The 115343-nt window shown below is 43.2% G+C and carries 99 protein-coding genes and 5 tRNA genes (2 of these 104 only partly in view); 81 read left to right on the forward strand and 23 right to left on the reverse strand.

All coding sequences use genetic code 11. The annotated features are described in order from the left end of the window. The 14 genes from HXT33_RS01755 to murI form a co-directional block, all read left to right on the forward strand. Positions 1-1928: the 3' portion of a Rib/alpha-like domain-containing protein gene (locus HXT33_RS01755; RefSeq protein ID WP_421787316.1), read on the forward strand. 3250 nt of this gene lie to the left of the window's left edge; the window shows 1928 of its 5178 coding nt (coding positions 3251-5178); its start codon lies off the left edge, out of view; it ends in the stop codon at positions 1926-1928. A 271-nt stretch (positions 1929-2199) separates the two neighbouring features. Further along, positions 2200-4029 carry a SpaH/EbpB family LPXTG-anchored major pilin gene (locus HXT33_RS01760; RefSeq protein WP_375169029.1) on the forward strand — a complete coding sequence of 610 codons (1830 nt, stop codon included), beginning with the start codon at positions 2200-2202 and terminating at the stop codon, positions 4027-4029. Positions 4030-4722: 693 nt separating this feature from the next. Then, positions 4723-5886 carry a class C sortase gene (locus HXT33_RS01765; protein WP_421787318.1) on the forward strand — a complete coding sequence of 388 codons (1164 nt, stop codon included), beginning with the start codon at positions 4723-4725 and terminating at the stop codon, positions 5884-5886. Positions 5887-6825: 939 nt separating this feature from the next. Further along, positions 6826-12990 (forward strand): S8 family serine peptidase, encoded by a 6165-nt coding sequence (locus HXT33_RS01770; RefSeq protein WP_421787320.1) that lies wholly within the window; start codon positions 6826-6828, stop codon positions 12988-12990. Positions 12991-13721: 731 nt separating this feature from the next. Continuing rightward, positions 13722-13795 (forward strand) — tRNA-Lys (locus HXT33_RS01775). A gap of 110 nt (positions 13796-13905) precedes the next feature. After that, positions 13906-15294 (forward strand): exodeoxyribonuclease VII large subunit, encoded by a 1389-nt coding sequence (xseA, locus tag HXT33_RS01780; RefSeq protein ID WP_004134522.1) that lies wholly within the window; start codon positions 13906-13908, stop codon positions 15292-15294. A 54-nt stretch (positions 15295-15348) separates the two neighbouring features. Continuing rightward, positions 15349-15669 carry an exodeoxyribonuclease VII small subunit gene (locus tag HXT33_RS01785; protein WP_004134524.1) on the forward strand — a complete coding sequence of 107 codons (321 nt, stop codon included), beginning with the start codon at positions 15349-15351 and terminating at the stop codon, positions 15667-15669. A 44-nt stretch (positions 15670-15713) separates the two neighbouring features. Continuing rightward, a tRNA-Arg gene (locus tag HXT33_RS01790) sits at positions 15714-15786 on the forward strand. Between the two features lie 366 nt (positions 15787-16152). Further along, positions 16153-19551: a mupirocin-resistant isoleucine--tRNA ligase gene (ileS, locus tag HXT33_RS01795; protein WP_421787322.1), complete on the forward strand. Its 3399-nt coding sequence runs from the start codon at positions 16153-16155 to the stop codon at positions 19549-19551. Positions 19552-20077: 526 nt separating this feature from the next. Beyond that, a complete protein-coding gene (locus HXT33_RS01800) occupies positions 20078-21010 on the forward strand; it encodes an ABC transporter permease (RefSeq protein WP_004136239.1) in 933 nt (310 codons plus the stop codon). After that, on the forward strand, positions 21007-22137 hold the full coding sequence (locus HXT33_RS01805) for an ABC transporter permease (RefSeq protein WP_421787325.1): 1131 nt from the start codon (positions 21007-21009) through the stop codon (positions 22135-22137). The genes HXT33_RS01800 and HXT33_RS01805 overlap by 4 nt, the downstream gene beginning before the upstream one ends. A gap of 215 nt (positions 22138-22352) precedes the next feature. Beyond that, the gene (locus HXT33_RS01810; RefSeq protein ID WP_421787327.1) at positions 22353-24140 is read left to right on the forward strand and encodes an ABC transporter substrate-binding protein; all 1788 of its coding nucleotides are present in this window, start codon (positions 22353-22355) and stop codon (positions 24138-24140) included. Positions 24141-24146: 6 nt separating this feature from the next. Continuing rightward, a complete protein-coding gene (gene nikE / locus HXT33_RS01815) occupies positions 24147-25769 on the forward strand; it encodes a nickel ABC transporter ATP-binding protein NikE (RefSeq protein ID WP_421787329.1) in 1623 nt (540 codons plus the stop codon). A 62-nt stretch (positions 25770-25831) separates the two neighbouring features. Then, the gene (murI, locus tag HXT33_RS01820; protein WP_421787331.1) at positions 25832-26605 is read left to right on the forward strand and encodes a glutamate racemase; all 774 of its coding nucleotides are present in this window, start codon (positions 25832-25834) and stop codon (positions 26603-26605) included. 26 nt (positions 26606-26631) lie between these two features. On the opposite strand, the gene HXT33_RS01825 is transcribed toward murI, so the two are convergent. Beyond that, positions 26632-27279, reverse strand: coding sequence for a vitamin K epoxide reductase family protein (locus HXT33_RS01825; protein ID WP_421787333.1), 648 nt, complete (start codon positions 27277-27279; stop codon positions 26632-26634). Positions 27280-27398: 119 nt separating this feature from the next. Between HXT33_RS01825 and HXT33_RS01830 the strand changes: the two genes are divergently transcribed. Next, on the forward strand, positions 27399-28319 hold the full coding sequence (locus HXT33_RS01830; RefSeq protein ID WP_421787335.1) for a PHP domain-containing protein: 921 nt from the start codon (positions 27399-27401) through the stop codon (positions 28317-28319). A 5-nt stretch (positions 28320-28324) separates the two neighbouring features. Here HXT33_RS01830 and HXT33_RS01835 read toward each other — a convergent pair whose 3' ends face one another. After that, a complete protein-coding gene (locus HXT33_RS01835; protein ID WP_004136251.1) occupies positions 28325-28543 on the reverse strand; it encodes a DUF3107 domain-containing protein in 219 nt (72 codons plus the stop codon). Positions 28544-28561: 18 nt separating this feature from the next. Continuing rightward, the gene (locus HXT33_RS01840; protein WP_421787645.1) at positions 28562-30202 is read right to left on the reverse strand and encodes a phosphotransferase; all 1641 of its coding nucleotides are present in this window, start codon (positions 30200-30202) and stop codon (positions 28562-28564) included. A 156-nt stretch (positions 30203-30358) separates the two neighbouring features. Here HXT33_RS01840 and HXT33_RS01845 point away from each other — a divergent pair, with 156 nt between their 5' ends. Next, complete coding sequence (locus HXT33_RS01845) at positions 30359-31921, forward strand: ATP-dependent helicase (RefSeq protein ID WP_004136253.1); 1563 nt, start codon at positions 30359-30361, stop codon at positions 31919-31921. A gap of 80 nt (positions 31922-32001) precedes the next feature. On the opposite strand, the gene HXT33_RS01850 is transcribed toward HXT33_RS01845, so the two are convergent. Continuing rightward, a complete protein-coding gene (locus tag HXT33_RS01850; protein ID WP_004134553.1) occupies positions 32002-33498 on the reverse strand; it encodes a zinc-dependent metalloprotease in 1497 nt (498 codons plus the stop codon). 138 nt (positions 33499-33636) lie between these two features. On the opposite strand from HXT33_RS01850, the gene HXT33_RS01855 reads away from it, so the two are divergent. Beyond that, positions 33637-34542, forward strand: coding sequence for a YlbL family protein (locus HXT33_RS01855; protein ID WP_004134554.1), 906 nt, complete (start codon positions 33637-33639; stop codon positions 34540-34542). A gap of 61 nt (positions 34543-34603) precedes the next feature. Here HXT33_RS01855 and HXT33_RS01860 read toward each other — a convergent pair. Beyond that, positions 34604-34677 (reverse strand) — tRNA-Val (locus HXT33_RS01860). A 118-nt stretch (positions 34678-34795) separates the two neighbouring features. Between HXT33_RS01860 and HXT33_RS01865 the strand changes: the two genes are divergently transcribed. Together HXT33_RS01865 and recO are read left to right on the forward strand one after the other, a co-directional pair. Continuing rightward, positions 34796-36253 (forward strand): DivIVA domain-containing protein, encoded by a 1458-nt coding sequence (locus HXT33_RS01865; RefSeq protein WP_421787338.1) that lies wholly within the window; start codon positions 34796-34798, stop codon positions 36251-36253. Positions 36254-36304: 51 nt separating this feature from the next. Beyond that, the gene (recO, locus tag HXT33_RS01870; protein WP_421787340.1) at positions 36305-37051 is read left to right on the forward strand and encodes a DNA repair protein RecO; all 747 of its coding nucleotides are present in this window, start codon (positions 36305-36307) and stop codon (positions 37049-37051) included. Positions 37052-37466: 415 nt separating this feature from the next. Here the strand turns inward: recO and HXT33_RS01875 are convergent, their stop codons facing one another. Then, positions 37467-37808 carry a hypothetical protein gene (locus HXT33_RS01875; RefSeq protein ID WP_375169011.1) on the reverse strand — a complete coding sequence of 114 codons (342 nt, stop codon included), beginning with the start codon at positions 37806-37808 and terminating at the stop codon, positions 37467-37469. A 44-nt stretch (positions 37809-37852) separates the two neighbouring features. Between HXT33_RS01875 and HXT33_RS01880 the strand changes: the two genes are divergently transcribed. Then, the gene (locus HXT33_RS01880; RefSeq protein WP_421787342.1) at positions 37853-38638 is read left to right on the forward strand and encodes a hypothetical protein; all 786 of its coding nucleotides are present in this window, start codon (positions 37853-37855) and stop codon (positions 38636-38638) included. A gap of 76 nt (positions 38639-38714) precedes the next feature. Then, positions 38715-39509 carry an isoprenyl transferase gene (locus tag HXT33_RS01885; protein WP_421787344.1) on the forward strand — a complete coding sequence of 265 codons (795 nt, stop codon included), beginning with the start codon at positions 38715-38717 and terminating at the stop codon, positions 39507-39509. A gap of 17 nt (positions 39510-39526) precedes the next feature. On the opposite strand, the gene HXT33_RS01890 is transcribed toward HXT33_RS01885, so the two are convergent. Further along, complete coding sequence (locus HXT33_RS01890; protein WP_004136270.1) at positions 39527-40759, reverse strand: M20 family metallopeptidase; 1233 nt, start codon at positions 40757-40759, stop codon at positions 39527-39529. A gap of 75 nt (positions 40760-40834) precedes the next feature. After that, positions 40835-41200, reverse strand: coding sequence for an MTH1187 family thiamine-binding protein (locus tag HXT33_RS01895; RefSeq protein ID WP_116793864.1), 366 nt, complete (start codon positions 41198-41200; stop codon positions 40835-40837). Between the two features lie 138 nt (positions 41201-41338). On the opposite strand from HXT33_RS01895, the gene HXT33_RS01900 reads away from it, so the two are divergent. The 4 genes from HXT33_RS01900 to HXT33_RS01915 all read left to right on the forward strand — a co-directional run bounded on the left by HXT33_RS01900 (position 41339) and on the right by HXT33_RS01915 (position 46006). Further along, complete coding sequence (locus HXT33_RS01900) at positions 41339-42859, forward strand: glycine--tRNA ligase (protein ID WP_004136274.1); 1521 nt, start codon at positions 41339-41341, stop codon at positions 42857-42859. Between the two features lie 78 nt (positions 42860-42937). Then, positions 42938-44092, forward strand: a complete 1155-nt coding sequence (gene dusB, locus HXT33_RS01905; RefSeq protein ID WP_004136276.1) for a tRNA dihydrouridine synthase DusB — start codon at positions 42938-42940, stop codon at positions 44090-44092. Between the two features lie 213 nt (positions 44093-44305). Continuing rightward, entirely contained in the window at positions 44306-45517 is a 1212-nt protein-coding gene (gene ftsZ / locus HXT33_RS01910) for a cell division protein FtsZ (RefSeq protein WP_032837773.1), read from the forward strand. A 24-nt stretch (positions 45518-45541) separates the two neighbouring features. After that, the gene (locus HXT33_RS01915) at positions 45542-46006 is read left to right on the forward strand and encodes a cell division protein SepF (protein ID WP_004134563.1); all 465 of its coding nucleotides are present in this window, start codon (positions 45542-45544) and stop codon (positions 46004-46006) included. Positions 46007-46070: 64 nt separating this feature from the next. On the opposite strand, the gene trmB is transcribed toward HXT33_RS01915, so the two are convergent. Continuing rightward, positions 46071-46889, reverse strand: coding sequence for a tRNA (guanosine(46)-N7)-methyltransferase TrmB (gene trmB, locus HXT33_RS01920; RefSeq protein WP_119520508.1), 819 nt, complete (start codon positions 46887-46889; stop codon positions 46071-46073). Between the two features lie 510 nt (positions 46890-47399). On the opposite strand from trmB, the gene HXT33_RS01925 reads away from it, so the two are divergent. From HXT33_RS01925 to HXT33_RS01935, 3 genes are all read left to right on the forward strand, one after another. After that, positions 47400-47471: transfer RNA gene (locus tag HXT33_RS01925), tRNA-Glu, on the forward strand. A gap of 269 nt (positions 47472-47740) precedes the next feature. Continuing rightward, complete coding sequence (locus HXT33_RS01930; protein WP_410314629.1) at positions 47741-48466, forward strand: ECF transporter S component; 726 nt, start codon at positions 47741-47743, stop codon at positions 48464-48466. Positions 48467-48550: 84 nt separating this feature from the next. After that, positions 48551-48624, forward strand: a tRNA-Ile gene (locus HXT33_RS01935). A 75-nt stretch (positions 48625-48699) separates the two neighbouring features. Here HXT33_RS01935 and HXT33_RS01940 read toward each other — a convergent pair. Then, positions 48700-49596 (reverse strand): carbohydrate kinase family protein, encoded by an 897-nt coding sequence (locus tag HXT33_RS01940; protein ID WP_004136280.1) that lies wholly within the window; start codon positions 49594-49596, stop codon positions 48700-48702. Positions 49597-49879: 283 nt separating this feature from the next. Continuing rightward, positions 49880-51475, reverse strand: coding sequence for an aminopeptidase P family protein (locus HXT33_RS01945; RefSeq protein WP_421787348.1), 1596 nt, complete (start codon positions 51473-51475; stop codon positions 49880-49882). 270 nt (positions 51476-51745) lie between these two features. On the opposite strand from HXT33_RS01945, the gene HXT33_RS01950 reads away from it, so the two are divergent. Then, entirely contained in the window at positions 51746-53203 is a 1458-nt protein-coding gene (locus tag HXT33_RS01950; protein WP_004128692.1) for a bifunctional folylpolyglutamate synthase/dihydrofolate synthase, read from the forward strand. A 32-nt stretch (positions 53204-53235) separates the two neighbouring features. Here the strand turns inward: HXT33_RS01950 and HXT33_RS01955 are convergent, their stop codons facing one another. The 4 genes from HXT33_RS01955 to HXT33_RS01970 form a co-directional block, all read right to left on the reverse strand. Next, entirely contained in the window at positions 53236-53961 is a 726-nt protein-coding gene (locus HXT33_RS01955) for an aspartate/glutamate racemase family protein (protein WP_004136284.1), read from the reverse strand. Between the two features lie 42 nt (positions 53962-54003). Next, positions 54004-55245 carry a carboxylate--amine ligase gene (locus tag HXT33_RS01960; protein WP_119520502.1) on the reverse strand — a complete coding sequence of 414 codons (1242 nt, stop codon included), beginning with the start codon at positions 55243-55245 and terminating at the stop codon, positions 54004-54006. 85 nt (positions 55246-55330) lie between these two features. Next, positions 55331-57103 carry a UDP-N-acetylmuramoyl-L-alanyl-D-glutamate--2,6-diaminopimelate ligase gene (locus HXT33_RS01965; protein ID WP_375169000.1) on the reverse strand — a complete coding sequence of 591 codons (1773 nt, stop codon included), beginning with the start codon at positions 57101-57103 and terminating at the stop codon, positions 55331-55333. An 80-nt stretch (positions 57104-57183) separates the two neighbouring features. After that, positions 57184-57963, reverse strand: coding sequence for an exonuclease domain-containing protein (locus HXT33_RS01970; protein ID WP_375169572.1), 780 nt, complete (start codon positions 57961-57963; stop codon positions 57184-57186). 107 nt (positions 57964-58070) lie between these two features. Here HXT33_RS01970 and HXT33_RS01975 point away from each other — a divergent pair, with 107 nt between their 5' ends. After that, the gene (locus HXT33_RS01975; RefSeq protein WP_421787351.1) at positions 58071-58643 is read left to right on the forward strand and encodes a sigma-70 family RNA polymerase sigma factor; all 573 of its coding nucleotides are present in this window, start codon (positions 58071-58073) and stop codon (positions 58641-58643) included. Between the two features lie 60 nt (positions 58644-58703). Here HXT33_RS01975 and HXT33_RS01980 read toward each other — a convergent pair whose 3' ends face one another. The 4 genes from HXT33_RS01980 to HXT33_RS01995 all read right to left on the reverse strand — a co-directional run bounded on the left by HXT33_RS01980 (position 58704) and on the right by HXT33_RS01995 (position 61586). Beyond that, positions 58704-58778, reverse strand: a complete 75-nt coding sequence (locus tag HXT33_RS01980) for a 50S ribosomal protein bL37 (RefSeq protein WP_369803150.1) — start codon at positions 58776-58778, stop codon at positions 58704-58706. Between the two features lie 106 nt (positions 58779-58884). Then, a complete protein-coding gene (ybaK, locus tag HXT33_RS01985; protein WP_116793876.1) occupies positions 58885-59385 on the reverse strand; it encodes a Cys-tRNA(Pro) deacylase in 501 nt (166 codons plus the stop codon). A gap of 176 nt (positions 59386-59561) precedes the next feature. Further along, positions 59562-60617 carry a type I glyceraldehyde-3-phosphate dehydrogenase gene (gene gap / locus HXT33_RS01990; protein ID WP_004134581.1) on the reverse strand — a complete coding sequence of 352 codons (1056 nt, stop codon included), beginning with the start codon at positions 60615-60617 and terminating at the stop codon, positions 59562-59564. 171 nt (positions 60618-60788) lie between these two features. Next, entirely contained in the window at positions 60789-61586 is a 798-nt protein-coding gene (locus tag HXT33_RS01995; protein ID WP_116793877.1) for a thiamine diphosphokinase, read from the reverse strand. Positions 61587-61831: 245 nt separating this feature from the next. Between HXT33_RS01995 and asnB the strand changes: the two genes are divergently transcribed. The 10 genes from asnB to HXT33_RS02045 all read left to right on the forward strand — a co-directional run bounded on the left by asnB (position 61832) and on the right by HXT33_RS02045 (position 72018). Next, on the forward strand, positions 61832-63718 hold the full coding sequence (gene asnB / locus HXT33_RS02000; RefSeq protein ID WP_116793878.1) for an asparagine synthase (glutamine-hydrolyzing): 1887 nt from the start codon (positions 61832-61834) through the stop codon (positions 63716-63718). Positions 63719-63945: 227 nt separating this feature from the next. Continuing rightward, entirely contained in the window at positions 63946-64683 is a 738-nt protein-coding gene (gene infC / locus HXT33_RS02005) for a translation initiation factor IF-3 (protein WP_205727541.1), read from the forward strand. Beyond that, positions 64664-64858, forward strand: a complete 195-nt coding sequence (gene rpmI, locus HXT33_RS02010) for a 50S ribosomal protein L35 (protein WP_004128670.1) — start codon at positions 64664-64666, stop codon at positions 64856-64858. The genes infC and rpmI overlap by 20 nt, the downstream gene beginning before the upstream one ends. Positions 64859-64926: 68 nt before the next feature. Further along, positions 64927-65310 (forward strand): 50S ribosomal protein L20, encoded by a 384-nt coding sequence (gene rplT, locus HXT33_RS02015; protein ID WP_004105106.1) that lies wholly within the window; start codon positions 64927-64929, stop codon positions 65308-65310. A 96-nt stretch (positions 65311-65406) separates the two neighbouring features. Then, positions 65407-66366 (forward strand): site-specific tyrosine recombinase, encoded by a 960-nt coding sequence (locus tag HXT33_RS02020; RefSeq protein WP_375168998.1) that lies wholly within the window; start codon positions 65407-65409, stop codon positions 66364-66366. A gap of 48 nt (positions 66367-66414) precedes the next feature. Then, positions 66415-67254 (forward strand): ParA family protein, encoded by an 840-nt coding sequence (locus HXT33_RS02025; protein WP_119520490.1) that lies wholly within the window; start codon positions 66415-66417, stop codon positions 67252-67254. A gap of 208 nt (positions 67255-67462) precedes the next feature. Next, positions 67463-69388: a translational GTPase TypA gene (gene typA / locus HXT33_RS02030; RefSeq protein WP_375168997.1), complete on the forward strand. Its 1926-nt coding sequence runs from the start codon at positions 67463-67465 to the stop codon at positions 69386-69388. A gap of 45 nt (positions 69389-69433) precedes the next feature. After that, positions 69434-69841 (forward strand): alcohol dehydrogenase, encoded by a 408-nt coding sequence (locus HXT33_RS02035; RefSeq protein WP_116793882.1) that lies wholly within the window; start codon positions 69434-69436, stop codon positions 69839-69841. Positions 69842-69922: 81 nt separating this feature from the next. Beyond that, positions 69923-70921 carry a prephenate dehydratase domain-containing protein gene (locus tag HXT33_RS02040; RefSeq protein WP_375168996.1) on the forward strand — a complete coding sequence of 333 codons (999 nt, stop codon included), beginning with the start codon at positions 69923-69925 and terminating at the stop codon, positions 70919-70921. Beyond that, a complete protein-coding gene (locus HXT33_RS02045) occupies positions 70915-72018 on the forward strand; it encodes a prephenate dehydrogenase (protein ID WP_421787356.1) in 1104 nt (367 codons plus the stop codon). Before HXT33_RS02040 ends, HXT33_RS02045 begins: the two co-directional genes overlap by 7 nt. 37 nt (positions 72019-72055) lie before the next feature. On the opposite strand, the gene HXT33_RS02050 is transcribed toward HXT33_RS02045, so the two are convergent. Then, entirely contained in the window at positions 72056-72349 is a 294-nt protein-coding gene (locus tag HXT33_RS02050) for a DUF6725 family protein (protein ID WP_375168994.1), read from the reverse strand. 78 nt (positions 72350-72427) lie between these two features. Between HXT33_RS02050 and HXT33_RS02055 the strand changes: the two genes are divergently transcribed. The 9 genes from HXT33_RS02055 to HXT33_RS02095 all read left to right on the forward strand — a co-directional run bounded on the left by HXT33_RS02055 (position 72428) and on the right by HXT33_RS02095 (position 83805). Continuing rightward, positions 72428-73396, forward strand: coding sequence for a tyrosine recombinase XerC (locus HXT33_RS02055; protein ID WP_116793886.1), 969 nt, complete (start codon positions 72428-72430; stop codon positions 73394-73396). Positions 73397-73780: 384 nt separating this feature from the next. Beyond that, on the forward strand, positions 73781-75418 hold the full coding sequence (locus HXT33_RS02060) for a peptide ABC transporter substrate-binding protein (protein ID WP_421787359.1): 1638 nt from the start codon (positions 73781-73783) through the stop codon (positions 75416-75418). Between the two features lie 215 nt (positions 75419-75633). Further along, a complete protein-coding gene (locus HXT33_RS02065; RefSeq protein WP_116712311.1) occupies positions 75634-76560 on the forward strand; it encodes an ABC transporter permease in 927 nt (308 codons plus the stop codon). Positions 76561-76574: 14 nt separating this feature from the next. Next, complete coding sequence (locus HXT33_RS02070; RefSeq protein WP_019260850.1) at positions 76575-77552, forward strand: ABC transporter permease; 978 nt, start codon at positions 76575-76577, stop codon at positions 77550-77552. Positions 77553-77576: 24 nt separating this feature from the next. Beyond that, complete coding sequence (locus tag HXT33_RS02075) at positions 77577-79592, forward strand: dipeptide ABC transporter ATP-binding protein (RefSeq protein ID WP_421787362.1); 2016 nt, start codon at positions 77577-77579, stop codon at positions 79590-79592. Between the two features lie 153 nt (positions 79593-79745). After that, a complete protein-coding gene (locus HXT33_RS02080) occupies positions 79746-80612 on the forward strand; it encodes an exodeoxyribonuclease III (protein WP_102694885.1) in 867 nt (288 codons plus the stop codon). Between the two features lie 154 nt (positions 80613-80766). Next, a complete protein-coding gene (locus HXT33_RS02085) occupies positions 80767-81528 on the forward strand; it encodes a DUF3710 domain-containing protein (protein ID WP_019260852.1) in 762 nt (253 codons plus the stop codon). 30 nt (positions 81529-81558) lie between these two features. Then, positions 81559-82317 carry a DUF3159 domain-containing protein gene (locus HXT33_RS02090; RefSeq protein ID WP_102694884.1) on the forward strand — a complete coding sequence of 253 codons (759 nt, stop codon included), beginning with the start codon at positions 81559-81561 and terminating at the stop codon, positions 82315-82317. A 69-nt stretch (positions 82318-82386) separates the two neighbouring features. After that, on the forward strand, positions 82387-83805 hold the full coding sequence (locus tag HXT33_RS02095) for a class I SAM-dependent RNA methyltransferase (RefSeq protein WP_421787365.1): 1419 nt from the start codon (positions 82387-82389) through the stop codon (positions 83803-83805). Positions 83806-84150: 345 nt separating this feature from the next. Here the strand turns inward: HXT33_RS02095 and HXT33_RS02100 are convergent, their stop codons facing one another. Next, a complete protein-coding gene (locus HXT33_RS02100; protein WP_004113331.1) occupies positions 84151-85470 on the reverse strand; it encodes a glycosyltransferase in 1320 nt (439 codons plus the stop codon). Positions 85471-85904: 434 nt separating this feature from the next. Between HXT33_RS02100 and HXT33_RS02105 the strand changes: the two genes are divergently transcribed. Together HXT33_RS02105 and HXT33_RS02110 are read left to right on the forward strand one after the other, a co-directional pair. After that, complete coding sequence (locus HXT33_RS02105) at positions 85905-86189, forward strand: hypothetical protein (protein ID WP_004114737.1); 285 nt, start codon at positions 85905-85907, stop codon at positions 86187-86189. A 108-nt stretch (positions 86190-86297) separates the two neighbouring features. Continuing rightward, positions 86298-87776 (forward strand): Lsa family ABC-F type ribosomal protection protein, encoded by a 1479-nt coding sequence (locus HXT33_RS02110; protein WP_246904755.1) that lies wholly within the window; start codon positions 86298-86300, stop codon positions 87774-87776. Between the two features lie 204 nt (positions 87777-87980). Here the strand turns inward: HXT33_RS02110 and HXT33_RS02115 are convergent, their stop codons facing one another. After that, on the reverse strand, positions 87981-88208 hold the full coding sequence (locus HXT33_RS02115) for a hypothetical protein (protein ID WP_421787367.1): 228 nt from the start codon (positions 88206-88208) through the stop codon (positions 87981-87983). Between the two features lie 520 nt (positions 88209-88728). Here HXT33_RS02115 and HXT33_RS02120 point away from each other — a divergent pair. Both HXT33_RS02120 and HXT33_RS02125 read left to right on the forward strand, forming a co-directional pair. Further along, on the forward strand, positions 88729-89286 hold the full coding sequence (locus HXT33_RS02120) for a hypothetical protein (protein ID WP_112928551.1): 558 nt from the start codon (positions 88729-88731) through the stop codon (positions 89284-89286). Position 89287: 1 nt separating this feature from the next. Beyond that, positions 89288-89566: a hypothetical protein gene (locus HXT33_RS02125; RefSeq protein ID WP_033888441.1), complete on the forward strand. Its 279-nt coding sequence runs from the start codon at positions 89288-89290 to the stop codon at positions 89564-89566. Positions 89567-89722: 156 nt separating this feature from the next. Here HXT33_RS02125 and HXT33_RS02130 read toward each other — a convergent pair whose 3' ends face one another. Then, positions 89723-90478, reverse strand: a complete 756-nt coding sequence (locus HXT33_RS02130; RefSeq protein WP_421787369.1) for an IS3 family transposase — start codon at positions 90476-90478, stop codon at positions 89723-89725. A 655-nt stretch (positions 90479-91133) separates the two neighbouring features. Between HXT33_RS02130 and HXT33_RS02135 the strand changes: the two genes are divergently transcribed. The 28 genes from HXT33_RS02135 to HXT33_RS02270 all read left to right on the forward strand — a co-directional run. Further along, positions 91134-91766, forward strand: a complete 633-nt coding sequence (locus HXT33_RS02135) for an RNA polymerase sigma factor (RefSeq protein ID WP_421787371.1) — start codon at positions 91134-91136, stop codon at positions 91764-91766. A gap of 59 nt (positions 91767-91825) precedes the next feature. Continuing rightward, positions 91826-92047 (forward strand): hypothetical protein, encoded by a 222-nt coding sequence (locus HXT33_RS02140; protein ID WP_016815920.1) that lies wholly within the window; start codon positions 91826-91828, stop codon positions 92045-92047. A gap of 11 nt (positions 92048-92058) precedes the next feature. After that, the gene (locus tag HXT33_RS02145) at positions 92059-92361 is read left to right on the forward strand and encodes a hypothetical protein (RefSeq protein WP_421787373.1); all 303 of its coding nucleotides are present in this window, start codon (positions 92059-92061) and stop codon (positions 92359-92361) included. Then, a complete protein-coding gene (locus HXT33_RS02150; RefSeq protein WP_421787375.1) occupies positions 92354-93484 on the forward strand; it encodes a DUF2800 domain-containing protein in 1131 nt (376 codons plus the stop codon). Before HXT33_RS02145 ends, HXT33_RS02150 begins: the two co-directional genes overlap by 8 nt. Before the next feature lie 4 nt (positions 93485-93488). Beyond that, positions 93489-94037 (forward strand): DUF2815 family protein, encoded by a 549-nt coding sequence (locus HXT33_RS02155; protein WP_004117141.1) that lies wholly within the window; start codon positions 93489-93491, stop codon positions 94035-94037. Positions 94038-94263: 226 nt separating this feature from the next. Next, complete coding sequence (locus HXT33_RS02160; protein WP_421787377.1) at positions 94264-97167, forward strand: DNA polymerase; 2904 nt, start codon at positions 94264-94266, stop codon at positions 97165-97167. Positions 97168-97264: 97 nt separating this feature from the next. Then, positions 97265-98056, forward strand: a complete 792-nt coding sequence (locus HXT33_RS02165) for a phage antirepressor (protein WP_421787379.1) — start codon at positions 97265-97267, stop codon at positions 98054-98056. Next, complete coding sequence (locus tag HXT33_RS02170) at positions 98049-98417, forward strand: hypothetical protein (protein ID WP_421787381.1); 369 nt, start codon at positions 98049-98051, stop codon at positions 98415-98417. Before HXT33_RS02165 ends, HXT33_RS02170 begins: the two co-directional genes overlap by 8 nt. Next, the gene (locus tag HXT33_RS02175; protein WP_421787383.1) at positions 98417-100630 is read left to right on the forward strand and encodes a phage/plasmid primase, P4 family; all 2214 of its coding nucleotides are present in this window, start codon (positions 98417-98419) and stop codon (positions 100628-100630) included. Before HXT33_RS02170 ends, HXT33_RS02175 begins: the two co-directional genes overlap by 1 nt. A 398-nt stretch (positions 100631-101028) precedes the next feature. After that, the gene (locus HXT33_RS02180; RefSeq protein ID WP_421787385.1) at positions 101029-101364 is read left to right on the forward strand and encodes a hypothetical protein; all 336 of its coding nucleotides are present in this window, start codon (positions 101029-101031) and stop codon (positions 101362-101364) included. Continuing rightward, positions 101336-101626, forward strand: a complete 291-nt coding sequence (locus tag HXT33_RS02185) for a VRR-NUC domain-containing protein (RefSeq protein WP_415682680.1) — start codon at positions 101336-101338, stop codon at positions 101624-101626. Before HXT33_RS02180 ends, HXT33_RS02185 begins: the two co-directional genes overlap by 29 nt. Then, a complete protein-coding gene (locus HXT33_RS02190; protein WP_421787387.1) occupies positions 101607-103046 on the forward strand; it encodes an SNF2-related protein in 1440 nt (479 codons plus the stop codon). Before HXT33_RS02185 ends, HXT33_RS02190 begins: the two co-directional genes overlap by 20 nt. Next, positions 103006-103434: a sigma factor-like helix-turn-helix DNA-binding protein gene (locus tag HXT33_RS02195; RefSeq protein ID WP_103084953.1), complete on the forward strand. Its 429-nt coding sequence runs from the start codon at positions 103006-103008 to the stop codon at positions 103432-103434. Before HXT33_RS02190 ends, HXT33_RS02195 begins: the two co-directional genes overlap by 41 nt. Positions 103435-103576: 142 nt before the next feature. Next, positions 103577-103936, forward strand: coding sequence for an HNH endonuclease (locus HXT33_RS02200; RefSeq protein ID WP_421787389.1), 360 nt, complete (start codon positions 103577-103579; stop codon positions 103934-103936). A gap of 160 nt (positions 103937-104096) precedes the next feature. Further along, a complete protein-coding gene (locus HXT33_RS02205) occupies positions 104097-104648 on the forward strand; it encodes a P27 family phage terminase small subunit (RefSeq protein ID WP_116712582.1) in 552 nt (183 codons plus the stop codon). A 10-nt stretch (positions 104649-104658) separates the two neighbouring features. Further along, positions 104659-105444 (forward strand): S-adenosylmethionine synthetase N-terminal domain-containing protein, encoded by a 786-nt coding sequence (locus tag HXT33_RS02210; protein WP_421787391.1) that lies wholly within the window; start codon positions 104659-104661, stop codon positions 105442-105444. A 14-nt stretch (positions 105445-105458) separates the two neighbouring features. Then, positions 105459-106694 carry a site-specific DNA-methyltransferase gene (locus HXT33_RS02215; RefSeq protein WP_421787393.1) on the forward strand — a complete coding sequence of 412 codons (1236 nt, stop codon included), beginning with the start codon at positions 105459-105461 and terminating at the stop codon, positions 106692-106694. 98 nt (positions 106695-106792) lie between these two features. After that, the gene (locus HXT33_RS02220) at positions 106793-107443 is read left to right on the forward strand and encodes a virulence protein (RefSeq protein ID WP_421787395.1); all 651 of its coding nucleotides are present in this window, start codon (positions 106793-106795) and stop codon (positions 107441-107443) included. Next, positions 107427-107591, forward strand: a complete 165-nt coding sequence (locus tag HXT33_RS02225; RefSeq protein WP_421787397.1) for a hypothetical protein — start codon at positions 107427-107429, stop codon at positions 107589-107591. The genes HXT33_RS02220 and HXT33_RS02225 overlap by 17 nt, the downstream gene beginning before the upstream one ends. Positions 107592-107755: 164 nt before the next feature. Further along, complete coding sequence (locus HXT33_RS02230) at positions 107756-108040, forward strand: transcriptional regulator (RefSeq protein WP_421787399.1); 285 nt, start codon at positions 107756-107758, stop codon at positions 108038-108040. Between the two features lie 150 nt (positions 108041-108190). Beyond that, a complete protein-coding gene (locus HXT33_RS02235) occupies positions 108191-108415 on the forward strand; it encodes a DUF7678 domain-containing protein (protein WP_032839405.1) in 225 nt (74 codons plus the stop codon). 119 nt (positions 108416-108534) lie between these two features. Then, the gene (locus HXT33_RS02240) at positions 108535-110127 is read left to right on the forward strand and encodes a terminase large subunit (protein ID WP_421787401.1); all 1593 of its coding nucleotides are present in this window, start codon (positions 108535-108537) and stop codon (positions 110125-110127) included. A gap of 11 nt (positions 110128-110138) precedes the next feature. Further along, positions 110139-111386 carry a phage portal protein gene (locus HXT33_RS02245; protein ID WP_421787403.1) on the forward strand — a complete coding sequence of 416 codons (1248 nt, stop codon included), beginning with the start codon at positions 110139-110141 and terminating at the stop codon, positions 111384-111386. Positions 111387-111724: 338 nt separating this feature from the next. Next, the gene (locus tag HXT33_RS02250; protein WP_112928567.1) at positions 111725-112207 is read left to right on the forward strand and encodes a DUF7689 domain-containing protein; all 483 of its coding nucleotides are present in this window, start codon (positions 111725-111727) and stop codon (positions 112205-112207) included. Positions 112208-112228: 21 nt separating this feature from the next. Then, complete coding sequence (locus tag HXT33_RS02255) at positions 112229-112996, forward strand: hypothetical protein (protein ID WP_103084278.1); 768 nt, start codon at positions 112229-112231, stop codon at positions 112994-112996. A 116-nt stretch (positions 112997-113112) separates the two neighbouring features. Continuing rightward, the gene (locus tag HXT33_RS02260) at positions 113113-113856 is read left to right on the forward strand and encodes a head maturation protease, ClpP-related (RefSeq protein WP_192382072.1); all 744 of its coding nucleotides are present in this window, start codon (positions 113113-113115) and stop codon (positions 113854-113856) included. 2 nt (positions 113857-113858) lie between these two features. Beyond that, a complete protein-coding gene (locus HXT33_RS02265; protein WP_421787406.1) occupies positions 113859-115043 on the forward strand; it encodes a phage major capsid protein in 1185 nt (394 codons plus the stop codon). A gap of 26 nt (positions 115044-115069) precedes the next feature. Further along, a protein-coding gene (locus HXT33_RS02270; protein ID WP_033888736.1) for a head-tail connector protein crosses the window boundary here: on the forward strand, positions 115070-115343 show its 5' portion. It continues 5 nt past the right edge of the window; 274 of the gene's 279 nt are visible here — the first part of the coding sequence; it begins with the start codon at positions 115070-115072; its stop codon lies beyond the right edge, outside the window.

Consider the following 115343-nt stretch of genomic DNA (forward strand, 5'->3'; position numbering starts at 1 on the left):
GTCATGTTAATAACACGAAGTCTAAGGATGAGAACGAAAAAGACGGCTTGAGGTTTAAGAGCCAGAAAATCTGGAATCATGCGAGCTTTGAGCAGCAGAAGCAGTGCCGTCTTGATAAGAGATGCGATAAAGACAACTATCTATACGACATTGACGGCGCTTCCGAGCAGACGCGCGGATATTTTGGCGGAAAGGCTCAAAAGACTGGCGACTACAAGTGCAAGGTCTACGTTATAAGTGGCAAAGATAAGTCTGAGGCGTTTGCGAATGCTGTTAAGACTAATATAAAGAAGAGCACTTCCAAAGACCCAGCTGCTGGTTTGTTTGATAAGACTAAGGACAATAAGTATCCATACGGTGAAGACAGCAAAGGCTATAAGATTGGCTCTTTCGATATTCGTATTCATAACGACAACCACTTCTACAACCCGAAGTACTTGGATGTGAGCGTTACGGCTGGTCAAAAGGTTGAGAATGCTGTGCCGCAAAGCGTTAAGAGTGCTAACGGTGCAGATAAATCCCAGGATGCTGTGAAGGCTGGTGCGCTTCCGGATGGAACTTGGTTTGAGTTTAAGGATGCTACTCACGGCTTTGAGGTAAATGCTGACGGAACTAAGGGAAAGCAGGTTTCTCTAGACTGGTCGTATTGGGCCGGTAACGCCGCAGATAAGGCAGGTGATCAGAGCAATAAGCCTGACAATCCTAAAGATCCTAATAATCACAATGGCAAGCACAGTGCCAATGGTGACGGCACTCGTTACGGAAAGGTGACCTTCCACCCAGATCAATCTGTTGCTCCTAAAGCGTACTTTAAAGAGATTGTCATCCATTATCCGGATGGCTCCACTTCGGACGACCCGGATTCTGGAAACAACGGTAAGCCTGTGTATGCGAAAGTTATAGTTGGAGGCTTAGGTGGAGCCGACAAGGATCTTAAGATGACATTGCTCAGGTCTAAAGACGCTGATCCTGTTCATGACACGCTTGATGGTGGTAATTCTCTTACCGTTATGAGCGGCACGAGCCTTACTAAGAACCCGTATGTGCTTGCGTGGAGCTTGAAAGATCGTAGCAATATTTCATTGCGCATGATGTGCACTAAGCAAGGCGAGCAAAAGTGGAGCCGCGGGCTTGACGATACGCTCAATATGCACTTGAACCAGAATTATGGTGAAGGTGTGCAGCCTTGGAAGTTTGCAACTGCTGATCAGCGAAAGTCTTGCAGTCAAGACAGTAAGAATTGCAATGCTAACTTGCTATATGGTTTCACGAAGAATAAAGATCCGAACAGCATAGAAAGCGCTGTGTCTCGCAGTGAAGACGATATTGCTGGTGTACCTCAAAAAGCTGGAAAATACACGTGCGCTGTGTTTGCGTTGAAGTCTAATGCTCTGACGGTGTTTAATAACACTGTTAATGGAAGTCTTATTGAGGGTAACAAGTATTCGTCTACGGATATGAAAAAGGTTCAGCTTGCAGGCTTAAAGTCTGCTGTTGATTGGAACAGAATTTCCTTCGATGTGAACGTGATTGATCCGCCTAAATTCGCGCTGCCAAAGACCGGCGGCGAGGGGATGAGCATGGCGCTGCTGGTAGTGGCGATGATCGGCATGTGCGTTATGTGCGGCGCGTTCTTCGTTGATCAGACGAAGTGGGGTCACGCGATGCTCGTCGGCGCGGTTGGTGCGGTTGTTGGCGCGGCTGCTGGCATGATGGGTGGTTTGCGATTCGCTACGCAAAATAGCAACAGCAACAGTAACAGTAAGATTTCCGAAATTTGGCGCAGTTTAGTCAAAAAAGTCAAGAATATTAGGCGATTTGACGAATATTCTGCGTCCGCAAAAGATTTTGTCCGCAAAGTCACCGGATGGTTGCGCGCCGCATTTAGGCGCGTCAGAAGGTGGGCTACCGAAAGGTGGCGATGCTGATGAAAACATTTGCACGCAAACCTGCGCGCCGGCTGGTCTAAAGACGCAACTGGCTCACAAGCTTGCATGCGATTCGCGCTAAAACTTGTTGCGCACCAAAAGAGCCCGCGAAACGTGGCTTGATCACGAACGAGGCTTGACCACAACCGTGGATCGTACGCACATCGTGGCTCGCTCACAAATTGTGACTCGCTAAGCGCAACACAAAATTAAAAACAATCGTATTTTCCTCAAAACCTGCCCGAAAGGGCACTGAACAAAGGAGAAGAAAGTGAATAAATTCACTAAACAATGCGTGGCCGCGGTGGCCTCGCTCGCAATGGCTGGCACGCTGTGCGTCGCCGGCGCCGTGGTGGCTGGCAGCTCTGCTTGGGCTACGCCAAGTGTTGATACCAGTGGAACTAAAGGTACTACTGGTGTAGATAATCCTTCTGCTACTGCTGATTACAAAGTAGCTCCATGGAATACTGGTGCTCCATCGACCGGCTCCATCACCATCTACAAGTGGAAGGATGAAGTAGCAGAAGGCAAGCAGAAGAAGGAAACTCCTGTTAAAGGCGCTGGCTTCACCATCAAGAAGGTTAAGTCAATTGGCTCAACTACGCTCGATTTGACCAAATACTCTGATTGGTCAGAAATTGCTAAGAATGTTAAGCAGCTCAACAATGGTGAAATTACCACTGGCACTGAGGCGAATAAGCTTAAGGTAGCGTTTGATGAGTCGTTTGGTACTAGCGGATCCCTTTCCGGCGACACAAACGCTGACGGTGTTGTGAAGTTCAAGGATCTTCCACTCGGCTTGTACCAGGTTCAGGAAACCAAAGTTCCTGCAGGTTACTCTGCTGCGGACGGCGGCAAGGCATTCTACATGACTTTGCCAATGATTGAGAAAGTGACTCAGCCAGGCGGAACCACGACCGAAACGAAGTACAACTACGCTCCATTCGTTGATCCTAAGAACGTTGATTTGAATGGTACTGTTACTAAGACGCAAGACCTCGCTCATACGGTTGGTGCTGGCGATACAATCGAGTACACCATCAAGGCAAAGCTCGATAAGTCAAAGGCCGATACAAAGTCCGAGAATGTTAAGGCAGATGAGTTCAAGGGCTACACGATCTTCGATCTTGCGCCAAGCGATTACTTTACTGCGTATGACCAATCAGTAATTGCTGGAATGACTGTTGGTGATACGGAAAATCAAGGTAAAGTTACAGCTGGTACGCCTCTTAACTACAATGCTACTGAAGCTCAGAGTGACTACACTGTAGATAGCAATGAAACTATTGCTGCAGTTACAACCTCAGGTAAAGAAGACGTTGCTCGTAAGAAGATTAAGATCGAGTTCACTGCTTCTGGCCGCACAAAGCTTGCTGATGAGGTTAATAAGGATGCTAACGCCGGTAAGGCTGTGTATGTGACTGTTCACTTTAAGTTCACGCTTAAAGATTCTGCAACACTTAAGACTAACAAGGTTACAAACAAGGCTAGCGTAATTCCTTCCCACGTGCCTGGAACGACTGTTCCAGATGAGATTCCTTCTGATAATCCTCCAAGCACCGATTTTGCTACCTTCAAGATTAAGAAGGTTTCATCTCAGGATGAGAATAAAGCCTTGGGCGGTGCAAAGTTTAGGTTGTTTGCGGTTGAGGCCGACGCTACAGCTTGCACCAATGCGATTAAGGCAGATAAGAAAGGTAAAGATCTTTCGGACGCTTGTGTAACTCCGTCTTCCGCTGGCTTTGGTGAGAAAGAAACTGCTACTACTGCAGATGGTGGCAAGACTATTGGTGAAACCGATGCTTACTCTGTTAAGCGCGGTACAGCATTCTACGTTGTGGAGACTGTTGCGCCAGCTGGTTACATTCGTAACCCTGATGTTACTAATGTGACAGTTGAAACAACTGAGACAACCAAGACTATCACCGTAAAGAACATTCCTGACAGTGGCAACGGTGGTAAGGGCTGGCTCTTCAACCTTCCAAAGACCGGTGCTGCTGGCGTTGTGATCTTCGCATTGGCTGGCGTGTGCTTAGTGTGCTTCGGCATCTTCGTCTTCATGCGTAACCGCAAGAAGGATGAAGAGCAGCAGGCTGCATGATTCTTTGCAATTCTTCAGGATTGCAATCCGCTGGGCGATTAAAGCTGTAAACGCGCTGCGCGCGAGATTTTAATCGCCTGGCTATAATTAAATACTCAGCAGGCTGCGCTGTGTTCGCGCTTTGCGCGAGCATCCCTCTTCTTCGCACAGCGCAGTCTGCTGTCTTATTTTTCTTTTTTGAAAACATGGCTTTTTGACCACAAACTTCGTAAATTCTCCGGCGTTTGTGGCCGTAACGGCTAAAGCCGACAACAAATGCCAGGTTATTTTCCCGTATTTGTTTCTGAAGCTTTGCACCAATGCTCTGCAGACGCTGATTCCTGTTGATCAGCGAACACTAACATTCTCGCTGCTGCACACTCCACGCCAGGCACTACTCCTACCACACCACAAAACACTAGCGGTTTTACTAATAGTGAGAGATAGGAATTGCTTGTCGAGCAATATAAAAGCGAGCGATAGTAATATCTTTTTGATAAATAAATATTTTTGAAAGAAAGTAACTAAAAAACTAAACTTAACTATGCAACCTTTAAGTCTAAATAAGGTATAAGAGCGTAGCGCTGCGAGACAAGTAATTCCTATCTCTCACAGCACTTCAGAAAACACGCCAGCCAAAAATCAGTCAAAACTCATAGACGATACTCAAAAATCAGTAAATCAAAGATAAGAAAAACACGAAACGGAGGAAGCATGAAATTAAACAGCGCCGTTACGAAAGTATATGTTTTCCTCAACAAAATCTCCCAAAATAAGCTTTTCAAAAACCAAACTAACCAAACTAATCAAACTAACCAACCTAACCAAACTAACTTAACCGCATCACCTGCAACCGAATCAGACGCAACTCAAATTATCCCTACCCAAATCACCCTTAATCAAACTAACGAAACCAATCAAACCGACGCACCAAATCAACCAAAGCCTCACGCCGCCCACAAATCCCAGCAAAAATCTATGCTTCGTAAAATCATCGAGCCAATAGCATTCGTGCTGGCGGGCCTTTTGTGTTTTGCATATCCGGTGTGTTCTACGCTTTGGAATAATCGCGTTTCTAAGGAAATTTCTTCTGAGTACGATAAGTATAATCATGATCAGGCTGGTGATGTGCGTCGTGCTCATTTGCGTGCGGCTCGTCGTTATAATGCGCGTCATAAGGCGATTATTAGCTCTGATCCTTACGATGGTACGACGGATTACATGAATAAGCCGGAGTATAAGGAGTATGCGAAGCAGCTTGATGAGCCTATGGGCATTATGGGTATTGTGAAGATTCCGAAGATTGGTGTGAAGTTGCCGATTTACCATGGTAGTTCGCAGGAGGTTTTGGCGCATGGCGCGGGCCACTTGTATGGTACGGATTTGCCGGTGGGTGGTAAGAATCGTCACGCGGTGGTGACGGCGCATACGGGTTTGCCGGATGCGACTATGTTTGATGATTTGGTGAATTTGAAGAAGGGTGACTATTTTTACTTTGATGTGCAGGGGGAGACGCTGCGATACAAGGTGTTTCGTATTAGCGTGGTTGATCCGCACGATATTAGTTTGCTGCAGCGTGAGAAGGGGCGTGACCTTGCGACGCTGCTTACGTGTACCCCGTATGGTGTTAACTCGCATAGGTTGCTTGTGACTGGATACCGCGTGCTGCCGGATCCGGTGAAGGCGCCGGAGGATCGCGTGCAGTGGCCGCTTTGGATGACGCTGTTTGTGCTCGCTATGATTTTGACGTTTGCGGTGTTGGCGACGATGGTTGCGACTTTGTGGCGTAAGAAGCGCGATGAGATTTATGTGCGCGGACGGCATTTGCTGGCGGTGTCGCGCAATGTGCTGAGTAAGTTGCGTCGCGGTGGTGTGTGATGCGGTGTGATGCGTTGTGATGCGTTACTCGCGCAGTAGCTAATCTGCGCTAGTAACTAATGTTGGCTGTTTATCGTTACTCGCGCAGCGCGAACGATTTGCCTGAGCGCAGCATTGCGCGCGTTTGGAGCGACAAAGTAGTGTCAACGCTCCAAACGCCGTAAACTTTCCCCGCGCTTGGAGCGCTACGCAGCCTCAAACCCTCCAAACGCGAGATGATTCTCTCACGTTTGGAGCGCCGCACAACCTCAAACCCTCCAAACGCCGTAAACTTTCCTTGCGTTTGGAGGGTTTTGGGTTGTGTTTTGCTACAAATGTGGGGTAACGCTCTCACCGTGTAAAGTTTCTGCCGTTTGCATCTATCGTCGGTTGGCTGAAAAATTTACGGTTTATATTGCGCAACGCACTAACATTTGTTGGTAATTAGCTCTAAATTTCTTAAAAAATAGTAACATTATGTATTTTTTCTCAAGTTTCATGTAAATTATATGTTAATACAGAATTTTTTCTATGTTGACATCGCAGAAAATATTTGTGTAAAAAGGGCTAAATTAAGCCATTTTTTATATAAAATGTGATTTTCTTCATATTTTTGTTTGTGAAAACGCAATTTATTTGGAATTGTTTCTGTCTCAAACAGTGCTAGAGTTTGTGAAAAATATTTTTGTTGCACCTGCTGAAAAGTGGCATTATTTGTTGATTTATATGGGTGGGGGGTATATCTCCCATTTGATATTTAGCGGAAATGCTTTAAATGAGCGTAACAAAAATATTTACACCGATATATGAAATTGTGCTGGAAATTTTGCATATATTGCACAAAGTTTCCAAGGAAATTTCACTTGCAGAATTTGGGATTAGTACCAACATTTTCTTGTGAATTATCTATAAGCACTTTTCATTGGGTAGTTAACCACTATTTTGAAGGAGAGTATGTTTATGAAGTTCAAACGAACGTCATATCTGACTCGTTTAGCAGCATTAGGCGTTGCTGCGGCGACGCTTATGGTGCCGCTTGCTGATGTTTCTCCAGCGTTTGCGAAAGAAACATCAGGCACAGAATTCATTGCAGCGTCTGCCAAAACGCGTAAAAACACGAATTTCACCCCAGAACAGCTGCGTCACATTAATCCAACTCTTGCTAAAGCTTTTGAGAATTACGGTAAAAAAGATCAATTTAATAAAAATTCAAATGCTCAAGTGACTGTTGTTGTCACGTTGAAAAATAATCATCCGCAGCTCACTGATTATGATGAAAAAGCCAACATTCATGAGCAGGATGTTTTAATTAACCGCGTAAAGTCAAAGTACAATATGACGGTTCGTCGCAAAGTTGGTTATTTAATGAGTGCTTTTGAAGCTACTCTTCCTGAAAATCATATTCAAGCTTTGCGAAAGGAGCCAGGTGTAGTTTCTGTTGCAAAAGAACGCTTGTATTATCCAATGGAAAATTATGCTCGCGATTTACAAGGCGTGCAGACGGTGTTTAAAAAGCATCATCTTGATGGAACTGGAATGCTGGTTTCCATCATCGATACCGGCATAGATCCAACTCACCAAGATATGAAGCTTGATGCTTCAGCTAAGCAACATCTTCGATTACAACCAACAGGTAAAGGCGACACTACTGACAAAGTTCCTGCAGGTTTCAATTATGCCGATGAAAACGACAACTTCACAGACTCTGGTGCAGAACAGCACGGTATGCATGTGGCTGGTATTGTTGCTGCAAATGGTGATGAACAGGATTCTCCTGCTTCAGAACATCATCGCGTTGATGGTGTAGCTCCAAACGCTCAGCTGCTTGCTATGAAAGTGTTCTCAAATAATCCTGAGGCACATGGCGCTCGCGATGTTGATATTGTTGCTGCAATCGAAGATTCCGTAAAACTTGGCGCCGATATTATCAACATGTCTCTCGGTTCAACTAATGGTTTTGCTGGAACTTCTAATGCCACTTCAATTGCACTTAAAAAGGCTCGCGAAGCTGGTTCACTACCAGTGATTTCTGCTGGAAACTCTGGCTTGAACTTTTCTCCTTCCGGTGGTGAGGATGATGCGCTTGGCAAGTGGGATGATGCTACTCTCGGCTCTCCATCTTCTTATCCTTCCGCTTTCAGCGTTGCTTCTGTAGAAAATTCCAACATTACGCAGCAAGCAGCAAACTGGACAGGGAAAGATGGCAAATCTCACGCAGTGCCATACAATCTTGCCATTGGTTCTTTAATAGACGCAGTATCTCAGCATGAACTTGTGGATGCTAAAAAAGCTACTGAAACTGATGTTAAAGATCTTGATCTTAAAGATAAGTATGCTCTTGTAGAACGTGGTGGCATTACTTTTACGGAAAAGTTTAAGAATGCTATTGCTAAAGGTGCTAAAGGTGTGATTGTTTATAATCACGACAAAGATTCATCCATGTTTATTGGAATGGGCGGATTGGAGAAAATCAAGGATTGCTTTGGTGCGTCCATACCTCGTTCTTATGCATTGCAAATTCTTACTGCTTTACATAAAGGCGAGAAAGTGAAGATAGCTTTCACGAACCAATTCACTACTATTGTTAATCCAGATAACGGTAAGCCTTCAACCTTCACTTCTTGGGGACCAACGCCAGAACTTGATTTCAAACCTCATATTGCTGGCATTGGTGGCAACGTGTGGTCTACGCAGAATGGCAATAAATACACGAGCATGTCCGGTACTTCTATGGCTGCTCCAAACGTTTCCGGTCTTTCGGCGTTAGTGATGGAAAGCTATAAGAATCGTTTCCCTAAGCTTAAAAAGTCTGAAATGGCTACCCGTGTAAGCCAAGCATTAATGAATACAGCAAGTATTATTGGACGTAAAGATTCTGCAGATAGTAAGCAGATTCCGTATGCTCCTCGTCAAATTGGCGCTGGCTTAGCTCAGGTCGATAAAGCTGTTGCTACTAACGTGATTGCAACAGTCGATGGCAATTCGTACGTGGCTCTTAGAAACGTGAATGCTGATCGCAACTTTACGGTTACTTTACATAATTATGGTAAGAATCCAGTAAAATTTGCTGTCCCAGATCAGGATGTTGTCAATGAGTCTAATGAGGCCAATAAAGATACAGTAACCTCTATTAGTGATACTGAAACGTTGCAATCAAAAACGCGTGAAGTTACAGTAAAGCCTGGGAAAACCGCTGGTGTGAAGTTTACGTTAAGCCCAGATCGTTCTAAAGGCAATCATTATATTGAAGGTTGGGTGCGTTTTGAATCGCTGAGCGATACTCAGCCAGATGTTGCTGTGCCATACCTCGGTTTCGTAGGCGATTGGAATGCTGAACCAATTATGGTAAAGCCGGGAGAAAGCTATGGTGCAAATCATAGTGATCTTACGACTTCTTTACTTTCTGTAGCAGGCAGTATGGGCAAACTTCCAGTCAATAATGAAACTAAGCCGTATGTACTTGGTGAATTTTCACCTGCAAATCAAGATGGGTGGATGGATTACGTTGTGCCATCTATGTCTATGTTCCGAGGTGCGTCTGACATAAAGTATTCTGTGTTGGATTCTCATCATAAAACTAAGATTGTTCTTGGAACAGAACACAATGTAAATCGTTCTACTATCTCTGATGCTAGTGCAACCGACGGTTTAGCTGGAAATTTCGACGGGTCTGTGTGGAATCCAAAAACAAGTAGGTTTGACATTCTTCCTGATGGATGGTATACGTATCGCATTCAGGCTCGCTTAGGAGATAAGTTTGATTGGCAAACTTATGACATGGAGGTAGCGATCGATAATCATGGACCTAAAGTCACAGTATCTGATCGTGATGCTAACGGCAATGTGAAGATTGTTATTAGTGATGAATTGAGTCCTGATCCTGGCGTACCAACTATTCATCTTCCTGGTGTAAAAGATGCTTTGAACTATGGTGATGAAGATACTCAATGCCCGTTGAATGAAGCAACTCGTACGCGAGTGTGCAAGCCTATCCACATTGGTACTGACGCAGCATATATAGATGTGCTTGCTCGAGACAATGCTATGAACCCAACTGAGGTTAAGAAGGTGTTCAATAAGCATACTCGAAAAAATGCAAGTGGTAAGGAAGAAGAAATACCGACTAGGAACATTATCATTCCGAATGAAAAAGTTCTTACTTCTCACCAAATTAAAGCTAATGCTCTAGAAGAAAGTAAAACTAACCCGAATATTAATGGCAAGTTCTACATCGAAGGATACCTTACCGATAACGTCGCATCTATACAAGCTTACGTAACTCCTAATGGTGGTACAAAGCAGAAAGTTACGAATGTTGCAAAACGCAAGGATGAGAATACTTTCTACGCGTTTGTGCCGCTGAAAAATGGCGAAAATACTGTGATGTTTAAGGCGTACGATGCAAAAGGTGATCGTCTTGGTAATAAGAAACTTAAGCTAACGTTCAACGCGCAAGCTCCAAACATTACCATGAATGGTCTTGACAACAAGGGTAATTTGCCTGTAGCTGCAGATGGTAAAGTAACTGTTGCTGGTAAAGTAACGGACACTCCTGGAGATACTGTAAAACTAACGTTGAAGTATCAGAAAGCTGCTGACAATATTACTTCAGCTAATGTTGTTGCTGGTTCGGGTGCCACTCATACTACTGCATCTTCTTCGCAAGCTGTTTCTGGAGCTAATACAACTTCAAAAGCGAGTATTAATGCAAATGTAAAGCAAGCAGAGGCGGCTGCAGCTGGTAAGGAAACTGAAGAAGTGGTAACTGTTGGCAAAGACGGTAGCTTTAAAACAGTGATTACTCCTGCTGCTAAAGCTGTGACAGTAACGCTCGTAGCTACAGATTCCGCAGAAAATAGCACTACTATGGGTCTAGCGCTTGCTGGTCGTGCAACTGCTACACCTGAAGCTCCACAGACAAAAGATTTCGTGCTTACTAATGCCGGTTCTATGGGTTCTTATGCGTGGTTAGTGCATAAGAAAGCTTATGGATCAGATGTTATTGGCAAAAATTATTTTGTTGCTCAAGGCGAAGTGGGTGCTAATGTAACGAGTGTACTGTTCACTCCAGCTACGCGAATTGATGCCAAAACCAAGAAGTTCGTAACTCCAAACCCATTGCGCGCGAATATTAAGAATGGCAAGTTTAGCATAAAGTTGCCGATGCATCCAGGAATCAACGATTTCCGCTTGCAAGTAAATACAAAAGCAACTGACGAAGATGCTGATGAAGACGATGAAACGAATGTAATCGATACTCCTGCAGCTTTCTACTTCGACATTACGCCTCCAACAGCACGTTTTGACACGCCAAAGTTGTACGGACATACGTTATTTACAAATCGCGATACCGTTACCTTTAGTGGCAATGTGTCGGATGATGCTTTCGGTCAAACTTTGCGAATTAATAATGATTCTGTAGGTGATTTCTACACTTTGGATACGAATGGTACTGAAGTAACTCGTCGCCAATTCTCAACTGATATTCCAGTAAACGATGGTGACAAGTTGCTGCTGCACTTAAGTGATCAGGTTGAATCTCATTTACTCGGTGTGATTCCTGTTGTGCTTGATGAAACGGATCCAAAAGTTGAAGCTGGTTTGGTTGAAGGTGAAGAGATTGCTGATGGTCATGAAATCACTGTTCGAGCAACAGATGATCATTTGAAGTCTTTGCGTGTTATGGTTGATGGTCGTCCAGTAGCGTATACGGAAAATTATCTTCCAGTAAATACTGTTGAAAGCACCTTAGTTGATGTGAAGAACATCAACGATAATCCAACTCCAGATAAGCCAGATTCTACAACATTAACGTTGAAGATTCCGACTGAAAAATTGGCTGATGGTAATCACACCCTTACTATTGAGGCGACTGATTTTGCTGGCAATACTGCTAGCGACACCAGTGATAATAGTGCTGATGCTACTGCGTACACATTTATTGTGAAGCGTAGTAAGAAACATGCTGATGGTGAGAAGCCGGGTAAGCCAGGTAAGCCAGGTGATCACAAGGGTGAGAAGCCAGGTAAGCCAGGTAAGCCAAGCAAGCCAAGCAAACCGGGTAAGCCAGGTAAGCCAAGCAAGCCAAGCAAGCCAGGCAAGCCAAGCAAACCGGGTAAGCCAAACAAACCAGGCAAGAAGCCAGCTCCTGCTCCAAAGCCAACTCCAAAAAAGCCGGAAACTAAGGATGAATCAACTCAAACAGATTCAGCTCCGCTGCCTCCTGTTTCTACAGCAAAATTCACAAAGAATCTGATTGCTTTAGATACTAAGGAAATTGTTGCTGGCAAGGAACAGAGTGTGTATGTTTCTGGAAAACCTGCAGCTTTGAATAATGCTAAGAAAGATGCTCGCATGTATGCGTTCATCTACTCTACGCCTCAGCAGCTTAAGGGTGAAGATGGTCATGATTATGTAACAGTGCGTGCTGATGAGAACGGCAAGTACTACTTCAAAGCTATGATTCCAGCTGGTTTAACTGGCAAACATACCATTTTGCTTATGGATGCTGATGGTAGTCAGCTTGCTTCTGGTGAAGTGACTGTGTCTGCTGCACACGTTGCTGATGCCGATACTCAGTCTGACAATATGTCAGCTCCGAAGAAGCCGGCTGAATCTAAGCCAGCTCCGAAGAAGCCGGCTGAGAAGAAGCCTGAATCTAAGCCTGTTGAGAAAAAGCTAGAACATACTGGTCAGAGTCATTCAGATCGTGTGTATAATAGCCATTCTGCTAATCGTTCCTTTACTAAGAAAGGAAAGAATGCTAGTGGTTCTGTTCGTGCTTCTGCAGAGTCGAAGTCAGGTGCTGCAGAAGGTGGTGAGAATCATGAGAGTGCTAATGCCGCCACTGCAAATAAGTCCGACAGTGTTCAGTCTGAATCTAATGGCGCTACTGATAATAACAGTGCTAACAATTCTGCTGGTGCTGATGCTTGTAACTCAAGTAAGGAACAGACTGCTGAACGTGCAGCTGCAAAGGAACTGACTTCAAAGTTAGCTGCTACTGGCAGTGGTGTTGTTGCTGCAGTTGTGACCTTCTTGGTACTGATAGTAAGTGGTGCAATAACATTCACCACGCGTCGCCATGGAGTGCATGCTGGTTCTAACGCTGCTGTCCGCAAATAAAACAATATAACTAAAAATAAAACTCGTGATTAGTTAAAAAGCTAAGAATGAGTGAATAAATGAAAAATGACTGAATTTAGTATTGGATTTTTGCATATTGAACGATTTCAGTATTGAGTTTTGATTTGCTAATCAATCTAAGTTTAGTTGTTGCTAACGGCTGGTAAAAGTGTCCACTGCTCTTATGAGTGTGTGGGCACTTTTTACTAATGGTGATAAGAATAAATATTCACACAGGTCGAACTCTGTTGAAATTGCAAGAGTTGTAAATCTTCTTCGCTAGATTACTATGAAAGAAGCACGACGATTTGCTTGAGCGTTGCGGTTTAGCGCGCGCGTTTGGAGCGCCGCACAACCCCAAACCCTCCAAACGCCGTAAACTTTCCCCGCGTTTGGAGCGACAAAGTAGTGTCAAAACTCCAAACGCCGTAAACTTTCCTCGCAAATGGAGCGCTACTATTAAGCAAAAAGCGAGTCAATTGATTTGTGTCTTATTGGATTGCTGGTAGTCAGATTGTGCTTTCTTAAGAATATAAAGAAAGCACAATCGTTTGCGCTCCGACACTGAAAGCACACTGTGCTTTCAGCATTGAGTCGTCGCTACCGCATTGAGCTTGCTTGAAGCGCGCAATGCAGCTTCAAGCAAGGGCAATGCGACACGCCCACTTGCGTGCAAGCTCATTTTGAGTATAGTAGTTACTCGGTTCGCAAAGCGGGCCAAGATAACCAACGCCCCTTTAGCTCAGTTGGTTAGAGCAGCTGACTCTTAATCAGCGTGTCCAGGGTTCGAATCCCTGAGGGGGCACAAGCAAAACCCAAGCTTCGCGCTTGGGTTTTTTCGTATCAATCTCCACACGCAACGAAGCCCTCTTTGTCCCTCTTTGCAGTCAATCTTGAAGTATGACCTCGTCAAATATGATGCCGCAATTATTCCAGGATGATGCGCAGCCTGAGCAGCCGCCACAAAATCTTGCGCCGCTTGCTCAACCGCTTACTCAACCACTTACTCCGCATCAGCAGCAGCCGCGCCAGCTCCCTCTAAAAGCCGCAGACACAACCGCCGAAAATCCGTGGCCTGTTGCCGTTTTAAGCCAAAAGTTCCACAGTGCCGTCGAACGCTGGCCATCCGCGTGGATTGAGGGTCAAATAGTCGAAATCAACATGCGCCGCGCTTCTTCCGGCTACATCACCCTTCGCGACAGCAACGAGGAAGTGTCGATTTCCGTAATGGGCTTTAGCAATTTCGTGCAGCAGGCGCGCGAACTTCGCCAAGGCGACCGCGTAGTTGTTCACGGCAAGGCTGATATTTGGGTAAAAGCCACGCGTTTAAGCTTCGTTGCGGACGAAATCAGGCGCGTCGGCGCCGGCGACTTAAAAGCGCAAATTGACGAGTTGCGTAAAAAACTTAAGGGCGAGGGCCTGTTTGACGCTGAAAATAAGGTTCCGCTGCCGGAATTTCCTAAGTGCATCGGCCTCGTGTGTGCTCCTCAAGCGCGTGCAGAGGGCGATGTTATTACGAACGTGAATTTGCGCTGGCCTGTTACGCGCTTCAAGGTTGTTCACGCGCACGTGCAGGGCGTGCAGTGCCCGGCGGATATGATTGCCGCAATTAAGCAGCTTGATGCAGATCCAGAGGTTGACGTTATTATTGTTGCGCGCGGCGGCGGCAGTTTTGAGGATTTGATTGGTTTTTCGGACGAGGGTGTGGTTCGTGCTACGGCTGCGTGCGTGACTCCGATTGTGTCTGCAATCGGCCACGAGGACGATTGGACGCTTATCGATTTGGCGGCGGATTTGCGCGCTTCTACTCCTACAGATGCTGCAAAGCGCGTGGTTCCGGACGTTCGCGAGCAGTGGCAGCTTATTGATAACGCTCTGCAAACTATGCGCATGCGAATTTCTGCGCGCGTTGACAATGAGATTCGTCTCGTTGAGGGTTACGCGAATCGCCCGAGTCTTACGCGCCCGAGCACTATGCTTGAGCCGCACGAGTTGTTTGTTAATCAGGCTGTTGAGAGAATGCGTCACGGTTTGGTGCGACTTCTTGACGACGCGAGCTTGACTGTTGAAAAGGCGCACGCGAGCTTGACTGCGTTAAGTCCGCAATCGACGTTGAACCGCGGGTATGCTGTAGTGCAGCTTAGCGGTGGGCGAGTGCTTGACGACGCGGCTTTAGCGAAAGTTGGCGACGATATGACTGTTACGCTTAAAAGCGGCGTTGTTCTTGGCAAGGTGACTGGCACTAAGTCTGCTGCCGTAAAGTCGGCTGCCGTAAATCCGTCTGCCGTAAAGTCAAGTAAGTAATTTTTTAGATATTTTAGATATTTTATATATTTTAGATATAGCGAAAGGTTAGATATGAGCGAGAAAGCAACGAAAAAGGCTGAAGAATCAGCAGAAAGCACAGAATTCGCAAGCACTCTTACGAAAGAAGAGCGCGCTGCGATTGAGGCGATGCCGTATGAAGAGGCTCGCGAAAAGCTGGTTCAGGCGGTTCAAGCGTTGGAAGCTGGCGGTTTGACGCTCGACCAGTCCATGCGTCAGTGGGAGATTGGTGAGGCGTTGGCAAAGCGCGCTCAGGGTTTGCTTGCCACGGTTCGAGCCAAGTTGGACGCGGCACAGGCGGAGCAGTCGGCAACGGCGGCGACGGCTGGCACGCAGTCGAATCTTGAGGATTAGCGCGCGCCGCAGTGACACGCCATAGTGTATAATTGCCATTTGTTGCCTCGGTAGCTCAGTGGATAGAGCACCACTCTCCTAAAGTGGGTGTCGTCAGTTCGATTCTGATCCGGGGCACTTTTATTACTTATTTACTTTGTTCGTATTATTCGCGAGTCGCGAAATACTTCCCAATGTTAGGGGATAGTGTTAGATTATTTCTAACTTAAGCGATGATCCGTTATCGGCGGGGAGTTTTCGGAAGAACGGCGAGGATTCGTAAGATTCTCGCTTATTAGAACCGACGGGGTTGGCCCGTACAGCCAAACACGAGAGGCTATAAGAATAGTTCGATTACGTTTCGTATTTGCGCTACGCACTTGCGTTACGCACGTAACTTGCGTAACTTGCGTTGCGTAAATCTTATAGCAAGCGAGGTGGTACCGCGGCAGTAACTGTCGTCCTCGCAGGGAAATATTCACCCTGTTGAGCGAGGAGAGCACAGTGAGCGAATCCACTAATCCAGCCGAAAAGTCGTGCGCAAATAACGTATATCCAAAGGTAAATGTTTCTGCATCTGCGCAAGAAACTGCCGGCGCGCAAGTTGCACCAAATCCTTCTTTCCCAAAGCTTGAAGAGTCAGTTCTTCAATACTGGGATGCAAACAATACTTTCCGCAAGTCAATCGAATACCGCCCGTCCGGCAAGGGTAGCCAAAACGAGTTCGTGTTCTTCGACGGCCCTCCATTCGCAAACGGTCTTCCTCACTACGGCCACCTGCTCACAGGCTACGCAAAAGACGTGGTTCCGCGCTATCAGACTATGCGCGGCCGCAAAGTAAACCGCGTTTTTGGTTGGGATACTCACGGTCTGCCTGCAGAGTTGGAAGCGCAGAAGGAGCTCGGCATCGAGTCGGTTGAGCAAATCGAAAAAATGGGCATCGCAAAGTTCAATGATGCTTGCCGTGCCAGCGTTTTGAAGTACACGAACGAGTGGCAAAACTACGTGCATCGTCAGGCTCGCTGGGTTGATTTTGAGCGCGGCTACAAGACGCTGAACATTCCATACATGGAATCCGTAATGTGGGCTTTTAAGCAGCTTTACGATAAGGGCTTGGCTTACAAGGGTTACCGCGTGCTTCCGTACTGCCCAAAGGATCAGACTCCGCTTTCCGCCCACGAGCTTCGCATGGATGCGGATGTTTACCAGAATCGTCAAGATACTACCGTTTCCGTGGCTGTTAAGCTTCGCGACGAAGCCGACGCTTACGCAGTCTTCTGGACCACTACTCCTTGGACTGTGCCAACCAACTTCGCAATCGTAGTCGGCGCAGACATCGACTACGTGGAAGTTCGTCCAACCGAAGGCAAGTTCGCTGGCAAAAAGTTCTACATTGGTAAGCCTTTGCTCGGCTCTTACACTAAGGAACTTGGCGAAAACTACGAGGTTGTGCGCGAACTTAAGGGCGTTGAGATGGCTGGCTGGCGCTACTACCCAGTGTTCCCATACTTTGCAAGCGATTCTGCGCTCGCTGAGGGTGGCACTCCTGGTCCTAACGCTTTTACGATTTTCACTGCAGATTATGTTGACACCGCTGAAGGTACTGGACTCGTTCACCAGGCTCCTTACGGCGAGGACGATATGAACACGCTTAACGCGCACGAAATTCGCAGCGTTGACGTGCTCGACGCAGGATGCAAGTTTACAAGCGACTGCCCAGATTACGAAGGCTTGTATGTTTTCGACGCCAACTTGCCAATTTTGCGCAACTTGCGTGCAGGAGACGGCCCGCTTGCTCAAATGCCGGAAGATCAGCGCGCGCTGCTGTTCCAAGAAAAAAGCTACGTGCACAGCTATCCTCATTGCTGGCGTTGCGCAACTCCGCTTATTTATAAGCCTGTTTCTAGCTGGTTTGTGTCTGTTACGAAGATTAAGAAGCGTTTGCTTGAGCTTAATCAGGAGATTAATTGGATTCCTGGAAACGTTAAGGATGGCCAGTTTGGTAAGTGGCTTTCTAACGCTCGCGATTGGTCGATTAGCCGTAACCGCTTCTGGGGTTCGCCAATTCCAGTGTGGGTGAGTGACGATCCAAAGTATCCTCGCGTAGACGTGTACGGTTCGTTGGAAGAACTTAAGGCTGATTTTGGCGATTATCCGCGCGATGATGACGGTAATGTGAATATGCACCGCCCGTATATCGATCGCCTTACTCGTCCAAATCCGGATGATCCTACCGGAAAGTCGCAAATGCACCGTATTACGGATGTTCTCGACTGCTGGTTTGAGTCTGGTTCTATGCCTTTCGCGCAGTTCCATTATCCGTTTGAAAATAAGGAATTCTTCGAAGAGCACTTCCCATGCGATTACATCGTTGAGTATATTGGTCAGACTCGCGGCTGGTTCTACACGCTTCACATTATGGCTACGGCTCTATTCGACCGTCCGGCTTATAAGAACGTGATTTGCCACGGCATTGTGCTCGGTTCCGACGGTCAGAAGATGAGTAAGCATTTGCGCAATTACCCGGATGTGAACGGCGTTTTCAACGAGTACGGTTCTGACGCTATGCGCTGGTTCCTCATGTCTTCGCCAATTTTGCGCGGTGGCAATTTGATTGTGACTGCAGACGGCATTAGGGATACGGTTCGCCAGGTTATGCTTCCAGTTTGGAGCTCTTACTACTTCTTTACGCTGTATGCGAACGCTGCAAACGGTGGCAAGGGTTATGATGCTCGTCGCCTTCGCGCGGACGAGGTTGCGGGTCTTTGCAATATGGATCGTTACTTGCTTGCGCGCACGCGTTTGCTTGTTGAGCGTGTTGAAAAGTGCTTGAACGAGTTTGCGATTAGCGATGCTTGCGCGGCTGTTAGCGATTTTATTGACGTGCTTACTAACTGGTATATTCGTGGCAGCCGTGACCGCTTCTGGAATGAGGATGAAGCCGCTTTCAACACGCTTTACACTGTTCTGGAAGTGTTCATGCGCACGATTGCTCCTCTTGCTCCTATGGAAGCGGAGGCTGTGTGGCGTGGCCTTACTGGCGGCGAATCCGTGCATTTGGCTGATTGGCCTTATTTGGTTGAGTCTGAGACTCTTTCGGATGGCGAGAAGAACCCTAAGGCTGGCGAAGTCACCGAGCTTGGTGCTGTTCTTGCGCACGACGATGCTTTGGTTGCTGCTATGGATAAGGTTCGCGAGGTTGTGTCTTCTACGCTTTCGTTGCGTAAGGCGGAACAGTTGCGCGTGCGTCAGCCGTTGGCAAACTTGACTGTTGTTGCAGAAAATACTGCTGCTGTTGAGCCTTACGAGCAGGTGCTTGAGCGCGAGCTTAACGTGAAGAATGTTACATTCTGCACTTTGCAGGACGCAAGCGACCACGGTTTGAAGATTGTTCACGAGCTTAAGGTGAATGCTCGCGCGGCTGGCCCTCGTTTGGGTAAGCAAGTGCAGTTTGCTATTAAGTCTTCTAAGAGTGGCGATTGGCATGTTGACGAGTCTGGCGCTCCTGTTGTTCAGACTCCAAACGGCGAAGTTGCGCTTGTTGAGGGCGAGTATGAGCTTGTGAATCGCGTTGAATCTTCGGATGCTAAATCTGCTCAAAATACAGCTTCTGCAGCAATGCCAACTGGCGGCTTCGTTATGCTCGACACTGCTTTGACAGACGATTTGCTTGCTGAAGGTTATGCTCGTGACGCTATTCGCGCTGTTCAGGATGCGCGCAAGGAGAACGGTTTGGATGTTACTGACCGAATCGCTTTGACTTTGAGCGTTCCAGCTTCTGACGTTGCTAAAGTTAATCAGTTCCGTGATTTGATTGCGGAGGAGACTTTGGCTACGAGCTTAGAGGTTGTTGAGGCTGATTCTAGCGCAACTGAGCTTAGCGTAAGCCTTAAGCGTGCGTAGCTTAAGCATTACGTAAATCTTAGCTAACTAATAACTAAACAAAAACGTGCCGGTGTATTATTCATACTCGGCACGTTTTGTTGGTCTTCGGATTTCGCCTAAATGTAGGCGAAATTGGGGTCGCGCTTGCGTGTAAAGCCCACTGTGCTTTCAGCATTGAGTCGTCGCTACCGCATTGGATCGCTTTTCGCGCTACGCTTAAGCGAAAAGCGAGTCAATTGTATTCGTGTCTTATTGGGTTATTGGTCGTCAGATTGTGCTTTCTTAAGAATATAAAGAAAGCACAATCGTTTGCGCTCCGACACTGAAAGCACACTGTGCTTTCAGCATTGAGTCGTCGCTACCGCATTGGGTCGATTTTCGCGCTACGCTTAAGCGAAAAGCGAGTCAATGCGACACCCCGTTTTCTATGGGTCCCTATAGTGTCGATAAGACAACAATACAAATTTTTACTCGATTTGTATTTTGCGTTAATTTATATTGCATGATATTCAAAAAGAAAGTGCAGGTGACGAAATGAGTAAAGATGAGAAGGGTCGGTGTATTTCGTTCACGCTATAAGCGTGATTCATCTGGCGTCACCGTTCTTGCAAGAACTAATACCGGCATTGTTGCTGGAACTGTAATTATTGCTATTTTTGCGATTTTGGCTATTTTTGCCGACGTTTTTACAACAATTACTGGCAATAATCCTTACTCTGAGCATCCGGAAATATTAGATTCCAACTCAGTTCCAGTAGGCCAGGGGGGTATTAGTTTCCAACATTGGTTCGGTGTAACTCCGCTTCGTGGTCTTGATATTTTCGCGATTATTTCGCATGGAGCACGCGTTTCTCTTGGGATTGGCATTGCTTCTACTGTAATTTCGCTATTTCTTGGCATTCTAATCGGCATGATTGCAGGGTACTTCGGTGGTTTCGCAGACACTTTGCTTTCGCGCACGATGGATGTGTTCTTCGGTTTTCCATTCCTGATTTTTGCGATTGCGCTGTCTGCAGTTGTGCCGCAAAATTTCCCGCGGCCGATTCTGCTAACGCTTGTTTTAGGCTTTTTTGGCTGGCCAAGCATCGCTCGTTTGGTTAGAGCGCAAACGCTTTCGTTAAAATCTCGCAATTTCACTGTGGCTTCTTACGTAATGGGTGCGAACACATGGCATATTTTGCGTGAGCAGATAATGCCGAATATGTTGCCTCTTCTTTTGGTGAATGTGACTTTTCTTATTCCTGGTCGCATTGGAGCGGAGGCTGCGTTGTCGTTCCTTGGTGTGGGCATGAATCCGCCTTCGCCTTCGTGGGGACGCGCTATTGCGGATGCAGTTCAGTGGGTTTTGGTTGATCCTTGGTATCTTCTTTTCCCTGGAGTTGCGCTGTTCTTGCTTACTTTCGGCTTTAATCTTGTTGGCGACGGTTTGGCTAGTGCTCTTCAGCCGCGAGCTTCCAAAAAGGCGGTGACGGAATGAGTAACAAGCAAAATACTCAAAATACTCAAAATACGCAGAATGCGCAAAGTGCGCAACAAAATATAATCAATACACCGAAAATCAGCATTAATAAATCTGCTGCTAATTCGCGAATAATCGGCAATATTTCCGATTTTCTTGTTTTTATTGGCAAGCGCGCAGCAAGCGCAATACTTGTTTTAACGCTGATTGCAGTAGTGCTATTCCTTATTTTCTTTATGCTTCCTGCCAATCCTGCGCAACTTGCTTGCGGAAAGCCGTGCACTCCTGAACGTTTGGCACGAGTTTCCGCATTTATGGGCACGGACGCGCCATGGTATGAGCAACTTGGCAGTTATATTCGTGGCATATTCTTCGGGCGCAAGTTCACAGATAGTTCTGGAGCTACTATCGTGTGCGCTGGTCCATGCTTAGGATGGTCGTTTACGCTAAACGAGCCTGTAACTAATCTTATTATGAGTCGTTTCGTGGTAACTGCTTCGTTGGCAACTGGTGCTGCGGTTCTTTGGCTTACTGTGGGCGTTGCAACTGGAGTTATTTCTGCTGCAAAAGAAGGATCTTTTATTGACCGCGCGCTTCGAGCGCTTTCGTCTGTAGGGATTTCATCTCCAGCGTATTTAATTGGAATGCTTGCAATACTTGCTTTTGCAGTTTATTTGCCGATTTTTCCTACGGGTGGTTACGTAAGTTTTGCGGAAAGTCCTTTAGATTGGCTTCAGCATTTGCTTCTTCCGTGGCTTGTTTTGGCGCTTCTTAACGCGGCATACTATACGCGACTTACTCGCGCTCACATGCTTGACGAGTTGCAGCAGGATTATATGCGTACTGCTTTAGCTAAGGGCATGCCGCGTTCGAAAGCTATAACGCGTCACGCGATGCCTAATGCGATGCTTCCTGTGCTGACTATGTTTGGCTTGGATTTGGGCGGTTTGCTTGGTGGTGCTGTAATAACTGAGAGCGTTTTCTCTATGCAAGGTTTGGGTTCGCTGCTTCTTGATTCGGTGAAAAATCTTGATTTGCAAGTGCTGGTTGGTGTGACGCTGTTTGCGGCTGCGCTTGTGATTGTTGCGAATCTTGTGGTTGACGTCTGTTATCGTTTCGTCGATCCTCGTGCCGCAGTCTGTTAGTGGATTCGCGTGCTCATAAATTAACATAACTCTTCAAAAGCTTCATAAGCGACATTTTCTTTACTGCTGTGTAAAGAAAATAACGAAATCTCGCTAAAAAACGATTTTTTCTGTACATGCACGTAAAGAAAAAATCGGGATTAAGTCGATAGTTGACATTTTGAAGAGTCAAATTACAAATTCAAAAAAATACTAATAAATATAAGGGGATTATTATGTTCACTTTTAAAACTACAACTAAAACTACAAATAAAAATACAAACAAAGATTCAGGCATAACTTCAGTCGTAACTTCAAGCGTGACTGCAATTTCGAAGAAGTTTGTTGCGGCGCTTGCAGCTTTTTCGTTGCTTCCGATTTCGCTACTCTCGTTACTTTCACTTTCTGCTTGCGGAAGTGCCAGCTCTACAAAATCTAGCGTTACCAACGCTTCCGTGCTAAATTCCAATCCGCAAAAAGGTGGAAGTCTTACGGTATTTACGTCGAATACCAATATGAATTTCGATCCAGCTCGCAGCCAAGGTTTGCCGATTACGTCGAATAATTTCATATTCCGCGCGCTTACAACTTGGAAAGTGAGTCCAAATTCAGTCGACAAAACGCGCGTTGTTCCAGATTTAGCAACGGATACCGGCACCACAAGTGACGGCGGCAAAACTTGGAAGTACACGCTTAAGAAGGGTGTCAAGTACGAAGATGGAAGTGAGATTACTTCGCGCGATATTAAATTCGGCATTGAGCGCTCTTTTGCTGATTCTTTAAGCGGCGGTTTTAGCTACCATAAGACTCTTCTTGTTGGTGGAGAAAATTATGACGGTCCTTTTAGTGGAAAGTCGCTTGATTCCATTGAAACTCCAGACGATCAAACTATTATTTTCCACTTAAAAGCTCCGTTTGCAGATTGGCCTTGGGTTGCGTCTTTGGCAGCATTTGTGCCAGTTCCAGCGAATTCTGGCGACGCGCAAACGTATTCAAAGCATCCTAAAGCTTCCGGACCATACCGAATTGTGCAAAACGAAGTCGGCAAAAAAGTTGTTATGCAGCGTAATAAGTATTGGGATTCAAAGCTTGACAGCATTCGCACAGCCGGTCCTAATGAGATTGTTTGGAAGCTTGGTTCGGATGCTACTGTTGCGGCTCAGTCGATGATTCAAGGAAATTCGGATACAAAATCCGCATTTTTGGCTGATTTCGTGCCGCCTGCTCAGCTTGCGCAGGCTCAAGCAAACCCTAAGTCACGAAGCTTGCTCATTACAAGTAGTGACGGTGCTCTTGAATATTTGGCTATGAATACGCGCAGAATAACGGACATCAATGTTCGAAAAGCGATTCAGTATGCTGTTGATAAGCAGTCGTACCGCACGGCGAAGGGCGGCGAAATTGCTGGAGGTTTTGCAACAACGCTTATTACGCCTGGTATTTCTGGTCGAAAGCAGTTTAATTTGTATGCTACAGATCCACGCGGAGACGTTGAGAAAGCTAAACAACTGTTGAAAAAATCAGGTAAAACTGATATTAAATTGATTCTGATTGCTCGTCCGGATCAAACGCAAGTGGCATCTTCTGTGCAATCAAGTTTAAAGCGAGCTGGTATTAAAGTGACGATTAAAACTGTTGACGCAGTAAACTTTACGGATGCAATTACGTCAAATTCCGGAGATTACGATTTGGCTTTGGCTTCGTGGCAGCCTGATTTTCCTTCTGCTTTTGCGAATTTGGGACCGCTTTTTGATTCTTCGCAAATTGGTGGCGGTAACTGGAATATTTCTCGCTACGAAAATCCTAAAGTAGATGCCCTGCTTAGAAAAGCAATACAAACTGTTGACTCGCACGAAGCGGAAAAATTGTGGCAGCAAGCAGACCGCACTATTATGGCTGATTCGCCGGTTGTGCCGCTTATTTACTCGCATAATACGTTTATTCACGGAAGTGGCGTGGAGAATTTCTACATCGGAAGTTTCCCTGCGTACCCAAATTATGCCGCTGTATCTTTGAAGAGGTGATTAGGTGTGACTGGTGCGAAAGAAGAAGTTGTTATAAGTGTCGACGGAATGTCGATTTCGATTGGCGGCCGTCAAATTACGCGAGATATATCGTTACGTATGAGTGCGGGCGAAGTTTCGGCTTTAGTGGGTGAGTCCGGCTCCGGAAAGTCGCTTACTGCGCTGGCTCTTATGGGTTTGCTTTCAGACTCTGCGAAAGTTGAAGGAAGCGCGCTTCTTAACGCTACTTATGCCAACGAATCTGCCATAGATTTACTAAGCGAAAATGCGCCTTACGATCTGATTCGCGGTGGAATGATTGGCATGATTTTTCAGGAGCCGTCTAGCGCGTTTAATCCTGTTAAAACAATTGGTAAGCAGATAGAAGAAGCGCTAATATATCATCCCGAAAAAGCAGGAAAACTTAGCCAAAGAGAGTGTAAGAAGCGTGTGATTTCGCAGCTTTTAGAGGTTGAGTTGAGTGATGCTGAGCGCGTGTATCGTTCGTACGCGCATGAGCTTTCTGGCGGCCAACTCCAGCGTGCGATGATTGCTATGGCTTTAATAAATCGTCCACAAGTTTTGATTGCGGACGAGCCTACAACAGCACTCGACATCACTACGCAACGAGATATTTTACGTCTTATACGTAATTTGTCGGAGAAATTACATCTTGCTGTGTTAATTATTACGCATGATATGAGTGTTGTGCGCGCGCTCGCGGATGAAATGTATGTAATGCAAGGCGGGAATATTGTTGAATCTGGCGAAGTTCAGCATATTTTTGCGAATCCTAAGCACGAATATACGCGCACTTTGCTGGAATCGGTTCCTAAATTTGATATGCAATATGCTTCAAGTGGTGATTCTTATGAAAGTATAGAAGAAGTAGCAAAAGCGATTGCTAAGAATATTGCTAAAAATATTTCTGAATCTCCAGGATCTGAATCTCCAGTAGTTGAAGTTCAAGGCGTAAGTGTGAAGTATTCGCATGCTCGTTTTGGCAAAGATTCAAATAAGCTTGCTCTCGCTAACGCAAACTTGCGCATTAACTCTGGTTCTACACTAGCTTTAGTCGGGGAGTCTGGAGCTGGAAAAACCACTATTGCAAAGCTTATTTCTGGGCAAATCAAACCAAATTCAGGATTAGTGCTACTTAATGGCGAAAACTTAAACAGATTAAACAGTAAAGCTCGCCGCCAAGCATTATCGCGAATTGGATACGTTTTTCAAGATTCAGGTTCCGCACTAAATCCGCGTAAAACCATTGGCTGGAGTATTGCAGAACCGTTACTTTTACACACGAATCTTGATGCCAATGAGCGTTTAGAGCGCGTTGAAGAAATGCTTAATCAAGTACAAGTGCCAGTTGAATTCGCAAGCCGTTTCCCTCACGAGCTTTCCGGAGGTCAACGACAGCGCGTAGGTATTGCGCGAGCGTTGATTTTACAGCCTTCTCTGCTTATTGCGGATGAGCCGACTTCTGCGCTTGACGTAACAGTGCAACGTTGTGTACTTAACTTATTACATGATTTGCAACAAAAATACCGTTACGCATGCTTGTTTATTACTCATGATATTGGCGTTGTGCAAGAAGTTGCTAGCGAAGTTGCCATAATTAGAAATGGCAGCATTCAATATATTTCGTAGTATGTTTTCCTAGTATGTTGAGGCTCGCCATTAGAATCGTAAGCGTTTTTAGGAGGTAGTCTATGGCATCGTCGGCAGCAATTGGCGTTTTTGATTCGGGGCTTGGAGGCATTTCCGTAGCTCGTCAGTTGCATGCTGCTCTTCCGCATGAGCGAATCATCTATTTTGGCGACTCTGCCAACGCTCCATACGGCATTAAAACTCCCGAGGAAGTTAAAAAGCTAAGCTTTGCAATCGTTGAGAGATTCGTTAGCTTAAATGTAAAAGCCATCGTAATTGCTTGCAACACCGCCACTTCCGCAGCTGTGAACGATTTGCGCGCGAACTACAGCATACCGATCATAGGTATGGAGCCGGCGCTTAAATTAGCTTGCGATTTAGGGAAAGGCGAGTCTCAGCGCGTAATTGTGGCCGCAACTGAGCTTACTTTGCGCGAGCATAAGTTTGCGGATTTGCTGCAGCGTTTTTCTAAAAATCATACGATTTTTTCTCAAGCTTGCCCCGATTTAGTGCGTATTGTTGAGCGTGGGGAGCTTAATAATCGCAATACGGTTTTTGCAGCTCTTCACAAGTATTTCGACGAGTATGATTTAGAAAGTATTGATTCGGTTGTGCTTGGCTGCACTCATTTTGTGTTCTACCGCGATTATTTCCGCGAATTTTTGCCTGTGCGCACGAATATTGTTGACGGTAACGAAGGAACTATCAATCATTTGCGCAAAATATTGGAACTTAATAATGAGCTTGCAAGCGATTCTCAGGAAGGCTCAATTACGCTTACTAATTCGGATACTAGCGAGCGCATGCAGCAACTTGCAAAAAGCTTGTGTAAGTAGTCTTATATTTGAGCTTTAGTATTTTACTAAAAAATTACTTTTGCATACTGGCTTAAAATCAGCGTAACTAACGCCGCAATCCATAGCACGTCAACTAGTAGGTCGTATCGCAAACGGTAATAGCTTTCAACCCACGTAAAACGCTTAACAAGTAGTTTTTGCGAGCTTACGCTTGCGTGTGTCAACGACATAAATTGCATTGTTGTGGAGAACATGAGCACAATGCACCACGGGCATAACGCGTGAATCACGAACATAGATTGTGAGAACAGCCAGTAAGAGTAGGCGAGCGCGCATAATCCGCCAATCCAAATGCAGATTGCGAACCAGCGCGGCACGCAAACGCGAATCATTCCAATAACAGCAAGTGTTACGAACACGCTTTCTGCAGCAATTCCAAAGAATGCGTTTGGGAAGCTTAATTCGCCGAATTTCACAATTTCTGCCTGCCAAGCTTGTGAAACGCGAGAGCAGGAGACAACGGTGTTAAAGTCGCAGCTAAGTAATTTTTTCGGTGCGCGCGCCAAAGCAAGCGTTTCTGCGGAAAGAATAAGCGATGTTATAAGCGCCACTGCGGAAAAGAACAGCATTATGCCGTAAGTCCACAAAGAGGAGTGTCTCCATCCGCGCAGTGTTGTTTCGTATTCTTCTTGCGCCGTGCTGGTCTGCTCCATTTACGCTCCTAAAATTTACCGATAACGAATTATTAACAATGGGAATAATAGCAAATAATAGCGAATGATTATGAGTGCGTATTTATTTCTCTTTACATAGCACAGTTTACGATGATTATATGACCGAAAATAGCAACGAACAATGCGACGCATTTGATTATGCGAATGCTAGTAGCACGCATCTTACGCTGGCTGCGCACGAACGCTGGGATTTGCACTGTCACACCGTTTATTCTGACGGCACTGCCGTTCCAGAAGATTTGATTATGCAAGCTAAGCTTGCTGGTTTGCATGGAGTTGCTATTACCGATCATGACACTACTGCAGGTTGGGATGATTTTCGCGCCGCGGCTAAGGTTTCGAATATGCCCGTGCTTTTTGGTTCGGAAATTACTGCTCAAGATGCTGGAGTTTATGTGCACATGCTCGCATACCAGTACAATCCGCAAAATAGCATGATTGTGAGCATGTTTGAGCTTACTCGTAAGCATCGTTTTGAGCGCACAAAGCACATGGTTGAGCGCATTTCTAACGATTTTCCAATTACTTGGGATGATGTTTTAGCTCAAGCTAAGCTTGGTGATTTGACCACAATCGGCAGACCGCATATTGCGGATGCTTTGGTTAAAGCCGGCGTTTTTCGCACGCGCTCCGAGGCTTTTGCCGGCCCTGTTTCTCCGCAAAGCAAATACTATATTCCAACGCCTTCGCCGAATGTGCGTGAGGTTATTGATGCGGTTAAGAACGCTGGGGGAGTTGTTGTGATTGCGCATCCGGCGGATCCTGCGCGTAATCGTGTGCTTCTTTCAGACGATCAGATTATATCGTTTGCAAAAGCTGGTCTTGACGGTTTGGAAGTGTATCATCGCGGAAATTCTAAAGATCAGCGTCAGCGTTTGCTTGATTTGGCACAAAAGTGCGATTTGCTTGTAACAGGCGGCTCGGATTGGCATGGATCAGGCAAACCAAACCGCCTGGGTGAAGAAACAACTAGCCGCGAAGTGGTGTCGGAAATACTTTCCCGCGGCTATAAGCTCTAAATCTTTTAGTTGAGGGCGCTGAAGCCTACTGAATGCTTTGGAGTGTCGCCGATTAGCGCGTAAGACAATGACGATGCTGAAATTATAATCGTACGACCGTTTACATCAGTAAACTCAAGCATATCTTTTGCGTCGCTAATAATTGTGCGCACTTCGTCCGCGCTCTGGTTTGTTTCAAAATCAATTGAATCGGAAACGTTTTTTAATCCCAGCACTACTCGCATGCCGTCCTCCTATAAGTACTATAAACTACTTTCTTCTTCAGCGTCGCGCTTTGCTCGCTCTTCGCGCTCGCGAAGAGGAATAATAACCGTTTCTGGCTTATCGTCTTCTTCTTGTGCGGAAGTTTTTTCAGCGTTCGCATCTGTTTCAGCGTCTGCATCTTCTTCAGTGTTCGTATCTGACTCAGCAACTGTCTCTGACTCAGCGTCTGCTGCTTCAACATTTGCAACGTCATCTTCTAATTCTGATTCTGCTTCAGTTTCTGCAGCGTCAGCATTATCACTTGAAGACTTAGCTTCAACATGCGTAATTACTTGAGTTGCCGTATCGTCCGCAATATGCGCAGCTTTTTCAGCTTCCTCGTTGCTAGAAGAATTAGTTACAGCGTACTGAACTGTGCGCTCGTGAGTATCGTCGTTTTCGGCAGCTTCGTGCGCGACTTTTGTGTTCTGATCGCTATCTTTAGAAACATTTCCTTCAACCGTAATATCGCGCTCATTGGTTTCGTCTCCATTTGAGGCATTTGAGGCATTTGCGGTATTTGCAGCATTTTCAGAAGAATTATTTTGCAAAATTTGGCGACTTTTTGTGTTGTCGTTTTCAAGAAGCGTGCCAACAGTGATAGTAGAAGCAGGGCTTCCAGCAGAGTGAGTTTTAGCGGCTTGAGCATTGCTAATACGGCTAAGCTCGTGCGCTAAACGCTCCACCTGCGCCTTAAAACGCATAATACTTGTTGTGTCTGCTTGCTGCAAAGCCTGAATAAAATCTCCAACTTGTTCCATTTGCAGCCACAAATTCGCGCGAAGCATAATCAAACTATCGAGACGAGATCCCATCATCCTGCCGTATGCAGAAAGTACTGCGTTTCTGCGCTGTTCGTTGAGTTTTGCAAAAATCCAAGCCAAATCTCGAGCAGGATCGTTAATTTGCATTCCCTGCCAATTTGTTACGGCAGTAATAGTAGATCCTGAAAACAGAATATCTCCGTCAACAAAACCGCCGTGTACTGGGCATGTTTCAAATGACCACAATCCTTCAGTTTCCAACACTCTGGACCAGCTGTCCGTAATTTCTGTTGGAATGTGACCTGCTTGACGAAGCCTTTTAATCCAACCGGTTAACTGTGCTCGAATTTGGCCAGTAGTAAAAGCAGGATATTTTCCGCGAGTTACGAAGCTAGGTCGAAGTCTGTGAATTGCGCCGATTGCAGTTCCAACATTTGCGCAATCATCCGTTGTAAGAAGACGCAAGTCGCGCGCGCTTCCTTCAAGATGCTCGCAAATAAGCACAGTGTCATCGTTGTTTTCGTCGGAAATAATGCTAGACATTTGCATAGTCTGCTTAAGATTTGCGCTATCTGCATTATTTGCAGCATTCGCGGTTGCAGTATTGTTTTCTTCGCCTTCGCGTTTTCCTGGAATAAACGTAAGCATAGTGTCGTACGCAAATCCCAAAGCTGCTAAATCTTTGCTGTGCTCAAGCGTCCATGCTGCACGAGCTCGGTCGCGCAAGCGCTTGCGACCCTTGTTGTCTGCACTAATAAAAATGTCATAAAGCTTACCTGAAACATCTTGCACAACGGCGTGAGAAATTCCAGCCGCGGTATCAGTGGCATTAACTTGCTCACTTTGGCGCGTTCCTGCAAACTGTACTTCGGGCATGGCTGCAGATGCCAGTGCTGCCAACTTGAATCTACTGAGTTGTGTCACACTCCCACAGTAATACAAAGCACCGAAATTTTGCCAATTTTTCGTAAGTTATACACATGTTTTTATTCAGCTTGCACAAGCGTCGTTATTGCTGCCACAATAGTAGGTATGAATTATTCGCCAGAAACCTCGCAAGTGACCTCGCAAGTGACTTCTTCTAAACTTTCGCAAGTGCCTTCTCCAGAAGCTCTTTTAGATGGTTTGGATGATTCGCAGCGTTTAGCTGCAACGGCAGTAGAAGGTCCGGTGCGCATTATTGCTTGCGCTGGAGCTGGTAAGACGCGCACTATTACGCGTCGAATTGCGTATGCTTGCGCTAGCGGTAAGTGGGATGCTGAAAGAGTTTTGGCAGTTACTTTTTCTGTAAAAGCTGCTGCGGAAATGCGCTCTAGAATCGAGGCTCTTGGCGTTAAAAATATTGGTTGCGTTGCAACTTTTCACTCGGCTGCATTGCAGCAGATTCGTAGCGTGTGGAGTGAAGTTTGTTCAGCGCCTTTTCCGTCTATTATGGAAGATCCTAAGCAAATAATATCTGCAGCTCTTAAGCGTTACCCAGATTTTGATGGCTTAACTTTGCTGCAAGCTCGAGATATTTTGGCGGAAATCAACTGGTCTAAAGTTTCGCTTATTGCGCCGGATGATTATATTCGCGCTTGTGCTGCAACTCATCGCCTGCCTCCTGCAGGATTAGAACCGCAGCAATTCGTTGACGTTTACGAAGCTTACGAAACAGAAAAAAATTCGCATAATTGTATTGATTTTAACGATATTCTTTTGCTTGCATGTCATATTTTGCGAAATTTTCCGGAATCTTCTAGGCATATTCGTCAATCAATTGGTTGGATTACAGTCGACGAATATCAGGATGTGTCTCCTTTACAGCATGAATTGTTGCGATTGTGGATGGGGCAGAATCGTGATATTTGCGTAGTTGGCGACCCTGCTCAAACTATCTACTCGTTTGCCGGCGCAAGTAGCTACGATTTGTTAGCTTTTCCGCAAGAATTTGCTCCAATAAGTGCCGATATTAGTTTGAATACGGATTATCGTTCAACAGAGCGCATAGTTGGTATTGCTAATCGCGTGCTTGCTTCTTCGCCGTATAAACGTGACTACGTAAAAGTTAAGTCTCTTACTAAAGGCGGTACTCGTGTTTCGCAGCAGGTTTTTGCGACTGATGTTGATGAAGCTTTAGGTGTGGTCAATCAAATTGCAAAGCTTGTAAAAAGCGGCGTTGCTAATCCTGGAGATTGCGCAATACTAACGCGCACTAACGCTCAGCAGCAGGTTATTTGCAAAGCTTTGAAATTTGCCAAAATGCCGTATCGAGTGAGAAGAGACGTTGGCTGGCAGCGAAATGTTCTGGAAGATGTGCAAACCCCGGCTTCTTTAGATGCGGGTGATGCTTCTAAAACGCTTGATATTTCAACAGTTACGGTTTCTACTATTCACGCAGTTAAGGGTTTGGAGTTTGCGCACGTTTATGTGGTTGGTTGCTCGGAAGGCTTAATACCATTCGGTTCGGCTTCTACAGATGAAGATATAGAAGAGGAGCGCAGACTTATGTATGTTGCTGTGACTCGTGCTGAAAAAACGCTTCACCTGTCTTACGCTTGCCGAAAAGAGGGAAGTGCGGGAATGAATCGCGCTCCTAGCCGCTTCTTGGCTTGATCTTGCGACATAAACTACTCACGCGTGCGCTGTTTTGGTCGGATTTGCGCGCGTAGGCGACATAAACTACTCACGGTTGATTAGTTTTCGTCGTCGTGCTTCTTTTTGCGCTCTTCTTCCTCAAGTAGCTTGCTAAAGTCAGCATCCCAATTTTCGCTACTGCTAGTACCTAAGCTAGTATCTAAGACTTCGCTGCTATTTGCATCCACGCTTTTGCTACTATTTTCATGATTAGATTCGCTACCATCTTCCTTCGCGTTTTCGCTAGTTTCCTGCAAAGTTGGTAGCAAATCCGGGTGACTCCACAAACTATCTCGCTTATCAATTCCGCGCTCTTGCGTAATCTTTTCCCACAATTTAGTTGCTTCTCTCATTCGGCGAGGTCTAAGTTTCAATCCCAAAAGCGATTCGAAAGTCACTTCTGCCGGGCCTCCTGCAGCGCGCTCGCGACGCATCATTTCGCGCAACTGTTCAATATGCACAATATGAGCCATTCCAGCCTGCCAAGTAACGCAATCAACCCATCCTTCAACAAGCGCAAGCAGTGTTTCTAAACTGTGCAATGCTTGACGCTGCTCCTCAGAATCGTTGCTACCAATATTCTGCAAATTTACAGCACCCGAAATTGCTTCCGGATTCATAGTTTCCACGTCGCGAAGTTGTTCTTCCATCGCCTCTAAATCAATGTTTATTCCGTTTGCGTACTTAATAATCAGCGACTCAAATCGCGGCATAAGCCATGGCACGGATGCGAATAGTCTTGCGTGAGCTGCTTCTCGCAAAGCCAAATAATTCATGACTTCTGTAATATCTAACTCCCACACTTTTGCGTATTCAATGCAGTTGTATGGAATTAAGCCTCCAGCAGGATTTTGCAATAACGCAAGTCCTTGATCAAAACTTCCGTGTACTTCGTGCGAAAGTGCGCCTGCAGCTTGACCTAATTGCATAGCAAAGGAAGTGTTTCCGAGTAGTTTCATTAGTTGCGACGGATTATTCATTCCTTCAGGCAGCGGAATTGGCACAACTCCTGCAAAAAGTCCTTTTACTTCAGCATCGTCCACATCGCGCAATCTCTCCTCAATAACAGAAGTAAGCGCTTCGTTCACGGATTTTGCAACAGGATTTGCGAATTTTACCCATGATCCGAGTGTTCCTTCAACCCAATCTGCTCTTGAAAGTACCGCTGGTGTTCCTGGAGCAGGGTTGAAATTGCACGTAATATCTAGCCACAAATTTGCTTGGCTTAGCGCACGCCTAGCTGAGTCAGCAACTTCTGCATTTACGTTGCCTTGATCTCCGGTTGCTCGTTGTAATGCAATTGATTGCGCAAGTTTTTGGTTAATTGGCCCTTCTTCAAGTGTTGCTTCCATTTCATTAGGATTATTTAGTCCTCCCGCGCTGAAAGCTTGCATCATGCTACGAACTTCGTCCGGTTTAGGAAGCTTATCTGGATTCTGATTTAAGAGTTGTTCGCGCAACTCAAAAGGAAGTTGTTCAAGTTGTTTCCATGCTTCTTCGCCTTGTATTGGCCCAAAGCATTCAATAAGCCACTGGTGAATTGCATCATCGTTCATGAGTTCATCCTTTTGCTGCGGTTTCAAGCAAATATGTTTTATATATTACGTTTTATGCATTATATTTTGCTTTATTTGCATTATAAGTCAAATACAAAATTAAATTAATCTATATAGGGCTTGTGTAATGATACAAACATGCTTGGCTTTTCTAAACGTTTGCGCATATTTAGTAGGTTATCAGGTAGATTGCTAACATTTGCGAAGCAGTTAATTTTGTATATTGATTCACATTCTTTGCGCTATTTTGCGGGATTTTTCGCCGTAGTAGTTGCGTTAATTGCGCTGATGCTACCAAGTGCGTATGTTGTAGAAGAGCCGGGGCCTACTCAGGATGTGCTTGGTGTTTCTGGAAATTCAAAGCTTCCTGTAATTCAAATACTTTCAAATCATGCAAAGCATAAAGATAGCGGAAAATTATTAATGCTCACTGTTAATACTTCTGGAGTTCCAGGGTATGAAGTTTCAACATTTTACGCGCTTATTTCGTGGCTGAATCCTCAAAAAGAGATAATTCCTCGCGAAGCAATTGTTCCTGTTGGCCAGAATGCAGATGATTACGATAAAGAATCCGAACACGAAATGGACAATTCGCAGGATGTTGCGCAAAACGTTGCTTTACAATACGCCTCTAAGCATCTTGGAATTAATACTAAGGGTGTGAAGTTGCGTTTGCATATTGAAGATGTTGGTGGTCCTTCTGCAGGAATGATGTATACGCTTGGAATTTTAGATAAGCTTACGCCTGAAAGCGAAACTGGCGGTAAAATTATAGCCGGCACTGGAACTATTGAAAAATCGAAGAAAATTGGAGCTATTGGCGGTATTCGTCTAAAAATGATTGCGGCTAAGCGAGATGGTGCTACCTGGTTTTTAGCTCCCAAAGATAATTGCGACGAAGTAGTTGGTCATGTTCCACAAGGCTTGCGAGTTGTTCGAGTTAGTACGATTGATGAAGCTTATAAAGCGTTGAAATCTATAGGTTCTGGCCGTGGCGCAGATAAATTGCCAAGCTGTAGCGCAAAAGATGTAAATACAAAATAAATACAAAATAAGAGAATCTAAATAAAAAAATCTAAATAATAGAATCAAATCGAACAGAAAGTGGGCGATGAGGGACTCGAACCCCCGACATCCACCGTGTAAAGGTGGCGCTCTAGCCAGCTGAGCTAATCGCCCGTTTGCAACAAAGTAAAAACATACATGAAGGTATGTACGAATGCAACGTGTGGCGCGCGTCTCAACAATCGCGTAGAGTATACTCAATGGAAACATGTGCTCAGGAGGTCGATAGTAGATGACTCATAAACCTGATACCGCTCGTAATGCTTCAGGAATGGAGCGTGTGGGTAAGCGTAAGTTAGGATATAACGTCGCACAGGTAGATGCTTTTCTGGAGCGTGCGCACACTTTGTATGAAAGCGATGAGGCTCGACTTACTCAGCAAGACATTCAAGAAGTTTCTTTTGATTTAGAGCGCAATGGTTATGTTATTGGGCAGGTTGATGCTGCACTGTCTCGCTTAGAGCGCGCAGTTGTTGACAAATGCACAGAGCAGGAGATTTCCGAGTGCGGTAGGGTAGCTTGGAAAGCTCGTGCCGAAGAGTTGTATCGTAAGCTTTTGAAGCATGCTCAGCGTGATTATCGTGAACGTTTTGATAACGGTGCTTCTCGTCGACCATCTTATGCTCGTAAGCAAGTAGATATTATGGTTGATCAAGCTTTAGATAAGATTGCGCTTATGCTTGGTCACGAGCTTGAGTGGGAAACCGACGAAAATACTTTGAACGACATCAACTCCACATATGTTTCTAATGTTATTTTCACTCAAAAAACTGGCAAACATGGTTATGATGAGCGTCAGGTTGATTACTACTTGAATGCTTGCGTGCGTTTGTTAAGTAGCTTGGAATCTCTTAAGCGTTTAGACAAGTACGTTGATTCTGATTATTCAGGACATACTCTTGTTGAGGCTATTGCTGCTGCTTCTGCTGCTGAAGATAAGCGTGCTTCTGCTGCGGCTGCTTCTTCTGCTTCCAACGCTCCATCTTTTGCTCCTGCAGCAAAGGTGTCTAGTGCTTCTTCTGTAGCTTCTTCTGTAGCTTCTTCTGCAGAAAAGGGCGAAGCTTCAAACGTTTTGCCAAAGATTACTCGTTCTCAATTGGTTCCTAATGTTCCTGATCACGAAAAGCAAAGCATTTTTGCTCCGGTTGATTACAATAATCAATCTTCTAGTGATTCGTTTGAAGCGCTAAATAAGTCTGAGCGTGCAATCTTTACGGCTCATTCTGCAGAAAGCAAGTCTGCAAATCTTGAAGATGAAGATAGTAACGATGAGCTTTTGCAAAGTGCCACAGTAATGCATAATTCCTCTGCTTCTAATACTTTGCCTCCAACGTTGCCGCCAGCTGTGAAACCAGTTGCAAAGCCTGCTGCGAATACTTCTATGCCGCCGAGCGTGCCTCCTGCTTTCCCTCCGGTTTCGCATCGTACGCACGAAGCTGCTGAATCTGCACCTGCACCTGCGCCTGCACCTGCGTCTTCTATACCATCTTTCCCGCCTGCAGCTCCTGCAAAGCGTGCATCTGATTCTATGCAAATCCCAGTTACGCATTTAGAGCCTAGCAAGCCATTAAGTTTGGATATTCCGGATCTTTCATTCCCAATAATCGGTCATATTGATGAATCAACTTCTTTCAATAATGATTCAGATAATGACGATACTAATGACGATACTAGCGACGGCTTAGCGTAAACGCTTTTATTTGCTAAGATTTGCAATAATTTTAGACTGTCAGTTTGATTTATGCCGTTGTATCGCGATGAAGCTGTTGTGCTTCGTGCTTTTCCTTTGGGTGAAGCAGATAGGATTGTAGTTTTGCTCACAAAGCAGCATGGAAAAGTTCGTGCTGTTGCAAAAGGAGTTCGTCGTCTTAAATCGCGCTTTGGTGGCCGACTTGAGCCTCTTATGCGCGTTGATGTGCTTTTGGCGCAAGGAAAGTCTTTGGATGTTGTATCTCAGGCTGTTTCTATATCTGCCTACGCTGGCTCGATTTGTGCCGATTATACGTCCTATGAGTATGCAAGCGTTATGCTGGAAGTTGCAGATGCTCTAGTTTCCAACGAGTATACGGATGAGTATATGCGTGAATATCAAGATACTTCCGGGCAGTATCGTCTACTTACTGCTGCTTTGTCGTCGCTATCTAACAGAAAGCATGCGCCGAATGCTATTGGAATTTCATACCTTTTGCGCGCAATGTCTTTGGCTGGTTGGTCTCCGCGTTTAAAAACTTGCGTTGTTTGCGGAAAAGAAGAAAATTTGTGCTACTTTTCTCCTTCTGCCGGTGGCGTTATGTGTGCTGGCGATCATACGCCCGAATCTATTATTTGTTCTGACGAAACGCGTCTTCAACTATTCGCACTTTTGCAAGGCGATTGGCATTCTATTGACGGCGTGCCAATCGATTCTTCTACTCTTTCTTGCGCAAAACTTTGGGCGGAGTATTATCTTGAGCGCCCAATTCGTTCAATAGGACTAATTTCTGATTAGTTAGCTTGTAATTTTTCGTTAGATTTTAGTATTTTCAATATTTTTGCGCTCCAATCGCGGTTAACTTATCTCGCATTTGGAGCGTTTATGGCTGTTTTGCGCTCCAAACGTGCGCGACGACCTGTTTGAGTGCAGCACGGCGCGCGCGAAAGCAACTCGGAGCGGAAACTCGCTTAGGTTGGAAGTCCAGTGGACTTCCAACGCGAGTTTCGCAAGCGAGCGCTTATAGCGCGAGCGTTATATCGCATTTGGAGAGCGTGCGAGTATTCACGTGAATGAATGACGAAGCAATTAATGTGTAAAATAAACTATACTTTTTATTCCTGTAGTAGAATAAGCGTTAAGTGTTTGTTTTACGAGAGCTAGAGAGTCAAAATGGACGTTAATAACAATTCTGACGCTGTGAATAATCAGACTAATAGCGAGAACAGTAATTCTTATAATGCTGAAAATTCTTCTCAAAACGCGCAATCTTATGTAAATCAGCAATCTGATGTGTACAATCAGCCGCAATATGATCAATCTCAGTATCAGCAGAATCAGTACCAGCAGGATCAGTACCAACAGAATCAATATCAGCCGACGCAGCCGCAGCAGTATGCGCAGCCACAGTATGCTCAACAACAGTATGCTCAACAACAGTATGCTCAGCCGCAACAAACTTACGTTCAGCAGTCGCAGTATTCTCAAACTCAGTACGGCCAGCCACAGTATGCTCAGCCGCAGCAGCAGTATGCTCAGCCGCAGTATGGCTCACAGTATGGTGCTCCGCAGTATGGCAGCCCACAAGGCTACGCACAGATGCAAAATGGAAATCCACAAGGCTACGCCCAGTCTCAGTACGGTGTAAACCAGTACGGTGGTCCGCAATACGGTGGTCCGCAGTACGGTGGGCCTGGTATGCCGCAATACGGTGCGCCTAGAGGTTACGCTCAATCTAGCTTATATAATCGTTTTAATGAGCGCGAAAAGCTTCTTAATAGTTTTTGCTCACAATGGAACGAAAAAGAAATAGGTTCAGTAATTATTTTATCTATTGCTGTTGCAATTGGTACATATCTTATTCTTGATCATCCAATTCAAACTTTTGGTTATGGTTATTCCTTGAGCACTGCATGGCTTTATTTTGCATATAATTTAATTCCACTTGCGGTAGTATTGGGTTTTGCACAAGTTGCTCGTAAAAATAATTTTGTTATTATATCTTCTATTGTTTGGTTTATTGTTCAAGCTATTTACCACATTTGGAATCATAATTATTTCGATATAAAGTATTTTATTTTTTACATGATTTCAATATTGGTTTTTATCATTCTTTTAGAGGTTTTCCAAAGACAGTTTGTTGTTCGCAAACGTTCTAATATAGGCGGGTCTATTCTTGGCGTATTAATTTCTACTTTTGCTTATGTAATAATTATGCTTATTTTTGATATTATTAGTGGTTCAAGCATCTCTTACTTCTATCTTGAAGAATTTGCGTATACATTTATAACTCTTTCAATTTTGCCAATTATTTTAGCCGCAATTTTAAGAGAATTTGGTTTGGCAAAGTTCCTTAACCCTAAGCGAGAAGAAATGAATATGTAGATGATTGCGTATTTTATAAATACGCTGTTTTAGATGTGTGTCTTATTCGTTCAATGGGGTTGTTACATTCGTAAGTATGGCTTTTGAAAACGTGGATTATACGTCGCTTAATATTCCGGCGGCTCCTTTTAGCGACCCTTCTCGCATACCAGATTTTCCTAAGGGTAAGGTTCCTCGCCATGTTGGCGTGATTATGGACGGCAATGGTCGCTGGGCAAAAGAGCGCGGAATGATTCGAACAGAAGGCCACAAGGCCGCAGAGCCTGTTGTTTTTGACACTATTGCAGGCGCTATTGAAGCGGGAGTGCGTTATTTAAGTTTGTATACTTTTTCCACGGAAAATTGGAAGCGCTCGCCGCAAGAAGTGCGCTTTTTAATGGGATTTTCTAGGGATATTATTCACCGCAGAGTTGCGCAAATGAACGAGTGGGGAGTGCGCGTTCGTTGGGCAGGAAGGCGCCCTAGATTATGGAAGTCTGTTATTGACGAGTTGGAAAAAGCGCAGGAAATTACCAAGAACAACAAAACTATTGACGTTGTTTTTTGCATAAATTACGGCGGTCGTGCAGAAATTGCGGATGCTTGTGCGCAAATTGCGAAAGAAATTCAAAATGGCAAAATTAAGGGCGATCGTGTCGCTGAAAAAATGATTGCTGAGCACTTGTATAATCCAGATATTCCAGATTGTGATTTGGTTATTCGCACTTCCGGCGAGCAGCGCACTAGCAACTTTTTGCCTTGGCAAGCATCCTACGCGGAGCTTGATTTTGTGCCAGAACTCTTCCCGGATTACGGCCGCGAAGCGCTGTGGAGGTCGATCGACCGTTATGCGCATCGCGACCGCAGATTTGGCGGCGTAAAAAATGCCTAGTATCCCACTAAGATTTGTTACTTTTCGCTAGCGAGCCAAGCGCAAGCTGCTACGACTGCAGCTTCTAATCCGCGATTAAGAGTGGGCTGCAAATCTGGGGCGAATGCCGGATTGTGATTTCCAGGAGCATTCTGCATATCCGCAAAACCACCTAAGCCCCAGTAAGCGTAAGGAGTTTTAAAAGCGTTCGCGACTATAGAAAAATCTTCCGAAGCAGAAGCGCGCGAAATATCTACAGAATCTTCTCCAAAGTATTCATCAAAAGCTTTACGCACGCGCAAAGATGCATTCTGATCATTATTCGTAAGCGGATAGTGATCAGAATACGTAAACTCTGGTTCTTTAGGACATCTTGCAAGCTCGCACTCTCCACGCACAATTCGTTCAATAGCATTGTGCACAAATTCTTGAGTATCTTCGCTATAAGTTCTTGTGTTAATTAAAAGCTCGGCGTCATCAGGAATAATATTCGACTTACTTCCTGCATTAAGCGCGCCAACTGTAACAATTGCGTAATCTTTAGCTGCAAGTTCGCGAGAAACAATCGTCTGCAATTTAAGCACAATTGATGAAGCAACAACCACCGGGTCAACGCTCAACTCGGGCATAGAACCATGCGAACCTTTACCAAAAATGTGCACGCGAATCGAAGCTGCAGTAGTTAAGAACGCGCCCGGACGAATACCGACTGTTCCTGCAGGAATAGCACCCAACACATGCTGACCAAGGTAAACGTCGGGCTTTGCAATCATGCTCGTAATGCCATTTTCCACCAAGTCTTTTGCGCCTTGAGCTGTTTCTTCTCCAGGCTGAAAAACGCCAATGTACGTTCCTCTCCAAGCATCTTTATGTTCATTAAAAGCCTTCAAGGCACCAAGTAGGCTGGAAATATGAAAATCGTGACCGCAAGCGTGTGAAACTCCAACCGTTTTGCCATTTTCGTCTTGCGTGCTAACTGTTGAAGTGTAATCTTTTCCTGAATTTTCTTTAATTGGAAGCGCATCGATATCCGCTCTCATAGCAACAACAGGACCTTCGCCGTTTTTAATCTCTGCCACAACGCCTGTTTTTCCAACTCGTTTTGTTTCAATCCCAGCTTTGCTAAGAATATCAATAATTGTTTGAGCTGTATGATCTTCTTTCATTGACAGTTCAGGATGTTGATGAAAGTATTTGTATTGTTTTTCTCGTTCTGCTTGGGTTTCATCTAAATCGGATAATATTTTCTGAACTGCCGTAAGTTGCAGCATAAATTCCTGCTTTCCTTTGTTGTATTATAACTTTTTTGAGTTTTGAGATTATTTGAGATTATTTGATTTCAGTTTTTATTCTTCTTTATTCCGTTCGTCGAGAATTTTATCTACAAGAGCAGCTTTTGCGTCAATTTGATTGCTAAAACCAGGGCGAATGTCTAGCTTTAGAATTACGCCAGTTCGGTATCCTTTATTAACTAGCGTCATAGTTGCGTCACGAACAACGTGCATAACGTCATCAAATTCGCCCTCAATATTCGTGAACATTGCGTTAGTTTCGTTTTTTAATCCAGAATCGCGAATAACTTTCACAGCATCCGCAACGTACTCGCTTAACTCGTCACCAACTCCGCTTGGAGCAATGCACAACGCCGCAACAGTGTTAGTTTTGTGAGCGTTTGCATTGTCTTTTGTATTCTCGCTATTATTTTCGCTCATAGTAATTCCTTTAAACTCGCGCAACAGCAAACGAACTGCAATATTTATGTTATTTTGATAATTCTACAAGCGTCACAGGGTTTTTCTATAATTAACACCGTTTCACCCGAATTTTCTAGTTTTACGAAAAGGTGTATTGTGGCTGTTTCAAAGCTTGATGAAGTCGTGTCCTTGGCTAAGCGTCGAGGTTTTGTGTTCCCAGCTGGCGAAATTTACGGTGGCACGCGCTCCGCGTGGGATTATGGTCCGTTGGGCGTTGCGTTAAAGGATAATATCAAGCGCGAATGGTGGCGCTACATGGTAACCACGCGCGGCGATGTTGTTGGCGTGGATACTTCCGTTATTCTGCCTTCGCAAGTTTGGGTTGCTTCCGGTCACGTTTCCGTGTTTAACGATCCTTTGATTGAGTGCTTGAACTGCCATAAGCGTCATCGTGCAGACAAGTTGGAAGAGTCTTATGCCGAAAAGCATGGCGATAAAATGCCAGAAAACGGCTTAAAAGATATTGCTTGCCCAGATTGCGGAACTCGCGGAAACTGGACTGAGCCACGTGACTTCAACATGATGCTTCGCACGCATTTAGGCCCTGTTGAAGACGAAAACAGCTTGCACTATTTGCGTCCAGAAACAGCTCAGGGTATTTTCGTTGATTTTAAGAACGTCATGACTTCTACTCGTCAAAAGCCGCCTTTTGGTATTGCAAATATTGGTAAGTCTTTCCGTAACGAGATTACGCCTGGAAACTTTATTTTCCGCACTCGTGAGTTCGAGCAGATGGAAATGGAGTTCTTCGTAGAGCCTGGAACGGACGAAGCTTGGCATCAGTATTGGATTGACACTCGCGTTCGCTGGTATGTGGATTTGGGTGTGAAGCCAGAAAACTTGCGCATGTATGAGCATCCTAAGGAGAAGCTCAGCCACTATTCCAAGCGCACTGTCGATATTGAATACAAATTCGGCTTCCAAGGTTCGGACTGGGGAGAGCTTGAAGGTATTGCAAACCGTACTGACTACGATTTGTCTGCTCATGCCAAGCATTCTGGTGAGGATTTGAGCTACTTTAACCAGGCTACTGGCGAAAAGTACGTTCCTTACGTTATTGAGCCTGCGGCTGGTCTTACGCGCTCGCTTATGGCGTTCTTGGTTGATGCTTACGATGTTGATGAAGCTCCAAACACTAAGGGCGGCGTTGACAAGCGTACTGTTCTTAGACTTGACCCTCGTTTGGCTCCTGTTAAGGCTGCAGTGTTGCCTTTGAGTAAGAAGCCAGAATTGCAGTCTGTTGCTCAAGATTTGGCTGCGGATCTTCGCCAGCATGATTGGGTTATTGATTATGACGAAGCAGGCGCTATTGGCCGCCGCTATCGTCGTGAGGACGAAATCGGTACTCCTTTGTGCGTAACAGTTGACTTCGATACTTTGGAAGATCATGCTGTTACTATCCGCGAGCGCGACACTATGCAGCAAGAGCGCGTTTCTTTGGACAAGGTTGCAGATTACGTTGCTAGCCGCATTAACGAGAAGCGCGTTAAATATCCGCAAGGACCTGTTGAGATTGTTGGCACTCGTTCGGCTGACGGCGCTACGGATGTTGCTAAAGAAGCAGGCGAAGACGAGTCTAAGCCTGTTAAAATCGCGACTGCTGGCGGCTTGTACTAAATCGCGCTTAAGTATCGTTTAAGTGTAGCTTAAGCATTAAAGCAAAAATATTATTAAAGTGAATGGAGTTAAAGCAATATGAATTTTTCTATAAAACCAGTGGATTTAGGGAAAGTTCATATTGCTACTCCTGTTGTTTTGTCTCCAATGGCTGGAATTACCAACTGGCCATTTCGCGTAATCTGCCGAGAATTTGGTCCGGATGGGCTTTATGTAGCAGAAATGATTACGGCTAGAGCATTAGTTGCACGAAATCCAAAAGCTCTTAGACTTTGCCGTTTTGCGCCTAGCGAAAAAGTGCGCTCGCTGCAACTTTATGGTGTTAATCCTTCTATTGTAGAGCAGGCTGCTCGAATTGTTGTTGACGAAAACATGGCTGACCATGTTGACTTAAACTTCGGCTGCCCAGTTCCTAAAGTTACAAGACGCGGCGGCGGTTCTGCTCTTCCTTGGAAAACTGATTTGTTGCAAGAAATTTTGCATCGCGTTGTTTCTGTTTGCGAACCTGCAGGAATCCCTGTTACGGCAAAATTCCGTGTTGGTATTGACGAGAGTCATGAAACTTTTATTCAAGCGGGTCATATTACGCAAGAAGAAGGATGTGCTGCTGTAACTTTGCATGCTCGCACAACTTCAGAATATTATGGCGGTCATTCAGACTGGCAGCGTATTGGGGAGCTTGTTGAGGCGCTTGATATTCCCGTTTTTGGCAACGGTGATATTTGGGGTGCGCAAGATGCGATTGCAATGTTTAAAGAAACTGGTTGTGCTGGCGTTGCTATCGGTCGAGGATGCCAGGGTAGGCCTTGGATTTTTGCAGATATTCGTAACGCTTGTGCGGGCAGTAGTGAGCGCGTTAATCCAACTTTGGCGGAAGTTGGCTCAGTGATTTTGCGCCACTTAAATCTTTTGGTTGAGTTTTATGATGGCGACGAGCGTATGGCTGTTCACGATTTGCGTAAGCATATTGCTTGGTATTTAAAGGGCTTTCCGGTTGGGGGAGGAACTCGCAAAAACTTTATGGAATGCGAGTCTATTGAGGATGTTAATCGCAATCTCAACATGCTCGATGGCTCTCTTCGTCTGCCGGAACAAGTGTTAGACACGCCGCGCGGGCGCGTGCGTTTTGCTAAAAAAGTTCATTTGCCATACGGTTGGTTGGATTCTCGTACTACAAGTCACGAGGAGCGCGAAGCCTTGTTTGGCGACGACCCAATGGATGCTAGTTACTAGAGTTTTCTAGGCTTTTGGCCATTTTTATATGCTGATTATTTTGCGATTATCTTGTGATTATTCAAAGAAAATTACCGGCTATGTATATTTGCATATAGCCCGGTGTATTATCAAATCAGTGACATTTTTTCAGTTTATTGTTAAAACGTCGTCAGTATCGAGCGTTTTGCGCTAAAATATTGTGTAAACGTGCGTGAGTGACAGGAGAAAACGGTGAGCGAGATTGCCCAGACTGACAATTTCAACGACAAAACCATCATCAAGGTAGTCGGCGTCGGTGGTGCCGGCGGTAACGCCGTCAATCGGATGATCAGCGAGGGTCTACAGAATGTAGAATTTGTAGCCATTAATACTGACGCTAAAGATTTACTGCGTTCTGATGCTGATGTAAAGATTTCATTATCGGACGCTTCAAGCCGAGGTCTTGGTGCTGGTGCTGATCCTGAGAAGGGTGCAAAAGCTGCACAGGATCATCAATCAGATATTGAAGAAGCACTTAAGGGCGCTGATATGGTGTTCGTTACCTGCGGCGAAGGCGGCGGTACAGGCACTGGTGCTAGCCCAATAGTTGCTCGTGCTGCGCATCAGCAGGGTGCTTTAACTATTGCAGTTGTTACGCGTCCATTCGGTTTTGAAGGCCCGCAGCGTGCTGCATCTGCAAAACTTGGTATCGAAAATCTTCGCAAAGAAGTTGATGCGTTAATCGTAATTCCAAACGATCGTCTTTTGGAAATTTCGGATCGCACAATCGGTATTATTGAAGCATTTAAGACGGCAGATACCGCATTGCTTGCTGGCGTTCAAGGTATTACGGATTTGATTACCACAAATTCGTACATTCATGTGGACTTCTCCGATGTTACCGCTATTTTGCGCGGCGCAGGTACAGCACTCTTCGGCATCGGTTCTGCAAAGGGCGAAGATCGTGCAACTCAGGCTGCCGAAATCGCTATCAGCTCGCCTCTTCTTGAGGAAAGCATTGAAGGTGCTCACGGTGCTTTGATTAACATCGCAGGCCCAAGCGATTTGAAGCTTCAAGAAGCGTCTGCTGCAACTGAGCTTGTTCGTAAGGCTATTCATCCAGAAGCACAAATTATTTGGGGTCTTTCCTTGGATGATTCCTACGGTGACGAAGTGCGTGTGACTGTTATTGCTGCAGGTTTCGACGCTCACTCTAAGTCGGAAGAATCTTCAGCAACAGCCGGCCAGTTTGTTGATATGCAGGCAGATGTAAAGTCTGTTGCTCCAGCAAAGTCTACTTCTGCTATGAGGGAAGAATCTGCTGCTACACAAGCAGAGCAGCCTGCTTCTGTGCCTTCTATGTTTGATACTGCAGCAAATCAGCAGTATGCATCTAATCCAGAACCTGCTCAGCCGCAGTCTTCTGAACCTGATGAACTAGATATTCCTGATTTTTTGCGTTAGGTGTAACGAGAGGAGGGTGGCTTCATGGCTAGCTTTATGAAGAACGTAATGTCGTACGTTGGTATGGCAGATGTTCAAGAAGATGATGATTATGTTGAAGCTGATGTTCCAGAAACTTCCTTTGACAACGATCGATCGGTAACACCTGTTGCGTCGCAGCACGGAGACGATTCTCGCTCTAGTGGCACTTCTGCTCGCGCAAGTCTTAATCGCATGAGTCGTATTACTACCATTCACCCAAAGTCTTATGACGATGCGCAAATGGTTGGTCGCGCTTTAAGAGATGGCGTTCCAGTAGTGCTTAATTTAACTGGTGTAACTGAGTCTGTGGCGTATCGAATTGTTGATTTCTCTGCTGGCGTAGTATTCGGCGTGCGCGGTTCTATTGAGCGTGTAACTCCTCGCGTGTTCTTGCTCAGTCCTGCACAAGTGAATATTAAAGTAGAGGATGCTCCAAACGGCAATACTGCTCGAGACTTGTTCTCTTAAAGCGTATTACGCAATAAAAATCTTAATTAAGCAGCGTTTGTTTAACACTTTCGCTGCTTTTTATTTATTGCGCAAGATAAGTGAAGTCGTGAATCGTGCGACCAGCATCCAAACCTTTACGCTCAAAATTAGTAAGAACTCGACCAGCAAAGCGCTCAGATTCGTTAAAATCTGCGTGTGGAAGAGCTGCTGCAGTATCGGCAGTACCTTTTCCAACATGCTCAATTGGAAGGCTTACGCTTAATTCGCCAATGTTCGCGAAATCTTCGCGAGAATCCATAACCTCATGCACGTGCAAAGCATAGTCCTCAATATCTGTAGCAATGCGCCAAACGCCCTCTTTACGCAACGCCTGGTGGATTGTAGAGGCAAGCTCTGGTTGCACAATACGACGCTTATGGTGACGCATCTTAGGCCATGGATCCGGGAAGAAAGTCCAAACTTCTTCTAAAACTCCGCGGTCACAAGCTGCGAAGAAATCAGGAGCGTTAATTTGCGCAATACGAAGATTAGTTAAACCTTGTTTTCCAGCTAAAAGCATTGTATGAGCAACGCCTGGATCATAAACTTCAAGCGCCAAAAAGTTAGTTTCCGGCAAACGTTCTGCTGCAGCAACAACGTTTTCGCCCTGACCGGAACCGATTTCAACAATAAGCGGATTATTATTGCCCCACTTATCTTTAATCCAATCATGCGTAATGTGCAAATTTTCGCGCAATCTAAAAGAGCCAGGAGCTTCAGTAACATCTAGTAAGTACTGACTTGCATAACGCTCCTGAGCGTGCTGTAAACGCGCATCTAAGCGTCCAGAACGACGCACAAACGACAATACAGTGCGTTGCTTGGCTTGCATAGTGTTTTCGTTTTCATTTTCACTGCTCATTAGATTACTTTCGTTATTCGGCTATACGCTTTTAGTTAAATTCACATGACTTTAGTCATGCTCGAACTCTTGTTTTATGCTACCAAAAAGTATACATCACTGCTCTGCTGATGCTGATTTCTGTTGATTAGCGAACATTAGCATTAGCGCTGCCGCACACACCACACCAAGCACTCTTCCTGCCACACCAAAAAACAACGGTGGGTGAATTTACGAGTGAGGGGTGGGTGTTGCTTGGTCGAGCAATATAAAAGCGGAGCGATAGTAATATCTTTTTGATAAATAAATATTTTTGAAAGAAAGTAAGTAAAAAACTAAACTTAACTATGCAACCACTAAGTCCAAATAAGGTATAAGAGCGTAGCGCTGCGAGACAAGCAACACCCATCACTCACAGCCACATCTCATAACCACCGTAAACACACACGCAATTAAGACGTACTTAATCTCAACACGCCGTAAGTTGCGCGACTCTTTTCTGAGTGTTAGTATCATATGGTTTGGTTCGAAGCCCCCTTCGTCTAACGGTTAGGACACCAGACTTTCAATCTGACAACAAGAGTTCGACTCTCTTAGGGGGTACAAATTAGAGCACCGCTGAAATCTCAGCGGTGTTTTTTGTTTTTGATTGCATCTTGCTAAAGTTTGGCCTATAACCCCTATAATCCTAGATTTCTGCGGTTTTATATTGCGTTATAACTTACTTTGATAACGCAAATTTGTTATAGCATGTGTTTCTTTTGTTTAAGGTGATAGACTTACTCGTTGGTGCTTCTGCCCGGGTTGCGTAGGTCAGGAAGTGCTCAGTTAAGTATTTACAATGCGCAGCATTTTAAGATAAAGGATTTCTTATGAGCAATATTTTTAACACGAATATTGATAATAGTATTGATAGTGATGAAGCGAAATCATCTACTTCTGTAGATTCTGCAACTTCTGCAACTACTGTAACGGATAGTGCGAATGCTAAAGCTAATCCGGAGCCTTCAATTGTTGCTAATTTGCGTTGGCGTGTGGCAGATATTGCTTTGGGAGCTGCTTTATCTGCTGTTTTTGGCGTTATTTTGTGCGGATACGGCTTGGTGTTTATTCCAATAATTCGTACTCTTAATGCAGCGGTTCTTCCTGGTTTCGCAAGTATTACGCACGGCGTGTGGTATTTGTCTGGCACTCTTGCGCTTCTTTTAATTCGTAAGCCTGGTTCTGCAGTGTATGTGAATGTTGTTGCAGCTTTTGTGCAGGTTTTGCTTGGTTCTCCTTTTAATATTAGGGATACTGTTATTTCTGCTTTGCTGCAGGGTGTTTTTGCGGAAATTCCATTCTTGATTGCTAAGTATCGAAAGTTTAATTTGACTTTGAGTGCTCTTTCTGGTTTGCTTGTGGCTTTTGAGTATGGTGTGTTCTTAAGCTTCACTAAGTATCAGGCTAAATCTCCTACTTATATTACGATTCATATGATTACAGAGCTTATAAGCGGATTGCTGCTTTCCGGCGTGCTTGTGTGGTTTGTTTACTTGGCTTTGCGCGCAACTGGTGCTCTTGATAACTTTGCTTCCGGACGAACTGAGCGCGTGTGATGCTTTTTATTTGAGTTCGACTCACTTAGGTTGGCGACGTTTATGGGTATGTGCTAATCTAGTCGTTGCTAACTTTGTTAGCGTGGGGCTTTAGCTCAGTCGGTTAGAGCAACGGACTCATAATCCGTCGGTCCAGGGTTCAAGCCCCTGAGGCCCCACGAACTAAATAACGCCACTTCATAGGTTATGAAGTGGCGTTATTGATTTTATGAGTTAAATTTTATTTTTTATTTTTATTTTCCGGCTTTTGCTAAATAATCCGGTATTTGTTTAGGATACTTTGGCCATGCGCCTTCCTGAGTGCATACGAATGCAGCGGTATTAACGGCTGCTCGATGCGCTTCTTCGAGACTTTCGCCTTTAAGAATATGTGCTGCGAATGTTCCTGAGAACGAGTCCCCAGCACCAACTGTGTCAAGAACATCAACGTGTGGCGTTGGAATAGTAGAGCTTTCTCCGGTGCTAGTAGTAATCGTACTAAAAGTAGAGCCGCCTGTAAGAATCACATAATCTAGTGCGTAACGAGCTTGGAACCACTTGCAAGCTTCCTCGTCTGAAGTGTCGCGAATATTGAACATGTCTCTAAGTAGGAACAGTTCAGAATCGTTAAGCTTAAAAACGGTGGCTTGCTGAAGAAGAGTATCAATAAGTTCCTTAGAATAGTGGTCGCTTCGAATATTTATGTCGAAGAACTTCATTGCTCCAGGCTTAGTATGCTTTAACAATTGTAAAATTGTGTCGTGAGTTTCTTGAGAACGTAAGCTTAGAGTGCCAAAGCATACCGCATCTGCTCGTTCTACTAAATCAATGAGCTCTCGAGTGTAAAGAATATGATCCCATGCTATATTTCGCAGAATAGTGTACTCTGGTATTCCCTTTTTTAGCGTTACTTCCACAGTGCTTGTTGGCCACGCGTTGCGTTGAATAATTGATGTGATTCCGGCTTTGTTCACTTTGTCAATCAGCTCGTCGCCGAGTTGGTCTTGACCAACAGCACTAATCATGCAACTTTGCGCTCCGTGGCACTGTGCATGATATGCAAAATTTGCTGGCGCTCCGCCAACACGTTTTCCGTGTGGAAGTAAATCCCATAAAAGTTCGCCGAGTGAAAGAACAATTGGCTTAGTCATAATATTCCTTTCGCGCGCGTCAGTGCAGCAAGTTTGTAGAGCTATACTTTTATAAATATCTTCTCGCTTCTTCAAAAGCATTTTGGTGCAAATTTTGCTTGTAAAAATGCTACATAAACAATTATGGTGTGCCCTTGCGATAAGTAACATGCGCAATGCATGTTACGTTTCTATAGAGCGCACCATAAGTGCCATATTGTGTACGTTTAACTTAACTTATGCTGGCGTACTATATTTATTATTATTTCGTTTTATTATATTTTTTATTATTTTAATTTATTGATTAATGCTGAAAAATATCACTTTTGTGAGCTTGCTCGGCCATCCATGCTTCTACGTCATCGATTTGCTTTGGAATGTCAATAGAAAGCCATTCTGGACCGTTTTCAGTCATCAGAACATCGTCTTCAATACGAATTCCAATTCCGCGCATTTCTTCCGGTAGCATCAAATCGTTAGACGCAAAGTATAATCCTGGCTCAATTGTAAAGATCATGCCTGGAGTAATTTTTGCGCCTTGATAAGACTCGTAGCGTGCTTGAGCACAGTCGTGCACGTCCAAACCAAGATGATGAGCAACGCCGCACGCATGCCAGCGTCGATGCTGTTGGCCTTCTGGAGACAGTGATTCTTCAACGCTTACCTTCAAAATTCCCCATTCGTGCAAGTGTTCTGCAAGCACGCGCATGCAGGCGTGGTGAATATCTGAGTAGGTTGCGCCCGGCTTAGCAGCCTCAAAACCAGCTTGCTGAGCGTCAAGAACGCACTGGTAAAGCTTCTTTTGCAAGTCGGTAAACTTGCCGTTTGTTGGGAAAGTGCGTGTAATGTCAGCAGTGTAGAGGCTGTTAACTTCAACGCCGGCATCAATAAGTAGCAATTCTCCGCTGGAAACAACGCCAGTATTGCGCATCCAGTGCAAAATTGGCGCGTGCTTGCCGGAAGCAACAATAGTGTCGTAGCCTACTTCGTTTCCTTCCTCGCGAGCAACGGAATTAAAAGCACCCTCAATCATGCGCTCGGAATGCTCATGACCTAAAGCATTAGGCAAACGCGTAAGCATGCGGTCAAAACCAAGTTTTGTGGCTGCAATAGCTTTGCGCATTTCTCGAATTTCGTAATCGTCTTTAAGCATGCGTGCCTCTGCAGCAAATTCGTGCAGTTTGTCGTCAGCGGAACTATTAGCGTCTTCGTCTGTAAATCCGCTTGCTTCGCGCATTGTTTCAACTTTTGCGGTAAGCTCCGGGTCGGTTTCTCGAATAATTCGAACGCGAACGCCTTCGCCATTTGCGTCGTCGCTTACGTTCTTGGAAATAGCGTCGTCAAGTTCAGCAATATCGCGCGTTTCAATACCGGTCATGGCTTTAAGTTCTTTTAAGCCTGCGCGTGGGCCAACCCAGTATTCTCCGTAGTGTGGATCCCTATAAAATGCTGAGGTGCTGTTATCTGCGCGTGGGGCTACAAAAAGCTCTGGAATATGATTTTTGCAGGCTTTAGCTTCCTTGCTGTCTTCGTCTACCGGTTCCATAACAAGTACGGCTCCAGCCTCGTAATCTTGACCCAAGCCAGTATAGTAGGCAAAAGTCGTGTCTGGGCGGAAAGCGTAATCGCAATCGTTATTGCGTACCTTTGGCTGTCCTGCAGGAATAATTAAGCGTTCTCCTGGGAAGCGCTTTGAAAGTGCGTCTAAACGTGCTGTAATATACTTGCTGGATTCAAGAGGCTTAACTTCTGGCTCCTGATTATCCCAGCTGCTTGTCATAAAATCTTTAAAAGAATCGCTATTTGGTCGAAGAGAACGATTGTTAACGCGGTCTTCCGCCTTTTGTGTACCGTCAGATTTTAATTCTTCACCGTGCTCTGTTGGCGTATTTTCTGCCATTATGCGACTCCTTAACACTTCTTTTTGTGTGTAAATAAAAATAAACTAGGAATTAAACTAGACAATAACTAACATAGTCTTATTTACTGTTTTGCGCGAGTTTTTTGGATTAAAAAGATCAGATTTTATATGTAATTTACAAAGTGTGTTGATGAAAGTTTTGTTATGTGAATATTGTCACAATATTTCATTGGGTTTCTGTTGTTGGCATAAACTAATCTATATATTTGGAAAATGAGTAAGTGAGCACAAAATTAGGGGAGTGCAGTTATGTCTATGGAACATCCAAATTGCAATAATGAGCGAATTGTTGATATTGAGCGCAATATTATGAGCCGCGCTCCTGAGCATAATAAAACTAATCTTGATTTAGACAGAATGCGCTTAATTCTCGATATTCTTGGGCATCCAGAAAAGTCTATGCACGTTATTCATATTACTGGCACGAATGGCAAGGGTTCTACTGCTCGCATGGCTGAGTCGTTGTGCCGAGCATACGGTTTGCGCACTGGTCTTTACACTTCTCCACATCTAGAGCGCATAAACGAGCGCATTATGATTGATGGTCAAGAAATCAGCGACGACGATTTTATTGATGTTTGGGATCAAATGAAAGATATTATCGACATGGTTGATGCTCGTATGGAGGCTGACGGTAAGCCAAAAATGAGCTTTTTTGAAGTGCTTACAGCCATGGCAATTTGGGCTTTTGCGGATGCTCCTGTTGATGTTGCTGTAATGGAAGTTGGCATGGGTGGCGAATGGGATGCTACGAATGTTATGGACGCGGATGCTGCAATTATTGGCCCTGTGGATATGGATCACATGCAGTGGCTTGGAAACACTGTTGAAGAGATTGCGCGCACAAAAGCTGGCATTATTAAGCCAAATTGCACTGTAATTTTAGGTCCTCAGCCGCATGAGGATAAGGTTTTGCCAATTATTAAGGAAGTTGCTGAGAGTAATAATGCTAAATTATTGCGCGATTCTTCTTATGGTGACGGCGAGCTTGAAGTTGTTTCTCGTACTCCTGCAGTTGGCGGCCAGCTTGTTACCTTGCGCACGCCTCTTGGCACTTATGAGGATGTTCCAATAGATAAGTTTGGTAAGCATCAGGCGCATAATGCTTTGGCGGCGCTCGCTGCGGCTGAAGTTGTGCTACCGGTAAATGGAGCTTTAGATGGCGATTTGGTTGCTGAAGCTTTAAGCCAGGTTAAGGTTCCGGGTCGTATTGAGCAGGTTCGTACTTCGCCGACGATTATTGTTGACGGTGGTCATAATGTGAATGCTGCTGAGTCTCTTCGTGAAACTATTGAAGAAAACTATCATTTTGAGCAGCTTATTGGTGTTGTTGCAATGATGGCAGATAAGCAGGTTGAAGAATACTTGGGTGTTCTTGAGCCTATTTTGACGAAGATTATTGTGACTCGTAATTCTTGGCGCGACCGCGTAATGGATCCGGAAGAGCTCGAAAAGATTGCTGTAGGCGTGTTTGGCAGGGATCGCGTGATTCGTGTTGACGAGCTTCCGGATGCTATTCAAACGGCTGTGAATCTTGTTGATGAAGACGATGAGCTTGGCGTTGGCTACGGTCACGGCGTGCTTATTTGCGGAAGCTTTGTTACGGCAGGGGATGCTCGCACAATGCTTGTTGAGCATGTGAATCCGGACTTAAAAAAGCCAAAAGATCAGCGCGTTGCAATTCACCCGAATATTGACGAGTCTTGAGAATCAAGCTTCTTATTTAGCTGCTTAATTTGCTAATTTCGCAAAGCTTTAGCTTTTTCTACAGTATCTTTTACGAGTACTGCTTGAGCGTCAACTAAAGGAATTTGCGGAAGAGGGAAAGCTTCATTTAGCACGCTAAGCTCTGTGCATCCTAAAATAAGTGCGTCGCAACGGCATGCTCCAGAAGGGTCTAGCATATCGCTTAAAACGGATTCGTAACGGTGAAAATCAAGGTCTCCTGTGCCTTTTACGTCATCGTAAATAAGCGAAGTAATACGTTTCTGCAAGTCGTCGTCTGGAGCTACAAACGTGTATCCCGCTTCTTCAATAGCGCGCTGATACACTCCTGCTTTACGAGATCCTGCAGTGCCTAAAAATCCAATGCGCTTGCAACGAGCAGTAGGGTAGCGTCGAGCAATTTCGGCCACGGCGCCTCGAGGCATATGCATAATAGGCACTTTTGTAAGAGCTTGGAACTTATCGTAAAAATAATGTGCCGTATTGCATGTTAATACAATAAAAGAAGCTCCCATTTGCGTTGCTTTGTTAATGTCGTCCGCAAGAACAGGGAATGGGTTTTCTTCGGAATTGCCAACAATATAAGCCGTTCTATCTGGCACAGAAGCGTCGTTAAACACCACATAATCCAAAAACTCTTGATCATTATGAGCATGTGTTTCTTTATTCAGTAAACGAATATAGCTTTCTGTTGCAAGAGTACCCATTCCGCCAAGTACAGCAAAAAACGGCCGTTTCATCGTGTAATTTTCCTTTCGGAACCCATATTGTGCCGGAGTATTTCACGCCTTATTGCGGAAAAATTCAGCATAGCGCTTCTTGTAAATTGAAAACATATGACGAATCATAAGCCAGCGTAGTAGGTTCATATCCTTCTTATATTCTAGCGTAGTGCCCCAATCGCCGCGACTAATCATACTAGTACCACGCTTCTTTTCTTCGCCTTCTGCTACATAATTTAAGAAAATAGAGCGTGGAATTTCCATCCACAATTTTTCTCCACGGCCAAATACAGTATTTCCGTCAAAAGGCTTATGGTCAATTAAATCTTCAACAAAATATTTCGCAATATTAAAGCCGTTTAAAGTCACAAAGTAGCTTGAGCGGCCTTGACGTAAGTTTATTTCAAAAAGTTTATACTCTCCGTCGCGCTCATCGTATTTCATATCAAAATTAGCTACGCCAACGTATTTAATATCTTCTAGGAACGCTTTAATGTTGCGGAAAACTTCCTCATTGTAGTCAGGAATAATAGCAGCGTAATTGCCGACCGCTTCTGGAGTTGGGTCTTCAAGAAGCGGGTGTCCAAGGAACATCATTCGCACATTGTGCTCGCTGTCTACGTATGCGTTTAGAACGCGCATACGGCTATCGTCGCCCGGAATAAAGTCTTGCAAAATCATTTCGCCATCGTAACCGGCTTTATAAGAACGTTGAATAAGAGTATCAAGATCCTCAGGCGTGTTGATAATAAAAGCCTTCTTACGCCCATCAAAATCGACTTTAAGCCATTTGGCGCTATCTGCAGGCTTCATAGCAATCGGGAAATCGAATGGAAGATCTTTGTACGCGCAAGAAGCTACTTCCTCAGCGTTTACTACCTTAGTTTTTGGATGTGCAAGATTGTACTTTTCGCAAGTTTTATAGAACGAGCTTTTAAGGCTAAGCTGTCGGTTTAATTCATTTGGCAAAGTGTGGAAAGCAAAATAGTCGCGCAATTTTTCTCCACACTGGCTTAACAAATTTGCGTAAACATCTCCGCAAGGAATAAGTAGAAGCTTAGTATTTGGATTCTCTTTCTTCCATGATTCTCCAAACGAAAGCATTGTGCTTAAAAATGTTTTAAGCTCGCCAAAATTTGGGACGATTCTCACATCAATAATCTTGCTAAATTTTGTAGGAGAAAGTTGGAAATATGCAAAAGCTATAGAAGTAATACCGTATGCTTCATGGAATGCTCTAGCCATTCCGTAAGCGTTAATATCGCTGCCGAGCAGCACTGGTTGGAATTTTTGATTAGTCATTAATATCTTCTTTATGGTTTATTCGTTCGTTTATTTGTAGCATGTATTCGTAGCGTTTACTTCTACGTTTTTGCAATACTTAATGTTAAAGCGTAAAAAGACGTTTTATGATTTCTGAATCACCCTCGTAAGGCACATGCTTGTTTTCGTGTTTAATCCAACGCTCATCGCCTTTGCCAATCAAAAGAATAACGTTGAATTTTTCTTCGCGATTAAAGCTTTTTCGAGCGTCGTCAACACTGTATTCCACTGCATCTGGACGGTCTATAATAATATGCGACTTAACGTTTTCGTTAGTTATGTAGCCTCGCATATCTTTGCAAATATCCATTTCGTCTTCTGTATTTGTGTCTTCAGTTGTAAAAATAAACTGGTAAATACGATTTTGAGCAGCTTGAACGATTTCCTTACGACGATCGTAAGCTTTATTACCTGCAGATCCTGTTACTAGTGTAATTCTAGGGTTTTCCTTACCGTAACGTTCATCAACAAAATCAAGAAGTGCTTTAGTGGAAATATAATTATGCGCGTAATCAACAACAGCAATTGTGTTAGACTGTGCGTCTTTGAATACTTCCATGCGTCCAGGAATCTTAATATTTTCAATAGATTTCAGTGCTGCTAAATCAGTATCCTGATTAATTGAAAGTTCTCCAGCAATAGCAATTGCTGCTAAAGCGTTTTCGTAATTAAAATCTCCCGCAATTGCAAGCGAAAAGTCGTCAACAGTAGAGTAGTGTACGTCTTCATCGCCGTTATCTTCGTCCGTATCTCTAATAGAAATGCAATGCGACTCACTGTTTCCTGTAGGCATTGCAATGTAGTCAGGCGTAAGTAGCTCGGCATAGTCGTCGTCGTTAACAGATGCGCAATAATCTATGTGATTATCTTCTAAATCGTCACTATTCATAGCTTCGCAAGAACTATTGTCTATTTCATCTTTTTGGATTCTTGCAAAAGTTGTTACAGGCACATTGTTACGTTCTGCATCTTGCAACAAAAGATCTGCGTGATCAGCATCCGCATTTAATACCAATCGCTTAGTATTTGCAATAATTTGACGTTTGCAATACAAGTAATCTTCAAAAGTTGGGTGCTCAATAGGACTAATATGATCCGGACTAATATTTAAGAAAGCTGCAACGTCAAACTTAAGCCCGTACACGCGATTTACCTTATAAGCTTGGGAAGAAACTTCCATAACAAGGTATTTCATGCCGTTATCTACAGCTTCGCGCATCATTTTAAAAGCGTCGAAACTCTCGGGAGTTGTTAAATCTGACTCAACGTAATTAACACCGTCTAAGCAGTTATCTACGGAGGAGAACAACGCTGCTTTTGAGCCAGAATGTGCGTTTAGAATAGCGTGAGTAAAGTATGCGGTAGTTGTTTTACCTTTAGTTCCAGTAATTCCAACAACTGTGAGTTTTTCTTGAGGATTTCCAAAGAATGCTGCAGAAAGTATGCTCATTGCTTTGCGCACGTCTGTAACAATTAAGCCAACAGCATTTGTGTACTCGGCGTAACTCTGCTCAGCAACGTATGCGCTAAGACCTTTGCTGTCTGCGTCTAAAAGATATTCAGGTTTAAAATTGCCCTTAATAAAAAGCAAAGTTCCAGGCTTAATATCGCGAGTATCGTAAGTTGCGTGGGCAAAACACTCATCCGCATCAAAATTGGCAAAATAATACGGGTTTAAAGACCATATTTCATTACGGGAATGCGTAGAGTCTGTAGCTTTTTCGCTATTGGAAACTGAATCTTGTGACTCGTGATGCTGAATCATTTCGCGCAACAAGCCATATTGTTGCAAAAGCTTACTTGCGCTTGTTAGTGACAACGTGTTGTGCATAGTCATATTTTTCTTTTCGCTAAACATAAGTAAATATTTTTAAGCAATAATGCAATTGGATTATAAATTGTTTATTTTAAACAAGTTTAAAGCCAAGTCCCACGAATTGGCTCACGGCCATGAGATTCAAGCCACTTGTTAAAACTATCTCTCCAACGAATATATGCTTCTCTCTGCCAACTCATTAGCTTGCTTAATGTCATGCTTCCAATTTGCTCATACGCATTGCAAATAGGAGCAACTAAATCAAGAGCTGCCACAGTATCTGCAGTAGCATCGTGGAAGTCACCAATTGGTTCAACGCCATAGAATCGGGAAGTAAGAGTTAAAGTGCGTTTCCCAGGTCTTATAGAAACAGCGCGATCAATAACTAGCGGATCTACCGTAAGAACATCGTTTTCTGTAAGAGTGCTTATGCTGCAAGCTGGTCGTTGATTTAAAGATTTGAGTTGCCAACGGTTCAAATCATGACGAAGCATAGCAACATCAAACGGTGCGTTATAAGCCAGCAATGGAATATTTTTTGCTTGAGCCAAGCTAACTGCTTGTGCCAGGGTTTCAAGTTCTTCTACAGGTTCTCCGCCGTGTTCTTGAAGGTATTCGTCTGTGAAACCATTTACTTCGCTTGCTTTAGGATTCATAGGCTGATGAGGGTTAATTAGCCATGTAGAAACAGTATCGCCTTCGTGTCCTAAAGAAGGATTTCTTAAAACCAAGGTTGCGGAAGCTATTGCGTCTTTACCAATATTTGCTCCGGTCGTCTCAGTATCGAAACCAAGCAGCCACGATTTTGAAAGTGGAGTGTTTTCCTCTTGAAATGGAGCTGCATTTAAAGCATCTAACAATTCTTTAATATTTGTTGGCATAGTCACAATATTACCGCAATGGCGGGTTTTGGCGCGCGGGCAATCTACAAAGCGATTCGTCGAGATATTTGCAAATCTATGTGCAAAGTAAAAAGTATTATTAAGTTATGACTAAGTCTAATAAGTGCGCGCTTGTTAAGCGTAAATATGAGCAATTTGAGCAGCTTATTACTCCATGTGTTGATTCTTTATACACTCAAGCTATGCGATTAACCAATAATGCTCAGGATGCTCAAGATTTAGTACAAGATACTTTTGAGCGTGCGCTAAAATCTTTCTCAACTTTTCATCCTGGCACAAATTTTTCAGCTTGGATTAACAGGATTGAGCGCAATTTGTATTTTAATCAATACGCAAAAGAAAAGCGTGCGCCTAAGCGAGCGAATGATAAAACTGGCGATTATAACGATTGGGATATTTACGAAGCTTCTAATCATTCTCCAAGTGGACTGGTTTCTGCGGAACAAGAGTATTTTGAAGGATTCGCTCCTAAGGAGATTATTGCAGCTTTAGGAACTCTTCCTCCTGATCGCAGAAAAGTTTTTGTTGAGGCTGCTATCAATGGGAAATCTTATAAGCAGATTGCCAAAGAAGAAGGCATAAAAATTGGTACTGTTATGAGCAGGCTTAATCGTGCTAGAACTCAGTTAAAGCACGAGCTTGCAGATTTATGCAGATAATCAAAACAAAAAGCCCGCGTAGAAGCGGGCTTTATAGTATTTATAAGCAAAAATTACAGCTTAAGCATTTGGCCTTTTGCCGTGATTTGCTGCTTTTTTACGACGCGCCTTGCGCTTGCGGCCACGCATACCCATAATGGTACTCCTTAACGATTAATTAACAACCTTAGGGATTATCGCACGTTGCCAAGACGTTATACTAGCTCACGCCTAGCTTATGCTAAATCTCGTTGCAGAAAACTTATGCTGCAATATCTGCAACGGTTGCATTTAACAATGTTACGATGTCTTGAGGATTAAGCACCACGTCAAGTCCGCGCTTTCCTCCAGAAACAAGAATCTCATCAAACTGCATTACGCTAGTGTCAAGAACTGTTTCATGATGTGTTTTCTGACCAAACGGCGAAATTCCGCCAACCACGTATCCGCTTTCACGTTGCGCAACTTCTGGGCTTGTCATACTAGCTTTCTTTGCGCCAACAGCTGCAGCAATTGCTTTCATATTTAGTCGTCCATTTACTGGAACAATTCCAACTACTCGCTTTTCGCCAGTATCAACCATAAGTGTTTTACAAACTTGGGCGGCACTTACTCCAAGTTTTTCAGCAGCTTCAATCCCATAGCCGTCATCCATATGATCTGCATCATGCTCATATTGAGCAATTCTAAAATTGATTCCTGCTTTTTCTAATTGAGCAATAGCAGGAGTTGCTTTTCCTGTTTCTGCATGTTTTTTACTCATTGCGTTTCCCCTTATATTGCGTGGCTTAGTAGCAATTTTGTGTTACATGATATGCTATACCAACTTTTGACTTAATGTGAATCTAAAAAATAAACCCCTTGTGAGCTTAGAAAGCAGCACAAGGGGTTTTATAAACCTTACAAAATCAGATTATTCTGATTTTTACTTGAGCGAAATCACTCGGAGATTTCAGCGAAGTAAAGAAGGGTGCGAATCATGTTAGCGGTGAAGCCGCACTCGTTATCGTAGAAGGTAACGGTACGAGCCAAAGTTACGCCGTCAACGGTGTTCACATCGGTCTGAGTTGGGTCGAAAACGCCACCGTGGGTGTCGCCAATAATGTCGGAAGACACGATGCTGTCGGCATTGTAGCCGAAGTACTCGCAGTTCTCAAAAGCCTTCTTGAAGGCTTCGTTGATTTCTTCAGTGGTTGCTGGCTTCTCAAGAACGGTGGTCAACTCGGTAACGGAACCATCTGGAACCTGAATACGCTGTGCGTGACCCTGGAGCTTGCCGTTAACTTCTGGCACAACCTTGCCGATTGCCTTAGCAGCGCCGGTGGAGTGCTCAATGGTGTTGCAAGCTGCAGAACGGTTGTTACGTGGCTTGGAGCCGCGTGGGCCGTCAAGAATCATCTGAGTTCCGGTGTAAGCGTGGATTGTGGTCATGAAGCCGGACTTAATTCCCCAGTTATCTTGCAAGAGCTTAACCATGGCAGCCATGGAGTTGGTGGTGCAAGAACCAGCGGAAACAATGTTGTCGGAGGCCTTCAAAATCTGATGGTTTACGCCGAATACGACTGTTGGGGTGGTTTCATCCTTAGCAGGAGCGGAGATAAGAACCTTCTTAGCGCCAGCGTTCAAGTGAGCCTGGGACTTTTCTGCAGAAGTATAGAAACCGGTGCATTCAAGCACAAATTCAACGCCATCATTCTTAACCCATGGAATGTTATTGGCGTCCTTCTCGGCGTATACCTTATAAGTCTTACCGTCTACGACGATTGCGTCTTCGGTAGAAGTCACCTCAACTGGGGTGCCGTCATCGTGGCGGAATGTGCCGTGGGTGCTGTCGTACTTAAGCAAGTAGGCGAGCATAGAAGGAGTGGTCAGATCGTTGATGGCTGCGACTTCGATATCACCGGCTTGACCGCCGCGAGCTTGAAGCTCAAAAATACGACGGAATGCAAGACGACCGATGCGACCGAAACCGTTAATACCAATCTTGACTGTCATGTGGTTCTCCCTTGAGTGAGACCTCGTGCGCAACGTTTAAGTCGCGCTATTTTCGCGATGAAAACTCACGCATTGTGGTCATCGTTATTTGAATTAACGGTGTTTATTTTAGTGTGCGGTCTGTACGAAAAGTTGCAGAACAGTGCACGTAATGTGTAAAGAGTTAAAGGTCTATTCGTTGTAAGTCATAGACTCTGCAGCTGCAGTAGTTGAGTCAGTTGGAGTTGCTTCACTTTCCAGAGGAACAGCTAATGCTTCAGAAATAGAAGTGTCAATTTTACCTAAATCTCCAACAGGCCTCTTGAACCAGCTAACTTGCGGCAAAGGAGCGTTAATTGGGAATGTTACAATAAGCGTTCCTTCATGAACATCAATATGAGCCGGTGTGTTGTTTAATAATTCGTTGCTTAAACCTTGAACAGCGTCGCCGTGCATAACAGCATGCTCAAGCTGATATTTTAGACCAGTCTCGTTTACATCATTTGAAACAGGAGTGTGCGAAAACACTGAAACTATGCGAGATTCGCTTCCGTTTGATGCTGGAAAATCAAGTGAACCATCGTGAATAGCGGTAACGATTTGACCGTCGCCATATAAGAAGCCAATTCCGCCGCGACGAGCTAAGCGAACCATAAGTTGAATATTGGAAATTGTATGGTCAACGCGTCCACCTAAGCCGCCAAAAATATGGAATTCTCTAGCTCCTTTAGACCATCCAACTTTTAATGCGGAAAGTAAATCTGGATCGTCCTTTTCAGATGGCAAACGTGTAATAATGGCGTCGGTAGGAAGCTTAAGGCGAACAGAATCAAAATCTCCAATAAGAGCATCTACATGCAAACCTAATTCGCATGCATGATCCCATCCACCATCTGCAGCAATAGTTAGTGCGCGATCCGGCACATGCTCACGTGTATTGTCGTAATAATCTCCTGCTGCTAGTACTACGCAGCGTTGCAAAGGTTCCATATCATCATAATAACGCGCTATTAGTATCTATTTAATGCTTTCAAACAATAGTTTACAAACGCTGTATTGAGTAGTATTTTGTTATGTTTTTGCTTGATATTCTTCAATAACATAAAGCGCTTGATGTAACATTGCATATCAGACTAGATTTTCTAAGACATTATAGATTTTCTGCATAAGTAGCAGGAAAATAATTTGTTGGAAAATAATATGACTTGTGTTGTGCACCTTACGAGGAGAAATAAATGTGCGGAATTGCTGGGTTCATTAATGACACCCCAATTAACGTCAAAAAACAAATTGTTAAAGATATGACGGATGTAATTGCTCACCGTGGGCCTGACGAGTATGGCACAATGATTGATGATCATGCAGCATTGGGATTTCGTCGTTTAAGCATTATTGATCTTCACGGCGGTTCTCAGCCAATGTATAACGAAGACGGAAATCTTGCAGTTACATTCAACGGTGAAATTTATAACTACAAGCCACTTCGCGAAGAACTTATTAAAGCTGGTCACATTTTCCACACTGATTGCGATACAGAAGTATTAGTGCACGGTTATGAACAGTGGGGTAAGGATTTACTTAAACGTTTGCGCGGAATGTTTGCGTTTGTTATTTGGAATAAGCAAACTCAAGAATTGTTCGGCGCTCGCGACCATTTTGGTATTAAGCCTTTCTATTATGCGCAAATGAACGGTACTTTTATGTATGGTTCCGAAATTAAATCTCTTCTTCGTCACCCGGATTTTAAGAAGGAACTAAACGAGAACGCGCTTAAGCCTTTTATGACTTTCCAATATCCTGCAATTAGTGAGACTTTCTTTAAGGGCGTGTTTAAGCTTCCTGAAGGACATTGCTTCACTTATAAAAATGGTGAGATGAAAATCGAACAGTATTACGATCCTAATTTCCGTGAAAGCAAGCAGCATTTGAACGAGCTTGTGGATTTGATTGATAAAACTGTTTGCGATTCTGTTAAAGCTCATCAGATTGCAGATGTTGAAGTTGGTTCCTTCCTTTCTTCAGGCGTAGATTCTAGCTATGTTGCCGCTGTTGCTCGCCCAGAGCACACGTATTCAATTGGTTTTGCTGGTGGACGTTATAACGAGTCCAAGCAGGCTGGAGAATTGGCGAAAATTATTGGCTTGAATAATAAATCTGAAATTATTGATGCTGAAGACGCATTCCGTTATTTCCCGCAGATTCAATGGTATTTAGATGAGCCTGATTCTAACTTCTCTTGCGTCCCATTGTTCTTCCTAGCGAAGCTAGCTTCTCAGGATTTGCGCGTTGTGTTAAGCGGCGAAGGCGCAGATGAATTATTTGCAGGATACATTGATTATGGTGTTCACACGCGTTCCAAGCTTATTAAAGTTGTGACGCGTATGCTCGCAAAGTTGCCGAAAAAGTTGCGTTATGCAATTGGTAGAGCAGCAAAAGGAAAGCATTTCCATGGAGCATGGCATTTGTACGCTAATTTGGCTCCAGCTGAGGAGCATTTTATTGGACAGTCAAAGGTTTTCAATGAGGAAGATGCTGTAAAACTTTTGAAGCCTGAATACCGTAAAGGTCCGCATGTTATGGATATTGTTGGTGCTATTTACAACAGAATTTTAGGTAAGGGTCTTTCGGAAGTTAAGAAGAAGCAGTATCTCGATATGCATCAGTGGATGCCGGGAGATATTTTGCTTAAGGCAGATAAAATGACAATGGCTCACTCTTTGGAGCTTCGTGTGCCTTTACTTGACCGTATGCTTATGGATGTTGCAGAGCAGGTTCCTACTAAGTATTTGATTACTGATGAAAATACGAAGTTTGCTTTCCGTCAAGCGGCTGCACGTCATTTGCCTAAAGCTTGGTATGACCGCGAAAAGCTCGGTTTCCCAGTGCCAGTTAAGGATTGGTTGCGCGAAGAACGTTTTTATAAGATTGTGCGCAAAACTTTTGAAAGTGACGATGCGGCAAAGTTCTTCGATCGTGACGCTTTACTTCAAATGATAGATAACAACTATGCTAAGCGTACTGACGATCGTCGCAAGATTTGGACAGTTTACACTTTCTTGACCTGGTATGACGTGTACTTTAATCACGACGGATTGAAGCCTGATCCTGTGCAGGTTGCGTAAGCAAGTCTATTAACAATTTGCGCAATGGTTATTTGTCAAGGCATGTAGTATACTAAACATTTGGCTTGAGTAATCAAGAAAGTGGGATGTCCCCACCTGGAAGCCTACTGTGGTTTCGGGTTCATTACTTCGCTCATGCGAGTTGGCTTTGTTTTAAGCTGCTTGCCGCGTGTAATTTTGCGCGTTTTATTGATATGAAGTGTTGAATCCTTAAACTCTTGGACTTCTTGGTGTATTGCATTCTACCAGTATTTAGAAGGATTGGAGTCATCATTAGCGACGAACCACGCATTAACGAGGAGATTCGAGTCCCTCAGGTGCGCCTTATTGGTCCAAAAGGCGAGCAGGTGGGAGTTATCGCAACCTCTGTCGCGTTAAACCTTGCAAGGGAAGCTAACCTCGATCTCGTCGAGGTAGCGCCTACTGCTAAGCCTCCAGTAGCCAAGCTTATTGACTACGGTAAGTACAAGTACAACGAAAAGATGAAGGCTCGTGAAGCACGCCGTAATCAGACCACTGCTGAGGTTAAGGAAATTCGTTTCCGCCTCAAGATTGATGATCATGATTTTGACGTTAAAAAGGGTCATGTACTTCGTTTCTTGAACGGTGGAGATAAGGTAAAGGTCACTATTATGTTGCGTGGCCGCGAACAGTCTCGTCCAATTGGCGGCGTTGAACTGTTACGCCGACTTGCGGATGAGGTCTCTGAAAGTGGCACCGTTGAGTTTGCGCCGAAGCAAGAGGGTCGCAATATTATTATGACTCTCGCTCCAAAGGGCAAGAAGATTCATACACAGTCTGAGCAGCGTCGTAGAGGCGCTGAATCTCGTGCAGAGCGTCAAGCTCGCCAGGCTGCACGTCTTGCGGCAAAGCAGGAAGTGCAGGCACAGGCTGCAGATGCAGTAAATGCTATGCAATCCGATCAACATCACAAGGAGGGCAGCAATGCCGAAGATGAAAACTAATTCCGCAGCGTCCAAGCGCGTTCGTCTTACCGGTACCGGTAAGGTGATGCACGATGGTAGCGCCATGCGCCACAACTTGGAGCACAAGTCGGCTCGTAAACGTCGTGCTCTTTCCGAAGATAAAGTATTGGCTACTGCGCAGAGCAAGAAGCTTAAGGGCTTGCTCGTTAAGTAAGTAACAAGTAAGAATTGCTTGTAAACGAATACGCAATCATAAATTTTTAAGAAAGCTGAGGAATACTTATGGCACGAGTAAAGCGCGCAGTAAACGCTCACAAGAAGCGTCGCGTTGTTCTTGAGAGGGCTTCTGGCTACCGCGGTCAGCGCTCCCGTCTTTACCGCAAGGCAAAGGAACAGCTGCTCCACTCATTTACTTATAACTTCCGCGATCGCAAGGCTCGCAAGGGTGATTTCCGCAAGTTGTGGATTCAGCGCATCAACGCTGCAGTTCGCGCTGAAGGCATTACCTACAATCGCTTCATTCAGGGCTTGCATTTGGCAGGCATCGAATTGGATCGTCGCGCTCTTGCTGAGCTCGCTGTTTCCGATATTGAAGCATTCAAGGCTGTTGTCGAAGCTGCTAAGGCTGCATTGCCAGCTGACGTAAACGCTCCAGTTGAAGCCTGATTTCGCTTTAATAGAGTTTGATTTTAAGCCCGTCTATTTTAAGGCGGGCTTTTTCTTTTAAAACAACAAATTTACTTATTAGCTATAATTATTTTTATGCGCTCAAATCTTGATTCTGACAATAGAAAAAATAATATTCCTGAAGAATTTGCATCTTATATTCAACGTTTTATTGCGCATATTGATATTGAGCGTGGTCTTTCTAAAAAAACTGTATCGGCATACGCTTCAGATTTGCAAGATTACGCATCTTGGCTTTACGGTGAGCGAAAAATTAAAGATGTTACCGCTATTTCGCAGTTAGATATTGAATCATATATTAGAACTTTGCATAAATTAGGTTTGGGATCTCGCACTGTTGCTAGAAGACTTGCAAGTATTCACGAATGGCATCGTTTTATGCTCGCTCATGGAGATATTAGCGCTGACGCTTCAGCGTTTGTAAAAGCGCCAAAACAGGCAGATTACTTGCCGGATGTGCTAAGCATTGATGAAGTAAATCGTGTTATTGAAGCTGCTGGAAATTTTGGTAGCGAGGACGCTATTTCGATTAGAGATGCAGCTTTGCTAGAATTTTTGTACGCTACAGGAGCGCGAATTTCGGAAGCAGTTGGCGTAAAATTCGAAGATATTGATTTAGACGACTCCGTTGTAAAACTTACTGGCAAAGGCGCAAAGCAGCGTCTAGTTCCAATTGGTGGTTGCGCGATTAGGGCTATTCGTAAGTATATTGAAAAATCTCGCCCAATATTATCTTCAAAAGGCAAGAAGGAATTGCACACTATTTTCTTAAATAAACGTGGCAATGCTTTATCTCGCCAGTCAGCATGGTTTGTGGTTGTTGATGCAGGTAGTCGCGCAAAACTTGGACGCCCCTTGCATCCGCATACGCTACGGCATTCTCTTGCCACGCATCTTATTGCAGGAGGTGCAGATGTTCGCACAGTTCAAGAGCTTCTTGGTCACGCTTCTGTAACAACTACGCAAATTTACACGCACATTAGCCCAGATGCTTTATTCGAAGCGTATGTAATGAGTCATCCTCGTGCTAGATAATTTCATTCTCAGAGTTTCGTGAGTATACCTGTTGATAAAGTGGGGAACATGCCTACTGATTTACTTGGACGCGAATACGAGACTTTTCATGCGCCGGAGCTGCTTACTTCTCACGGTCCTGCGCGAATTATTGCTATGTGCAATCAAAAAGGTGGAGTCGGTAAAACAACCAGCTCTATTAACATTGCTGGAGCTTTAAGCCAGTATGGTCGTCGCGTTTTAATTGTTGATTTCGATCCGCAAGGTGCTGCAACTGTTGGTCTTGGCATTAACGCTAACGCGCTTGACAACACGGTTTATACAGCATTATTCGATTCGTCAGTAGATGTTCACGACGTAATTCGTCATACTGAAACCGAAAATATTGATATTATGCCAGCGAATATTGATTTATCTGCTGCAGAAGTTCAGTTGGTTACAGAAGTTGGCCGTGAACAGATTCTCGCAGGCGTATTGCGTAAAGTTAGAGACGAGTATGACGTTATTATCGTAGACTGCCAGCCTTCTCTAGGTTTGCTTACTGTAAACGCGCTAACAGCAGCAGATGGCGTAATTATTCCGCTTGCTGCAGAGTTCTTTGCACTTCGAGGTGTTGCTCTTCTTATGCAATCTATTGAAAAAGTGCAGTCGCGAATTAATCCAAATCTTAAAGTATTTGGCGTTCTGGTTACTATGTATACACGCACTTTGCATAGCGAAGAAGTCTTACAGCGCATTTACGAAGCTTTCCAAGACCGAGTTTTGCATTCCGTGATTTCCCGCTCTATTAAATTGCCGGATTCTACTGTTGCTGCAGTTCCTATTACTATTTTTGCTCCTGAGCACAAGACTGCAAAAGAGTATCGTGAGGTTGCGCGCGAGCTTATTGCTAAAGGTGTTGTTGCTTAAGTTTTTTACTGCTTGATTTGCGCGAGTTGTTTTTACTTCTCGCACTTTTTTGTAAGGCTGTCTTAGCTCGCGAGTAAAATCGGCGAGGTTTGGCAGTTTGCCGATTTTGGTTTTGCCAATAACGTATTGCGGCTATTTGATTGGCTTCAGCTTTAAAATAGTTGCTTGTAAATAGTTACTTAAACGCGAAGAATGGAAGAGGTTTGTGATGACTGTTCGCGGTGATATTCGAAATGTGGCAATTGTGGCGCACGTCGACCACGGTAAGACCACTCTGGTAAACGCCATGCTTCAACAGTCGCACGTATTCTCTGAGCGTGAAGAAGTTCCAGATCGCGTTATGGATTCCAATGATTTGGAACGCGAAAAGGGCATTACTATTCTTGCTAAGAACACGGCTGTGCAGTACACCGGTCCGTTGGCTGAAAAATATGGTCACCCAGAAGGCATTACTATTAACGTGATCGATACCCCTGGCCACGCTGACTTTGGTGGCGAGGTTGAGCGCGGTATTTCCATGGTTGACGGCGTTGTTCTTCTTGTTGACGCTTCTGAAGGTCCACTTCCGCAGACTCGTTTTGTGCTTCGTAAAGCTTTGGAAGCTAAGCTTCCGGTTATTTTGTGCGTGAATAAGGTTGATCGTCCAGATGCTCGTATTGAAGAAGTTGTTGGCGAATCTACAGATTTGCTTCTTGGCTTGGCTCAGGATGTTGTTGAGGAAGGTATTGATCTTGATCTCGATGCTTTGCTTGATTTGCCAGTAATTTATTGCGCTGCTAAAGCCGGTTATGCTTCTCAAAATCAGCCAGAAAATGGCGGTTTGCCAGATAACGACAATTTGGAACCACTGTTTGATTCTATTATTTCAAATATTCCAGCTCCGCAATACGAGGAAGGCGCTCCTCTTCAAGCTCATGTTGCAAACATTGATTCCTCCGACTTCCTTGGACGCTTGGGCTTAGTTCGTATTTATAACGGCATTTTGGAAAAGGGTAAAACTTACGGTCTTTCCCGCGTCGACGGCTCTATTGAAAACTTCCGTGTTTCTGAGCTTCTTCGCACTCAAGGCTTGGAGCGTACTCCTGTAGCTTCTGCAGGTCCTGGCGATATTGTGGCTGTTGCTGGCGTCAACGATATTATGATTGGCGAAACGATTGTTGATCAGAACGATCCAAAGCCTCTTCCGTTAATTCATGTTGACGATCCTGCAATTTCTATGACTTTCGGCGTAAACGATTCTCCTCTTGCTGGAACTGAAGGCAAAGATCATAAGCTTACTGCTCGTATGATTAAGGATCGTTTGGACCGCGAGCTTATTGGTAACGTTTCTATTAAGGTTATTCCAACTGAGCGTCCAGATGCTTGGGAAGTTCAGGGTCGTGGCGAGCTTGCGTTGGCTGTGTTGGCTGAGCAGATGCGTCGCGAAGGCTACGAGCTTACGGTTGGACGTCCTCAGGTTGTTACTAAGACTATTGATGGTCAAATTAACGAGCCTATGGAAAGTACAACTATTGACGTTCCAGAAGAGTACATGGGTACTGTTACCCAGCTTATGGCTGATCGTAAAGGCCGCATGGATTCTATGAGCAACCACGGTTCTGGTTGGGTTCGTTTGCAGTTTACTGTTCCTTCTCGTGGTCTTATTGGTTTCCGCACGGCTCTTCTTTCTGCTACTCGCGGAACTGGTATTGCAAGCTCTATTTCTGCAGGCTACGCTCCTTGGGCTGGTCAGATTGTTACTCGCCAGAACGGTTCCATGGTTTGCGATCGCAAGGGTGTTGCAACTCCTTACGCTATGCAGCGTTTGCAGGCTCGTGGTATCTTCTTTGTGGATCCGCAAAGCCCAGTTTACGAAGGCCAAATCGTTGGTATTAACAACAAGCCAGACGAGTTGGATGTAAACATTACGCTTGCTAAGCACATGACTAACATGCGTTCTTCGACTGCTGATGTGCTTGAGACTTTGACTCCGCCAATTAAGATGAGTTTGGAAGAGTCTCTTGATTTTGCTAACGAAGACGAGTGTGTGGAAGTTACACCTGAAGCAATTCGTGTTCGCAAGATTATTTTGAGCCGTGACGAATGGTATAAGTGGCGTGCTAAGCAGCGTCGTCAAAACAATAATGCTGCGTGATGTATTCTCGAAAATACTATTTGTAAATTGAGGCGCTGATTTACTATGACAGCAAAACCGTGGTCGCATCGCTTACCTTTATGGGGTAGGTATGCGACCACGTGTGTTTCTTCTGCAATATGCGCACTAATTGGAACTTTTGTGCATCGCGCTGGAGCAATGAATAATTTGCCATATGGTTTTGTTATTGCCGTAATATTGCTCGCACTTTCTGCTTGGTGTTCCAGAGCTCGTAGTGGATGGTGGGGATTATTTATTCACGCAGTAGTTTTTTCTGCTGTTGTATGGATTCTAGCGCTTGGTTTTATTGGTAACGCAATTCTTATTCCTGTAGGCTTTACTATTCCTATGCCTTGGTGTGTGAAATACGTTGGGTATTTTTGGCTTTATGGCATTCTTATTGCTCACGCAATTTTGCTTTGTATGCCTCAGCGTTGGTTTGTTGTTGAATAGTGTTAAATAAGTAAAGAATTTACAGTAGTCTTTACAATAGTTTTGACAGTATTTTTTACAGTGGTCTTTAAGGGAATAGCCATGGATAGTAATAAGAACAGTAATAGTGCTCGTAAATTATGTTATTTAGGGCCGGAAGGTTCTTTTACTCATCAAGCTGCTTTAAAAGTTCAACAGCAGTTACAATCATTTGATAATTTGCCACTTATTCCAGCTGCTTGCGAGAATGTTCTTAGCATTGCTAGTGAAATTGAGAAGCATAACAATTGGGGTGTTATTGCGTGGGAAAACAATATTGAAGGCGTTGTAATACCTAATTTAGATTTACTAATCGATGCAAAAAATATGGTTGGCATTGCTCGCGTAGGCGTCGATATTAGTTTTGATGCTGTTATTTGCAAGTCAGATTCAATTGATAACTGTTCTGCTATTGTTGCTCATCCGCACGCGTTGGCACAATGCCGTAAGTTTGCTCAAAAGCGCGGTTTGAAAGAAAAAACTGCGTCTTCAAACGCTGCTGCTTGTAGGGATTTAGTTCCTGGCGAAGTTGCTTTATGCCCTAGAATTTGTGCCGATTTATACAATAGGCAGATTGTGAGCGAAGGTGTTGAAGATTTTTCTGGCGCTCGCACTGAGTTTTTAGTATTAGCTCCTCGAGATGAGGTTTTAGATTTTGTTAATATTCAGCGCGAAAACTTTTCATCATTTTCATCAATTATTGCTTTTATTCCGCGTTGCACGGGCGCTGGCGTGCTAGCAAATTTGCTTGACGTTGTGCGCGATCATGGTCTTAATATGACTTCTTTTATGTCTAGGCCAATTAAAGGGCAGGATGGTTTATACAGTTTTATTGCAACTGTTGATTCTGCTCCTTGGGATTCTATGTGTAAAGATATGATTCAAGAGGTTGTTGAGCATGGAGATTGGGTTCGAGTTTTAGCAGTGTATCCTTCCGAAAAGCGCAATAATCCTGTGATGAACGATTGGATGCTGCCTAATGGCGGAGTGTGTGTTGAACCTTCGGTTGATTCTTTGCGCAATTTGAACGTAATGCAGGCAGAAAGAGAATTATTATGGTAGAAAACGCTGAATTTTCGCAAAATTTTTCTGTTGGTATTGTAGGTCTTGGTCTTATTGGTGGATCTCTTGCAAAAAGACTTGCAAAATTGCCTGAATGTAGCGTTTATGCGTGGAATCGTCATCATAATCCATACGAAGAAGCTGAAAATTTAGGAATTACTTGCGTGGACAATGTGCAAGATTTAGCTAAGCTTCGCCCAAACGTTCTGATTTTGTGCAATTCTCTAGCTTCTATGCCAAGTATTTTGCAGGAAATCGCACCTTATGTTGACAAATCTCGCACAACTATTAGCGATGTTGGTAGTGTAAAAACTTTAGTTCGCCAGCAAGTTGCTGCAGCAGGTTTGCAGGATTGCTACGTTGGTTCGCATCCTATGGCGGGTAGTGAATTTACTGGTTGGAAAGCTTCTAGTGCTGAGCTTTTAAATGGTGCTTTGTGGGCTTTAACCGTTGATAGCAACACGGAATTTTGGCGAGTTAGCAATGTTTTACGAATGATTGTTTCGCTATGCAAGAATCGCGCAATAGTTTTAGACGACGAAACGCACGATAATTCTGTGGCACTTATTTCTCACATGCCTCACGTTGTTGCGACTTCTCTTGCAAATGTATTATGCGATCAGCCTAATCGTGCTATTGCTTTGCAATTATCTGCAGGCTCTTGGCGAGATATGACGCGCGTTGCTCTTACAGATCCTCAACGCACGCGCGCAATGGTAAGCGAAAATCGGCATAATACTGCGAAATTATTGCGTTCTGTAATTTCTGAACTAACTTTTGCTGCGGATATGCTGGATCAAGATGTAGAAGTTGCTGACGATAATGAGCAAGAGTTTTTTGCTAAAGCTCAATCGTGGAGAGAATATAAATACCAGCAGCGCAACTCGTGTAAAACGAATACGCAACAAAGTGATGCTGCAAATCAAAGCGATGCTGCTAATAGCAGATTGTGGAAGTATGATTCCAGAATCAATTGGCAGCAGGAATTACTAGAATCCGCGCGCTTAGGTGAATCTATTGTTGAAATCTGCGGATTTAATACCAACGAATCTTCGCAACTGCTATTGTGCGCAGATAATTCTCTAAGCAACGTCTAATGCGAGTTTGTGCTTAGTGTGGCGCGAGTTTTAATGTCTATATTTTAAGCGGCTTTTGGAATTTGCGTTCCGGCATTGGCCTTAAGCGTGCAATTGTGCTGGCATCAATGAACATTTCTTCGGCAGCTCTAGTGCCGTTTGCTGCAGGATCTCGAAGTAAGTGAAGCGTTTCTCCATCCCACTCAAGTACGTGCCCAATCGCATCATGATACTCGATTTTTTGCTTTCCATCGTTATTTTCTTCTATAATTTTGTATGTTCTTACTACTATGCGCGTGCCTGCAGGTATTCGCTGTGGTAGTGTAGTCAAGTTTTTTATACGTGTTTCCATAACATGCTCCTTGTTGTATTATGCATGTGACTGGCGCGTATGGCAAACGTTTATAAAGTTACGCAAGGGTGATTAAGCATGGAAAATAAGCGAGTGGCTTCCAATAGTTTCGTAAATTTTCCTGCCCAATATGCGAGTTTAGTAGATGATTACATTACGTATGTAAGCGCGAATAAGGGCTTGGGGGAGCGCACGAATCGAGCTTACACAAGTGATATTAAACAGTGTTTAGCATGGTGTAATCGTCACGGTTTTAAAAATATTTCAGATCTTACTACGGATGATTTGCGTTCTTGGATGGCAGACGCTTCTAGAAATCATGCTCGTTCAAGCTTGGCAAGAAAAGTTGTTGCTGTGCGCGGATTTTTCGCATGGTGCCAGCATGTTGGGTTTATAAATGGTGACCCTGCAGAAATTTTGATGACTCCAAAAATTAAGAATGTTCTTCCATCTGTTTTAGATGAGTCTCAGGCAGAAGCGCTAATGAATAATATTGATTCTAAAGCTAATGATTCATCTTCGTGTAATAAAAATCAGAAAGCTGTTGAACTTCGCAATGCTGCAATTATTGAGCTTTTATATGCAACTGGCATTCGCGTTGGTGAGCTTACTGGATTAAATATTCAAGATATTAATTTTTCATCGCATACTATAAAAGTTACAGGTAAGGGAAATAAGCAGCGCGTTGTTCCTTTTGGGATTCCGGCCGCAAAAGCTTTGTCTGAATGGCTTTCAGATAGCGGGCGAAAAATTTTATTGAAAGATTCTGCACAAACTGCAATATTTCTTGGCGCTCGCGGAAAGCGCATTGATCAGCGATTAGTAAGACAAGTAGTTCATGATGCGGCTAAAAGTGCGCATGTTCCGGATATTTCTCCGCACTCTTTGCGTCACAGTGCGGCTACGCATATGCTTAACGGTGGGGCAGATTTGAGAGAAGTGCAAGAATTGTTGGGTCATTCTTCGCTTAATACTACTCAACGCTATACGCATGTATCTATAGAAGCGTTGAAACAGCGGTATTTACAAGCTTTTCCGCGTGCTTAATTATCTGCATATTAGATGCATAATTTCTCTGTAATTAACAAAGCCTTTACATAAAAGATTACATAATTTACATATATGTAATATATTTAAATCAGTAAAAAACAGTAAAAATTATTGGTAAAATAGTAAGTTTTTTAGTTTTTATGCGAAAAGATGGTGTTTTAATCAGTAATTTTTAGATATAAACAGTAAATTTTACAATTTACTTATACTCTTGCAATGTTTGCAAAAATACGTATCATTGAATTTTAATCAACGAAGAGGCCTTGTCATTGGCTAAAAGAATCCATCTGGCAATAAAAACTAGATGGATTTTATTTTATTCATGACTTGGCTTTTTGTATTGATATAGCATCCTGCCTACCAGACGTTAGGAGAATAAATATGAAGAATAAGGCTTTAGCTTTTGCCGCTGCGGCCTGCTCGTTGGCCATGTTGCTTGGTGGCTGCGGCTCATCTGCTTCGAAGACTGCGCAGACAAACGGTGGAAAAGTTATTATTACCGTAAATAACACTGAGCCACAGAACGAATTGGTGCCTGGCAACATTAACGAAAACGCTGGTGCACGTCCTGCTATGTTGGTCAACTCAACGTTGGTCACTTTTGACGAAAAGGGCAACCCAGTAAATGAGGATGCTGAAAGCGTTACTCCAAACGCAGACGCAACTCAGTACACTGTTAAGCTTAAAGAAGGCAAGAAGTTCAGCGATGGTACTCCTGTTACCGCTGAAAGCTTCACCAAGGCTTGGAGCTTTGTTGCCAACGCTAAGAATGCACAGAAGTGCGCTTCCTTCTTCCAGACCATTAAGGGTTATGACGAATTGCAGAAGGATGGTTTGAAGGGCGACGAACAGCTTTCCGGTTTGAAGGTTGTAGATAAGAACACCTTCACCGTTGATTTGAAGCAGCCAGATTCCGTGTTCCCAATTAAGGTTGGCTACTTGGCATTCGCTCCACTTCCAGAATCCTTCTACAAGGATCCAAAGGCTTATGGTGAAAAGCCTGTTTCCTCCGGTCCATACTTGTTCAAGTCTTGGGATCACAACAGGCAGATTGAAGTTGTGAAGAACCCGGCTTACGAAGGCCCTCGCAAGGCTCAGAATGATGGCGTTACCTTTAAGATTTACACCGATGGTAATGCTGCTTACCGTGACGTACAGTCCGGCAACCTCGATATGACCGATAACATTCCAGATACTGAAACCAGCAACTTCCAGAGCGATAGCACAATCACTGCTTACAACAAGCCTGGTTCTGTAATTCTTCAGTTCACTATTGCTTCCAGCCTCCCACACTTCGATGTTAAGACTGAGGAAGGCCGCTTGCGTCGTCAAGCAGTTTCCATGTCTATCGATCGTAAGGCAATTGCTGAAAAGGTGCTGAACAAGACTGCTGCTCCTGCTAACGACTTCACTTCTCCAAAGACCCCAGGCTACGATCCTAATTTGAAGGGTAGCGAGCATTTGAAGTTCGATGCAAAGAAGGCTAAGGAATTGTGGGCTAAGGCAGAAGCCATTTCCAAGTATGATGGTCCTCTTACCTTCACCTACAATGCTGATAACGCTGTTGCTAAGTCCGTGTTCGATGCAGTTGTGAACTATGTGAAGAACAATTTGGGTGTTAAGGCAGAAACTACGCCAATCCCAACCTTCCAGGAGTTCCGCGATGCATGCACCAAGCGTAAGGTTAAGGGCGCATGGCGTGCAGGCTGGATGCCAGATTATCCAAGCCCAGAAAACTACTTGACTCAGCAGTTCGCTTCTGTCGCAGCTGATGGCAATGGTTCTAATGATGGCGATTACAAGAATCCAAAGTTTGATGAATTGCTTACCAAGGCTACTGCATCTTCCGATGCAAGCGAAGCAACTAAGCTTTATCATGAAGCTGGCGAAACTCTTCTTGAGGATCTTCCATCTGTACCACTGCTTTACATGAATGCTAAGGCTGTTATGAATCACAATTTGAAGGGATTCGTAATGGATTGGCAGAACATGCCACTGTACTACCAGCTTCGTAAGTAAGATTTAAATCTTCATATGGAGTTTATATAAATTAATTTCATGATATTCAGAAAAATACTTAATTCTGATATCACCTCTCAATAATTTAATATCGCGTATAGCGAAATTGCTACTCCAGTTGAAGGAACGAAGGAATTAATCCAAAAAATTTTTTTCAACTGGAGTGGCACTTTGTTGTTTTTGCGAGTAATTGTTAACAATTCAAGGAGAAGCCGATGGGTAAGTACATTCTGCGTCGAATTTTGCAGATGATTCCTGTTGTTCTCGGCACAACGTTATTGGTTTATGCTTTAGTATTTGCTTTGCCGGGTGATCCGGTAAATGCAATGTTTGGCGATAAACCAGTTAATCCTGCTGTCGCAGCACAAATTCGAGCTAATTATAATTTAGATAAACCATTTATTATTCAATATTTACTGTTCTTAAAGAATGCGCTTACTCTTGACTTTGGCCAAACCTTTGCGGGTCAGCCTGTTATTGATGAGATTGGTCGTGCATTCCCTGTAACCATTCAGCTTGCTGTTATGGCGTTTGCATTTGAAGCTCTGTTTGGTGTAACTTTCGGTATTATTTCTGGTCTTAAAAAAGGCAAATGGTACGATAGCGTAATTCTTATTGTTTCTCTGCTTCTTATTTCCGTACCAACCTTCGTAACTGGTTATGCTATGCAGTATTTGCTTGGTATTAAGTGGCATATTCTTCCTCCTAATGTAAGTAATGATCCTGGATTCTTAGATATGCTCACTCCTGCAATGGTTCTTGGATCTGTATCTATGGCATATGTAATTCGACTTACAAGGTCTGAAGTTTCGTCAAATATTGCGCTCGACTATGTTCGTACAGCTCGTGCGAAGGGTTTAAAAGAAAGCTCGGTAATTATTCGTCATATTTTGCGCAATTCGCTTATTCCTGTAGTTACTTTCTTGGGCCAGGATTTGGGTGCATTGATGGGCGGCGCTATGATTACAGAAACAATATTTAATATTCATGGTATTGGCTTCCTTACTTATCAAGGTATTTTGAAGGGTGAAAGCAACCTGGTAGTTTCTGTAGTTACCTTGCTTATGCTGATTTTCGTAGTCAGTAATTTACTTGTTGATATCTTGTACGCGGCTCTTGATCCGCGAATTCGTTACGCGTAAGGAGAAGCATAATTATGCAAGAAAAAGTTGAGGAAAATTTGACTGCTGCAGATATTGCTCTTCCAGGACAGGAACGTTATGTTGCTTCCTTGGATGAAACTCCGTTACAAGAAGTTGATTCCGTTGACGAGTCTGCTCCTGCTACGAGCATGTGGGCTGATGCATGGCGTACTTTGAGACGAAATCCTTTGTTTATTATTTCCGCAATATTGATTATTGCAATTTTATTTATTGCATTATTCCCAGGATTGCTCGTTAAGCAAGATCCAATGTATTGCGTACTTAATAACTCTTTGATGCCAAGTTCTTCTGGTCATCCTCTTGGATTCGATAAGCAGGGATGCGATATTTACGCTCGTGTAGTATACGGAACTCGCACTTCTGTAACAATCGGCATAATTGCTACAGCTTTGGTTGTTTTAGTTGGTTCTTTAATTGGTGCTATTGCAGGCTTCTTCGGAGGTTGGGTTGATGCTGTTCTTAGCCGCATTACCGACATCTTCTTGGCTTTGCCTATGCTTCTTGGCGCTATAGTTGTTCTCCAAATGTTTAGAACCACAAAATCAATGTGGAAGATAATTCTAGTTATGGTTCTATTCGGTTGGGTTAGTGTTGCTCGAATAGCTAGAAGTGCTGTTATGGAATCAAAGAATCTAGAATTTAACACAGCTTCTACAGCTTTAGGATCTAGGCCTATACGAAATCTCTTTAGGCATATTATTCCAAACTCTTTGGCTCCAATCATTGTTGTTGGCACAACTTCTCTAGGCTCCTACATCGTGTTGGAAGCAACACTTAGCTTCCTAGGTATTGGTTTGCCAACTACTACCGTGAGCTGGGGTGGAGATATTGCTACTTACAGCAGGTACTTCAATAATAGTCCAGAAGTATTGTTCTATCCGTCATTTGCGCTTGCTATTACAGTTCTTGCCTTCATTATGATGGGTGACGCTGTAAAGGATGCGTTGGATCCAAAGAGCCGTAAGGCGTGAAGTTAGCGTGGAGGAATAAAACTTATGAGCATTTCAACGCATAAAAATGTAGACGCTCTCGCTATGCAGCGTGAGCAAGGTCCATTGCTTGAAGTGAAAAATCTTCAGGTTGATTTCACTACTGATTCTAAGCAAGCTGTTCACGCTGTTCGAGATGCAAGCTTTAGCGTATATCCCGGCCAGTGGGTTGCAATCGTAGGTGAGTCTGGTTCTGGAAAGTCCACTTCTGCAATGGCAGTTTTGGGTTTGCTTCCAGGAACAGGTCATGTTACGGGTGGTTCTATTAAGCTTAATGGCCAAGAAATTAGCAAATTAAAACCAAAAGAGTTTGCTTCTTTGCGCGGCACTGCAATGGGCTTGGTACCTCAGGATCCTATGAGTAACTTGAACCCTGTTTGGCGTATTGGTACACAGGTTAAGGAAGCTCTTCTTGCAAATGGTGTTGACGTAAGCCATGAGAAGCGTTCTGCTCTTGCGGAAGCTCTTGCAGGTGATGCTGTAGAAGTTAAAAGCAATGAGGACGAAACATTCCTTGGTTCTAAAGAATTACCAGAATTGATGGAAGTTGCACGCAAGTCTTTGGCAGAAATCGGACTTGATGAATTCAAGATGAATGAAGCCATGGGCTACTACAAAAAAGAGTGGGTTCCAGGTTCTGAAACTCGTTGGCGCGTTGCAGACGATTTAATCAAGTACGGTGTGAACGACGACAAAGCTTGGGAAATTGCCAAAAAGTATGTTGTTGGCGCTAATGTTGACGACCGTATTGCAGGTTTACTTGATGAGGCTGGTTTGCCTGATGCTGCAACTCGAGCACGTCAGTTCCCGCACGAGTTTTCTGGTGGCATGCGTCAGCGTGCGTTAATTGCCATTGGCTTGGCTTGCCGTCCAGATTTGCTGATTGCAGATGAGCCAACTTCCGCACTCGACGTTACCGTGCAAAAGCGCATTCTTGACCATTTGCATACGCTTACTGATTCGCTCGGAACTTCCGTTCTGTTCATTACTCACGATTTAGGTTTAGCTGCGGCTCGCGCACAGCACGTTGTTGTTATGTATAAGGGTCGCGTTGTTGAATCTGGTCCATCTTTGGATGTTTTGCAGCATCCACAGCATCCGTATACTAAGCGACTTGTTGCTGCGGCTCCAAGCCTTGCTTCTCAGCGAATCATTTCTGTTAAGGAGCATGGTGGTAATGCGGATAATTTGCTTGAGCATCACGTAGTGGGTGAGCAAACTCTTGAAAAGAGCGAGCACATTATTACAGTCGACCACTTAACTCGCGAGTTTAAGCTTCCTCGAAAGAAGGAGCTTTTCAAGGCCGTTGACGACGTTTCGTTCTCTATTAAGCGCGGAACAACGTTGGCAATTGTGGGTGAATCCGGTTCTGGTAAGTCTACTGTTGCAAACATGGTTTTGCGACTTCTTAAGCCTACAAGCGGAACTGTTACTTACGAAGGAAAGAATATTGCTGACTTAAAGGGCGCGGATTTGCTTGATTTCCGTCGTCATGTTCAGCCAGTATTCCAAAATCCTTACGGTTCGCTAGACCCAATGTATTCGATTTATCGTTCTATTGAAGAGCCTTTGCGAATTCATAAGATTGGCGATAAAAAGAGCCGTCAGAATCGCGTGCGCGAGCTTTTGGACATGGTTCGTATGCCTGCTTCTGTTATGACTCGATTCCCGAACGAGCTTTCAGGCGGCCAGCGTCAGCGCATTGCAATCGCGCGCGCAATGGCTTTGGATCCGGATGTTATCGTTTGTGACGAAGCTGTTTCTGCTTTGGATGTGCTTGTGCAAGATCAGGTTTTGCACTTGCTTAATGATTTGCAGGCAGAGCGCGGATTAAGCTACTTGTTCATCACTCACGATTTGGCTGTTGTTCGACAGATTGCGGACGAGGTTGTTGTTATGCAGCACGGAAAGCTTGTTGAGCATGCTACAACCGATGAGGTGTTTGATCATCCGCAAAAGGAGTACACTCGCGATCTTCTTGACGCAATTCCTGGTGGAAACTTGGAACTTGGCTTGGATTAATTTAATCTAAATATTTAATCTAATCTAATAAAATAAAAATAAAGGTGCAGGGTTTATAACTTGGTTAATAACTGGGTTTATAAATTTCTGCACCTTAATTTTTGCTTTGTGCAGCGCGCATATTTGTGTAATGCGCATATTAGAGTTAGATTTATGATTACAATTACTACTTCAAACTTAAATGGTATTCGTGCGGCCGAGCGTAAGGGGATGCTTGACTGGTCCGATGCTCACACTCCTGACGTATGGTGCATGCAAGAAGTGCGCGCTCCGCAGGACGCAATCGACCCAATTATGACAAAAATTGAAATGGGGTATCGCGCATCTGAAAATATTGCAAATCCTGTAGAAAATGATAATTTTACTTATGCAAACGAAGTCTGCCGCGTAAAGGGTAGAGCTGGGGTAGCGCTAGTTACATCACTTCCTGTAGTAGCAAAGCGCTACGGTTTGCCAGGTTTAAGTGAAGACGTTGATTCTGGGCGATGGGTTGAAACCGATGTGCGTACGCCTCAAGGTTATGAAATTACTGTTGCTTCAGTGTATGTTCACGCTGGAAATGTGGATGATTCACAAAAAATGCAGCAAAAATTCCGCTTTTTAGACACAATGCTTACTCGCTTGGGTGAGCTTCGAGATGCAGCGGCAAGTGGTGGGAATCAGGCGATTTTATGCGGTGATTTTAATATTGCGCATACGTCGTTAGATATTAAAAACGCTAAAGCGAATGAAAAAAGTGCAGGATTCTTGCCGGAGGAACGCGCGTATATTGACCGTTGGATTAACGAGTATGAATTTGTGGATGTTATGCGCATGCTTGCAGGAGATATTCAAGGGCCATACACTTGGTGGAGTCAGCGCGGCAAAGCTTTCGACAATAACGTTGGTTGGAGATTAGACTACCAGTTTGCAACGCCAGAAATTGCAGAAAGCGCTTGTGGTTTTGTGATTGATCGCGCTGAAAGTTATGAGGCAAGATGGTCGGATCACGCGCCTTTAACCATAAAATATGGTGTGTGATTATTAACCTACATTAAATGAAACTTAAGTAATAGTATTTGTTTATATGCATATTTTCAGTGCTTTGCTTGTGGTAATCTGGTGAAGTTGAGCAATTTACGATGATTGGCATTATGCTTATTGTTGTGCTTGTTGTTTTAAGAAACGAGGAATAATGGGCTGGTTATTTGGCCGAAATAAAGAAGTAAAATCTTCAAAAGATGTAGATGAAGTTGTAAAGTTAAAAACTGGTCCATGGGATTTCAACGATGAAGATGCTCCTGATTTCAGTGATTATCTTGATTTTGGCTCAATTTATATTCCATATTTCCAAGGTATAGAATTACGCGTAAAAAAGCAGCGCGAAAATGGTCAAGTAATTGGAGCAACAGTAACTTACGGATCGTCAAGTGTTGAAGTTGAAGCTTTTGCTGCTCCGAAATCTACTGGTATTTGGAATGAAGTATGCAAAGACTTACTTGACGGAAATAGCCAAGCTTGCACCGCACAAGGCGAATTTGGAACTGAACTTTTGCTTCCTGTAAAAGTTGGAGAAAAGAGTATTACAACTCGTATCGTTGGAGTTGATGGTCCTCGCTGGATGCTTCGTGGAGTATTTTCCGGGCCTGCAGCAACAGAGTTGGCAGAAAACAATAATGAAACTAAGCAATTAGACGAATGGTTTAAGGGGATTGTTGTAAATCGTGGTGAAGAACCATTAGCTCCTCGCGATCTTATTCCTATGCACGAGCCATTAACTCGTGAAGAAAAAGAATCAGCACAGAGATTAGAAGAAAATAATGATGAAAGCAATAGTTCATCTGAAGAAAATGCTGATGACGCTTTAAAAAAAGAAGATAAGCCTTTAGGATACGATCAGCAAGTTGATGTAAAAACTACGCTTTCTCGCGGACCAATGTTTTCTGAGGTTAGATAGCAGTAAGTTAAGTAGCATAAGGATATCGTCTTGAAAAATAACACTTGTGGTAAAAAAAGTTCTGGGCTTGCTTCCCTTGCCTCTATAGGTTCTGATGGAAGAAACTTTTCTGTAATTGATTCCATAGGTGGCGTTCGAGGCGTAATCGAATCCATGCTGCCAGGCTTGCTGTTTGTTATTTGCTTTGTTGTAACACGAAATGTGCAAACAACAGTTATTGTGGCAGCTGTGATTGCTGTTTTGCAAGTTGTGGTTCGTCTTATTCAAAAGCAATCTCTTATGGGAGCAATTAGTGGACTTGTTTCCATTGCAATTTGCCTTATTTGGGTGTGGACGAGTCATCAAGCGCGCGACTACTATATGATGGGCTTTATTACAAACGCTGTTTATGGTGTGCTTCTTGCGATTTCGCTGATTGTTCGCGTGCCTGCTTTAGGGCTTGTGATTGAGTCAATTCGTAAAATGCCTACTGAAAATTTTGGCGCGTGGCTTCACGAATGGCTTGATTACAGGCCGCTTAAGCGTGCGTATATGTATGTGACAGGATTGTGGATTGTCGTTTTTGCGCTGAGACTGGTTTTGCAAGTGCCATTATATTTGACAAATCACGTTGTGTGGCTTGGCACGGTGCGTTTGATTATGGGTTTGCCGTTTTGGGCGCTCGCGATTTGGGTTTCTTACTTGATTATTGCAACGCCGTTTATGCGTCTTCATCATAAAAATCGAGAGGCAAAGCAGGGTGATGAAGATCAAAACGATGTAAATTCAAGTGAAGTAAAATCAGCTTAACAAAATCAGCTTAACAAAAATCAGCGTTAGAAAATCGGCTTAACAAAACGCAAAACTAAGGGGTAGTTTATGCAAGTGACGATGCGAATCGAGCGATATGCGGATCAAGGAAGATGCGTAGGTCATCTTGACGGACGCGTTGTATTCGTGCGATTTGCGCTGCCTGGTGAGCTGGTTGTTGTGCGCATGGATGAGCCGATGCGTGCAAAAGCGCACTTTTTTACTGGCGAAGTTGTGGAAGTTTTGGAGCCTAGCGCGTATCGTGTGGAGCCGCAATGGAAGCTCGCGGGTCCTTTAGCACAGGGCGGCGGAGTTGGAGGAGCGGATTTAATTCACGTTTCTTTGCCTGGTCAGATTCGTTGGAAGGCAGCCGTGATTGCTAATCAATTCCAGCGTTTAGCGCACATGGATGTTTCGGAAAGCGATGTTAGCGTTGAGCGCATTCCGGGGGATGAGGAGCTTAACGGATTTAATTGGCGTACGCGCATGGAGTTGGTTGCGGATGATGAAGGGCGATTGTCTATGCGAAAGCGCGAGTCGCATGATCGCATTGCGATTGATACTATGCCACTTGCGTCGCGCGCGGTTTTAGCAGTTGCGGATTCTTTGGACTTGTGGAATCGTACTTTCTCGCCAAATTCGCAAATTCGTCTTGCTGTTCCAGAGCCTAGGGTTGAAGGTTTGGATTTTAATGACAAGGCTGCGCTTCTTGATGCGATCGGCGAAAATTATGCGCTTATAGTAAATGATGAGTTGGTTGCAGGCTCGGCTTTGCTGCGAGAGCGCGTGCGCGTTGCGGTTGATGGTGATTCATCGCGTATGCGTACTTTTGACTACGATGTTGACGCGCGTGGTTTTTGGCAGATTCATCGCGCAGCTCCAGAGCATTTGGTGAACTATGTTTTGGGATTAGTTCGTTCTGCGCTTGGTGGGCGTAGTAAGAATACGGTTTTGTGGGATTTGTATTCTGGTTCGGGTTTGTTTACGATTCCGCTTGCGACTTTGGCTAATGTTGGCGGAGATTCTTATGGTGCTGCGGGTGCTGCTGGCGCTTTTGGTTCTGCAGAACCAGCTCGCGTGCTTAGCATTGAGGGTGCGCCGATTGCTGTAAAGAATGCAAGGCGAAACATTGGGCGCGCAGGTCTTAGCAGGGATGTTGTTGAAGCGCTTGAAGGCGATGTTGCGCAAACGCTTGAATCGCAGGTGTTTAAGGCGAGTAAGTCGTCTAAGATTGTTCGCCGATTTGCGCATCCTGATGTTGTTGTGCTAGATCCTCCGCGCGCTGGTGCTAAAGCTCAAGTTTGTAAGCAGATTGCGAAGTCTGGAGCAAGAACTGTTGTGTATGTTGCTTGCGATCCGACTAGTCTTGCTCGCGATGTTGGCACGTTTAAAGAACTTGGCTACAGCGTTCAGTCTTTGCGTGCGTTCGACATATATCCCAACACCCATCACGTTGAGAGTGTCGTATTGATGTCTAGGGCTAATTAGGTGGGTGCAAGTTTGCCCTTGTATAGCAGGTGTTTGCGAGGGCTATCGTTAAAAGGTTTAATGAGTGGCTGCTTTAGGCTGGCTTGGCGTGGTTTTTGAGCGTGTTTTGGCTGTATGAGGGAAGATGTCTACGCTCTAGGGTCGAGTGCACAGGATGTTAACGTTAAAAAGTGCACCCACCCTGCACCCACCTTGTGAAGGTTGGTTCTAGTTTCTTAACTCTTGGATACAATGAAACTTTTCCTTCTGAACTCTGAAACTGTTGCTTTCTGTGTGTAGAGTTGTTGCCTTAATTTCGCCTTTTTACCATTTTCTGTAATGCCTGTTATTTTTTGTGGGTTTATATCACCGGTATGCGTGTGCGAGTGGTCTTCTTGTTTTGTACTTGTTTCTAGCATGATGTGGTGTATCGATAGGTTTTTTAGAGTTCGAGTACATTGTTAAATATATGCTGAAAAGTGTTGGTGCTACTATGAGTATGACTGGTAGTATTCCGCCTTTGAACGCGCATGAGAGAGTGATAAGAACTATTGAGAATATTATTTCTTGAATGTTCATTCGTAATGATTCAGCTAATGTAATATGTTGCGTTGTTTTTGGTGTGACAACAAATATGGCTTTTCTTCCTGTAAGTGCTAGGAATGATGATTTCATTGACACGTAAAGCATTGAACCGTACAAGCAGAAAGTAAAAAGCATGTAGAGTAGTAAATGTTTGAGCGATACTTTACCAAGCCAGAAGAATACGTCGTTTAGCATTGGTGCCATGAAGAATATTACGGTTGGTACAAGTAGCCATGCTGGATAGTGTAAATCGTAGTGCAGCGCTGGGAAGAATATGATATTCATTGCTACATAGCATGTGAAAAGTGATGTTAATGGCAGGTTGTAGGTGAACAGGAAAATATCTAGTTTTTCAAACCATCGCATTTTAGATGTGAAAATGCGTTTAGTGTAGCATTTCATGAACTCGAAATTACCTTGAGTCCATTTACTATGTCGTTTCTTAAAAGCTAGATAGTCAATCGGATATTGTTCCTCGCATGTTATGTTCGGTGCGAAAGCAACATAGTATCCTTTACTGCGTGCTTCAATTGATAAGCATAAGTCTTCAGCAACAACTTCTGGTAATCCATCTACTGCTTCGTAGCATTCGCGGCTTACCATTGCACCATGTCCTAATAGAGACATGAAACCATAGTGATGTTTCATTGTTTGGTACACAGGCCAGTGGCTGTTCACTCCAATGTGTAGTAGGTGCATAAAGCGGTTAATGTTACGTGTTGCTACGTGATTGCATTGTACGATTCCAGCGTTTTTAAAGTATTGGAAGTATTGTAAGCATCGAATAATAAAATCTGAAGGAATGATTTCATCACTGTCGAGAATAACAAAGTAATCGTAGTCAGTTCGTCCGTGTAAATAGTTGTTGAGATTTCCTGCTTTGAATCCTTTTCTATTTTCGCGGCGTACTACTTCTACATTATGTTCTTTAGCATATTCGTCTACCTTATTTTTGTAATTAGGGTCACTAGAATCATCAAGGATGACTGTTTTGACTGATCCGGCGTACTTTTGTTTTAAGCATTGAGTGAGTGAGTCACCTTCGAAATCGTTGCAAGTACAGTAGAGCATTACGATACGCTTGTTTGCTGGTATTGGCATGCAAGAGACTTTTTGAACGTATTGTGTAATGGATTTCTTATGTAGGTAGAACCATAGTACGTAGATGATATCTTTAGTGCCGTTTAGCCAGAAGTAGATTATGAAGATTGCGTTTAATGCTATGAGAATATCTAGCGTAGTGTTTCTTGTTCCAGGAAAAACGTATTCTCTAATAGCGAATGGTGTAAAGATCAAGAATAGTAGTAACCATGTTATGAGAATAGTTACGTATAGTGATGCTTTCTTTAACATGGGGAAAAGTCTAGGGGGGGGGGGGGACGTTTTCCCAGACGTTTTTATGCGAGTGCTAAAAAATAGGTTTTGCTTGCAAAATTCTGATAGATATAAATACAGGTAGAGTGGCTGACAATAAAACTTGATATTATCTGGAATTAGAGCGTATATAGACATACCAATAAAGGAGGAAGCCGTATATGCTCTATGTAAAATTTGATGATTTCGAAGATGTTAGTGTCATGGGAAATGAGAAAGACCATGGAATGTTTATTCCGATTAAGGATGGGAATGTGTATGCTGAGTGTGAACGGTGCGGTGTAGTTGAAAGGATTACCTCACCGTGCGAATTCATTGCTAGCACATTTAGGTCAAGAGTGAACTTCAATGAAGGTTATGAACTTTGCGAGAAGTGCTTGCAAGAGGTTGAGTTTGTTACTGTCGCTTTGAGAACTGGAAAATTGCCTAATCGAGAATTGAAATAACTGAAAAAGCAAAGCAGTGATAAGCGTAGTAATACAGGAAAAACTAAACGTTAAAAGGTGCACACACTTTGCACCCGGGCGGTAAATGATAATTTAGGGAGGCGTTTTATGTCAGTAATTAAAATTGAAAACCTCACTTTCTCATATTATGGATATGTAAAACCCATATTTAAAAATGTATCGTTTTCCTTTGATACAAACTGGAAAACGGGATTGATAGGAAGAAATGGAATTGGTAAATCAACTCTATTTAAGTTACTTTTAAATCAAGAAACTTATCAAGGCAAAATAAGCAAGGATGTTGAATTTATTAAATTTCCACCAAATATAAGCGATACTTCAAAATTAGGAATTGAGTTATATAAAGAACTAATATCAGATGATGAAGAATGGAAATTATTTAGAGAACTCAGTTTACTAAATGTAGATGAGAACCTTGTTTATAGGGAATTTGAAACGCTTTCTAAAGGAGAACAAACAAAAATCCTTTTAGCTATTTTGTTTACAAGAGAAGATGGCTTTTTACTTATTGATGAACCAACAAACCATTTAGATATGGACGGAAGAAAAATTGTAAGTGAATATCTGAAAAGTAAAAAAGGATTTTTGCTTATATCTCATGATAGAGATTTTTTAGATGGTTGTATCAATCATGTTATTTCTATTAACAGGAATTCTATTGATGTCCAATCGGGAAATTTTACATCATGGTATGAAAACAAAGTGATGAAAGACCAATTTGAAATTAGTCAAAATGAGAGATTAAGAAAAGATATTAAACGATTAAAAGAGTCTGCAAGACAAAGTCAAATTTGGTCTGATAAAATTGAGAATACTAAAAATGGTGTGAAAGTATCAGGTGTAAAACCAGACAAAGGACATATAGGTCATCAATCAGCCAAGATGATGAAAAAATCTAAGAATTTGGAGAATAGACAAAACAAGGCAATAGAAGAAAAACAGAGTTTACTAAAAGATATCGAAATAAAGGAAAGCCTATTACTGCATCCGTTACATCATCATAAAAATCCTCTAATATCGGTTAGCAATTTATCATCATGCTATGGAGAGAGACAGATATTAAGCAATGTAAGTTTCGAGATAAAGCAAGGCGACATAGTGGCTATATATGGGGGTAATGGTAGCGGAAAATCAACCTTGATTAAAATTTTATTAGGTATAAATCACGAGTATACAGGTGAGATAAAATTAGCAGGTAATTTAAAAATCTCGTATATTCCTCAAGACACATCTAATTTAACAGGTAGCCTAAATGAATATATTCACAAGCAAGATGTTGATGAAACATTGTGTAAAACAATTTTAAGAAAATTAGATTTTTCAAGAGAATTATTTGAAATGGATATGAAGAATTATAGTGATGGACAAAAAAAGAAAGTTTTAATTGCTGTAAGTTTCTCAAAGCCAGCTCATATATTTGTTTGGGACGAACCACTGAATTATATAGATGTAATATCAAGAATACAGATTGAGGAAATTATAAAAGAAGCAAAGCCTACACTCATATTTGTGGAACACGATAAGCGATTTGTAGAAGATATCGCTAATAAAATAATACAATTTTAAGTAAAATCCAAATCCCAGTTTGTAGTGCCTTAGACTTTTATCATCATACGACATTCCCCTTGCCAGTTTCTCTCCTGCAATGAACGTTAAGGCTCTTTTATTGATGCATGGTTATCATAAGGGTAGTCTTGATACACGTGAGACTGTCGTATTGATGTCAAAGGCTTAATAGGTGGGTGCAAATTTGCCCTTGTGTAGCAAGGCTTAGCGAGGGCTATCGTTAAAAGGTTTAATGCGAAGCGGCTTTAGGCTGGGTTCTCGCGGTTTTTGAGTGTGTTTTGGCTGTTTGAGGGAAGATATCAACGCTCTAGGGTCGAGTGCACAGGATGTTAATGTACTTCGCTTGCGTTGAAAGCACACTGTGCTTTCAACTTTGAGCAAGCTCAGCGAATCGAAGTGCATTCGCGAATTATGTTTTAATCGCTCATGCAAGTCGATTCGCCACTTTGCACCAAGGGTGGTTTATGCAAAAGTAACCATAAAAGTAGTTACAATAGAAGTCTAAAAAAGTCCTAGTTTTTGCTGCAAGAATTCCCGTGAAAGGGACAGCATATGGATGTTACTAATTAATTCTATATACTAGGAGAGAATAAAACACTGAGTATGTGAAAACTATATTTCATCAGTAATCACATACTCATATGCTATTTATAGTTTTATTCGTATTTAAATAGTTTGCGAGATAAAAAGAAACTGATTGCACCAATTATGAAAAGAATTCCCACCGTGGTATATAAGTTATAAAGGTTCATAGTGCCGTACAACAAAGATTGTCTCAAGGCTTTAATAATCCGCTTACCTGATTATGACGGCGTTTCTATCAATCAAGTATTATACTGTTGACTTGTGAGCATAACAACGTGAGTCACTCACCACATGTTTGGCCAACATGCTGTTTACTGGAATACGCTTACTCACTAATTGATAAGGCCAATATTAGAGAGGTCATCTTATGATGAAGAAAGTTAGTTCATTGTTAATAGCTGCAGCATCATTACTTGGAAGTATGGTGTTTGCAACTCCATCTTTTGCAGTTCAATCAACATCACAATATGGGAATTTTAAGTCTGAAATGAGAGGATTGCGTTCTCCAGATGGTCGACGTTCAATTGTTCCAGTATCTGGACAAGGATTGAATGTGCATACGCTAGCTGGTGATACTATCGTAGTAAAGAATAATATAGCTACTTGGAGAGATGCAACAAATCATACTATAGCAACTATCAATTTAACAGTTCATGACGGGCAGCATGTTGATTTTGGTTATAGCAAAGTTCTTCATAGGATTGCTCCTACTGTTTCCTTAGAGACAGCTTTAGAACGTGGTGGAAAGAAACATCATTGTATTCCTAAATGGATTGGTGTGGGATGGAATGTTTTATGGGATGCAACAGTTTGTACTCCATTATCACTTGGTATTTCTGGATTGGCGACACCACTTGCTGGTGTTTCGGCTGATATAGCTTGTAGCGCTGCAGGTGGCACTTTGACAGCAGCATTGGGGTGTTAATATGGATGATGCAACTATTTCGAAGAAGCATGCCACAACAGGGCATCGGTCATGGCTTGCTTCGTTTGCTACCATTTGGCTGACGAGTGTTGTTTTCTCGTGCATCAATCATTTACCTTGGTATGCCAATGCTATTTCAGGGGTAATCTTGCTGATCGCAGCGTTTGTATGCCATGCATTGTTGCAGCATCACCATGTGAAGCCTATGGATTACGTGGTGTTTGCTGCTGCCGTGGCAGTTATACTCGTAGTGGTACTCGTATTGGCGTATATCGTCTAAATTGGGGTAAGCGGCAAAAAGCGTGTCTAAAAACCCGAGTTTTCGTTGAAATACCAAAGAAAGCTCTCTGTTGTTAAGCTAAAAAAGCTCAACATTTAGTATTACTTGACATTGAAAACAAAAGGGGCTTAGGACAATTTTAGACATTTTGTGCAATCATAGCACGATGTTCCATAATTGTCTTTTAAGCCCCATTTTAATTCTGTGGTTGTTGTAAAAATCAATATAAGTATGAATAGCTTGACGTAATTCTTCTGTACTATCCCAGTTAAGTGGATAATACATTTCTGTTTTCATTCGTCCAAAAAATCCTTCACAGGCAGCATTATCTCCACTATTTCCTTTTCTTGACATGGAGCGTGTAATACCAAGACCTTCTAATCTCTCAATCCACCTACCGCCTCTATAGTGACCTCCTCTATCGGTATGAATAGCTAAGCTTTTACATTCTGTAATCTTAAGGGTAGTTAAAGCCCCTTCTAACATTTCATCTACAAGACACTGATCTGGGTGGTTTGAAAGAGCGTAAGAGACCACTTTACTATCAAAACAGTCAATCATAGGGCTTAAATAGAGTTTTGACTCTTTTACTGAAAACTCAGTAATGTCTGTAAGCCAAATCTTATTAGGTGAATCTGCATGAAAATTATTATTAACGATGTTACTACATGCGGGAGTAATTTCTCCTATGTAACTTGAATAGCGTCTTTTACGCCTGGCATATCTAACCTCAATTAACTCTTCTTTCATGAGTCGTCTTACTGCTTTTTCAGATACTTTAATACCTTTAGTTCTCAACACTAACCATATTCTAGGAGAGTCATAAGTAAAGAAGTTTTCTTCTGCAATCTCGTGTATACGACCCCGTATATGTGCGTATTTGTCAGGTTTTTTGAAGAGACTTTTTAGCATAGTAATAACTTGAACGTTTTATCTGAAGTGTTTTAATCAGAAGCTCTAACGGTAATACTAAAAGTAGTTAGGCCTATAACACTTTTTGCGGAGTGAGGATTTCTGATATTAATACGGTTGGGATTATATTAGATTTGTTGGGATTGTATTAAATACAGTTGGGACTTTATTAGCCACGGTTGGGACTCTATTAGAGCGTGGCTAATGCTCGTTTTGTTTTCTAAAACGAGTGTTGTTTAACGAGAAGGGGGGTGAAAACATTGTTAACGCTTAAACCTCAAAGCACGTAGCTTTCAAGGCAAGTGTGGTTTTTACATGTCAAACTGTTATAAAAACGAGATTATTCCACTCTTTTTTACACTCATGATACGGGTTTTAAGAAAGAGCGGGTAAATGTTATAAGAATTTTTGGAACAATTAACAAGATTGTGGTTAATGATTAATCAATAAGACACTACTAATAAACAGTTAAAGCCTGATTAGCTATAGGGCGATGAGATACGTCAATAGGATCCTCATGGTTTTTTCATGACTCCTATGAAGTACCTCTATTCTACTATGGCTGTTTTTCAGGTATTAGAGTCGGTGCTTCATAAAGTATCGGCTCTTTTTTGTATGTGTCTTCACCCTACCGCTGCAGGCGGGAAGGGTGAGCATGAGGACTCGCAAAACTAATAGCAATGATCGAGCAACATATAAGTATACAAGTTGTGTTCGTAATGAAGATGGTAGTTATAGTGAAGAAACTATCGAAATCAAGCCAGGCGAGAATGGTGTAACCGTTGCGGATATTAAGATGCTTCACTCAATGGATGACAGTGAGGTTTACTACAACAATAAGAACCTGCGTCCTACTAGAAATGATGAAGAAAAAGCTGAAATTGAAGCGTGGAAAGAAGAATATATCCGGCGTTTTAATCTTAAGCATGGTTATGAGCCTAACAAGGATGACGTGGAGTATGCTGCTAACGAGCATTTTCCGCGTAACTATAATCTTTCACTTGACTTTGATGCAGATGGTGAGCTTGGGGTAGATAAAAGTTATATTGCTGAAGCTCTTAGTACTACTGATGATTATGGTTTTAGTGCTGATGATTATGGTTTTGAAATGTCAGAGAGAACAGAATCCATGCTTTCAGTGCTGACAGATAAGCAGAGTCAAGTAGTAAAACTGATGTTTTTTGGAGGATACACTCAGTCAGAGATTGCAAGCATGCTTGGTATCTCGTCTGCTGGTGTGAAAAAGCATCTGGATAAGGCTCTCGAAAAGCTTAGAAAAACGCGTTAAAAAATTCTAGAAATTTTATTTGGAGGAGGTTAAAAACTCCTCCTTTTTCTTTGCCTGTGATGTGTAAGGAAGAAACCCCTTACAGAAAGGAGGCAAAACTCGTGAAACACAAGATCGTTATTAACGTCACCGGTGAAAACGGTGAGAAGAAACAGGTTCTACGTGGAGCTGTGATGCGATTACCTCAACGGTTTATCCGCTGGCTGTTTGGTGATTACTCGCAAGTCTACCTATTAGATCCCGGGAAAAGTGTTCAGTCAGTTGATGTCAAAGAAGTTTAAGGAGGAAAACCGTGAACAAGGAAATATTGAGAGAAGTCATCAAAGACTTGGAAAACTTAACAGCTCATCTTAAAGCACTGTTTGATGAGCCTAGCGTTAGTAAGGAAAAACCATCTAAACCGGTAGAGGAAGCAAAGCAGAATACTGTCAGTCTTGAGCAGGTTCGGGCGGTTTTAGCAAAACTTAGCCAGCTGGGAAAGACAGCTGAGGTGAAGAAACTCATCGTAAAGCACGGTGCGCAAAAGCTTTCAGATATTCCTGAAAGCGAGTATGCGAGCCTATTGCATGAAGCGGAGGGAATTAAAGGTGACTAAGCATGCTTTACTTTCCCCATCTTCTGCTCACAGGTGGATTAAATGTACTCCGAGTGCTGTTTTAGAAGAAAAGTTTGAAAACACTACTTCTACAGCGGCTGAGGAAGGAACAGCGGCACACGCGTGGTGTGAGTACAAGCTGAATAAGCTTCTTAACCGTCCGTGTGAAAAACCGTCAACCGAGTATGACTCAAACGAGATGCAGGAATGCTCGGATGCTTACGTGGATTTCGTAATGGAAAAATACGAGCAGGCAAAACTCAACTGTCAAGATCCTATCCTTCTCATCGAACAGAAGGTTGATTTTTCAGCTTACGTGCCTGAAGGGTTTGGTACAGCGGACTGCATTATTGTAGGCGAAAAAACGCTGCAGGTTATCGACTTTAAGTACGGTCAAGGCGTGCTGGTTGATGCTTACGAGAATCCTCAGATGAAATGCTACGCGCTTGGAGCTTTAACGCTTTTCGACAGCTTGTACGAGATACAAACTGTTGAGATGAGTATTTTTCAGCCACGTCGTGACAACGTATCAACTTTCACACTACCTGTCACGGAGCTTATCTGTTGGGCTGAAAGCGTGCTTAAACCAAAAGCAGAGCTTGCTATTAAAGGCGAAGGCGAATTTGAAGCTGGAGACTGGTGCAGGTTTTGCAGGGCAAAAGCAGTATGCAGAAAGCGTGCCGAGGAAAATCTAAAGCTTGCAGAATTTGAGTTCAAACCGCCTTCTGTTTTAACGGATAGTGAGATTGAAGAAGTACTCACGCTTATCCCACGGTTAACTAAGTGGGCTGATGATGTTTTAGCGTACGCCACAGATTCCGCTATTAACCACGGGAAACAGTGGCATGGTTTCAAACTCGTAGAAGGCAGATCAGTTCGCAAGTTTAAGGATGAGACAGCTGTTATTGAGAAAGCAAAAGCTCATGGCTTTACCGACATTTTCAAAACTAGTCTTATCGGTTTAACGGAAATGCAAAAGCTGATGGGCAAGAAAAAATTTGAGGATATTCTGGGCGACCTCGTTATAAAACCGTCCGGAAAACTTACGCTCGTACCAGACTCGGATAAGCGGGCAAAAGTTAACGTTTCAAACGCAAATAACGAATTCAAAAAGGAGAATTAGTACTATGTCTAAATTAAATAACACGAAGGTTATCACTGGTAAGAACACGCGTCTTTCCTATTTCAACGGTTGGGAGCCAAAGTCTATTAACGGCGGTCCTGAAAAATATAGTGTTTCACTGCTTATCCCTAAAAGTGATGTTGAAACAGTAAACGCTATTGAGAAAGCTATTGATGCTGCTATTGAGGAAGGTGTCGGCAAGTTTGGTGGTAAGAAACCAAACAAGGCTGCTCTTAAAACACCACTCAGGGACGGGGATATTGAGCGTGATGATGAAGCGTATAAAGGACACTACTTCATTAACGCGAACTCAACCACGGCTCCGCAGATTGTAGACAAGCAGGTAAAACCAATCATGGATCGCAGTGAAGTGTATTCAGGCTGCTATGCGAGGGTTTCCATCAACTTCTACGCGTTTAACTCTAACGGTAATAAGGGTATCGCTTGCGGTCTTGGCAATATTCAAAAAATTCGAGACGGTGAGCCGCTCGGCGGACGTAGCCTCGCAACCGATGATTTTACGACTTTAGAAGATGATGATTTTCTAGCATAAGGAGCGTGAGTTAATTATGGAAATTGTTATAGCGGTTTTTATTTCAGTGTTTATAGGAGTATTACTTCTTGATTTCACGGTAAAGAAACTCGTGAGTCTTTACGTTGATATTAAACACATTCTAAATAGGAATTAGAAGATTCCTGAAAAACAGGATTTAGAAGATTCTATAAGTGGGGTGGCAGGTTTTCTGTCACCTCTTTTATTAACTTGGAGGTGATGTAATTTGGAAAATTTGAGTGTGGATTTAGAGACGTTTTCGAGTGTAAATCTTGGTAAATGTGGTGTTTACAAGTACGCAGAATCAGAGGATTTTGAGATACTGCTCTTTGGCTACAGTGTGGACGGTAGTGAAGTTCAGGTCGTTGACTTAGCACAAGGTGAAACCATACCCGAGGTTGTGCTTTCCGCCTTAACAGATGAAACAGTAACCAAGTGGGCGTTTAACGCTCAGTTTGAAAGAGTCTGCCTATCACGCTATTTGCGAGATAAAGGCATCAATGTTAACCCTGGTCAGACAGGAAAAAGTGAAGGCTTGTTTTTAAATCCCTGCTCGTGGCATTGCACAATGATCTGGTCAGCCACCCTGGGGCTTCCCATGTCGCTTGAAAACGTGGGAATAGTACTGGGCCTTGATAAGCAGAAGCTCACTGAGGGTAAGAATCTTATTAAATACTTCTGCTTACCGTGTAATCCTACGAAAGTAAACGGTGGAAGAACAAGAAACAAGTATTTTCACGATAAGGAAAAGTGGGAGCAGTTTAAATCGTATAACAAGCGTGATGTGGAAGTTGAGATGAGTATTCAAGAAAAGCTCTCACGCTTTCCCGTGCCGGACTTTTTATGGCAGGAGTTTTATCTCGACCAACAGATAAACGACCGTGGGATAGGAATAGATTCTCTTTTCGTTGAATCAGCCATAAAACTCGACCAGGAGGTGAAAACGCATCTCATGAGTGAGCTTAAGCATATTACAGGTTTAGAAAACCCGAACTCAGTGTTACAAATGCGCTCTTGGCTTAAAAAGCATGGGCTTGAAATGGAGTCGCTTGGTAAAAAAGAAGTCGCTAAACAACTTAAAACAGTGGGTAAAGAGTTGGCGGAAGTGTTGCGGCTTCGTCAGCAGCTTGCTAAATCATCGGTGAAAAAGTATACGGCGATGAAAAACGCTGCATGCATGGATTATCGGGAGCGTGGCATGTTTCGCTTCTATGGTGCAAACCGTACAGGAAGATTTGCGGGAAGGCTCGTGCAATTACAAAACCTACCACAAAACCATTTGCCTGATCTAGCTGAGGCTAGAAGTCTTGTTAAACAGGGAAATGTTGAAGCGTTGGAAATGCTTTATGAGGATATTCCGGATACCTTATCCCAGCTTATTCGCACTGCTTTTATTCCACGCACGGGATTGAAGTTTATTGTCGCAGACTTTTCAGCAATCGAAGCTAGAGTCCTTGCCTGGCTTGCAGGTGAAAAATGGCGTATGCGAGTATTCGCGGAAGGTAAAGACATCTACTGCTCGTCAGCCTCTCAAATGTTTGGCGTACCTGTTGAAAAACACGGAGTAAACGGGCACCTGCGGCAGAAAGGTAAGATAGCGGAACTCGCTTGTATTGCTGAAGGTGAACTTGTACTCACAGATGAAGGGCTTGTTCCAATTGAAGAAGTCACTACAAAACAAAAAGTGTGGGACGGAGAAAACTGGGTCAACCATAACGGAGTTGTTTTTAAGGGTGTAAAGGAGGTAATCGAGTATGAAGGACTTAGAGCAACACCGGACCATCTCGTCTGGGTTAAAGGGAAACCGAAGCCAATACGGTTTATTGAATCCGCCATCTGCAAAACACATCTCATACAAACCGGAGATGGTCGGAGAACAATACGGCTGGGTGAAAATCATAAGTGCAGAGAAACACTGGAATCAAAAGCAAAACCACTGTTATGTATTGACACAATGCGTAGGGTGTGGAAGCGTCCAATGGCAGGACTTAAACAGTCTAAAGTCGGGCAAATCAAAAGGGTGTCAAGCTTGCTCGCAGCCGAAACAAATACCAATATGGCTAGAAAAGAGGCTAAGTGCTGCGAAACAGCGATGCATCAATCCAAGAGATCCAAATTACAAAAACTATGGTGCAAGAGGGATAAAGTGGTGCTTCCATTCTGTTTTAGAAGCAGGTCTTTGGATTTTACAAGAGGTAGACAATGTGCGAAAAGACTGGGAATTAGATCGGATAAATACAAACGGCAACTACGAAAAAGGAAATATTCGCTTTGTTCCAAGAATAGTCAATCAAAACAACAAGCAGAACGCTATCCTAACACGGTGGGAGCAACAATATTGGCCATACGCAAGATTGGTAGTTATAAGAATGCTATCGAAAGGAATAGGCAGAGAAGAAATCATATCAAGAGCAAATACAGCTGTAGTGCAACACAGGAAAAACTGGCGTTTAATCGAAGCAAGGCTCGAGTTTATGACATACAAAATGCCGGACCAAATCATCGTTTTACCGTATCGGGAAAGCTCGTGCATAACTGTGGCTACGGTGGTGCAGTAGGAGCATTAAAGGCAATGGGCGCTCTTGATATGGGTTTACATGAAGATGATTTGCAACAGTTGGTTAATGATTGGAGATCTGCTAATCCACATATTGTTTCATTGTGGTGGGATGTGGACAGAGCGGTAAAACAGTGTGTACACGAGCGTAGCAGTGTTCGAACACACAATATAGTGTTCACTTACAAGAGTGGGTTTCTTATCATCGAACTGCCGTCTAAAAGATGCCTTTACTATGTGAAACCACGTGTGGAAGAAAACAAGTATGGTGGCGAATCAGTCACCTATGAGGGTGTGGGAACGGCGAAAAAATGGGAGCGGCTGGAAAGCTACGGGCCTAAATTCGTGGAAAACATTACGCAAGCTATAGCTCGTGACATTCTACTTTACGCCATGCAAACACTGAAAGAATATCGCATCGTCGCGCACGTGCATGATGAAGCCATTATCGAAACCGATAAGAATGTGAGTGTTCAAAGCGTGTGTGAGCTAATGGGAAGAACACCACCTTGGGCAGAAGGTTTACTTCTTAGAGCTGACGGCTACGAGTGCGAGTTTTACAAAAAAGATTAAAAAAATTTTAGGAGCAGGGTTAAAAACCTGCTCTTTTTCTTTGCCTGTGATTTAGAAGGTAATACCGCCTTCAGAAAAAATCATAGGAGGTAATTTTATGAATGAATTACAAGTATTTAAGAATGTAGAGCTTGGCTCTGTTCGCACAACAGTAGTAGATGGTATCCCATATTTCGTGGGCAAGGACGTGGCTGAGATTCTTGGTTATCGTGATACATCTGATGCACTGAAAAGGCATGTAGATGAAGATGATAAGCTGACTCGGTGTTTCACCGACTCAGGTCAGAACCGAGAAATGTATGTTATTAACGAGTCTGGTTTATACAGTCTTATTCTTAGAAGTCAGCTCCCTAAAGCGTGTCAGTTTAAACACTGGGTTACATCACAGGTTCTTCCAAGTATCCGTAAGCACGGCATGTATGCGACAGATGAGCTTATCAACAATCCTGATATGGCTATCGCTGTTTTTAACGCATTGAAAGAAGAGCGTTCTAAAAGAGAAGCGTTAGAGCTTACGACTGCTGTGCAAAAACAGCAGATAGCTGAGCTTAAGCCAAAAGCCAGCTATTACGATGTTGTGCTTAAATGCAAAGACATAATCTCTATGCGTGTGATTGCAAAAGATTATGGCAAGTCAGCACAGTGGATGAATAACTTTTTGCATGAACTCGGTGTGCAGTATAAGCAGTCTGATATTTGGCTTTTATATCAAAAGCATGCCAATCAGGAATATACGAAATCTCGCACAAATACATACGAGGATTCTAATGGTGTTACACATTCAAAAATGCATACTTATTGGACTCAGAAAGGCAGGCTTTTCATCTATCACCTCATGACACAACACGGTATCTACCCCTTGATTGAACAGGAGGCTAAAAGTGAGTAAGTCTTATAAAAAACATTTAGAAACGACACCGAATTTTAAGCCTATCGTCTACATTTGTGCTCCCTACCGTGGAGATAAAGAAAGAAACGTGCAACACGCTATCCGGTGTGCGGCTTACGCGTATTCACGCGGAGCAATCCCAATCACTCCACACCTGCTTTTCCCGTTCATGGATGATGAGAATCAAAAGCATAGAGGGGATGCGATGTTTATGGACATTATCCTCTTAGGCAAGTGCAACGAACTATGGGTGTTTGGAGAAAAAATCACAGGCGGCATGCAAGTAGAAATCAATCTGGCAGAAAAACGCAGGCAGCCGATTAAATATTTTACGGATAAGGATTTAGGGGGTGAATATTGATGCTTGAATGCAAAATTTATACAGCTTCCTGTGTTGGAAACAGTAGTAACTGCTTGTATCCTGACGAAATAAAAGTCTGTGATCGAGATAGTTTTAATAAGGCTATCTCTTTTGACCATGTCACAGCACAATTTACTAACGGTTATAGGTCTAAAGATAATTTCATTTCGTCTACCTGTATTCCGATGGACTGTGATAACGACCATTCTGATGTTGGTAAAGACTGGGTGACGCCTTTTGATGTTGCTTTAGCGTTTCCGAACGTGTGCTTTTACGCGTCTTATAGTAGAAACCACATGAAAGACAAGCATGGGAAGTGTGCAAGACCACGTTTTCACGTGTATTTTCCAATTGAAGAAGTAAGCGATGCTAAAGCTTATGTGGAGCTTAAAACAAGGATTCAATCAGTATTCCCGTATTTTGACAGTAATGCTCTTGATGCGGCACGTTTTCTCTACGGTGTTAAAACTCCGCAGGTAGAACTTTACGAGGGTGAAAAAACAGTCACTGATTTTCTCTCGGAAGAAGCTTTTGGTGAATTTGATGCAGAAACAGAAGAAATACCATCAGGGCAGAGAAACTCTAGGCTTAGTCATATCGCAGGAAAACTCATCAAACGTTATGGTGCGACAGATGAAGCACATGAGAAGTTTTTGAGTGAAGCTGAGCGGTGTAATCCTCCTTTGCCTGACGCAGAATTATCTAAAATCTGGTATTCGGCTAAAAAGTTCGGGCTTAAAGTAGCAAGTCAAGAAGGTTATATTCCGCCTAGCGAGTATGGCAAAAGCTATGAGGAGTATAAGCCTGATGATTTAACGGATATTGCGATGGCTGAGGTTTTTGCCAAACATAACAAGAATAAGGCTGTTTATACGATGTCTGCCGGCTGGCTTTACTGGACGGGCAAGAAGTGGGAAGCGTCTGAGCTTAAAGTTATGAAACTTTACATGCTTATTGCTAAAAAGGTTTTGAAAAATGCTGGTATCGAGTTTAAGACAGCTTACGAAGAGTTCGTTCAAGCTGAATCATCGGGTGATAAAGAGCAGGCGGATAAAGCTAAGAGTGAAGTGAATCGGGCAAAGCAGTATCTTTCGTTTGCTAAGAAGATGAATGATCACAGTAAAGTGTCCGGGATATTAAAGCTTGCTAAATCCATGCTGGAAGTTGCAAACGAAGAACTGGATCGTGATGCTTTCATTCTAAACACGCCTTGTGGAATCGTGGATTTAAAGACTGGAGAGCTAAAAGCACATGATCCGTGTTTGTACTGTACGAAAATGACCGCTGTTTGTCCTTCACGGGACAACGTGGGATTGTGGCAGACAACGCTTGATATGGTTACCGCAGGCGATAAAGAGTTTCAAACATTTCTTCAAAGCCATGCGGGTAGTACGCTTATAGGTCAAGTGTTTGAAGAATCGCTTTTGCTAGTGTACGGGTCAGGCGGTAACGGTAAGTCGACCGTGTTTAACGCGGAAGCACATGTGCTTGGAGATTATGCGGGGAAAATACCTGCAGAGTCTTTAACCACTCGGGCTAAAAACGTGAAAGTGGATTTAGCGGAGCTTTGCGGTAAAAGGTTTATTCTTGCCTCTGAAACTGAGGAAGGACAAAGGCTTTCTATTTCCATGCTGAAACAGATAGCAAGTGTGGATGATATTTCAGCTGAGAGGAAATATTATGCTCCTTTTACGTTTACACCAAGCCACTCAACTATTCTCTACACGAACCATCTGCCGAAGGTCGGTTCGAACGATAAGGGAACGTGGCGGAGGATCTTTGTCGCACCGTTTACGAAAGAAATCAAGAATCCGAAAACAGACTATGTTGATGAACTTTTGCGAAAAGCAGGTGGGGCAATACTTCAATGGATGATTGAAGGAGCCAAGCTTTATATCCAAAACAGTTATAAATTCCCTATTTGTAAGGTGGTAGAGCAGGCTAAGGACGCTTATCGGGCTGAAAACGACTGGATAGGCCATTTCATCACTGATTATTGCATTAAGGGCGTGAATGAAACGGAGATGAGTAGGAGTCTTTACTTGTCTTACCGCCAGTGGGCAAATCTTAACGGTGAATATGTTAGAAACGATAGGGATTTTTCTAAGGCTTTACTGTTAGCGGGTTATAGCAAAAAACGGACGGGTAAAGGCTATCAGTGGTGTGGGCTTTCCATTAATCCTAATTTGCAGGCACAGGAGGATTTTCTTTGATGGAAAGCACTGTAAAACTGAAAGATGCTTCCTGAAAAATGTATTGGCGTGTAGGCAAATGTTTCGTATGGTAAAAACTGGGTTCAGAGAAAAATGTTCTATAGGATTTTTCATACACGAAAATAGTCTTTGCCTACACGCTACCATGCACGTTTTCAAGAAAGAAAAGCCTGATAAATAGGGGTTTTGTATTATAGTGTACCCTTTTTCTTTACTTTTTATATAAGAGAAAAAAAATAAAAGAAATATAAGTATATATAGAGAAAAGTAAAAGATGGGTCTAAAGCATACATGGCTACACAAATAACATTCGCCTGATGTAAACGGGGCAAAAACAACGAATGAAACAACTCTATTCAATAAATGAAAAATAAGATTTGAGAAAGGTGGAATAAACCATGATTAACAAAAATGAGAGAACAGTAGAAACCTACAAGCAAGCAGGAGCAGCAATGCGACTGACTAAGAGTCTGATTAGCCAATTAGTGGTCGATATTAGCCCGGTGCTTTTAGCGAAAGATCAAGACAGACTGTTAAAAGCCATGAACATGATTGATGAAGTATCCTCACACGCTGAGGACAACATGTTCAAAGATCACCCACAATTAAGCAATCACTATATTGACGTGTTTTACGGCGATGTTTCTGATGAGCCGAGAAACGAAGTTGATAAGAAAATCATTGAGATGGCAAAAGAGGTGTCTGATGGGCTTTTTACGAGAAAAGGAAACTGAGCGAAAACTCATCCGTGAAGTCAAAGCTGCGGGAGGACTTTGTTTAAAGCTTACGAGTCCTTCTGTCGACGGGCTTCCAGACAGGCTCGTTTTACTGAACGGTGGGAAGATTGGTTTTGTCGAGCTTAAAGCACCAGGTAAAAAGCCTAGAGTCTTACAGGTGAAACGGATGAAGGATTTACAGGCTTTAGGTTTTAAGGTTTTCGTGGTTGATGAGAAGAGTCAGATTGGAGGTGTGATTGATGCGATACGAGCCACATGAGTATCAAAAGTATGCGACTGATTTTATTATCACACACCCGGTTTCAGCGGTTTTGCTTGAAATGGGACTTGGTAAGAGTGTTATAAGTCTTACAGCGATTAACGACCTGATGCTTGACTCGTTCGATGTTTCCAGGACTCTGGTTATCGCTCCTCTTAGGGTTGCAAACACTACATGGCCTTTAGAGTTAGAAAAGTGGGAGCATTTAAAACACCTAACTTATTCTATTGTGACGGGCACTGAGAAGGAGCGGATTCAAGCACTAAAAACGCCTGCTCACGTTTATATTATTAACCGTGAAAACGTGGAGTGGCTGATAATGAAAAGTGGCCTGCCGTTTAATTTTGACATGGTTGTGATAGATGAGCTTTCAAGTTTTAAATCGTATCAGGCGAAACGTTTTAAAGCATTATTGAAGGCTAGGCCGAAAGTTAAAAGGATTGTTGGTCTTACAGGAACTCCTTCTTCTAACGGGCTTATGGATTTGTGGGCTGAGTTTAGGCTGCTTGATATGGGTGAAAGGCTTGGCCGCTATATTACGTATTATCGGCAGAACTTTTTTAATCCTGATAAGCGTAACCAGCACATGATTTTTTCTTATAAGCCTAAAGATGGTGCTGAGAGTTTAATCTATAAGCAGATAGCTGATATTACGATTTCGATGAAGTCAAAAGACTATTTGAGAATGCCAGCGTGTGTGATAAACGAGGTGAAAGTAGAGTTATCCGGTAATGAGCGAAAACTCTATGATGAGCTTAAAACAGATATGGTGGTGTCGTTGGAGGGTAAAGAGATTGATGCGATTAACGCAGCGTCTCTTTCAAATAAGCTTCTTCAAATGGCAGGCGGCGCGGTTTATAACGAGAAAAAAGAAAGCGTTCATATTCACGATCGTAAGCTGGACGCGTTAGAGGATTTAATCGAGGCTGCTAATGGTAAACCGGTGCTTGTAGCTTACTGGTTTAAGCATGATCTTGAGCGGATTAAGAAACGTTTTAACGTGCGTGAGATTAAAACGAGTGCTGATATTGCTGACTGGAATGCCGGCATGATTCCTGTAGCACTGATTCACCCGGCTTCTGCAGGTCATGGTCTTAACCTACAGGCTGGCGGTTCAACTCTTATCTGGTTTTCCCTGACTTGGAGTTTAGAACTTTACCAGCAGGCGAACGCTAGACTTAACCGTCAGGGTCAAACCGATACGGTTGTAATCCATCACATCATCACTAAGAACACGATTGATGAGGATGTGATGAGGGCTTTAAGCATGAAGGCTAAAGTACAAGATGCTTTAATCGAGTCGGTTAAAGCAAGACTATCAATTAATGAAGTGAGGGAAAGGGGTTCTAGAGAGAACTTACCTCAAAATGGAGGTAAGAATGAACAAAAAAGAATACTTACGGCAAGCCTATCTTCTTGATAAGCGGATTAAGGCTGACATGGACGAGGTAGTAAGACTGCGTGAGCTTGCTACAAGTGTTTCTTCATTAAGATACGACCGAGAGTATGTGCAGACGACTCGAAGCGTGGAAGCTCCGTTTGTGAAAGCTCTTATAAGGGTTATGGATTTAGAAGCCAAGATTAACACGGAGATCACGCTGCTTATCAGTTTGAAAGAGCAGATTTTGGACGTGATTTCTAAACTTGAAAGCGTGGATGAGCAGATGATTTTACGCTACCGTTACATGAGTAACATGACGTGGGAGGATATTGGTAAAGAACTCCATGCTAGCAGAATGACGATTATAAGATGGCATGGTAAAGCATTAGAGCACATGGTTTTACCAGATAATCTAATCCAAATCTAAAAAATGGTACGGTTTGGTACGCTCTGATACGAGATGACACTGCCTTCTATATGGTATTATAAACTTAGCAAAAATTATAAATACTAAGCCTTGGAAGAGTAATCTTTCAGGGCTTTTTTCATGCCCGAAGGGAGGATGAGTCTTGCCAAGAAAACCTAAAAGACCGTGTTCTTATCAAGGCTGTCCGAACCTAACTGACGGCAGGTTTTGTGAGGAACACTTAAAACAAGAGAACCGGCGCTACGAAAAATACGAGCGTCCTTATGATTCTCACAAGCGTTACGGCAGAGCGTGGCAGAAAGTCAGGGACTCTTATGTGAGAGAGCATCCTTTCTGTGAGCTTTGCTTTAAGAATCGTGTGCTTGTTCCTGTTGAGCAGGTTCATCATATTAAACCGATTGCTGAAGGCGGAACGCATGAGAGGAATAATCTTATTTCTCTATGCAAATCCTGTCATTCTAAAATTCACGCTAAGCGTGGAGATCGCTGGCATAACAAATAACCCACCCCCTAGGGGGGGTTTAAATCTCTATGAGCCTACCCCATGGGGAACGGGCGCAGGGTATTTTGCGTAAAAACAGCGTATTCAAAAGGGTAATAGGCAAAATCAGACACAAAAATTTTTTAATAGTTAAAACTTGCGTGGGAAGGAGGCGGAAAGTTTGCCTACAAAATCAAATAATATCGGCGGTCGTGGCGGCAGACGCGTGGGTGCCGGGCGTAAAAAGAAAGCGGTTGTTGAAAAAGCGAGTGAAGGAAACCCTGGTGGCAGGCCTTTAAGTGTGCTTGATATTCCGGAGCTTGAAGGTGCTGAAATGCCTCAGCCTCACGAGTTTTTATCCGCCACGCAAAAAGACGGTACTCAGCTTCAGGCTAAAGAAATTTTTGAAGAAACGTGGAAGTGGCTAAAAGACATTGGTGTTAGCAGTAAAGTCCCATCTCCTCTTATTGAACGGTATGCGATGAGCTGTGCTCGTTGGATTCAATGCGAGGAAGTAACCAGTAAACTCGGGTTTCTTTCCAAGCATCCGACTACGGGTAAACCGATACCTTCGCCTTTTATCAATATTGGTATTAACTACATGAATCAGGCGGTCAGGCTTTGGAATGAGATTTTCCAGATTGTGAAAGAAAACTGTTCGACTGAGTTTGATGGTGTTTCACCTCAAAACGATTTAATGGAACGCCTGCTTATTACACGTAAAAACATTTAGGAGAAAAATTATGATAGAAAAAGTAAACCCGTCGCATGTCGACAAGATTGCGGATCGTATTGCTGGAGCAATTGTTGATCTGGCTTACAAGCTGGATGAGAATCCGAAGATTGCTGTTGAAGTGATGCTCGGGCATGGTAAGTGTGCCGTGTGTATTGAAAGCACGGTGATGTTTAAGTTTAAGGATATTAAAAATATTATCCACCGTTTAAGCCCTGGGAAAGTAAAGATTGATATTACGGTTGTGCCGCAGGATAAGCATTTAAGCCGAAACCAGGATGGTATGGTTCGTTGCGCTGATAACGGGATTTTTAAAGGCGTACCATTAACAGGCGAGCAGAAGAAACTCTCGGCTATTGCTCGAAAGGTTTATGAAAAGTATCCGTATGACGGCAAGTATGTTCTTGATGGTGAAAAGCTTATCATCTGCCAGTCTCACGCTAAACGAGAAGACTTATTGAAAGACTATCCGAATGCGTTTGTTAATCCTTTAGGCGACTGGACGGGCGGTATCAGCGTGGATACGGGAGCGGTTAACCGAAAACTCGGGTCAGACATGGCTGATGCTGTTACGGGCGGCGGCCTTCATGGTAAGGATCTTACGAAAGCTGACGTGTCGGTTAATATTTACGCGTTTTTGAAAGCGCAGGAAACCGGTCGGGTGGTTGAGTTTTCTTGTGCTATCGGGGATGAAATGGTTGATGGTAAACCGTATGCGCAGATTGTGAAAATTGCGAAAGATTATATTGACTCGGTGGGTGGTTTTGAAAAGCTGGCTTGCTGGGGTCTTTTCTAACGGGAGGAAAGCTTATGGAAAAAGAAATGCAGTATTATTTGGCTGACGTAAGTGAGCTTATCCCGTATGTGAGAAACGCTCGCACGCACTCTGAGGCGCAGGTAGCTCAGATAGCGGCAAGTATTCGCGAGTTTGGTTTTCTATCCCCAATTCTAGTGGCGGAGGATAATACGATTCTCGCAGGCCACGGCAGGCTTGCCGCGGCATTAAAACTGGGTCTTAAAAAAGTTCCGTGCGTGAAAGAAAATCATTTAACTGAAACACAAAAGCGTGCTTATATTATTGCGGATAATAAGCTTTCACTTAACGCAGGCTGGGACAATGAGCTTTTAGCAGTCGAGTTGTCGGAGCTCGAAGGAGCTGATTTTAATCTTGATCTTCTCGGGTTTGACGAGGCGGAGCTTTCCAGTATTTTCGATGCTGATAAAGACGTGATTGATGATGATTTTGATGTTGAAAAAGAGCTGGAAGAACCGTGTTTTTCTAAAACAGGTGACATGTGGACGCTTGGAAGGCATCGTATTATTTGCGGTGATGCTACTAAGTTAGAAACATATAAGACGCTTCTTGAGAATACTAAAGTGAATCTGGTGGTTACTGATCCGCCTTATAACGTGAACTATGAGGGTGCTGCTGGGAAAATTAAAAACGATAATATGGAGAATGACAAGTTTTACCAGTTTCTTTTCAACTCGTTCGTGAACATGGAGCAGGCGATGGCAGATGATGCATCTATCTACGTGTTTCATGCTGACACGGAGGGTTTGAATTTTAGAAAAGCATTCCAGGACGCGGGGTTTTATCTTTCAGGTTGTTGTATTTGGAAGAAACCGTCGCTGGTGTTGGGTAGAAGCCCTTACCAGTGGCAGCATGAGCCGTGTTTGTATGGGTGGAAGAAAAAAGGTAAACACAAGTGGTACGCGGGTAGGAAAGAAACTTCAGTTTGGGAGTTTGAAAAGTCTAAGAAAAACGCTGATCATCCAACCATGAAACCAATAGCTCTTTTAGCGTATCCGATTAAAAACTCGAGTATGACGAACTCGCTTGTGTTAGATCCGTTTGCTGGAAGTGGTAGCACGCTTATAGCCTGCGAGCAGACTGGTAGAATCTGCTACGCTATCGAGCTTGACGAGAAATATTGTGACGTGATTGTGAAACGTTATATTGAGCAGGTTGGAAATGATAAGAGTGTGAAAGTTTTAAGAGGCGGTAAAGAATACTCGTTTACTGAAGTATGTACTAACGAGTAAGACTCGTATTTTATATGAAAAATAGTTTGCGACCGCTTGCTATAAACCTTCTTTAGAGTGATTTATATATGTACCCGAAAAAATCTAAAGGAGGAAAAATGGAATTAAAATACGGGTTAAAAGGAAAAGATAGGCAGCCGCTTATTAAAGCTATAGAGGATTCTACGGGAGTAAAGGCTGTTTACTTAAAAACTCCGAGTATGTCTTACAGGATAGGTGTTTTCAACATTAGTAAAGATGGTACGGTCACGTGTAGTAGTGAAGAGAACTTAGATGATTTGAAAAACATGTTAGACGTTGATTATGGTATAAGTCTTCCAGTCTGCGCGTGTGATGGTACGCAATGTTTTAGTGTTGAGTTTCCTAAAGATAAGGCTGATGTGGTAAAGCTTAGGAAAATTCTTGATAATAAGGGTGATCTTATTAAAAAAGCGTTAGGAGTGAACAGTCTTAATATTAAGGAAGAAGATGATAAGCTTATTTTTCCTTGGTTTGAGCAGGCTAACCAACCAGGCTTGGCATCCTATGCGAAGTTTATAAACAGTCTTTGTAAAATGAGCGTGGAAATTAAACGCGTAAATAATAGTAAGCGTGAGACGGTTAACGATAAGTATGCTTTCAGATGTTTTCTTCTTAGACTCGGGTTTATAGGAGACGAGTTTAAACAAGACAGGAAAATTATGCTTTCCCGTTTAGAAGGGTCCTGTGCTTTTAGAAACGGGGGTGAGCGTAATGCTGTATGCGAGTGAAGACCAGGCGTACGAGTTGAGTGAAGACTGTCCTACAGGTTCTTTGGTTGAAGAAATTTTTGCGAATTTAGAGCAAGAGAACGAGGTTTTTGTAAAAGCATGTTTGACTGTAGTAGATGATTTTTTGGTGATGATTATTTCCGCATGATTTTAGAAACATTTTAACGGTTTTTAAGAGTAAAAAAATTAGCGAAAACTGGTGGGGAAAAAACGTGTAAATACCCGGTGTTTCTTGGCTTAAAAGCTTGCTATTGCGCGCTTTTAGAGTGATATATAGTACTAGCAAAAAGCACAGAAACAAAGGAGAAACCTATGAAAAAAGAAATTTTACAAAACCTCGCAAACGAAGTTAAAACATGCAGACGCTACGCACTAAACGCAATCAAAAAAGCTGAAGAAGGGAAAATTAGTTCGGCTATCAGCATGCTCGACATTGCACAAACATCAAAAACCTGCGCCAGTAAAGCTCACGAGGAGCTTTGGAAGGCAAGCGAAGGAAAACTAAACGATACGGAGTTTCAACTGTTTGCGGATGCTGAAACCTTGGACAAGGATATTCAAAAAGCTTATCAAGCGATTCAACAAGCAAGAAGCTAAAAGAAAGGGGGATAGTCAGCCATAGGGTTGGAAGGCTGGAGAAAAATCGTGGAATTATCCGCGATTTTTTCTCGTTTACGGCTTGCTATTCTGCTCTTTTAGAGTGATATATAGTATCAGCAAAAAACACAGAAACAAAGGAGCAAAACCATGTGGGAACAAGATACGCTTAAAGTAGAAAATCAGGTTGTAAACTACAGTATGAAGGTTTTTGAAGAGCCAAGCGAATACGGGATTAACCAGGGAAGAATTTCCAAGCTTACTTTGAAAAACAATAACAAGGTTATCGCAAACTATGATAGAGGCTGGGATATGATGCCAACAAGCAAGCTTGCGAACGAGGCTTTAGAAATGATCCTAGACGCTAGAAACTAAAAACTGAAATTTTATTAAAAGCAGCAGGGCTTTTAAGGCCCTGTTTCTCGTAAAAAGAAAGAAATGATGTGGACGCTGAAGGCGTCTTTTTTTATGCCTAAAGAAAGGAGGAGCTTAAGTTGGAAAAATACGAGGTTACTAAGTTTAAAAAAGAAGATTCAACGTATAGTAAGGATTTAGCGGATTATGCTGTAAGTTTTATCGAATGTTTAACACACACGAAGGGAACGTGGGCGGGTAAGCCTTTTAAGCTCCTTGACTGGCAGGAGCAGATTATTAGGGACTTGTTTGGCGTGGTGAAACCTAATGGTTACCGCCAGTTTAATACTGCTTATATTGAGATACCTAAGAAGATGGGTAAAAGTGAGTTGGCTGCGGCAGTGGCACTGCTTTTGTGCTGTGGGGATAATGAGGAGCGTGCCGAGGTTTATGGTTGTGCGGCGGACCGTCAGCAGGCAACGATCGTGTTTGATGTGGCGGCGGACATGGTTAGAATGTGTCCGGCTCTTAACCGTAGGGTTAAAATTTTAGCTTCGCAAAAACGTATTATTTTCCTACCAACTAACAGTTTCTACCAAGTATTGTCGGCTGAAGCGTACTCTAAACACGGGTTTAACATTCACGGTGTTGTGTTTGATGAGCTTCACACGCAGCCTAACCGTAAACTTTTTGACGTGATGACTAAAGGCTCCGGGGATGCTCGCATGCAGCCACTGTATTTTCTGATTACCACAGCCGGTACGGATACGCATTCAATCTGCTATGAGACGCATCAGAAAGCAGTGGATATTCTCGAGGGTAGGAAAATTGATCCAACTTTCTACCCCGTGATTTATGGTGCAAAAGATTCGGATGATTGGACGGATCCTAAGGTGTGGAAGAAAGCTAATCCTTCTCTTGGGGTTACGGTTCAAATGGAGAAAGTTAAAGCTGCTTTCGAGTCAGCTCGGCAAAATCCTGGTGAAGAGAATGCTTTCCGTCAGCTTCGTCTTAACCAGTGGGTGAAACAGTCTATTCGTTGGATGCCGATGGAAAAATGGGATGCTTGCGGTTTTCAGGTGAACGAGGAAGAACTCGAGGGCAGGGTCTGCTACGGGGGTCTTGACCTTTCAAGCACCACCGACCTTACGGCTTTTTCGCTTGTGTTTCCGCCTTTAGATGAGTCGGATAAGTTTCGTATCCTACCATATTTTTGGGTGCCTGAAGAAACCTTGAGTTTACGCGTGAAACGAGATCATGTGCCTTATGACGTGTGGGAAAAACAAGGGTTTATTAAAACTACGGAAGGAAACGTTGTTCACTATGGGTTTATTGAAAAATTCATCGAAACTTTAGGCGAACGTTTCAATATTCGTGAGATTGCTTTCGACCGTTGGGGCGCGGTACAAATGGTGCAAAACCTTGAAAACATGGGGTTTACCGTGGTCCCGTTCGGACAGGGATTCAAGGATATGAGTCCGCCTACCAAGGAGCTTATGAAGCTTACACTCGAGCAGAAAATCGCACACTCTGGGCATCCGGTGCTTCGCTGGAACATGGACAACATATTTATTAGGACAGATCCTGCAGGAAACATTAAGGCAGATAAGGAAAAATCAACCGAGAAAATTGATGGTGCTATCGCAACCATCATGGCACTTGACCGTGCCATCAGATGCGGTAACGCGAACACGAAGAGCGTGTATGACGCTCGAGGAATCCTATTCATGTAAGGAGGTGGGTCATGAATATTTTTAGTAAAATTTTTAAGAGTAGAGATAAGCCTGAGAATCGTTTTAACTTGAATGCTCAAAGGTTTATTAGTGGCATGTCTTCTTCGGGTAAGAGGGTGAATGAGCGTTCGGCGATGCAGATGACGGCTGTCTACTCGTGTGTGCGTATTTTGTCTGAAGCGGTGGCGAGTCTGCCGCTTCACGTGTATGAGCGGACGAGTACGGGTACGGCTAAAGCTGTTAAACATCCTTTATATAAGGTGCTTCATGATGAGCCGAATCTTGAAATGACAAGCTTCGTGTTTAGAGAAACCTTGATGACGCATCTACTGTTATGGGGTAATGCTTACGCGCAGATTATTCGAAACGGTAAAGGCGAAATATTAGGGCTTTATCCTTTGATGCCTGATCGTATGAGAGTTGACCGGGATGAGAGTGGTCAAATTTTTTACGAGTATACGTTAAATGATAGTGATGTTTTAGCGGGTAAAGAAACGAGTGTGAAACTTAAACCCTTTGATGTGCTTCATATTCCCGGTCTTGGTTTTGACGGGCTTGTTGGCTATTCGCCTATTGCGATGGCAAAAAACGCTATCGGTATGGCGATAGCTACGGAAGAGTATGGTGCATCGTTTTTCGCTAACGGTGCTACACCAAGCGGCATCTTGGAATACCCCGGTACAGTGAAAGATCCGTCTGGTATGAGGGATAGTTGGAATAAGGGGTTCTCGGGTTCTAACTCGCATAAGATAGCGATTTTAGAGGAAGGCATGAAGTATACGCCTATTTCTATTTCGCCTAACGAAGCACAGTTTCTTGAAACTCGTAAGTTTCAGATTAACGAGATTGCTCGTATTTTTAGAGTCCCACCACACATGGTTGGTGATTTAGAAAAGTCGAGTTTTTCTAATATTGAGCAGCAGTCGTTGGAGTTTGTGAAATACACGCTTGATCCTTGGGTGGCGCGTTTTGAACAGTCTATTACGAGGCGGCTTTTTACTGATAAGGAGAAAGAAACTTATTATGTGAAGTTTAACGTGGATGGTCTTCTTCGAGGAGACTATCAGAGTCGTATGAATGGTTATGCTACCGCTCGTCAAAACGGTTGGATGAGCGCGAACGATATTAGACAGTTAGAAAACTTGGATAAGATTCCCGCCTGTGAGGGTGGTGACTTGTATTTGATTAACGGTAACATGCTCCCGCTTAACCGTGCTGGAGCGTTCACTGTAATTGGTAGAAATAAGTTAGGTGATTAAGATGAATTTGTGTCTTGATAATATTAATATAACATGTTATATTAATATTGTTATAGTATAACTGTTTATACAGTGGATGAATCATTTAGGCAACGAAGACATAACGAATTATCTTAACGTTAAGCGAAAAATAGAATTTAATCTCTATGGATACTTAACTAAGATAATATCCTACACTATGAGAGTATACAACAAATTAATAATAGCAGAAAGGATGGAATAATTTATGTGACATTATAAAAAAATCATAAAATGTACAAGAATAGTGATCATTCGAGATAAAAGCTGATTAATCTCAATCTTAGTTAAAGATGTTGTTTTTAAGGAGGTGCTTACAAATGATTAGAAAAAGAAAGATGTTATCAGCAATAACCACTTATGTAATGGTTGTTGGAATGTTGTTTTTCACATCCAATTCTGTTGCTTATGCGTATACTTTATCTCAACCAAAATCGTTTTATGATAGTATTTCATGGACATGGTTTTATAGCGATAAGGCTACGCCAGCATATAATTGTCTAGGATTTGCAACTGGTAGTATGACGTACGAATGGCCTAGTGACTTTGGTGATGATGCTGCTACTAAAGCGCAATTGGATAATTATCTGGCAAAGAAAGGTTATAGACCTTATAAATATGATCCATTTATTCTAGCGTATGGTCATTCTCCTGATAAAATTGTTCATTTTGCAAAAGTTACTGGTCTTAAGTGGTGCCGTGCTAAATGGGGACAATTGGAGCTGTTTAACCATGGTAGTCATGATCCTTATTACCCTAATTCTGTTTATGGTTCTTTGCAACACAAATACACTGCGAATTAGAATTCTAGGAGGTGTAATACTATGTCTAAGAAAAAAATGTATATTTCGCTAGGAACTTTACTTTTATTGGTTCTATTTGTATTTACTGGAATTTTTATTATTGGAAATAATCCAGCATCAAAGAATAGTGGGAATATAGCTAATAAATTGATGCCAGTAAACGTAGCTTATGCTGAAACGTTAGATGATATAAAGGGATCCATGAATAAGTTGATGGTGGAATTAGAAACTGAGACGAAGACTAATCCACAAGTGGCTATGCAGGCACATCCAGGAAAGTTTATTAGGAATTCTAAAAACTATCAAAGAATATTGAAACTGGGACTGAAGGCAATTAAACCTCTTTACGATGCTATTTATGATAGTAGAGATGCTGGATGCTATGAATATATTCTAGCTATGGCTATTGAAGACATAACTGGCGAAAAGTTTGTTTACAATTCTGACTATGGTTGGAAAAATTCGTTAGAGTTTAGGATGGCTTATGACGAAAAAGTAAACAATACAAGGTTTAATGTTGAAAGAATCAGTAATAATGAAACTTTGAATGATCATGACCGAACTCAGAAATTTAAGGAATTAGGGATTTTTGCAGTTTCTGATTTAATTAAAGAGTATAGGAAAAGTGATTCCAAAGTTTCTAAACCATCGATATTAGAAGCTGTTAAGGGAATTACTAGTAAGTATAAAGAACTTGCAATAACGGAAAGAACTCCAACTGAGAGTATTCTAGATGAAACACAATTATTTGATTCTCTAGTTTCCTTAAATGGAAGAGCATACAAGTAAGGTGGATTATCTAACTGTAAAGCTAGTTCTTTAGGTATTATATGAGTGTTATACGAACATGAAGCGACCAAGAAAATCTTGGTCGCTTCTTTATATAAGAGAGGAGGAAAAAGGTAATGAGGAAGTTTTGGCAGTGGAAAAACCAAAAGGAAAACAATGAGACTAATGAGAATAATGAGATTTTTGAGAGGACACTGTTTCTTAACGGTACGATTGCTGAAGAATCATGGTTTGATGATGATATTACACCACAACTTTTTAAAGACGAGTTAAACGCTGGTAGTGGGAATATTACCGTGTGGATTAACTCGCCTGGCGGCGATTGTGTGGCTGCGGCACAAATCTATAACATGCTCATGGATTACAAGGGTTGTGTGACGGTCAAGATTGATGGTATTGCGGCGTCTGCTGCATCGGTTATTGCGATGGCTGGCACAAAGGTTTATATGAGCCCGGTGTCAATGCTTATGATTCATAATCCTATGACTGTTGCTTTTGGCAACAGAAACGAAATGGAAAAAGCAATATCAATGCTTGATGAGGTCAAAGAGTCCATTATTAACGCTTACGAGATTAAAACAGGGCTTAACCGTGTGAAACTGTCGCATTTAATGGATTCGGAAACGTGGATGGACGCTAACAAGGCGGTAGAACTCGGGTTCGCGGACGGTGTTTTAACTAGAGGTGAAACCACTGATATTGGCATACCACAAGTTTCAACATTGTATTCGAAAGCAAGCGTGCAAAACACGTTATTGGAAAAAATATCTAAAGCCTGCCGGATAAGCGGTAAGGAAACAAACAATATTAGTGCAGACGATCTTATGGATCGTCTTTTTTTAATCAAAAATTGGAGGTAAACATGATGAACACTATTTCAAACATGGTTGAGAAACGTAACAAGGCTTGGCAGGGTGCGAAAGCTTTCCTTGAGTCTAAACGTGACAAGGACGGGCTTATTTCAGAAGAAGACGCGAAAACCTATGATGAGATGGAAGCGAAAGTGAAAGCTTACAGTATGGAAATTGATCGCTTGGAGCAGATGGAAGTGATGGATAAGGAGCTTTCAAAACCAACATCTGAGGCGATTGTTGCAAAACCTATGAAAACAGGCGTGAAATTTGAAAAACAAGGTCGTGCGCGTGACGAGTATAAGCAGGCAATGCTTACAGCTCTTAGAAGTAATTTTAAACGAGTCGATAACGTGTTGCAGGAAGGCGTGGACGCTGACGGTGGGTATCTTGTGCCGGAAGAATACGATAATCGTCTGATTGAAACGTTGAAAGAAGAAAACATTATTCGCTCTCTTGCTACCACGATTACTACTAGTGGCGAGCGTAAGATTAATGTTGCGATGAGTGATCCTGCGGCGGCTTGGATTGAAGAAGGCGCAAGCCTTAACTTTGGGGATTCCAAGTTTGCTCAAATCCTGCTTGACGCTCATAAGCTTCACGTTGCGGTAAAAGTTACTGAAGAACTCTTGTATGATAATGCGTTTAACCTCGAGAATCATCTTCTCACATCCTTCGGCATGGCGCTGGCTAACGCTGAGGAAGACGCTTTTCTTAACGGGGATGGCGTGGGAAAACCGACTGGTATTTTCAACAAGAAAGACGGTGGCACGTTCCTTAAAGAAACTACCAGTATTAAAACTGATGATCTGATTGATCTTGTTCACGCTTTGAGGCGACCATACCGTAAAAACGCGAGTTTTATTATGAACGATAAAACAGTCGCGAGCATACGAAAACTTAAAGACAATAATGGCGCGTACGTTTGGCAGCCTTCATACCAGGATGATGAGCCGAACAGGATTCTCGGATACCCGGTATACACGTCTGCTTACGCGCCTGAAAACATGGTGGCTTTTGGAGACTACTCGTACTACAACATTGGTGACCGTGGTTCACGCTCGTTTAAAGAGCTTACCGAGCTTTTCGCTGGAAACGGCATGATAGGTTTCGTTGCTAAAGAGCGTGTAGACGGCAAACTCGTGCTTAAAGAAGCAGTGCAGATTCTGCCTGTTAAAACAAGCGTAGCAGCTTAAAAAAGATGGTTTAAGGAGGGGTGTTGATGATAGTTACAGTTGAGGAAGCAAAAAACTATCTTAGGGTGGATAGTAGAGAAGATGATGAGCTTATCAACACCCTTATTCATTCTGCTGAAAAACTCTGCCAGGGAGTGGCTCGTAAAAACGATACTAGTTTGATTAGTGAAAACTTTGACGAGTATCGGCTTGCAGTCTTATACGCTACAGGCTACTTGTATGAGCATCGGGAAGAAGCTGACCATCACGCGCTAACTCTCACTTTACGTTCGATGCTTTTTACTGTTAGAAAAACGGGGT

The sequence above is a fragment of the Gardnerella sp. DNF00753 genome, from assembly GCF_049244275.1.
GTDB lineage: Bacteria > Actinomycetota > Actinomycetes > Actinomycetales > Bifidobacteriaceae > Bifidobacterium > Bifidobacterium greenwoodii.

Bases quoted from the DNA above. Each gene is read 5' to 3' on its own strand.
- HXT33_RS01765 (WP_421787318.1), top strand. From the start codon at position 4,723: ATGAAATTAAACAGCGCCGTTACGAAAGTATATGTTTTCCTCAACAAA.
- HXT33_RS01770 (WP_421787320.1), top strand. From the start codon at position 6,826: ATGAAGTTCAAACGAACGTCATATCTGACTCGTTTAGCAGCATTAGGC.
- xseA (WP_004134522.1), top strand. From the start codon at position 13,906: ATGATGCCGCAATTATTCCAGGATGATGCGCAGCCTGAGCAGCCGCCA.
- HXT33_RS01785 (WP_004134524.1), top strand. From the start codon at position 15,349: ATGAGCGAGAAAGCAACGAAAAAGGCTGAAGAATCAGCAGAAAGCACA.
- HXT33_RS01800 (WP_004136239.1), top strand. From the start codon at position 20,078: ATGAGAAGGGTCGGTGTATTTCGTTCACGCTATAAGCGTGATTCATCT.
- HXT33_RS01805 (WP_421787325.1), top strand. From the start codon at position 21,007: ATGAGTAACAAGCAAAATACTCAAAATACTCAAAATACGCAGAATGCG.
- HXT33_RS01810 (WP_421787327.1), top strand. From the start codon at position 22,353: ATGTTCACTTTTAAAACTACAACTAAAACTACAAATAAAAATACAAAC.
- murI (WP_421787331.1), top strand. From the start codon at position 25,832: ATGGCATCGTCGGCAGCAATTGGCGTTTTTGATTCGGGGCTTGGAGGC.
- HXT33_RS01825 (WP_421787333.1), bottom strand. From the start codon at position 27,279: ATGGAGCAGACCAGCACGGCGCAAGAAGAATACGAAACAACACTGCGC.
- HXT33_RS01830 (WP_421787335.1), top strand. From the start codon at position 27,399: ATGACCGAAAATAGCAACGAACAATGCGACGCATTTGATTATGCGAAT.
- HXT33_RS01835 (WP_004136251.1), bottom strand. From the start codon at position 28,543: ATGCGAGTAGTGCTGGGATTAAAAAACGTTTCCGATTCAATTGATTTT.
- HXT33_RS01840 (WP_421787645.1), bottom strand. From the start codon at position 30,202: ATGCCCGAAGTACAGTTTGCAGGAACGCGCCAAAGTGAGCAAGTTAAT.
- HXT33_RS01845 (WP_004136253.1), top strand. From the start codon at position 30,359: ATGAATTATTCGCCAGAAACCTCGCAAGTGACCTCGCAAGTGACTTCT.
- HXT33_RS01850 (WP_004134553.1), bottom strand. From the start codon at position 33,498: ATGAACGATGATGCAATTCACCAGTGGCTTATTGAATGCTTTGGGCCA.
- HXT33_RS01855 (WP_004134554.1), top strand. From the start codon at position 33,637: ATGCTTGGCTTTTCTAAACGTTTGCGCATATTTAGTAGGTTATCAGGT.
- HXT33_RS01865 (WP_421787338.1), top strand. From the start codon at position 34,796: ATGACTCATAAACCTGATACCGCTCGTAATGCTTCAGGAATGGAGCGT.
- recO (WP_421787340.1), top strand. From the start codon at position 36,305: ATGCCGTTGTATCGCGATGAAGCTGTTGTGCTTCGTGCTTTTCCTTTG.
- HXT33_RS01880 (WP_421787342.1), top strand. From the start codon at position 37,853: ATGCAAAATGGAAATCCACAAGGCTACGCCCAGTCTCAGTACGGTGTA.
- HXT33_RS01885 (WP_421787344.1), top strand. From the start codon at position 38,715: ATGGCTTTTGAAAACGTGGATTATACGTCGCTTAATATTCCGGCGGCT.
- HXT33_RS01890 (WP_004136270.1), bottom strand. From the start codon at position 40,759: ATGCTGCAACTTACGGCAGTTCAGAAAATATTATCCGATTTAGATGAA.
- HXT33_RS01895 (WP_116793864.1), bottom strand. From the start codon at position 41,200: ATGAGCGAAAATAATAGCGAGAATACAAAAGACAATGCAAACGCTCAC.
- dusB (WP_004136276.1), top strand. From the start codon at position 42,938: ATGAATTTTTCTATAAAACCAGTGGATTTAGGGAAAGTTCATATTGCT.
- HXT33_RS01915 (WP_004134563.1), top strand. From the start codon at position 45,542: ATGGCTAGCTTTATGAAGAACGTAATGTCGTACGTTGGTATGGCAGAT.
- trmB (WP_119520508.1), bottom strand. From the start codon at position 46,889: ATGAGCAGTGAAAATGAAAACGAAAACACTATGCAAGCCAAGCAACGC.
- HXT33_RS01930 (WP_410314629.1), top strand. From the start codon at position 47,741: ATGAGCAATATTTTTAACACGAATATTGATAATAGTATTGATAGTGAT.
- HXT33_RS01940 (WP_004136280.1), bottom strand. From the start codon at position 49,596: ATGACTAAGCCAATTGTTCTTTCACTCGGCGAACTTTTATGGGATTTA.
- HXT33_RS01945 (WP_421787348.1), bottom strand. From the start codon at position 51,475: ATGGCAGAAAATACGCCAACAGAGCACGGTGAAGAATTAAAATCTGAC.
- HXT33_RS01950 (WP_004128692.1), top strand. From the start codon at position 51,746: ATGTCTATGGAACATCCAAATTGCAATAATGAGCGAATTGTTGATATT.
- HXT33_RS01955 (WP_004136284.1), bottom strand. From the start codon at position 53,961: ATGAAACGGCCGTTTTTTGCTGTACTTGGCGGAATGGGTACTCTTGCA.
- HXT33_RS01960 (WP_119520502.1), bottom strand. From the start codon at position 55,245: ATGACTAATCAAAAATTCCAACCAGTGCTGCTCGGCAGCGATATTAAC.
- HXT33_RS01965 (WP_375169000.1), bottom strand. From the start codon at position 57,103: ATGACTATGCACAACACGTTGTCACTAACAAGCGCAAGTAAGCTTTTG.
- HXT33_RS01970 (WP_375169572.1), bottom strand. From the start codon at position 57,963: ATGCCAACAAATATTAAAGAATTGTTAGATGCTTTAAATGCAGCTCCA.
- HXT33_RS01975 (WP_421787351.1), top strand. From the start codon at position 58,071: ATGACTAAGTCTAATAAGTGCGCGCTTGTTAAGCGTAAATATGAGCAA.
- ybaK (WP_116793876.1), bottom strand. From the start codon at position 59,385: ATGAGTAAAAAACATGCAGAAACAGGAAAAGCAACTCCTGCTATTGCT.
- gap (WP_004134581.1), bottom strand. From the start codon at position 60,617: ATGACAGTCAAGATTGGTATTAACGGTTTCGGTCGCATCGGTCGTCTT.
- HXT33_RS01995 (WP_116793877.1), bottom strand. From the start codon at position 61,586: ATGGAACCTTTGCAACGCTGCGTAGTACTAGCAGCAGGAGATTATTAC.
- asnB (WP_116793878.1), top strand. From the start codon at position 61,832: ATGTGCGGAATTGCTGGGTTCATTAATGACACCCCAATTAACGTCAAA.
- rpmI (WP_004128670.1), top strand. From the start codon at position 64,664: ATGCCGAAGATGAAAACTAATTCCGCAGCGTCCAAGCGCGTTCGTCTT.
- rplT (WP_004105106.1), top strand. From the start codon at position 64,927: ATGGCACGAGTAAAGCGCGCAGTAAACGCTCACAAGAAGCGTCGCGTT.
- HXT33_RS02020 (WP_375168998.1), top strand. From the start codon at position 65,407: ATGCGCTCAAATCTTGATTCTGACAATAGAAAAAATAATATTCCTGAA.
- HXT33_RS02025 (WP_119520490.1), top strand. From the start codon at position 66,415: ATGCCTACTGATTTACTTGGACGCGAATACGAGACTTTTCATGCGCCG.
- typA (WP_375168997.1), top strand. From the start codon at position 67,463: ATGACTGTTCGCGGTGATATTCGAAATGTGGCAATTGTGGCGCACGTC.
- HXT33_RS02035 (WP_116793882.1), top strand. From the start codon at position 69,434: ATGACAGCAAAACCGTGGTCGCATCGCTTACCTTTATGGGGTAGGTAT.
- HXT33_RS02040 (WP_375168996.1), top strand. From the start codon at position 69,923: ATGGATAGTAATAAGAACAGTAATAGTGCTCGTAAATTATGTTATTTA.
- HXT33_RS02045 (WP_421787356.1), top strand. From the start codon at position 70,915: ATGGTAGAAAACGCTGAATTTTCGCAAAATTTTTCTGTTGGTATTGTA.
- HXT33_RS02050 (WP_375168994.1), bottom strand. From the start codon at position 72,349: ATGGAAACACGTATAAAAAACTTGACTACACTACCACAGCGAATACCT.
- HXT33_RS02055 (WP_116793886.1), top strand. From the start codon at position 72,428: ATGGAAAATAAGCGAGTGGCTTCCAATAGTTTCGTAAATTTTCCTGCC.
- HXT33_RS02060 (WP_421787359.1), top strand. From the start codon at position 73,781: ATGAAGAATAAGGCTTTAGCTTTTGCCGCTGCGGCCTGCTCGTTGGCC.
- HXT33_RS02065 (WP_116712311.1), top strand. From the start codon at position 75,634: ATGGGTAAGTACATTCTGCGTCGAATTTTGCAGATGATTCCTGTTGTT.
- HXT33_RS02070 (WP_019260850.1), top strand. From the start codon at position 76,575: ATGCAAGAAAAAGTTGAGGAAAATTTGACTGCTGCAGATATTGCTCTT.
- HXT33_RS02075 (WP_421787362.1), top strand. From the start codon at position 77,577: ATGAGCATTTCAACGCATAAAAATGTAGACGCTCTCGCTATGCAGCGT.
- HXT33_RS02080 (WP_102694885.1), top strand. From the start codon at position 79,746: ATGATTACAATTACTACTTCAAACTTAAATGGTATTCGTGCGGCCGAG.
- HXT33_RS02085 (WP_019260852.1), top strand. From the start codon at position 80,767: ATGGGCTGGTTATTTGGCCGAAATAAAGAAGTAAAATCTTCAAAAGAT.
- HXT33_RS02095 (WP_421787365.1), top strand. From the start codon at position 82,387: ATGCAAGTGACGATGCGAATCGAGCGATATGCGGATCAAGGAAGATGC.
- HXT33_RS02100 (WP_004113331.1), bottom strand. From the start codon at position 85,470: ATGCCAATACCAGCAAACAAGCGTATCGTAATGCTCTACTGTACTTGC.
- HXT33_RS02105 (WP_004114737.1), top strand. From the start codon at position 85,905: ATGCTCTATGTAAAATTTGATGATTTCGAAGATGTTAGTGTCATGGGA.
- HXT33_RS02110 (WP_246904755.1), top strand. From the start codon at position 86,298: ATGTCAGTAATTAAAATTGAAAACCTCACTTTCTCATATTATGGATAT.
- HXT33_RS02120 (WP_112928551.1), top strand. From the start codon at position 88,729: ATGATGAAGAAAGTTAGTTCATTGTTAATAGCTGCAGCATCATTACTT.
- HXT33_RS02125 (WP_033888441.1), top strand. From the start codon at position 89,288: ATGGATGATGCAACTATTTCGAAGAAGCATGCCACAACAGGGCATCGG.
- HXT33_RS02130 (WP_421787369.1), bottom strand. From the start codon at position 90,478: ATGCTAAAAAGTCTCTTCAAAAAACCTGACAAATACGCACATATACGG.
- HXT33_RS02135 (WP_421787371.1), top strand. From the start codon at position 91,134: ATGAGGACTCGCAAAACTAATAGCAATGATCGAGCAACATATAAGTAT.
- HXT33_RS02140 (WP_016815920.1), top strand. From the start codon at position 91,826: ATGTGTAAGGAAGAAACCCCTTACAGAAAGGAGGCAAAACTCGTGAAA.
- HXT33_RS02155 (WP_004117141.1), top strand. From the start codon at position 93,489: ATGTCTAAATTAAATAACACGAAGGTTATCACTGGTAAGAACACGCGT.
- HXT33_RS02165 (WP_421787379.1), top strand. From the start codon at position 97,265: ATGAATGAATTACAAGTATTTAAGAATGTAGAGCTTGGCTCTGTTCGC.
- HXT33_RS02175 (WP_421787383.1), top strand. From the start codon at position 98,417: ATGCTTGAATGCAAAATTTATACAGCTTCCTGTGTTGGAAACAGTAGT.
- HXT33_RS02180 (WP_421787385.1), top strand. From the start codon at position 101,029: ATGATTAACAAAAATGAGAGAACAGTAGAAACCTACAAGCAAGCAGGA.
- HXT33_RS02185 (WP_415682680.1), top strand. From the start codon at position 101,336: ATGGGCTTTTTACGAGAAAAGGAAACTGAGCGAAAACTCATCCGTGAA.
- HXT33_RS02190 (WP_421787387.1), top strand. From the start codon at position 101,607: ATGCGATACGAGCCACATGAGTATCAAAAGTATGCGACTGATTTTATT.
- HXT33_RS02195 (WP_103084953.1), top strand. From the start codon at position 103,006: ATGAACAAAAAAGAATACTTACGGCAAGCCTATCTTCTTGATAAGCGG.
- HXT33_RS02210 (WP_421787391.1), top strand. From the start codon at position 104,659: ATGATAGAAAAAGTAAACCCGTCGCATGTCGACAAGATTGCGGATCGT.
- HXT33_RS02215 (WP_421787393.1), top strand. From the start codon at position 105,459: ATGGAAAAAGAAATGCAGTATTATTTGGCTGACGTAAGTGAGCTTATC.
- HXT33_RS02220 (WP_421787395.1), top strand. From the start codon at position 106,793: ATGGAATTAAAATACGGGTTAAAAGGAAAAGATAGGCAGCCGCTTATT.
- HXT33_RS02225 (WP_421787397.1), top strand. From the start codon at position 107,427: ATGCTGTATGCGAGTGAAGACCAGGCGTACGAGTTGAGTGAAGACTGT.
- HXT33_RS02230 (WP_421787399.1), top strand. From the start codon at position 107,756: ATGAAAAAAGAAATTTTACAAAACCTCGCAAACGAAGTTAAAACATGC.
- HXT33_RS02235 (WP_032839405.1), top strand. From the start codon at position 108,191: ATGTGGGAACAAGATACGCTTAAAGTAGAAAATCAGGTTGTAAACTAC.
- HXT33_RS02245 (WP_421787403.1), top strand. From the start codon at position 110,139: ATGAATATTTTTAGTAAAATTTTTAAGAGTAGAGATAAGCCTGAGAAT.
- HXT33_RS02250 (WP_112928567.1), top strand. From the start codon at position 111,725: ATGATTAGAAAAAGAAAGATGTTATCAGCAATAACCACTTATGTAATG.
- HXT33_RS02255 (WP_103084278.1), top strand. From the start codon at position 112,229: ATGTCTAAGAAAAAAATGTATATTTCGCTAGGAACTTTACTTTTATTG.
- HXT33_RS02260 (WP_192382072.1), top strand. From the start codon at position 113,113: ATGAGGAAGTTTTGGCAGTGGAAAAACCAAAAGGAAAACAATGAGACT.
- HXT33_RS02265 (WP_421787406.1), top strand. From the start codon at position 113,859: ATGATGAACACTATTTCAAACATGGTTGAGAAACGTAACAAGGCTTGG.